The sequence below is a fragment of the Bradyrhizobium sp. NBAIM14 genome (assembly GCF_020193895.1).
Lineage (GTDB): Bacteria > Pseudomonadota > Alphaproteobacteria > Rhizobiales > Xanthobacteraceae > Bradyrhizobium > Bradyrhizobium yuanmingense.
On the sequence record NZ_JADYVQ010000001.1, the window covers coordinates 1,022,821 to 1,138,163 of the forward strand.

A 115,343-nucleotide genomic window follows, 5' to 3' on the forward strand; every position below is an offset into this window, starting at 1 on the left:
AGCACCGGCGTCTTGGCATTGCCGGTCTCGATCACGGCGGGGACCCGCAGCAGCACCGACGTATCGGCGAGGTCGTTCAGCCGCATCGAGACGGTACGGGTGGGAACGGCTGCGGGTTTGATCTCTGCAAGCCGGTCTGCCTTGGCGGTGCGGTTGACGTTGTGACCCACCGCGACGGTGGAACCGTGGCTGGGGAGGTCGGCGACCGCCTGCCAGCGGTCTGCGAGATCATGCCCGGAGGCCAGTTGCACGGCACCGAGGGTGGCGACGACCGCAATTGCGCTCAAAAAAACCTTTTGAATCTGTGACATGGCTGCCGATCCCTCGCCCCATGGCGGGCACGGGAACAACGCCGCCGCAGGATCGGGGGTTCTCGACAGCTACGATCACTTAACCGTGTGCGAAAAATGCAGCAGACGGCAAAATATTTCGCGCGCCTTGGAACGACTTTCGCGCACAGGAGTCGTCTCAGCAGCCGGCTATTCCCCCCTGCCCCATAAGCCGGCGACGTAGGGCGCGACTGTGGTGATGCCAGTCGCGCCTTACTTTTATCTGGGGCCTACTTCGCCTTTCCTGCCAGCCACTCCCGGCCCTCGCCATAGAGCTTCTCGACCTCGGGGCCGATCAGGCCCGGCATGTCGCGCTTCACCTTGTAGCCGATCAGCTCCTGCATGTAGGCGAGGTGGCGGTAGCCCTCGGGGAGTGCAGCCAGCGCATCCTGGTCGAGCCGAAGCGTCGCGGCGGGATCGACCGGGTCGATGCGGTCCTTCTCGTAGATGGGCTGGCGGCGGACGATGCCCCATTTGCCGATACCTGATGGGTCGTCCCGCTTCTCCAGGAAATCGTAGAAGCGTCCGGTGCAGACGACGTCGCAGAGCACGTCGTGCACGAGGCCGCGCTGCGAGATGGTCATCTTGGTCTGCGCGATCGCTCGCGCACCCGCAAGATCGATGCTGGTGCCGCCGAGGAAATGCAGGATGCGCACGCCCCTGGCAAAACCCTCCTGGCTGACCCGCATGAAATCCCGGGCCGGCCCCTGAAACCAGGTCGCGGACATCCAGCCTTCTTCGTGCCAAACCGTGGCAAAGCGCTCCCAGTCGCCGGCATCGCGCCACACCGCCCAGTTCTCGACGAGATCGCGGATGGCGAGACGATCGAGGAGTTGCTGGTCCATGGGCACGTCTCCGATTGGCGTGGTCGCACGCGCAGCTGCTACATGAGCTATGGGCGGCGAAATTCAGCGCCCGTCAAGCGGGCCGGCGGCATGAAAAAAGTCCGGCGTGCCTTGGGCACGCCGGACTTCGCTATTGGGACGGCCGCAGGCGCCTTGTTAAGCCGCAGGCGCTTTGGGCGTGCGATTGCGCGAGTTGCGCTGGAAGAACAGGGCCTGGCTCGCCACCGCCGATACCATCGCGGGCTGGAACGGCTTTGAGATCAGGAACGCCGGCTCGGGACGCTCGCCGGTGAGGAAGCGCTCCGGATAGGCCGTGATGAACACCACCGGCACCTCGAAGGTGCGCAGGAGCTCGTTAACGGCGTCCAGGCCGGACGAGCCGTCGGCAAGCTGGATATCGGCAAGGATCAGGCCGGGCCGCTTGTTCTTGGCCAGCGCCACCGCATCGGCATGGGTGCGCGCGACGCCGACGACGTTGTGGCCGAGATTCTTCACCAGGCTCTCGAGGTCCATGGCGATGAAGGTCTCGTCCTCGATGATCAGCACGTCGGTGGCGATCTCGGCGGCCATCTCGCGTCCGGCTGCGTCCGCAAGACGGCGCGTCTCGGCAACATCGGTGCCGAGAATGAAGGCGACTTCCTCTTCCGAAAAGCCCTCGAGCGAGAGCAGCAGGAAGGCTTGGCGCGGCAGCGGGGTGATGTTCGACAGCCGCCGTTCCGGCGGCATCGGCAAGGTCGTCACCTCGGCATCGTCGTTGATCGAGACTGAATTCCAGATCTGGGTGAAGAGCCGGAACAGGCCGGCCCGGGGCCCATGGTTCTCGTCGAGCACCGACGGATCGCCCAGCATGGCTTCCAACATGGCGGCGACATAGGCGTCACCGGAGGCCTGGCTGCCTGTCAGAGCCCGCGCGTACCTGCGCAACAACGGCAAGTGTTCAGCAACTACCTGTGAACGGGACATCCCCACTCCATTCGTCTTTGGGCCAACCTTGAGGTCCAATCCTGAGGTCAGGCATCACGCGGGGGGCCCAGGTTCCCCTGCTGGGCTGTCTACGCCTCACGACAACAAAAGTTCCGCCGAGCTGGGAACTTTTTGGCGCAGCTGGAATTGTGCCTATCCAGGGAACGGCTCCCGGTTGAGAAAACTTCTCGATTTTACAGTCACTTAACTCGGGGAAACGTGGAACAGGTCATGAAAGATCTCAAGTCTCAAGCCAGCAGAAGCACGACCCCCGGCAAGGGAGGCCTGACTCCGGAGATTCAATCCCGGATCGGGCACCAGTTGCGCGCCATGTACGACGATGTCGTGCGACAGGGGGTTCCGGATCGGTTCGCAGAACTGATCAAGAAGCTTGATGCGCCGGGAGCGTCACCCCACGTAGAAAATGAGGGCGGATCCAACGACAACAACAATGGGAGGGATTAATGCCTCTCACGGACTCCCTGCGTAACGACATCTTGGCGGCCGTGCCTAGTCTGCGCGCCTTCGCCATCTCGCTCAGCGGCAATGCGGACCGCGCCGACGATTTGGTCCAGGAGACGCTGCTGCGTGCGCTCGCCAACATCGACTCGTTCCAGCCCGGCTCCAACCTGCCGGCCTGGCTATTCACGATCCTGCGCAATTTGTTCCGGTCGGACTATCGCAAGCGGCGGCGCGAGGTCGAAGATGCCGAGGGCAATTACGCCAAGACGCTGAAGACCCAGCCCTCGCAGAATGCGCACCTCGAATTCGAGGAGTTTCGCACCGCGCTCGACAAGCTTCCGCAGGATCAGCGTGAAGCCTTGATCCTGGTCGGCGCGTCCGGCTTCTCCTATGAGGACGCGGCCTCGATCTGCGGCTGCGCAGTCGGCACCATCAAGAGCCGCGTGAACCGCGCCCGCTCGAAGCTCGCCGCGCTGCTCTATGTCGACGGCGCCGAGGATTTTGGGCCTGACGAGACCGTGCGGGCCGTGATCGGCGGCAGCGGCGGCTGACCGCCGCCGTCAATCGCACCGGAACGAGACGAAGACGGCCGCTTCCACGGCTGTCTTCGCGCGCGATGCGTCCGGCTTACGTCGCGATCACACATCCACGAATGTTGCGGTCTCGGCCACGCTCGCCCGCGAGGTGCGGTAGCTGTTGACCTTGTGCGCATGGTCCGCATAGCCGAACGAGATGCCGCAGACGACACGGCGGTCATCGGGCAGATCGAAGTGGCGGCGGATCAGGCCGGAATGCCGCGCCAGCGCGGCCTGCGGAATGGTGCCGAGCCCGAGCGCCTGCGCCGCCAGCACGAAGTTGGAGACATAGGCGCCGCAATCGATCGCACCGTAGATGCCGAGCGGCTCGTTGGTGTGGATGATGGCGACATGCGGTGCGCCGAAGAAATTGTAGTTCTCCAGCGCCTGCTTGGCATAGGCCGCCTTGTCGCCGCGGGCGATGCCGAGCGTGTTGTAGAGCTGGAAGCCGCTCTCGCGGCGGCGATCGAGATAGACCCCGACATATTCGCGCGGTGGCGTGAAGTCGTAGTCATCGCCGAGGCCCTTCGAGGCCTCCGCGTAGATCGCCTTGCGAAAGCGCTCCTTGGCCTCGCCGCTGGCGATGATGACCTGCCAGGGCTGGCTGTTGCACCAGGACGCCGTGCGCTGCGCGGTCGCCAGCACATGCTCGATGGTGGCGCGATCGACCTCCTTGGGGAGAAATGCGCGAACGGAGTAGCGCTCGTTGAGGAGCTCTTCGAGCACCCCGATGCGGTCGTTCTGTCTCACTTGTGCGTCCATCACTCAGCTCGCCCTTTTTTCTTTTGGTTGGGCAGAGGCGCCAAGCGCCGTCCCACCACCATACTTACCTCGATGCACCTGCATATGGTAGGCATGCTATGTTTTGCCCACCCTGCACGAGCGGTGACCGTGACGACTACTTGGTCAGCAGGGCATAGGCGCCGGTCCAGCCCTCCGGCGGCGGATCGATCTGGAAATCCTTGATCCGCGCCTCGTAAAGCCTGAACAGCTTCTCCAGCGTGTCGGCGTCCTCGCTCTTGCGGCCGCGCTCGATGGCATCCAGGGCGCCCTGCCAGTCGCGGCTGCGGTAGCAGCCGAGCATCTCGATGGTGATGTTGCGCAGGCGCTGGAACGCGGCCGAATGCATCACGTCCTCGCGGCCGGCGATGGCGTAGATCACTTCCGGCTCGGTCTTGCCCTTGACCATGATGAAGTCGAGCTCGAGGATCGCGAATTTCTCCTTGGCAGCGAGTGCCGTGCGCGAGCCCACGATGATCGGAAATCCGTATGCCTTCGACTGGCCCTCGAGGCGCGAGGCCAGGTTCACGCTGTCGCCGAGCACCGAATAGTTCTTCTTCAGGTCGGACCCCATGTTGCCGACCACGCCGATGCCGGTGTTGAGACCGATGCCGACATTGAGCGGGATATAGACGTGGCCGCCGTCGGCGGCCTCCTGCTCGCGCTCCTTGTTGACCTCGTCGATCTGCTCGAGCATCTGGATCGCGGCTTCGCAGGCGTTGATCTCGTGCTCGGCGTCGTCGAGCGGCGCGTTCCAGAACGCCATGATGGCGTCGCCCATGTACTTGTCGATATAGCCCTTGCGGTCGATGATGACGTCGGTCAGCGGCGTCAGGAAGCGGTTCATCAGCTCGATCAGCCCCTGCGGATCGTGCTTGTAGCTCTCGGAGATCGTGGTGAAGCCGCGCACGTCGGAGAACATGATCGTCATCTCGCGTTCCTCGCCGCCGAGCACGAGCTTTTCCGGCGACTGCGCCAGCTGCTCGACCAGCACAGGCGACATATATTGCGCGAATTGCCCGCGGATCTGCACGCGCTGGCGCTGCTCGCGCACGAAGCTCGCAAAGATCAGCGTCAGGTAGACTGCGGTCGTCGACAGCAGCGGATAGGTGAAGTCGATGAGATAACGGTGCTGCGTGTAGGAGAACCAGGACACGCCGATCAGGATGGCCGCGAAGGCCGCTCCAACCAGCACGAGGCGGACGGGGCCGAGATTCGGCGTGAAGATGATGACGAGCAGGCCGATGATCAGCGCCGCGATCAGCTCGACGCCCAGCGCATAGTTCGGCTGCGAGATCACCGCGCGGCTCAGCACGCCCTCCAGCACCTGGGCATGGATCTCGACACCCGGCATGGCCCGGGATACCGGCGTGGTCTTGATGTCGTTCAAGCCGCCCGCGGAGGTGCCGACCAGCACCAGCTTGCCGGCAAACCTCGTGGGCGGCACCGCATTGTCGAGCACGTCGACCGCGGAGACGTAGATCGAAGGATCCCGGCGGGCATAGTGCACCCAGAGCTGACCGTTCTTGTCGGTCGGAACCTCCAAACCCTTGAGGCGGATCGACTTGATGCCCGTCTTGTCGGTACGGACCAGCAGGGTCGGCGTGCCCGTGACGACGCGCAGGATCTCGAGGCTGAGCGAGGGCATGATGTTGCCCTGGGCGCGCATGATCATCGGCACGCGGCGGATCAATCCGTCACGCTCGGTCCGGATCGAGAACAGGCCGCGGCCGGCCGCTGCCCTCTCGATGACCGGCACGTTGCGGAGCAGGCCGGGGAATTCGAACAGGAAACGCTCGGCCCCGTCCTCCCCCACCGTTGCAACCCCCGTGAACGGCAGCGACTTGTCGAGCTCGGACAAGACCTCCGGAAGCCCGGTCTCGCCCAGCACGACGTGCGAGCGCTTGATCGCCTCGGCGAGGATCTGATCGTTGCTCGGCAGCTCACGCAGCTTGGCGCGGGTCGCGTCGTCGAGATAGCGCATCTGGCTCGCGACCTGCTCCGGGTTGAGCCGGTCGGCTTCGGAGAAGACCATGTCGAAGCCGATCGCCACCGCGCCGTTCTTGGTGAGGTTCTGGACCATGTCGGCGATGCGCGTGCGCGGCCACGGCCACTGTCCGAGTCTGGTGAGGCTCTTGTCGTCGATATCGACGATGACGACCGGCCGCGCCGCCTTCTCGCGCGGATCGATCAATTGAAACATGTCGAAGGTGCGCAGCCGCAATTCCTGGATCGGCGGCGGATCCCACAGGCGCGCGCCTGCGAACAAGACCAGCAGCGCAAGGCAGATCAGCCGCGCAAGGCCAAACTTCCGCGCAAACCACCGCCGCAGGATTTTGAAACGCTTCATGCCAGTCAGACTTCCTGACCCAGATCATGCCGGGCGCACCGATCATGAAGCGTCGGCGTGCGATTGGCTATTCCCCGAGTGCTGAGGATTATGGATTTTTTGCCGCGGTCGAGGTGCAAACCGGAAGCGCCGCCTGCTTCCACTAGCCGACGTGAGTGCCGAAGATGAAATCGCTGGACTGGAGATTCGCGACGGCGACACCCTTGAGCAGGATCGTCTCGTGGCTATCCAGCGTAAGCAACGTGCCGCCATCCTGCGCGGCGGTCGGGGCAAGGTCGTTCAAGGAGCTGATGCCGCTGAACTGCCGCAGGTCGAGCTTGTCGAGGCCGTACTCGAAATCATTCACGGTGTGCTGAACCGAATCCTGCGACGAGGCCGGTGCGAATACGAACTGATCCTTGGCACTGCCGCCGATCAGCGTATCACTCGACTCGGTCGCGAAAATGACGTCCTTGCCGGCGGTACCTTGCAGGGTCATGCCCTGGCTCTCGGCTCCTTCGACGAAGATGAAGTTCACCGTGTCCGAGCGGCCCGCCGAATCGGCAACGGTCAGCGTGATCTGATCGGTGGCTGGCAGTCCCGCCTCGGGATCAGCGCCGGTCGGCTCGTAGACGATGCCCGCGCCTTGCGCGAGGGCGGTGTTGATCTGCTCGAGCGTGCCGGTCGTCGGATAAACACTTGCGAGGCTGACGTCCGGATTCGCGGTCGACAGCGTGACCGTGAAAGTGTCCGTCGCAGCGCCGGGATCGGCGTCCATGACGACGAGGTCGGTAATGATCTCGTTGCTGTTCTCGGTGATGTGCTCGACCTGGAAGCTCTCGGTGTTGATGACCGGGCCCGCACCGTCGTCCGCACCGGTCACGTTCACCTTGAGCGTTGCCGTGTCGGTCGCACCATGGATATCCGTGGTCTGGACCGTGAACGTATCGACATACGATCCGTCCGCCAACGCATTGATCGCAGCATCATTCGGAACGTAGCTGTAGCTGCCGTTGGAATTGACCGTCAGCGAGCCGTAGAGTCCCGCGACCGTCGTGGCCGCCTGGTGATCTGAATTGAGGACGGCATAGGTCAGCGTCGCCGTCTCACCGCTGTCGGCGTCGGTCCCCGCCAGTTGCCCGGTGAGATTGGAGAAGGTGTCGTCGTCAGCGGTGTCCGTGAGCGGGCCGATGTGGAGATCGGACAGCGTCGGTGCGTCGTTCGTGCCGGTGATGTTGATGGTCACGACCGCGCTAGTTCCAAAGCCCTGAGCATCCGACGGAACGATGGTGTATTGCAGCGATAGCGTCTGACCGGCGGCGAGGAAGTCGAAGGCCTGGCCGGCCGAGTTGAATTGCCAGGTAAACTGGGCGTGGGTCGCCGTGCCGTTGAGAATGTCGCCGGACGGCACGGTCAGATAGTTCAGGAGATCGGCATGCGACAGCCCGCCGACGCTGCCCGTTTGCAACACGTTGTCGAGCTTAACCTGCACCGCATCGACCGATACCGTGACGTGATCGGTCGCGTCGACGTCGGAGACCGCCAGCACGCCATGCGAGAGCTGGCCGCCATTGGTCTCCGTCAGATCGGCAAATGCGCCGCCCGGCCCGGAGGTCCCGCTGGCCCAATCCGCATCACCTTCAATGGCGAGGCTCTTGGTTGGGTTGACCGTGTTGGAGGCCGTGCTCCCGCTGCCGTCGCCAAGCGTATAATAGGCGGCCAGATTGGCCTCGTTGCCGGTGAGCGCGGTGAAGTCGTACGACTGGATTTGCGCCTGCGTGAGTGCGGTGGTCCAGACGCTGACATCGGCGATCGAGCCGGTGAAGCCTTGCGTACCGAAGCCCGGAGCGTACCTGCCGCTCGCCGCTCCGATCATCATGTAGGACGGCTCCTGAGCGCCAGCGATCGCGTTGACGCCGCCACTGTGGGAATAGACGGCGTTGCCATCGACATAAAGCGTGAAGATGCCGTCGTCACGCGTCAAGGCGAGGTTATGCCATTGCCCCGCAGTAAGCGCGAAGCCGGTATCCTGGATCTCGACGCCGCCCTCGAGAATCGCGATCTCCAGCTTGCCGCTGATGACAGTGCCCATGAGGCCGAAACCGGTGGTCGAGGTATTGCCATTGTAGAACAAGACCTGGCTGGCGGAGGCAGCGTCTCCGTTCCAGTTCACCCAGCCGTCCAGCGTCACGTCGTCGGTGGCGACCGTCGGTACGTCGCCGACCGCGATGGTCGCACCGTCGAAGTTCATGTAGTCCGACGTCACATAGGAGACGGTCGGCGCATCGTTGGTGCCGGTGATGGTGACAGTGACGTCTTGCGTGACAGTCGCGTTGTGATTGTCCTTGAAGGTGACGGTGTAGACCTGAGTTATGGTCTGCCCTTCCGCCAGCGACTGCAGCACGGGATCGTTGTTGTCGAGCGTGAAGTGCCAGTCGAGCGTCGCGCCGGTGCTGGTGTCGGCGTTGGATTCGGACACCGCGCCGATGGAGAAGGTGCCGATATTCGTGCTGTCGTCCTCGAATCCCGGCAGAGCCGAACTGACGGACGATGACTTGAACTGCACCTGCGCCGTATGGGTGTCGATCAGGTCAACGTCCTGGATCGCCAGCGTACCGCTGGTCGTCAGCGAGGCGCCGTCATCCTCGGTAACCGCACCCGTTGCCGCCTCGGGATCGCTCGTGATCGTCGGCGCGTCGTTGGCGCCGTTGATCGTGACAGTGACGTCCTGGGAGACCTGCGCACCGTGATCGTCAGTAAAGGTGACGGTGTAGACCTGGGTGATGGTCTGGCCATGCGCCAGCGATTGCAGCACCGCATTGTCGTTGTCGAGGCTGAAGTGCCAGCCCAGCGTCGCGCTGTTGTCGGTATCGGTGTTGAACTCCGCGACCTCGCAATCGATCGTGAAGGTGCCGAGCGGCGCATTACCATCGAAGCCCGGCAGATGCGCGTTCGACGTCGCCGACTTGAATGCGGCCTGCGCGGTGTGGGTGTCGATCAGATCGAGATCCTGAATCGCGAGCGTGCCCTCGATCGACAGCGTCGCGCAGGCATCCTCGGTGACGCTGCCCTTTGCAGCGTCTGCATCACTCGTGATGGTCGGCGTGTCATTGGTGCCGGTGATGGTGACCGTGACGTCCCGGGTGACGGTGCCACCGTGATGGTCGTCGACGGTCACGGTGTAGACTTGGGTGATGGTCTGGCCTTCGGCCAGCGACTGCAGCACCGGATCGTTGTCGTTGAGCGTGAAGGTCCAACCCACTGATCCGCGCGTGCTGACACCCGGACTCTCGCTCACCGCGGTCAGCGCGAAGGTCCCGATATGCGAGGTGCCGCTGCCGAAGCCGGGCAGATGCGCGTTCGACGTCGTCGACTTCAGGACGTAACTGGCAGTGTGCGTATCCGTGAGATCGGGGTCGTTGAAGGCGACGGTGCCGTTCGCCGTCAGGGTTGCCGCCGTATCCTCTGTCACTTCTCCGGTGGGCGTCGTCGAGTCCTCGACGATCGTCGGCACGTCGTTGGTGCCCTCGACATTGACGTCCGCACCGTCGATGGACACGGTGATCGGCGTGCTGACGACGCCGCCGTGCCCGTCATCGACCTGCACCACGTAGTTGAGGATCAGCTTCTCGTCCTCGGCCAGGAAGTCGAAGAGATGGTCGGGAACGCTGTAGGTCCAGGTGGCCGTGCCGTTGTTGCTGTTTCCGGCACCCTGAACCACGGTCAGCGGCACTTTGACGGCAGCGATCGCCGCGAGTTGCTCCGGCGTCAGGGACGCAGTGATATCGTTGCCTTCGGCATCGAGATATTTGAACGGCTCGACGGACGAGAGCGCCGCGCTCACGATCGGCCGGTCCGTCAGATCGACGTCGGTGAAGGTGACCGTGCCCGTGATGATGTCCAGCGCCTCGTTGCCGGTCCCGACCTGTTCGACGACGGTGCCGCCTGACGTCGCAACGGTAGGCTTGTCGTTCGTTCCCGTGATCGTGATGGTGATCGGGATGAACCTGGACTCGGGGTTCACCGTGAAATTGGTGTCGACGCGGACCATGTAGGTCAGCGTCAGGGTTTCGCCGGCCGCGAGGAAGTCGAAGACGTGGTCGGGGATCGTGTAGGTCCAGACCGCCGAGCCGTTGTTGTTGTTGGCGGGGTCAGGGACGACGCTGATCTGGATCTGCGTCGCCGCGATGCCCTGCTTCTGGAGCTCCGAGAGGGAGCCGGTGACGTCGTTCTGGCCCGCAGTTTTGTAGACGTAGTTCGGCGCCTCGGCGAGGCTGATGCTCACCGTCGGCCGGTCGCCGAGGTTCTGATCGACGAACCTGATCACGCCGGAAATCGTGTCGGCGCGCGTGTCGCCGGTCGTGTCCGCACGCTCCGTCAACGCGAACGCCGTCTTCACGTTGCCGCTCGCGTCGAAGCTCTGCGCGATCGGCTGGCCGGGAATGCGTACGATGAGCGGCGTGGAGGTGGTGGGCGTCTCCGATCCCTGCGGATTGAGATTGACGAATGTTGCGGTGGCGCTAGGGCCGGACGACGATTTGAGTAACACCTCATAGCCGAACGGCGTGATCGTATCGGTGTAGTTCGTGGTCAGCTTGGTGTTGGTGTTGTTGTCGGTAAACTTCAGCGTGAACACGTCCGTGATCAGCTTCTGCACCTCCGGCGACATCAGTGCATTGGTGATCGAGACGTTGCCGCCGCTGATCTGGATCATCTGGCCGGCCTGGTTGACCGTCGCGATCGGCAGCAGCGTGACCTTGTCGAACAGGATGTAGGAGCCGGTCGTGCCGTTCGGCTCGACCAGCACCTGGAAGCTCGCCTGCGGCTGCGGATCGCCGCCGCCGGCGGGAACGACGAAGTTGATCTGGGTCAGCACCGCCGTGCCGCGGATGCCCATGGTGGCGACCGGCGTGTCGACCTTCATGTCGCCGCGCTTGGCGGTTTCGCCGGCGACGAAGGTGATGGTGCCCGCGACCAGGCTGAGCAGCGAGGAATTGTTCGACCCGTTGGGGTCGTAGACCATCTCGTTCAGCACCATCCGCGCGTTGGAGGACAGGCCGAACACGGTGCCGTCAATGAAGGTGATGCCGAGCGTCGAGTCGGCCCCGGTCGAGACCACGTCGCCCTTCTCGACGTTGTCGCCATTGTTCAGGATGACCGAGACGCCGTTGCGGATCGCGGTCGCGCTTCCCACGAGCTTGGTGACGTGACCGATGACCTGGCCCGCACCGGCACCGGGCGCGGCCTGGGCAACCTGGACATGGCCGGTGAGGGCGTTGACGACGTCGCCGCTGAGGTGGGCGCCGTCGGGCGAAGCGAGCGCGGCGCGCTTGTCGCCCCTGAAATAATCGTGAACGACGAACTCATGACCGTCGTGGGACAGCACAAGGTCGAGCCCGGCACGCTTGAACTCGCCGTTGAAGATCAGATTGGGGTCGGGAACGACGAACGCGCCGTCGGGCGCGTGACCGTTCGCCTTTGCGGTAAAAGAATCGATATTTGCCCCGACGGGCGAGCGGGAACCCTGGCCGTCCAAAGAAATCGCGCCGTCAAATTGGCCAGCGTAATTCAACCGGGCACCGTATAAAGGGTTAAAATTTAAGTAAGTATCGACCGCCTAAGCTTGCATAGCATTAGCAAGTCCTTAGCGATACCATCTATTGCTTGTGTGATTTCGCATCACTTGGCCCCGGGAGGCCCCACGGCGTGGCGCCGCGACAGAGGAGTGAAAGTAATTCCTCAAATATTCGTATGTCGAATTCAGCCTACTTCCACGCATTTCCAGTCATCCAAAGTAACCTGCTGTATAGTTACGAAGCAGATACTTTCATCATCTTTCCTTCGCGAGCTCCCGCAGCATCCTGCGGCAAATACGGAGTTAAATCTGTGACCTATCTAACAGAACCCCATGAAATGGGGGTTGTTAGCCATAGGACCCAGATTCGGCACTGCCACAACCTGTGTCTGCAATTGGCTCCATTTCGCGGCAACGCGACACCTCCTAGCCGGCGAATCGTAAAATTTTACGCAATTTCGGTAGGCCCATTTCAGCCTGTCACCCGGTTTTGGAACCCCTGCCGGGCGCGTTAAGCAGAACAAAACGGCCCGTCTCGCACTATCTCCGCGAAAGCAACAAAGCCCGGCACGTCGAGATCGAGGGGGATCTCGTGAAGCCTGGGAAGGGGATGTCAGATGGAGACCGCTGCTCGCTCGCGCGCCTGGCGCGCAATCCTTGTCATGTGCGGCTTGATCCTGCTCGGATCGGCCGCCGAGCTTCGCGCCGGCACGCTGCTGTCGCCCGGCGCCGGCGTCCTCGTGCGCAAATCCGCCGAACCGTTCGGCGTGTTCGCCTTCGCCATCTCGTCCGGTAGCCTGCAGCAGAGATGGTCCGTGCTGAAGGACAAGCTCGACGACGACATGGTGCAGCTCGCGCTGTGCGACGGCGACCGGGACAATTGCGCTTCACCGGCAGCGCTCGAGCTGCTCGCCATAGTCGACCACGCCCGCGCCCGCGACGGTCGCGCGCGGCTCGGCGAGGTCAACCGCGCCATCAATCTCGCCATCCATGCCGCCAATGATGGCACCGACGACGTCTGGAGCTCGCCGCTTTCGACCTTCGCGCGCGGGACCGGCGATTGCGAGGACTATGCCATCGCCAAGCTGGCCGCGTTGCGGCTGGCGGGAATTGCCTCTGAGGACCTCCGCATCGTTGTGGTGCGAGACGTCAGGGCCGGCGAGGCGCACGCAATTGCCGCGGCAAAGCTCGACGGGCAATGGCTGATGCTGGACAATCGCCGCATGGCGATGGTCAAGGATGACGCGACGCGGAGCTATCAGCCACTGTTCGTGCTCCACCAGTCGGCCGTGCTGAAATATGTCGACGAGCCGGTGCAGGTCTCGATGGCGGCCGCCGAGGCACGTTGATTGTTCGTAGCTGGATAGAGCGCAGCAAAATCCGGGACTCTTACCACTCGCACCGGCCCCGGATTAAGCTTGCGCTCCATCCGGGCTACAGACCTTCCACTGCTCGTCCCCACAAACCCATTTCACCGCGCAAGACCAGACGCTAGCATGGCGCCTTCCGTGCGGGGGCGACTTGGAATGCGATTCATCGTGCTGTCTGTGCTTGCGCTGCTGGCATTGCCGGCGGTGCCCGCGTCCGCGCAATCCGACCGCGCGATCGCCGACAGGCTGCCGCTGTTTGCCAGGAACAACTGCCAGCCGATTCGCGACCCCGGCAACCAATTGTTCTGCGGTGATGCCGCGCTTGCCGCCGCCGCCGAGAAGCTGAGCATCGCGATCGAGGAGCGGCTCGCCCGCCTGCCGGATCGCCTGCCCGCTATCGAGGAGAATGCGATCTGGGTCCGCCAACGCAACCTCAGCTGCGGCATCGTCGGCCAGACCGCGATCCGCCCCGACCAATTCGAGACGGTCAAGGCGTGCCTGCTCAAGGTCACCGAGGAGCGCGCCGCGATCGTTCGCGATCCGGATTTCGACTGCCTTGCGGCCAACACTGCTGCGGGCGCGGTGATCTGCGCAGACCCCTCGCTGACGCTTGCCGAAACCGAGCTCAACGGCCAGGTGCTCGGCCTGATCGGCAAATTGGACCCGACTGCGGCACGCTTTGCCTTCGCCGAATATGGACGGTGGACGCGCGAGCGCGACCGCAAATGCAATCTGGTCGGCAAGGAGAACGTGCCGCTGCAGGAGCTGGAATCCGCGGAGGACTGTCTCGCCGACCATTTGAAGCGCAAGACAGATGAAATCCGCGCCGCGAAGGGCGATCCCAAAAAAGTGTTCGGCCGGCAGGTCGCGGCCCGCATTCCCGACGCCGACGCCGTCGATTTCTGCGCCGCGCGGATTCATGCGGCCAATTCCTGCGGCAACTTCCTGCGCATCAACCGCGTCTATGCGCTCGACAGCCAGGTGACCGACCAGGAGGCACAGGTCACGGGCGAAATCGAAATGGCCGTGCTCGCTCCCTTCACCGTGTGCAGCAGGATCGCCTCCATCTGCACCGGCACCTGCTGGGACGCCACGACGGGTCGGCCGCAGCAGGGAGCCGGCAACAAGACGCGCCCAGCAGACGTCTTCAACGTCACGCGCCGGCTGAGGGTCCAGCGAACCTTCGCCTTCGTCAAAGCCGCCGACGGCTGGCGCTGCCGGGAAGACGAGCTCGCCCCGGTGAATTCGGGCACCGCGGGCGGAGGATCGTAGGGTTCTCTCTTCCTTCTCCCCTTGTGGGAGAAGGTCGCGCGCGCAAGCGCGCGGGATGAGGGGTTCTCTCCGCACGCAAGACCGTGCGTGAAGGATAGAGACCCCTCACCCGGCTCGCCGCTTCGCGGCGATCCACCCTCTCCCAAAAGGGGAGAGGGTGCACTGAGCTCGACGCAAGAGAGCCCGCATCAGAACATCAGATTGTCCTTCACCAGCACCCAGCGGCCGCCCTTGACCTGCTGCACCTGGGTGATGGTGTTGGCGAGGTGGTCGGTCTTGGAGAACTTGGTGGGCGGCGAGTTGAAGATGTCGAGGAATTTCTCGCCCGACTCGAGCGCATCGAGCATCTTCTGCCCGGTGAGATCCTTGCCGGCCTTGTTGGCATAGAACGCAAAAGTCATCATGGCATTGTAGCCGATGATGGCTTGCGTGTTGGCGTCGGCGTTGAACATCTTCTTGTAGTTGACGAGCCAATCCTTCACCTTGCCCTTGGCGGTGTCCTCATAAGGAATCTCGAAGCCGCTGGCAGCATAGAGACCCTCGACGGCGTCCTTACCCAGCGCAGGAACCTCCATCACGTTCGTGGGGGTGGCCCCGAGGAAGGTGACGTCCCAGCCGAGCTTCTTGGCTTCGGTCATCGCCCCAATGGTCTCGCGCAGCACGGTGCCGAGCACGACGAGGTCGCAGCCATCTGACTTCATCTTGGCGATCTGCGCGCTGAAATCGGAGGCGCCGCGCTTGTAGCTCGTGATCGAGGCCGGCTGCGCCTTCATGGCAGTGAGCTGCTGATTGAAGCCATCGAGCACGTTCTTACCGTACTCGTCGTCCTGATGCATGATGCAGGGCTTCTTGAAGCCCTTCCACTCGATCATGTATTTCACCGCAGCCCGCGTGCTCTCGACATAGGGCAGCAAATTGTTGAACTTCAGGCGCTCCTGCGGCTTGGCCGGATCGAACTTGAACGTGAATTCGGCCGCCGTCAGCGGGAACAGCTGCAGGACACCGGCATCGAACAGGATGTCTTGCGCGGCGAGCACCGTCGGTGATCCCATCGGCCCCACCATCGCGAAGATCTTGTCGCGCTCGATCAGCTTTTGCGACGCCAGCACGGCCTTCTTCGGATCGTAGCCGCTGTCCTCGACGACCAGCCGGATCTTGCGGCCGTGAATTCCGCCGGCCGCATTGATCTCCTCGGCCGCCATCTTCATGCCGTTCGCGACCGGAACGCCCCACCCCTTGATCGGGCCTGACAGGTCCTGGTGAGTGCCGATGACGATCTCGGTTGCCGAGATGCCCTCGTTGGTGACCTTGGTTTGCGCTGCGGCCGGCAGACAGGTGAGCACCACGGCACCCACAGCAAGGCCGAATGCGCTGAACGATTTCGACATTGACGTCTCCTCTCCTAAAGGCCCGTATTGCACGAAGGGCGGGGCCACAGCTCCTTCGCTTTCTCGAAATGGACCGACTCGTCACGCCACCGCACGCTCGCGATACATCGCCTCGATCTCGGCGGCGTAGCGCTTGTTCACGAAGCCGCGCTTCAGCTTCATGGTCGGCGTCAGCTCCTCGTCCTCGGGCGTGAGCTGGCGCTCGATCAGGTAGAACCTCTTGATGGTCTCGACGCGGGCAAAATTGCCGTTGACCTGCTCGATCTCGCGCCCGATCAGGTCCTGGATCTCCCTCGCCCGGCACAGGCTGGCATAATTGGTGAAGGGGATGTCGTGATCCTGGGCGAACTTCTCAACATTCTCCTGGTCGATCATCACGAGGCAGGTGAGATAGGGCCGCTTGTCGCCGATCACGACCGCGTCGGAGATGTAGGGCGAGAACTTGAGCTGGTTCTCGATCTCGGACGGCGTGATGTTCTTGCCGCCCGAGGTGATGATGATGTCCTTCATCCGGTCGGTGATGCGCACGAAGCCCTCATTGTCGATGGTGCCGACGTCACCGGTGTGCAGCCAGCCGCGGGAATCGATCGTCTCTGCGGTCTTCTCCGGCTGGTTCAGATAGCCCATGAACAGGAAGTCGCCCTTGATCAGGATCTCGCCGGCGGGCGACAGCGCGACCTCGCCCCAGGGCACCGCGGTGCCGACCGATCCGAGCTTGATCTTGTCCGCGGGCATCATGGTTGCGACCCCGCAATTCTCGGTCTGACCGTAGACCTCGTGCATGTCGATGCCGAGCGCCAGATACCAGCGGATCAGCTCCGGTGCGATCGGGGCTGCGCCGGTGAACGCGATGCGGCAGCGGTCGAGCCCGATCATGCGGCGGATGTTGCGGAACGCGACCAGGTAGGAGATGCGGTTGGCGATGCGCAGCGACAGCGGCGGCGCCTTGCCCTCGAGCCGGCAATCGACCATGCGGTAGCCGATGCCGATGGCACGGCGATAGACCCATTGCTGCAGCGGCGTTGCATCCTTCAGCGCGATGGTGATGGCGGAATAGAATTTTTCCCAGACGCGCGGCACCGCCAGAAAGGCGGTCGGCTGCACCTCGCGCAGATTGTCAGGCACGGTTTCCGGGCTCTCGGCAAAATTCATCACCGAGCCGAGCGCGACCGAGATGTAATAGCCGCCGATACGCTCTGCGACGTGGCAGAGCGGCAGGAAGACCAGCCGGTTCTCGTCCTCTCGCGCAGGTATGAAGTCGTTGGCGTGCCGCATCTGGTGGGTGACGCTGCGATTGGCGTGCATCGCGCCTTTCGGCGGGCCGGTCGTGCCGGACGTATAGACGAGGACCGCGAGATCGCCGGCGCTGCGGCTGTCGATCATCTCCTGCCACAGCGCTTCGCGGCCGACCATGTGGTTGCGGCCGAGCGCGCGAAACTCGTCCAGCGACATCACCATGTCGTCGGAGAAACCGCTGAGGCCCTCCATGTCGAACACGATGATCTTCTGCAAGCTGGGGCATCGCGCGCGGCAGGTGAGAATCTTGTCGAGCTGCTCCTCGTCCTCGGCGAAGATCACCTTCGTGGCGGAGTCGTTGACGAGATACTCGACCTGGGACGAAGAATCGGTCGGATAGATTCCGCTAGAGACGCCGCCGGCGCACAATATGCCCATGTCGGCATAAACCCATTCGGGCACGGCATTGGCGATGATGGAGGCGACCTCGCCGGGCATGAAGCCGACGGCGCGGAGCGCGTAGGCGATCTCTTTGGAGATCTCCAGCCATTCTCGCCAGCTCGTCGGCTGCCAGATGCCGAACTTCTTCTCGCGGATCGCCGGCCTGTCGCCCCGCGTCTCGGCGGCGCGCAAGAAGCTCTTCGCGATCGTATCAGCGACCGTCAGCACCGCCGGTCGGGCCATGCACCTCTCCTCCTTGTCGCCTTCCCTCCGCTGCCTGCCTTGCCGGCCGGTCTTTGCTCAACGTTGGGCAAGCTCATCTTACTGCCAGCTCGTCCTCACCGCCACGTCTTCTTCTTTTTCCAGCGCCGCTCGCCGCGCGCGCCGGCTTCCTTGGCGCCAAGGTAGAATTCCTGGATGTCCTGGGAATGCATCAAGCGGTCGCAGGTATCGTTCATCACGATACGGCCGATCTCCAGCACATAGCCGTAATGGGCGGTTTCCAGCGCCACCTTGGCATTCTGCTCGACCAGCAAGATCGACATGCCCTGCTCCTCGTTGACCCGGCGGATGATGGTGAATATCTCCTTCACCAGCAGCGGCGACAGGCCGAGCGATGGCTCGTCGAGCAAGAGCAGCGTCGGCCGGTTCATCAGCGCGCGCCCGATCGCGAGCATCTGCTGCTCGCCGCCGGAGAGCTGGCCCGCCGGCTGGTTAATGCGCTCCTTCAGGCGCGGGAAATAGCCGTAGACGCGATCCATGTCTTCCGCGACGCCGTCCCGGTCCTTGCGCGGATAGGCACCCATCATCAGGTTCTCGCGCACCGAGAGGAACGGGAACACCTCGCGCCCCTCGGGCACGTGGCTGAGGCCGAGCCGCACGATGCGGTCGGCCTCCATGCGCTGGATCGGCTTGCCCATGAACTCGATCGCGCCCTTCTGCGGATCGAGGATGCCGGAGATGGTCTTCAGCACGGTGGTCTTGCCGGCCCCGTTGGCCCCGAGCAGCGTGACGATGCGCCCGCGCGGCACCTCCAGCGAGATGCCGCGGATCGCCATGATCGGCCCGTAATAGCTCTCAATGTTGGAGAGCTTGAGGATGATATCCTGGGGCGCAGCGGCATCCATCGGTCAGGCTCCCAGATACGCGGCGACGACGTCGGGGTGCTGCTGCACTTCAGCGGGCGAGCCCATCGCCAGCACCCTTCCGTAGTTCAGTGCGATGACGCGATCGGAGACCCGGTTGACCAGCGACATGTCGTGCTCGACCATCAGCACCGTGATGCCGAGCTCGGTTCTCATGTCCCGAATCCAGAACGACATATCGCCGGTCTCCTCCACGTTGAGACCCGAGGACGGCTCGTCCAGCAGGATCAGCTTCGGCTCCGAGCACAGCGCGCGCGCCAGCTCGATCACCTTGCGCACGCCGTAAGGCAGGCCCGAGATCAGCTTGTCGCGATAGGGTTCGAGGTCGAGGAATTCGATGACCTGCTCGACCCGGCGGCGGTGAACCTTTTCGTTGGCCCGCACGCTCGGCAGGAACAAGAGCTCCTGCCACAGCTGCGTGGTCGAATGGCGGTGGCGGCCGACCAGAAGGTTCGACAGCACGGTCGCGTTCTCGAACAGCTCGATGTTCTGGAAGGTACGGGCGATGCCGAGCTTGGCGATGTCGTAGGGCGGCTGCTCGGTGATGTCCTGGTCCTCGAAGAAGATGCGGCCCGAGGTCGGCCGGTAGATCCGCGAGATCAAGTTGAAGATCGAGCTCTTGCCGGCTCCGTTCGGCCCGATGATCGAGAGGATCTCGCCCTTCTCCACCGCGAACGAGACCGCATCGACCGCCTTGAGCCCGCCGAAATGCAGCGACAGGTTCTCGGCGCGGAAATAGCTCATCGATTGCGCTCCGACTTCACGTAGATCTTCTGCCGCTTGAAGGTGGCGCGCTTGTAGAGCGGGAACAGCTGGAAGAAGAGCTTGATCTTGAGCCAGCGGCCGTAGAGCCCGAGCGGCTCGAACAGCACGAACAGCACGATGATGATGCCGTAGATCGCGCCCTTCAGGCCGTTGAGCGAGGCGAAGGCCGCGACCTTCGCCTGGATATTGCCCGCAGTCGCCGTGCCGGCGCCGAATGTCGCGGCAATGCCAGCGATGATGCCGGGCATGTCGTCCTTGAGATAGGTGAGGAACGGGTCGATCATCACGATGAAGATCGCGCCGAGCACGGCGCCGTGCAGGCTGAAGGTGCCGCCGATCAGGATCACGATGATGAACTCGATCGAGAGCTGAAGCGTGAACATCTCCGGCGAGATGAAGGAGAGCTTGTGCGCGAACAGGACGCCGGCAAAGCCGGTGATCGCGGCCGAGATCGCGAACGACTTCACCTTGTAGAGCGCGACATTGACGCCCATGCTGCGCGCCGCCGTCTCGGAATCGCGGATCGCGACGAAGGCGCGGCCCGTCGGCGAACGTAGTAGATTGAGCGTGCCGACGATGGTCAGCACCAGCACGGCAAGGCAGAGGTAATAGAAGGTCGGGCTGTCGCGCGGCACGGCGACGCCGAGCAGCGACAGCGTCTTGACCCGCATGCCCTCGTTACCGTGGGTAACGCTTTCCCATCGCGCCAGGATCTCCTCCACGATCAGGGCAAACGAGATGGTGGCGATGACGAGATAGATGCCGGTGAGGCGCAGCGCCGGAAAGCCGACGATCGCGCCGATGATGCCGGTCAACAGCCCAGCCGCGAGGAAGTAGACGGGGAACGGCACGTTGTACTTCTGCAAGTACGCCGCCGTGTAGGCGCCGATCGCGAGGAACGCCGCGTGCCCAAGCGAGGCCTGGCCGGTGAAGCCGGTCAGAATCAGCAGCGCCACGCCGACGATCGCATAGATGCAGACGAAGACGAGCTGGCTCATCAGATAGCTGGAGAGCACGTGAGGCGCGATCAGCAGCAGCGCGAGCAGGACGCCGTAGGTGACGACGTAGCCCGAATGCGGGAACAGCTTGATGTCGTCCTCGTAGTCGGTCTTGAACAGGAAGCGCATGGCGTTCAGACCTTCTTGCGGACGTGGAGGCCGAACAGGCCCTCGGGCTTCAGCAGCAGCACGGTGAGCAGCACGATGTAAGGCGCGGCGTCCTTCCAGCCCTCGGGCAGGTAAAAGCCGGCCATGCTCTCGATCACGCCGATCAGGACGCCGCCGACCACCGCGCCCGGGATCGAGCCGAAGCCGCCGAGCACGGCGGCGGGAAACGCCTTCAGGCCGAGCACGAGGCCGACATTGGAGTGGATGAAGGTGATCGGCGCCAGCAGCACGCCGGCACAGGTCGCGACCGCAGCGCTGATCGCCCAGACGACCGACACCACGCGCTTGACCGGAATGCCCATGTAATAGGCTGCCAGCATATTTTCGGAGCTGGCGCGCATCGCGGTACCGAGCGTGGTCTTGTTGAAGAACAGCCAGAGCAGCGTGCACAGGATCATCGTCGCTGCGATCACCGAGAGCTTGTCGTAGGCGAGCACCAGCGAGCCCATGCGCAGCACGCCCTGGCTGAAAGGCGTCTCGATCTTCAGGTCGTCGGTGCCCCAGATCATGCCGGCGACCGAACGCAGGAAATAGCCGAGACCGATTGTGACCATGATGATGGAGAATTGCGGATAGCCGAGGATCGGCCGCACCACCACGCGCTCGGCCAGCATGCCGAACAGCGCCATGGCGGCGACCGCACCGGCGAAGCCGATCCAGTAGTTCAGGCCCATCATGCCGATGAAGGTGAAGGCGAAGAAACCGCCCAGCATCATCAGATCGCCCTGGGCGAAATTGACGACTTCGGTGGCCTTGTAGACGAGCACGAAGCCGAGCGCGATCAGGCCGTAGACGCAGCCGAGCGCAATACCGCTGACCAGCTGCTGAACGAAATCCAGCATTGACGCGCGTCCTCCCCGATGCAACCGGCGTTCTTCGAGGCCGCCTTGCCGCATCTTGTGTCCAGTCGCTACGCAGTCGTTTCGCCGCGTTAGCGCCATTTGTCCGGAATCAATTCAGCCTGAACGCCCGCGCGCTGTCAACAAACGGTGACTTGTCGGGATGCCTTGCCTTTAGTCCAATCCGGTTGGCGGAATTTGCGGCAGTGCGATTCACGGTGCCGAAACATCTTCGGGTCATGGTCGCGGGCGATGCAAACCGGATGGTGTGGCCGTCATGAAGCCGGACAACTCGGCCCTGGAAGTCCGAGGGTTAACGAAGCGTTTTGACCGTCTGGCGGTCGACAGCCTCGATCTCACCATTCACGCCGGCGAATTCTACGCGCTGGTCGGCCCCAATGGCGCCGGCAAGACCACCACTTTACGCATGGTTGCGGGCCTGCTCAGGCCCGATGCCGGCGCCGTCTCGATCTTCGGCATCGATGCCCTCCAAGACCCCGTCGCCGCCAAGCAGGTGATGGCCTGGGTCTCCGACGAGCCCATGATCTACGACAAGCTCACCCCGCTCGAATATCTCGAATTCGTCGCCGGCCTCTGGGGCATCGCGCCGTCAATCTCGCAACCGGCCGCCGAGGAACTGCTCGATTCGCTCGGCCTCGAGGCGCACCGCCACGAGCGCTGCGAAGGCTTTTCCAAGGGCATGCGCCAGAAGGTCGCTCTCGCAGGGGCGCTGGTGCACGATCCCCGCCTCATCATTCTCGATGAACCCTTGACGGGGCTCGATGCGGTTTCCGCCCGCCATGTGAAGGGCCTGCTCAGCGCGCGTGTCCGCGCCGGCTGCACCGTCATCATGACCACGCATATCCTCGAAGTCGCCGAGCGCATGGCCGACCGCATCGGCGTGATCGCCTCCGGCCGCCTGGTCGCGGAAGGCACGCTCACCGAGCTGCGCCACCAGAACGGCCATGCCGACACCAGCCTGGAAGATCTCTTCATCGCGCTGGTGACGCTTCAGGAAGCGGCATGAGCTCGGCCACCGCGCTGTCCTGGTTTGCCCGCCACGAGCTGCGGCTCGCCTGGCTCGCCATGATGACGGGCGGGCGGCGCAAACGGGGGCGCGCCGCAATCATCGGCCTCATGTGCTTCGCCGCGCTGCTCCACCTGCCGGCCTGGGCGGTGATCGGCCGTTTCGCCGACCTGCAGTTGCCGCTCGACAAATCCTCTCTGATCGTGATTTCGGCGACGATCTTTCTCGCCTGGACCTTGATGCTGTCGCAGGCGATCGAATCCGTGACGCGGGTATTCTACGCCCGCGCCGATCTCGACCTGATCATGTCCTCGCCGGCGCGGCTGGCCAATCTGTTCTCGGTCCGCATCGCCGCGATCGCGCTGACCGTCACCGTGCTGGCGCTGCTGTTCTCGACGCCCTTCATCGACGTTCTGGTGATCGGCGGCGGCGCGCGCTGGCTGGCGGCCTTCGGCGTCGTCATTGCGATGGGCCTGTCCGCGGCGGCGATCGCGATCGCCGTCACCATTCTCCTGTTCCGGTTGATCGGCCCGGCGCGGACGCGCCTGATCGCACAGATCCTCGCCGCCATCATCGGTGCGGGTTTCGTGATCGCGCTTCAGGTCGCCGCGATCATGTCCTACGGCACGCTGTCGCGCTTCACCATCCTGACCTCGGGCAGCGTTGCCGCCTACGCCCCCGACGTCGACAGCATCTGGTGGTGGCCGGCGCGGGCAGCGATGGGCGACAGCGAGGCGCTGGCGCTGCTTCTCGCGCTCGCTCTGGTCATGCTCGGCGGCGTGATGGCGATCTTCTCGCACCGCTTTGCCGACACCGCGATCGATGCGGCGGCCTACGCCACGTCCGGCCGCGTCCGTGCCAAGGAGCGCCCGTTCCGCGGCGGATCGCGCCAGCAGGCGCTGCGTCGCAAGGAATTCATGCTGCTGTGGCGCGATCCATGGCTGATCTCGCAGACCTTGATGCAGCTGCTCTATCTGGTGCCGCCGGCGCTGCTGCTCTGGCGTAATTTCGCCGACAGCTCCGCGGCGCTGACACTGATCACACCCGTCATCGTGATGGCGGCCGGACAGCTCGCCGGCGGGCTCGCCTGGCTGACGATCTCGGGCGAGGACGCGCCCGACTTGGTCGCGACCGCGCCCTTGATGCCGTCCGGCATCATCCGTGCCAAGATCGAGGTGGTGCTGATCGCGATTGCCGCAATCTTCGCTCCGCTGCTCGCGGCGCTGGCCTTTGCCTCGCCATCCCAAGCCGCAATCAGCGCGGGTGCGATCATCATCAGCGCGGCCTCGGCGACCGCGATCCAGCTCTGGTTCCGGGTGCAGGCAAGGCGCAGCCAATTCCGGCGCCGTCAGACGTCTTCGCGGCTTGCAACCTTCGCCGAGGCCTTCTCATCGATCGGCTGGGCCGCCACCGCCGCACTGCTGCTCGCCCTTCCCCTGGCCGGCCTCATCAGCGGCCTGATTACCGCAGGCCTCGTCGCGGTCACCTGGAAGTTCAGCCCGAAGCGCGAGCAATAGGTGCGACACTGACGCGCTGTTGATCGCACCCCATTGGCGATGCTCCGCATTGCACGCTAGACTTCGCTGTGAAGTCATCGGGGACGGATCCATGCGACGACTGGTTTTGGCGGCTATCGCGCTGTTCGGCGCATTCCTGACCCCTGCCCTGGCCCAGCAACCACTGCGCAGCGAATGCCTGGCGATGGCCAACGCGGCGCCGCGGATCATGCCGGTCGTCTTCAGGCAGGCTGCAGCTGCGCCCGAGGTCGAGATCACCTATGCCGGCCATTCCACCTATTTCATCGACACGCCCGCCGGCTTGCGCATCGCGACCGACTATAGCGGCGCCTACCAGGTCGGGCGACTGCCCGATGTCGTCACCATGAACCGGGCGCACAGCACCCATTACACTCTCTTTCCGGACAAGCGCATTCCCCACGTGCTGCATGGCTGGAGCGAGGACGGCAAGCCGGCGATCGTGTCGCAGCGCATCAGCGACACCTTCATCCGCAACGTCACCACCGACATCCGCCGCTATTACGGCGACGATGCCGGCAGCGACATGATCCGCGACGGCAATTCCATCTTCATCTTCGAGGCAGCCGGCCTCTGCATCGGCCATCTCGGCCACCTCCATCACAAGCTCGACGACAGCCATTTCGCCCAGATCGGACGGCTCGACATCGTGATGGTGCCGATCGACGGCACTTATACCATGACGCTCGACGGCATCTCCGAGATCACCAAGCGGCTGCGCGCCTCGGTGGTATTGCCGATGCACCGCTTCGCCACCCCGCTCGACGACTTCATGCGCCGGATCGGCCAGCAGTTCGAGATCGACCGGCGCGTCGAGCGCTCCTTCCGGATGTCACGGGATACGCTGCCGACGAAGCCGACGGTGATCATCCTCGACGGGGTCTGACTCAGAACCGGAACGCATCACCCGTCAACGACTTGGTTGCTCCAAGACCCACCTCAGTCGGAGCAATCATGAGCAGACGGTTCCTGGTCATCGGCTCGTTTGCGGCCATCTATCTCCTGTGGGGTTCCACCTATTTCGCCATCACGCTGGGCTTGCAATCGATACCGCCGTTTCTGCTGATGGCCGTTCGATCGTTATGCGGCGGCATGATCTTGCTCGCCTTCAGCGGCAGGCATGTCGCGAATACCCCGGGCCGGACATGGTTGCAGGCAGGCCTTTGCGGGCTGCTTTTCTTCGTCGGCTGCCACGGCGTTCTCGCCTTCGCACAACAATCGGTTCCGTCCGGCGTGGCCGCCATCGTGCTCGCCACGATTCCGTTCTGGATCCTTCTGGCGGACACGCTCTTTCCGGGCGATCAGCGCCCGCGGCCGATCGCGCTGCTCGCGCTCATCCCCGGCTTCGTGGGCGTCGGGCTCGTGGCATGGCAAAATGCCGAGCAGGCCGGCATCAGCATGCTTCCGATCGTCTGGCTGCTCGCGGCGGCGCTGTCGTGGTCGATCGGCACCGTGCTGTCGCGCAGCATGTCGCATCAAGCATCCGCGATCGCGCTGTCTGGCATGCAACTGTCGATCGGGGGCGCCGTGTTGTTCGCGATCAGCTGGCTGACGGGCGAGCTGGAGAGTTTTAGACCGAGCGAGGTTTCAATGACGTCCGTTGCAGCAGCTCTTTGGCTGATCGTCTCCGGCAGCGTCATCGGCTTCGCCGCCTACAATTGGCTGCTCGAGAATGTCTCGACCTCCCTGGTCTCGACCTACACATTCGTCAATCCGGTCATCGCGGTGCTGCTCGGCACCCTCGTGCTCGCAGAGCCGTTCTCTCGCATGATGCTCGTGGGCGCGAGTCTCGTCATTGTCGCCGTTGTCGCCATCTGGCGTGCTGAGAGCTCGAGCAATCGGTCGACGCAGGCGGAGGCCGATCGTCCCATGAGACATCTGTCGCTGCGCAAGACCTGACGACCGACGGCAATTTTCTCCAAGTCGCCCGCGGCTCATCCGTGCTGAATCCTCCGCAGCAGGAGAGCAACATGAACGACTTTGCGAGACTTCTTCACGCCAGCGCACCGCATCCCGAGCACGCGGCCGCGCTCCGGCTCTACGGCCGTTTCGTCGGCGACTGGGACGCCGAGATCACCGCCTTTGGACCGGACGGCAGAAGCCACACCGCGCCGGGCGAAATCCATTTCGGCTGGGTGCTGGAAGGCCGTGCGGTGCAGGACGTCTGGATCATTCCCCGGCCGGCGGGCAGCGCAGCCTTTCCGATCGCCGGCAATTGGTACGGCACCACGCTGCGCGTCTACGATCCGGCCATGGATGCGTGGCGGATTTCCTGGTTCGATCCGGGCCGCCGCGTGTTCCGGCAGCAGCTCGGCCGTCCCCGCGGCGAGGACATCGTGCAGGAAGGCACGACCGAATCCGGCGAGCTGACGCGCTGGAGCTTTACTGAGATTACCGGGGACTCCTTCCGTTGGCGTGGGGAGATCAAGCCGGCCACGGCAGTGGACTGGCGGCTGATGGTCGAAGTAAGAGCAAGACGGCGGACGGGCTGACGAGCATACCGCATTGCTCGTGATGATGGGTGCGGTTGCGCAAGGCGCGCTGCTGCATGCGGAAATGAGGTGCTAGGCTCCCGACACAAAACATCAGGGAGCGAAGGCCGATGGCAGCAAGCGGTGTGCCCGCCAACACGAGCGGGCTGTTCGTCGATCCGCGTGAGGACTGGCTCGCGCTGCATCGGGAGGAGACCATCGATCCCTTGCGGCCGATCGTCGATCCCCATCACCATCTGTGGAATCGCGGGCACCGCTATCTGATCGAGGAGATGGCCGCCGACATCGCCTCCGGTCACAACGTCATCGCCACCGTCTATGTCGACTGCCGTTCGATGTACCGCGCGCATGGACCCGAGGCGTTCCGGCCCGTGGGCGAGGTCGAGTTCGCCAACGGCGTCGCCGCCATGAGTGCAAGCGGTGGCTACGGCAAGGCCGCGATCTGCGCTGGCATCGTGAGCCATGCCAATCTGCTGCTCGGCGACGCCGCAAAGGGCGTGCTGGAAGCCGAGATCGCCGCTGGCAACGGCCGCTTTCGCGGCATCAGGCATTCATCGGCCTGGGACGAAGATCCTGTCGTCGCCGGCATGTATGCGAACAGACCGAAGGGATTGTTGCAGGATCCGACCTTCCGCAAAGGCTTTGCCTGCCTCGCGCCCCTCAAACTCAGCTTCGATGCCTGGCTGTTCCACCCGCAAATCGGTGAGCTCACGGCACTGGCGCGCGCCTTCCCCGACACCAGGATTGTGCTCGACCATTGCGGCGGCCCGGTCGGAACCGGCCGCTTCGCGGGCCGGCGCGAGGAGGTGTTTGCGCAATGGCGCGCCTCGATCCGGGAGATCGCGACATGCGAAAATGTGGTGGTGAAGCTCGGTGGTCTCGCGATGTGCCTGCTTGGCTACGACTTCCATTTGCGCGAGAGGCCGCCGACATCCGAGGAGCTTGCCGCGGCCTGGCGGCCCTATGTCGAGACCTGCATCGAGGCGTTCGGCCCGAAGCGCGCGATGTTCGAGAGCAATTTCCCCCCGGACAAGGGCCAGTGCAGTTACCAGGTGATCTTCAACGCCTTCAAGCGTATCGCCTCAAAGCTGAGCGAGGCCGACAAGACGGCGTTGTTCTCGCAGACCGCGATCGACGTCTACCGGCTCGAGCTGCCGTCATGACGAAAAGAGGGGCCGGGACATGGATCCCGACCCCTCTTCGTCGTGGCCGCTGGGAAGCGTCCTTGAAACCTTTGGGTGTCCGCTTAGCCAGTGCCCATCAGCGAGGCGGGACGCGGCGCGGCGGTGGAGGTGAAGATCTTCTTTAGCTTGTTGACGACGCGGATCAGGAAACCGATCATCACCGGATTGGTCTTGCGGCAGAAGGCGATCTTCTTGACGTGGCCTTCGACATGCCATTTGGCATGCGCGCCGTCGCGGAAGAAAATGACGTCGCCGGGGCCGTAGCGCTTGGGCGGCATGCCGTCGCTCTCGAGCACGATCGATCCTTCCATGATCATGATCGTCTCGTCGATGTCGTAGTACCAGTTGAAGCGGCCTTCGGTGCAGTGCCAGATGATTGTCTGCGCGGTGCCATCGGCGCTGGTCGACAGCACCCGGGAGCGGGATACCGGATTGCCCTCGATGATCCAGGACGGCTCGATCGGCCGCAGCTCGAGGTCCACATTGCAACTACCGATTTCAATCAATGTGCGCGACATCTGCTTCCCCAGAAGATTTAAATATGAATGGCCGGGTCTCGGCCCGGATTGCTTCGAAAGAAGTTGGGACGCTAGTAGGCTGCTTTTAATTCTTTCTTACATGGCACTCGACAATCAGCCCCGAGTTGCGGGTGCGATACGGTTAACGTCACGATTTCCTCTGCGAATTCGCACATATGAACCTAGCTTGTCCGGGGTGCGACAAAGTGCGCGAAGTCTTGGGAAGGAGCCGCACCGATGCCCCTCACGCCGGAGATGCTGACAGCCAACAGCGAGGTCGTCGCCAGGCTCCGCAGTCTCGACGTCTCCTTGGAACCGGACGAGGAGCCCTGGTTCACCATCGACGGCGTCGAAAGTCCGCGGCACATCGGCAGTGACGGCTCCGGCAGCGCGTTCGTGCTGCTGCCGTCGCAGAATGTGCTCTATGTCTCGTCAGAGGGCCGCGCGGGCATCATCGCGGAAAGTTTCGATGCATTGATCCAGCTTGTCGTTGCCCGTCCCTACTGGCGCGACATCCTCAAATTCTCCGGGGGCGGCGACCTTGCAGAGATGCGCCGCGCGGCGGATGCGCTGGAGGCAAGGCTCCAAGACGAGGATGACGTCAGCGAGGCCCGCGAACAGATCCGCGGCGCGCTCGCGCTGGCGGACGCGGACGATCCGGTTGGCGCGCTCTACGAGGCGGTGGCGGCGTCCGACGCGATCGTGCGGGCCACCGACGGCAGCCCGTTCACGACGCTGTTCAGCCGCTTCAGCATCGACAACAGCCCGACCCTGCGCAACGCGGCGGCGTGAGGGGGAAGACTGACGCGAGGACGTTCACCTCTCCCCAGCGGGGAGAGGTTGACCACGTCCTGGGCTGCCTATTTGGACCAAAATCTAGATTACGACTTCGCCCATTCGCCCTTGCGGAAGACGGGCACCTTGCTGCCGTCGGCCAAGATGCCGTCGATGTCGGTCTCGGCCGAGCCGATCATCCAATCAATATGGATCAGGCTCTGGTTGCCGCCTTGCGCCGCGATCTGCTGCGGCGTGAGCTGGGCACCGTTGACGAAGCATTTCGAATAGCACTGGCCGAGCGCGATGTGCGAGGCCGCGTTCTCGTCGAACAGCGTGTTGTAGAACAACAGCCCGCTCTGCGAGATCGGCGAGGAATGCGGCACCAAGGCCACCTCGCCGAGGCGCCGCGCGCCCTCGTCGGTATCGAGCACCTTGTTCAGCACCTCGGCGCCGCGCGAGGCCTTGGCGTCGACGATCTTGCCGTCCTCGAACCGCACCGCGATGTTGTCGATCAGCGTGCCCTGATAGGACAGCGGCTTCGAGCTCACGACGTGGCCGTAGACGCGGCGGCAATGCGGCGTGGTGAAGACCTCTTCGGTCGGGATATTTGCGTTGCAGCTGATGCCGTTCTTGGACAGCGAGGCGCCGCCTTCCCATTCGTGGCCGTCGGCAAGGCCGATGGTGAGATCGGTGCCGGGACCCGAGTACTGAAGCGCGCGGAAACGCTGGCCGTTGAGCCAGTTGGTGCGCTCGCGCAGCACCGCATTGTGGCTCGCCCAATTGCTGATCGCGTCCTCGCGATCGACACGGGACGCGGCGAAAATCGCGTCTGCGAGCTTGCCGACCGCAACGTCGTCGGGATCGTTCGGGAACACCAGCTTCGCCCAGGACGCGCTCGGATAGGCGATGATATTCCAGTTGGTGTCGAAATTGACGATCTTCTCCAGCGCAGGCTGATAGGCCATCGAATTGGCCTTGCTGGCGCGCGCCACCTTGGAAGGATCCTCGCCGGACAGCAACATCGGGTTGTCGCCGACGATGGCAAGCCGTGCAGTGTTGTCGGAGAACGCCTTGGCCATGCCCTCGTAGAGCCAGCCGGCGGCACGATCGAAACTGTTGTCGTGGCCGTGGCGGTAGCGCGCCAGCGTCATCTCCTCGTCCGACAGGATCGGCGTCACGAGGCCAGCGCCGGCCTTGTAGGCATGCACGGCGATCCGCCGCACCAGCGGCAGCGCGATCGCGGGCGCCGTCAGAAGCAGATCCTGTCCCGGCCGCAAGCCCAGGCCCACTTTCACCGCCACCTCGGCCAGCCGGTCGAGCTTCGCCGGATCGATGGGAGTGGAAGGATTGCGTTGATCAGTCATGCCGGGCCCTCTGCCGAAAGTCGCTCACCCAATCTAAGTCTAGCACCGCGAGACACAAGTATGCGAGCGTCTTGCGGCCTTGGAAAGATACGCAGTTTCACGCATTTTGGTTTTCAACGCGTTGCCGATTTCAGCACCCGGTCGACCATGGCGGGCGCAAGGCCGAGGTAATTTTTCGGTGAAGTGAGCGCCTCGATTGTGGCATGATCGATGCGGCTCGATATCCGTGAATCTGCGGATAGCGCGTCAGCAAGGCTCATTCCCTTCTCGTTGGCCTGACGGCAGGCGTCGTAGACGACGTCGTGCGCCTCCTGCCGGCCGATCTGCGGGGCGAGGCCCATCATGACCGCTTCGGCCACGATCAGGCCGCGGCTGATGGCGAGATTGTCGTTCATCTTCGCCTCGTCCACGATGAGGCCCGCGAGCGCGAACTTCGCCTGATGCAGCGCGCCGGCGGTCAGCACGAAGCTTTCCGGGATCGCCATCCATTCCGCGTGCCAGGGGCCGGTGGCACGCTCGAAATCCTGCACCATGGCGTCGAGCATCAGGCCGGCGTGCTGGCGCACCGCCTTGGAGGCCGCAAGCATCAGCTCCGAGGAGATCGGGTTGCGCTTCTGCGGCATGGTCGAGGAGGCGCCGCGCCCCTTGACGAAGGGCTCGTAGACCTCGGCGAACTCGGTCGAGGCCATGATCATGATGTCGAGCGCGATCTTGCCGAGAGAGCCGGTGACGAGAGCAAGGAAGTTCACGGCTTCGGCGAAGCCGTCGCGCGCGACGTGCCAGGTCGAGGCGGGAACGCCGAGCTTCAGCTCGTTGCAGAGCGCCTCCTGCACCTCGAACCCCCTGTCGCCGAGCGAAGCCAGCGTACCGGCCGCGCCGGCGAACTGACCGACCAGCACGCGCGGCTTCAGCTGCGCCAGCCGCTCGGCGTGGCGGTCGAACATCGCGAGCCAGATCGCGCTCTTGTAGCCGAAGGTCACCGGCAGCGCCTGTTGCAGATGGGTGCGGCCCGCCATCGCCGTGTCGCGATGGCGCTTCGACAGATCGGCGAGGATCTTGCGCAGCTCGGCGATGTCACGTTCGACGATCTCGAGCGCGGCGCGCAGTTGCAGCACCACGGCGGTGTCCATAATGTCCTGCGTGGTGGCGCCCCAATGCACGTAGCGGCCCGCCTCGCCGCATTGCTTCACCATTTGATGCACCAAAGGCAGGATCGGGTAGCCGACGACATCGGTCTCCTGCCTGAGCAGATCGAAGTCGAGCGCGCCGATGTCGGTCCGCGCCGCGATCGCTGCGGCCGCCTCGTGTGGGATCACACCGCACTTCGCCTCCGCCTTCGCCAGCGCCACCTCGACCTCGGCATAGCGTGCGACCGTCGCGACGTCCGAGAACACCTCGCGCATCTCAGGCGTACCGAAGGCGTCGCGAAACAGCAGGGAGTCGAGCACAGTGGTGGCGGCGGGGAAAGCAGGCATGGACACTTCTTCTGGGTTGGTGTTTTCTGTCGGTGTACCTTACGTACGCAGGGCAGATCGGCAAAGGGCATTCCCCGTTGTGCGCGCCACTAAAACGGCATTCCCGCGCAATGGCGAAGCCGTTGTCGCTGAGAGGGCCTGCGCTACGCTCCCGCGCTCCAGGATGACGGTGCTGGAGGGGCGCCTGATCTCGTCGCCAGATTTACACCGCAACATTCTAGCTGCGGATGTATTCCCCTCGGAAAACCACATGGCTGCCATCACGCGATTGCGATGAACCAAACGCCCCCTTCGGCAGACACACGATCTTTCGACCCAAATTTCATTTTGTTTGTTTGCCCGATTTCGCAATGAGGCCCGAGTTTTCGACGTGCAGTTTCTGTTCCGGGACCACCTTCTCGATACCGACCGGCGCGAGCTGAGCCGCGAGCAGGTTCCCATTGCCGTGGAGCCGCAGGTTTTCGACCTCGTCGTCCACCTCATGCAGAACCGCGACCGGGTCGTCAGCAAGGACGAGCTGATCGACAAGATCTGGCACGGCCGCAGCGTCTCCGAATCCACCCTGACCAGCCGGATCAACGCGGCGCGCAAGGCGATCGGCGACGATGGCGCGAGCCAGTCGCTGATCCGCACCATCACCCGCAAGGGTTTTCGCTTCGTCGGCGACGTCCAGACGCAAATCGGCGCGGTCGCGCCGGAGCCGGTCCGGATCGCCCCGTCCCAGGCCACCTTCGCTCTGCCGGAGCGGCCCGCGATCGCTGTGCTGCCCTTCACCAATATGAGCGGCGAGGTCCAGCAGGATTATTTCTCCGACGGTATCAGCGAGGACATCATCACGGCGCTGTCGAAGCTGCGCTGGTTCTTCGTCATCGCGCGCAACTCCTCCTTCGTCTACAAGGGCCGCGCCGTGCACATCCACGAGGTCGCGCGGGAGCTCGGGGTGCGCTACGTGGTCGAGGGCAGCGTGCGGCGGAGCGGCGAACGGGTGCGCATCTCGGCCCAGCTCAACGACGTCTCGACCGGCAGCCATCTCTGGGCCGAACGCTACGACCGCGAGCTCGCCGACATCTTCGCCGTGCAGGACGAGATCACGGAAGCGATCGTCGCCGCCATCGAGCCGCAGCTCTATGCTGCCGAAAGCTTCCGGGCCCAGCAGAAGCCGCCGGGCAGCCTGGATGCATGGGACCTCGTGATGCGCGCGTTGTCGCATTATTGGCGCATCACCCGCGAGGACAATGCCGCCGCGCAGAAGTTGCTGGAAGAAGCGGTCGCGGTCGATCCCGCCTATGGCAAGGCGCTCGGCCTGCTCGCCACCAGCCATATCTTCGGCGCGCATATGGGCTGGGCCGACATGGCTGCCACCATGCCGGTCGCCGAGCGTGCGGCGCTCGCGGCGGTGGAGGCCGACCGCGAGGATGCCTGGGCCCATCACGGCCTTGCTTACACCTACCTGTTCCGCCGCCGCTTCGACGACGCGCTGGCTGAATTCGAGCTGGCCTTGCGGCTCAATCCGAATTTCGCGATGGCGCATGCCTTCCACGGCGTGACGCTGTGCTATGCCGGACGTTGGCAGGACGGCGATGCCGCCGCCCGCCGCGCGCTGCGGCTGAGCCCGCGCGACCCGCTCGCGGCGATCTATTGCGGGGTTGCGGCCTATGCCCGGTTCGTCGGCCGCGACTACGCGGGCGCCGTGCAGATGGCTCGGGAATCGATGCGCCAGCGCGGGGATTTCGTCGGCGCCCACCGCGTGCTGACGGCCGCCGCCGGCATGCTCGGCGATCCCGCCCTCGCGGCATCCGCCCTGGAAGGCCTGCGCCGCACCCAGCCCGAGGTCTCGCTGGCCTGGATCACGCGCGAGCTGCCGATGCTGCGGGAAGAGGATCGTACGCACTATCTCGAGGGATTGCGGCGCGCCGGAATGACGTGACGGTCGCTGGCGCGACCGCTCCGCTTGATCCCCGTGTCAGGTGCTAATCGTCGTCAGGCCCGAACAGCCTGATCTGCGGGAAGCCGCTGCGCGACCGCCCTGCGTAATCGCGCGCATCGGAATCCTCGCGGATGTTGCGCGCGACGTCATCCCAATCGGTGCGGTCGCGCAGGCCGCGCGGCTCGCGGGACTCGTAATAATAGCGGCGCTCGGCCCAGCGCTCGCGACGCTCGGCTCGGCGCCGTTCGGACGCGGCGCGCTTCACATCGGAATCCCTTGCCTTGGCATAGGCGTTATTCGGTAAGGACGACGGCTCGGTCGAGGCCTGCTGCTCGGCAGGCCTTGCGGCCTGTGGCGCAGCGGCGGGCTTCGGCGGCTCGACTGCAGCGGCTTGCGAGGGTTGCGGCGCCGGTGCGACATTCGCCTGCGTGGTTGGCGTGTCGGGTTTTGCGGGTTCAGACTTTGCTTCGGCCTGTGCGGGCGCGGCGATCATCGCACCGAAGGCTTGTGAGCCGGTGAGATAGTTCACACGCTCGGAGGGAGCGTTGGTGCTGGCCGGCGTGGGAGTTGCCGCGCGCTGCGCCATCTTGCTGGTGTCCGGCCCCTGCTTGGACGCAACCGGATTCATGATGTTGCCGGCAACGATGCCGCCACCGAGACCAATGGCGATGGCCGCGACGATGGTTCCGGCACCGACAAAATAGGCTGTCGAGGCGCGCATTCATCCACTCCCTCTTTCGGAGCGGGCAACGCGTGGGGATTGCCAGATGTTCCTGATAAGCCGCGGCTCCTCGACGAGGAACCGCGTGCGTCAGATCTGCTGCGCGACCTTCTCAAGCCCGATGAGGCGAGCGAGCTTGCGCACTTCTTCCTTCTGGTCGTCGCGAAGCTGGAACAACAGCGGCATCGCGGCCGACTTCAGCTGCTGCACCTCGTCGCAATTCGGATCGATCTGCGCGCTGGGCGGTGCATTCGGATTCGACAGCCTGTTCGCCTGGATCTTGCGCGCGACGTTTCGCAGCGCGGTCTCGACCGAGGGCCAGTAATATTCCTGAGACGAGGAGAGTTTCAGGCGATCCCTGATGCCTGCGATCTGCACGTCGGACAGCAGCGAGTAGGATTTTTGCGGCTGCGGCTTGGCGACGACTTTCGGCTTGGCCGGAACTTCGACGGCCGGAACCTCGGTCGCGGCGGGCGCCTCGTGCGCGCTCGGCTTCGGCATCGGAAAATCGGAGGGGGTGGCGGCGGCGAAGGCCTGACGCAGCGGCTCGGTCAGGACCGGTGCCTGCGCCAGCTTGTCGGCGGCAACCTGGACCGGCTCAATCGCGGCCGAGGCCAGCGCGAGCGTCGGAACCAGACGGTCGGCCTTGGCGGCGCGGTTGGTTGCGAGCGGCTTGGCTTGGGGCGTCTCGGCGATCATCGCGGCGCTGACGCTGGGAACGCTGTCGCGGCCGAGGATAGCGGTGGTGGCGGCGCCGAGGACGAGGAAACAGGTCAGCGCGACGATGGTGATGGCTTTGGACAAACGTCTCTCCGCGTCCGACTTCAAGTCCACGTGATCACTGCCCGGAAACTGGGCGATAATTAAGGCTGAACCGTGCTATTGCGGCGGCAATCGCGCGGACTAAGGCGACATCGCCCGGAAACCCCCAACGAAATCAGGCTGCTGCCGCAAGGGTATAGGCATCCTGGATGTCGGCGACGATCTCCGAGGCTTCCCAGACCGCGCGCGGCTCGACCGATTGCAGCGTCACCGTCCAATTGCCGCCTCGGCGGGTCCGGGGGACGCTGACGATGTCAAACCGGACGTTGCGACACAGCGGGTGGCGGGCCAGCGCATGGGCGACGCGGACGCGGATCTCGTCCAGGGTCGCAGCCGTTTTGCCGTTGAGATAATTGAAGTCCATCGCCTGTCCCTCTCGTCCTGATTGGCGGCCACAAGAGGGATTCTTGGCTGGCGATGGTTAATCCGCCGTTAAGTGGGATGGGCCGGAGGCATGCGGGATTAACCCTGCCCGATCCCCTGTGGGAGAGGCGACGACGCTACCGCCCACCCGCTTCCCGATATTCGGCGATGGTCTGCGCAACGAGATCCTCGACCGCGAGCACATCGGTGACACCCGAGGTCGAATGCCCGCCGCTCCAGATATCGCGCCAGCGCTTGGGGCGGCTGTCGCGGGCGGCGACGTCGATATCCTCAGTGATATTGATCGCGCCGCGCGCCGGCAGATTGTCGGGATCGAGCCCGGCGGCCGCGATCGATGGCCTCAGCATGCTGGTCTGCAAGCCCGTGAACGCGGTGGTGAGCAAGATGTCGTCGGCGCTGCTCTCGACCAGCATCTGCTTGTGACGCTCGTCCGCCATGCTCTCACGCGTCGCGATGAACTTCGTGCCCATATAGGCGAGATCGCAGCCGAGCACTTCGGCGGCACGCAGCGCGCGACCGTCGCTAATTCCGCCCGCGAGCACGATGATGCCGTCGTAGAATGCGCGCACCGCACGGACGAAGGCGAACGGGTTGAGCCAGCCGGTCTGGCCGCCAGCACCGGCAGTGAGCAGGACCAGCCCGTCCGCCCCCGCTTCCGCGGCGCGTTCGGCATGGCGGATCGAGGCCACGTCCGCCAGCACCAGCGCGCCGGCGTCGTGCAGCGGCTTCAAGACTGGCGCCGGCGAGCCGACCGACGTAATGACGATCTCCGGCTTGTGCCGCAGCAGCACGGCGAGATCCTGCTCCAGCCGCGCATTGGAGCGGTGGACGATCAAGTTCGGGCAAAGTGGCGCTGCCTTTCGCCCGGTTTGATCTTCATGCTGCCGCAGCCGCAGCTTGATTTCGGTCAGCCATTCATCGAGCTGTTCCGCGCCACGGCAATTCGCGGTGGGAAAGCTGCCGATCACCCCGTTGCGGCAGGCTGCAACCATGAGCTCGACGCCCGATACCAGAAACATCGGCGCCGCGATCAGCGGCAGAGCAAGACGATCGCGGAAGCGTTGCAGTCGATCTGATGGCATGCATGCCTCCCTCGCGCGGGCTTTGTGGTTTCCTCCCGCAGTCTCTGTGCTAGCGTCGTCAGCAACATTGGCACGCCATAAGCCGGTGACAAAGCAACGAGGAAACATATGCCTGATCCGCTCCACGCATCATCCCCGGCTTGTGCGCAGACGCTACGGGCGCTGTCGCGCTATCCCGACCGCATTGCTTTCGCCTGGCCCGAGGGATCGCTGAGCTATCGGGGTGCCATCGACCTGATCGGACGGATCCAGGGCGTGTTCATGCGGCTCGGCTTGGAGCCCGGCGCCCGCGTAGCCTTCCTCACCGCGAACCGCGCCGACAGCTGGTGCGCCGGCGTCGCCGCCCAATTGGCCCGCCTCTGCATCACCTGGCTCCACCCTCTGGGCTCGCTGGAGGACCAGCTGTTTCAGCTCGAGGATTCCGAAGCCGAGATGCTGGTGGTGGATGCGGCCGCCTTCCGCGACCGCGGCGGCGAGCTCGCCGCGAAGGCCGGCCGGCTCAAGGCGGTCTTCAACATGGGACCGGCCGGCTACGGCGTCGATCTGCTGGCGGCGGTCGAGAGTGCGGGGCACGCCAGCGCACAGTGCCTCGCCGGCTCCGACGATCTCGCCACACTGAACTACACCGGCGGCACCACCGGAAAATCCAAGGGCGCGCTGCGCTATCACCGCGAAAATGCCGGCGCCGCCGGCGCGATCCTGGCCGACTTCGAGATCCCCGAGGCTGCGCGCTACCTCACGGTCGCGCCGATCAGCCATGTCGCGGGCACGAAGGTGCTGCCGACCCTGATGCGCGGCGGCACCGTGCACATGCTGAAAGGCTTCGATCCCGAAGCCGTGCTGTCAACGATCGCACGCGAGCGCATCAACTTCACGCTGTTCGTTCCGACCATGATCTATGTGCTGCTCGATCAGCCCGCGCTCGGCAAGACCGACCTCTCCTCGCTCGAGCTCGTGCTCTATGGCGCCTCCGCGATGTCGCCGAGCCGACTGCTGGAGGGCATCGAACGCATCGGCCCTGTGTTCTCGCAGCTCTACGGGCAGACCGAATGCTATCCCGTCTCGGTGCTGCGCAAGGCCGACCACGATCCCCAGCGGCCGGAGCTGTTCCTGTCCTGCGGCTTCCCGATCGCGGCCTGCGAAGTCAAGATCCTCGACGACAACGACCAGGAGGTGAAGACGGGCGAGGCCGGCGAGATCTGCGTGCGCGCGCCGCATGTGATGGCGGAGTACTGGAAGCGGCCCGATATCACCGCCGAGACGCTGAAGAACGGCTGGGTCCACACCGGCGACATCGCGCGTCAGGACGAGCGCGGCTACATGTTCATCCTCGACCGCAAGAAGGACATGATCGTCACAGGCGGCTTCAACATCTTCCCCCGCGAGGTCGAGGACGTGCTGTCGCAGCACGCGGACGTGGCGATGGTCGCGGTCGTCGGCATTCCCGACGAGAAATGGGGCGAAGCCGTCACCGCCATCGTCGTCCCGCGCGAAGGGACGAACCCCGATCCGGACGAGCTGATCAACTTGGTGAAGACGCGGAAGGGCTCGGCGCATGCGCCCAAGCAGATCCAGTTCGTCAAGCAATTGCCGATGACCGGCGTCGGCAAGGTCGACAAGAAGGCGCTGCGCGCGGGCTTTTGGAGCGGGCGAGACCGGATGGTGGGGTAAATACTCCGGAATTCTACGGTGTCGTTGTTGCTTCGGCACCACAGCCCGCAACGGAGTCTGCGACGGCGATGCCCGCGCAATTGCCGGCGAATCAGGGAATCAACTAGACCGCTGACGGGGCTGGGAAGCGGAGAGTGAAATGAGAGTCGCTTCCCTGGAAAGTGCAGTCGCCGCGATCACGTTGATCACGGCCATCATCGTGGTGCTGTGGGGGATCAAGATCTTCTACGGTGTGTGAACTGGCAGGATGCCCTGGTCGAACACGACCTTGCATCCCTTCCGCGGCGGCGGAAGTCTGCCGTTCAATCCCGCGATACGCGAGAGAGCTCTCACACCATCGGTGTCATCGCCCGGCTGATCGCACATAGCGCCTCTCACCGCTTCTCGATCACGAGGCTCTGCACCGCGCGGCCGAAATAGCCCTGGCGGTCGGCGAGGCGTGACATCGCAAGGCCCGCGCCGTCGGGGCCGATCCAGGAATGGCCGTCGAGCAGGATCCACTCGCCGACCGGCTGGCGCGCAAAGCTCACGGTGAGGTCGGCGTTGATGTAGGTCCAGGCGCGGAAATCCAGCGTCGAGGCGGTGCCGTTGGAGAAGTCGGCGGCGACCACGGCGCGCATCGCCTGCGAGACGGCCTCGCCTTCGATCAGCGGATGGTCGACACGAAACCAGATCGCGCCGGCGCCGGCCTGGCCGAAGCGGCCGCGCGCGGCGCGCATCGAGACCGATCGCACGAACGGGCTGGTGGCGGCGTGACCGTCCTCGACCAATGAATCCTCCGGCGACGGCAACGTGACCGGAAGTTCCTCGACCTCGTCGGGCAGCGTCAGCGCCTGACGCCTGATCTTGAGCACGGTGGCGCCGACCACCTGCACGCCGTCGGCGACCAGCTTGATCCCGCAGAGCTGGATCTTGCGGCCCTCGCGCAAGATTTCGGTGGCGATCGTGAGCGGCGCCACCGGTACCGGGCGCATCAGATCGATGGTCACGCGCGCGACATCCATCGGCACCGCCGCAGGGATGCGCTCAGCCGCCCATGTCACCAGCGATGCCGGTGCCGAGCCGTGCTGCATGCGCCGGTCCCAGGGGCCGGCTGCATCGGGGCTGGTGACGACGTCGTTGCCGTCGACGCGGTAAATGGGGGGCATGCAGCACTCGATCTGGGTGCGATCACAACGGCGGATCGATCGCTTCGTCGTATTCCTTCTTGAAGCGCGCGATCAGCTCGGCCGCCGGCACGACCTTGTCGATGCTGCCGATGCCCTGGCCGCTTCCCCAGATCTCCTTCCAGGCCTTCGGCTTGGCGCGCTCGCCGGAGGCGTCGGTGCCGAAGTTCATCTTGGAGGGATCGGACGTCGGCAGATTTTCGGGGTCCATGCCCGCCGCCAGGATCGAGGGCTTCAGATAATTGCCGTGCACGCCGGTGAAGAGATTGGAATAGACGATGTCGTCGGCGCTCGAGCCCGCGATCATCTCCTTGTACTTCTCGACCGCATTGGCCTCCTTGGTCGCAATGAAGGCCGAGCCGATATAGGCGAAGTCGGCCCCCAGGATGCGCGCGGCGCGGATCGCCTTGCCGTTGCCGATCGCACCCGACAGCGCGATCGGACCGCCGAACCATTTTCGTGTCTCGGCCACGAAGGCCAGCGGCGAGATGGTGCCGGCATGGCCGCCGGCGCCGGCCGCGACCAGGATCAGGCCGTCGGCGCCCTTCTCGATCGCCTTGTGCGCGAATTTCTGGTTGATCACGTCGTGGAAGACGATGCCGCCCCAGCCGTGCACGGCCTGGTTCAGCTCCTCGCGGGCGCCGAGCGACGAGATGATCATCGGCACCTTGTACTTGGCGCAGAGCTGCATGTCGTGGTCGAGCCGGTTGTTCGACTTGTGCACGATCTGGTTGACCGCGAACGGCGCCGACGGCCTGTCGGGATGGGCGCGGTCATAGGCCGCGAGCTCTTCGGTGATCCGCGCCAGCCATTCGTCCAGCAGCTCCGGCGGCCGCGCATTCAGCGCCGGAAACGAGCCGACCACACCCGCCTTGCACTGCGCGATCACGAGATCGGGCACCGAGATGATGAAGAGCGGCGAGCCGATCACGGGGATCGACAGGCGGCCCTTGAACAAGGCAGGCATGGACATTGCGGTACGATCCTCTCAGCCGGTCAAATTGAAGTTGGGAGCCATACCAACAAGGCAATCTTTCCACTGTCAAGTATTGCGTTTTGGCGCCGCAGCGGAGGCCATTGCCGCAATTCCAAGCAGCGGAATTCCTTCACCCGTCATTCCGGGGCGAGGCGGAGCGTCGAGCTATGATGCGCGATTGCGCATCAGAGAATCCATCGGGCGTCAGCACGCGTGGCGAAATGGATTCCGGGCTCGCGCTTCGCGCGCCCGGAATGACAGCGACCGCCTACCCGATCAAATCCGGGTTGATCAGCCGCTCGAACGAGAACATCTCGTCCCACTTCTCCTGCGTCAGCAGCTTGCGTTCGGTCACGACGATCTGGTGCAGCGACTTGCCGGTCTTGTAGCCTTCGCGCGCGATCTCGGCGCATTGCTTGTAGCCGAGCAGCGGCTTCAGCACCGTGACGATGCCGAGCGAGTTCAGCACCATGTTGCGGGTGTGCTCCTCGTTGGCGGTGATGCCGACGACGCAATTCTCGCGCAGGCTGTTGACCGCGCGCTCCATGGTGCGGATCGAGAAGAACAGCGCGAAAGAGATCACCGGCTCCATCACGTTGAGCTGGAGCTGGCCGGCGCTTGCCGCCAGCGTCACCGTGGTATCGAGGCCGATGACGAGGAAGCTGGTCTGGTTGACGACTTCGGGAATGACCGGATTGACCTTGCCGGGCATGATCGAGGAGCCCGGCTGAAGCTGTGGCAGGTTGATCTCGTTCAAGCCCGCGCGCGGACCGGAAGCGAGCAGACGGATGTCGTTGCAGATTTTCGTCAGCTTGCTGGCCGTGCGCTTGAGAACGCCGGAGAGCTGCACATAGGCGCCGGTGTCCGAGGTCGCCTCGACGAGATCGCCGGCGAGGATGAAATCGACGCCTGTGAGCGCGCTGAGGTGCCGGACGGCGAGCTTGGGATAACCGACCGCCGCCGTGACGGAGGTGCCGATCGCGGTGGCGCCGAGATTGATCTCGCGCAGCAGCGCGCGCGCTTCCGAGATGCGGTCGACCTCCTCGCCGATCGTGGTGCCCCAGCCCCGGAATTCCGCGCCGAGTGACATCGGCACCGCGTCCTGCAGATGCGTGCGGCCCATCTTCAGCACCCGCTCGAACTCGCGTCCCTTGGCGAAGAAGGCTTCCTGGAGCTGACGCAACGCCGTCATGTAGCTCTCGAGCCGCAGGATCAGGGCCAGCCGAAAGGCGGTCGGATAGGTGTCGTTGGTGGACTGGCCGTAATTGACGTGATCGTTCGGACTGACGTGCTGGTAGTCACCCTTGGCAAAGCCGAGCGATTCCAGCGCGAGGTTCGCGATCACCTCGTTGGCGTTCATGTTGGTCGACGTGCCGGCACCGCCCTGGATGAAATCGGTGACGAACTGATCCATCATGTCGCCCGCGATGACGCGGTCGCAGCCGAGGATGATGGCGTCCGCGACCTTGGCGTCGATCGCGCCGAGGTCGCGATTGGCCATCGCGGCGGCCTTCTTGACGTAACCGAGCGCCTTCACGAAGTAAGGCTCCTGGTTCATCGGAATGCCGGTGATGTGGAAGTTCTCCTTACCCCGGATGGTCTGGACGCCGTAATAGATGTCGTCGGCGATCTCACGCTGTCCGAGGAAGTCCTGCTCCGTGCGGCTCATGGGCGCTCCTTGGTTCTCGCGCGCCGGCCTTCAGTTCTGGCACAGCGCGCTGGTCACGAAAGTGTCGGTGCGGCAGTCGTCCGGTTTACGTTGCCGGCCCGGGATCAGGACCTTGGCCGAGCATTTTTCCGCGGAGTCGGCGTTCAGGCTCTTGCCTTCCTTGTAGCCCTTGCCCTGGCAGAGCTGGTCGGCCGCCTGCTTGCAGTCGGGCGCGCCGTTCGCAGAGACCGGGCAGATCACGCGCCCTGACACCATGGTCGAAGGCTTGGCCAGCCGCGACAGGTCGTCCATGGTTTCACTGGGGCTTTTGATCGGCGGCAGGATCGAAGGCAGCTTGTCGAACAGCTTGCCCATTTCGTTGATCAGCCCGGGATTCTCCTCGCGCGCCGGCGGCGCCGAGGGAGCGGGCGTCGATGGCGACGGGCCGGCCTGCGCTCCCTGCTGCTGAAGGCCGAGCGCCGGCGGGGCGGATTGCGGCCGGGCCGTCCCTCCGGCAGCGAGCAGCAGCAGCAGCGCTGTCGACATCAGCGTCCCATGCCGTGCCGCCGGATTGCCGGATCGAACCATCATGACGACAACCGTAGCCGAAGCCGGCGCGGCGGCAAAGCGCCGCGGCTCTAGATCAGCTTGATGGCGATAACGAAGCCGAGCACCAGCACGATCGCGCCGAGCGCGACCCACAATCCGAGATGCCGCTCGATCCTGACCCGGATCCAGTCACCGTAGCGGTTGAGCAGGATCGCGACGACGAAGAAGCGTCCGCCGCGCGCGACGATCGAGCACAGGACGAACAGGAGGATGTTGTAGCCGGCAAAGCCCGAGGTGATGGTGACGAGCTTGTAGGGGATCGGCGTCAGTCCTTTGAGCAGGATGATGACCGCACCCCATTCCGCATAGGAGGCGCGGAAGGCGTCAACCTTGTCGGCGAGGCCGTAGACCTGGATCAGCCACTGGCCGACCGAGTCGAACAGCAGCGCGCCAATGGCGTAGCCGACGACGCCGCCGAGCACCGAAGTCACGGTGCAGATCGCGGCATAGAACCAGGCGCGCTGCGGCCGCGCCAGGGACATCGGAATCAGCATCACATCCGGCGGGACCGGAAAGAAGGAGCTTTCGGCGAAGGACACGATGCCCATGATCCAGAGCGCATAGGGCTTGTGGGCGGCGTCGATGCACCAGTCGTACATTCGTTTCAGCATGGCGCCGCGATGAAGCACCATGGGACGGATTTGTCCATCGCCAGTTTTTGAGCGATTTGTGACGTTTCTAGTGGCGCTTGCGCGCGGCACGGCCGTCGAGCGCGACAATAGGCCGCCGCGAGGCCATGCGCGGTGACGCGACTTTGGGCAATTTCGGCGGCGACTTCGGCAGTTTCTCGGCAATTCCGAGCATGTCCTCCCGCCGCGTCATTTCCCGCCAGACGTCCTCGGGGCGCACTCCGGCCGAAGCCCACAGCACGGTGAGATTGTAGAGCAGGTCGGCGCTTTCCCGGATCACGGCCTCGCTATCGCCATTGACCGCATCGATGACGACTTCGATGGCCTCTTCGGCGAGCTTCTTTGCCATTTTTGAGGGCCCACGCTGAAACAGCCGGGCCGTGCGCGATGTTGCCGGATCAAGGTCTCTGGCCGCGAGCACAGCCAGATATAGCCGCTCAAGCGAATCACTCATGGTACGCAAAACTACTCGAAACAAATGGCCGGCGTGTTAACACGCGGCAATGTAAGCAAAAAACAGGCCGCCGCGGCAAGCGCGACGGCCTGTTCGTCGATCAGAATGGCCGATCCGTCAATAGCAGCTGTAGCCGGAATAGCCGTGGGCGCAGGGGTTCTTGTAGCCGCCATAGGTGTAGCGGCGGCCCGAGTCGTAGTAATAGGGACCATAGCCGGGGCCGCTGTAATAGACCGGGCCGCCCTCGTAATAGTAACCCGGACCCGGATCATAGGCGTAGGCATTGCGGCTGGCTGCGATCGCGAGGCCGGTCGCGGCGAGGCCGAACATCGCGGCAGCAGCGGCGCCGCCGCCACCGCCATGCCAATGACGACCGCCAGCGTAAGAGGCGGTGGGTGCAGCGGCAGTCAGGGCCACCACGGCGGCCGTGGCCAGAACGGCCTTGCGGCCGACGAACTTCGAAAGGCTGTCAAACATGATCTGGACCCTCCTTGGGACCTCGATTTGTGCCTGACGACAGGCTGATGTCTGTCAAACACTCACCACCTAAGTAGGTTCCCCAATCCCAACACAAGCTGAACGGGGTTGCGTAACGATGCCGCAAGCCCGCTCATCCGCCGTTCATGTTCGCGCGCGCACGTTCGTCGCGGGCCGGCGCTTGCCAAGCGTCACGAAACCATAACAATGCGGGGCCGGCGCGACCGATGTCCGGATTCAAGACGATCGCCCTTCAGTGCCTGCTGGCCCTTGCAATCTCGTTCGCCGCATCGACCGTGCGCGAAGCAATTGCGGCCGAGAGCGGCACTCCCTCGACCGCCATCCGTTTCACCTTCGACCGTCCTATCGATGCGAGCATGGCGCCATTCTTCCTTGCGGCGAAGGACGGCAGGTTCGGCGCCGAGCATCTCAACGTGTCCTTCAACAGCGCGAGCGGATCGCCAGAGGCGCTCGCACGGCTCGCCAAAGGCGACAGCGAGCTCGCGCTCGTCGACATCAACGAGCTGATACGCTTTCGTGACAAGGACGACGCGGCGCCGGTCAAGGCCGTGTTCGTGCTGTTCGACCGCGCGCCTTACGCGATCGTCGCGCGCAAAAGCCGCGGCATCCGTCTCCTGCCCGACCTCGACGGCAAGACCGTCGGCGTTGCCGACGGCGATCTGTCGATGCGGCTGTGGCCGGCGCTGGCGCAGCAGAACGGCATCAAGGCATCGCACGTCAAATTCCACAAGATCAGTGCCGCGGTGCGCGAGCCGATCCTGTCCGCAGGACAGGTCGATGCCGTCGCCGGGTTCAGCTATCTCTCGGCGGTGAACCTGCGCGATCGCGGCGTACCCGAAGCCGATCTCGTCGTGCTGCGCTATGCGGACTACGGCTGTGAGGCCTACGGCTTTGCCGTAGTCGCCAACACCGCCTTCGCCGCAGCGAAGCCGGATGCCGTGAAAGGCTTCGTCCGCGCCTTGATTGCGGGCATCACCGCGACGGCCAGGGAGCCGGCGCGTGCGGCGGAGGAGGCCGCGAGCCGCATCGAGGACGGCGACCGCAATTTGGAGCTGAAGCGCCTGCACGCGGTCCTTGCCGACAATATCCTGACCGACGAGGTCAAGCGCTACGGCCTCGGCGGCGTCGAGCCGGCGCGCCTGGAACGTTCGATCGATCAGATCGCGCGGGACTTCAAATTCCGCAAACGGCCGACGGCTCGCGACGTCTTCGACGGCCAGTTCCTGCCGCCGCTGGCAGAGCGGCTGATCAACTGAGCAAAACTGAAAGCTTGCGCTGTATCTCGCGGCGGTCCCTGCTTAGAATGTGAGCTCCGTCGTCACCGAGTCCCCGCCCGCATGTCCATCCTCCGACTCTACACCCGCGTTCTCGAGTTGCTCGGCAAGGAGGCGCGGCTGGGCTGGCTGCTCGCGGTCGCCAACCTCCTGCTGGCGGGATCCCAGTTCGCCGAGCCCGTGCTGTTCGGCCGGATCGTCGACGTGCTCTCGGGCAAGACCGTGGCCGGCTCGAGCTCGGCCTGGCCGTTCCTGGTCGCCTGGGTCGCGTTCGGACTGTTCACCATCGTCTGCAGCGCGCTGGTGGCCTTGCAGGCCGACCGGCTCTCGCATCGTCAGCGCCAGGCGGTGCTGACCGACTATTTCGAGCACATCCTGCAGCTGCCCTTGACCTTCCACTCCGGCACCCATTCCGGCCGGCTGATGAAGGTCATGCTCAACGGCACGGACGCGCTGTGGCGGCTGTGGCTCGGCTTTTTCCGCGAGCATTTTGCCGCGATCCTTTCGGTCCTGGTGCTGCTGCCGTTGTCGCTCTACCTGAACTGGCGGCTGGCGATCCTCCTGTTCGTGCTCTGCATCGTTTTCACGGCGCTGACCACCTTCGTGGTGCGCAGGACCTTCGGCATGCAGATGGCGGTCGAGGAGCACTACAGCGAGCTCTCCGCGCGCGCGTCTGATGCGCTCGGCAACGTCGCGCTGGTGCAGAGCTTCGTGCGCGTCGAATCCGAGGTCAAGGGGCTGCGCTCGGTCGCCGACGAGCTGCTGGCCGCGCAGATGCCGGTGTTGTCGTGGTGGGCGCTGGTCACGGTGATCACGCGCGCCTCCACCACCATCACGGTGCTCGCGATCTTCACCCTCGGCATCGCGTTGCACGACCAGGGCCTGACCTCGGTCGGCGAGATCGTGATGTTCGTGAGCTTCGCGACGCTGCTGATCCAGAAGCTCGAGCAGGTGGTCAGCTTCATCAACAACGTGTTCATGGAAGCTCCGCGGCTGCGCGAGTTCTTCAATGTGCTCGACGCCGTGCCCGCGGTGCACGACCGGCCCGACGCAATCGATGCCGGCAGGCTGTCGGGCCTCGTCGAGTTCCACGACGTCACGTTCTCCTATGACGGCAAGCGGCCGGCGATCGAGGACCTCACCTTCACCGCGCTGCCGGGCCAGACCATTGCGCTGGTCGGCCCGACCGGAGCCGGCAAGTCCACCGCGATTGCGCTCCTGCACCGGGCCTTCGATCCGCAATCCGGCGTCATCAAGATCGACGGCATGGACGTGCGCGGCGTCACGTTGACCTCGCTGCGGCGGAACATCGGTGTCGTGTTCCAGGAAGCGCTGCTGTTCAACCGCTCGATCGCGGAGAACTTGCGCGTCGGCAAGCCGGATGCGACCGAGGCCGAGATGCGTAAGGCGGCGGAGCGCGCGCAGGCGCTGGAATTCATCGAACGCAGCGGCGGCTTCGAGACCAATGCCGGCGAGCGCGGCCGCATGCTCTCCGGCGGCGAACGGCAGCGGCTCTCGATCGCCCGCGCCCTGCTGAAGGACCCGCCGATCCTGATCCTGGACGAGGCGACCTCCGCGCTCGACGCGGTCACCGAGGTCAAGGTGAACGCCGCTCTCGACGAAGTGATGAGGGGCCGCACCACCTTCGTGATCGCCCATCGCCTCTCCACCATCCGCAACGCCACGCGCATCCTGGTGTTCGAGAATGGGCGGGTGATCGAAACCGGAACTTTCGATGAACTCGTGGCCAAAGGCGGCCATTTTGCCGAGATGGCCAAGGCCCAGTTCATGGTGCAGGAGAACGCACGGGCCAGCGTGACGGCCGCCGAGGCTGCCGCGACAGCTGTCAAATCCCCCTAGCAAGTCCCGAGAGGACCGTCGAAATTCGGCCTACTTCGTTGCGGAATACCGCGCCGATCCCCCTATTCTCGACGCACCAGCCGGTATAGGTTTGCGACGCCGCAAGCGGCGGCGCTGGATTTCAGAACCGACAATCAGATCACGAGAACCGGCCGTATCAGGCGGATCTCCAAGGACCGGAATCGGATAGTGCACGCCCTTCGCCCGCTGCTTCGCAAATCCCTGTTCAACCTGTTCGCTGCGACGCTCGCCTGTGCCGCGATGCTCGCGCCGCGCACGGCGAGCGCCGAAGCGCTCCTGCTGATCGAGGCCGATAGCGGCAAGGTGCTGCAGGCCGAAAACGCGACCCTTCCCTGGTACCCGGCCTCCGTCACCAAGATCATGACCGCCTATGTGACGCTGAAGGCGGTCAAGGACGGCAGGCTGACGCTTGACACGCTGCTCACGGTGTCGCCGACCGCGGCCTCGCAATCGCCATCGAAGATGGGGTTCCGCCCGGGAACCCAAGTCACCGTCGACAACGCGCTGAAGATGATGATGGTCAAGTCGGCGAACGACATGGCCGTGGTGCTCGCCGAAGGCGTCAGCGGCTCGGTCGACGGCTTCTCCGCGGTGATGAACGACACCGCGAGGAAGCTCGGCATGGCGCAGACGAGCTATGTCAATCCAAACGGCCTGCCCGCCGAAGGCCAGATCACCTCTGCGCGCGACCTCGGCATCTTGGCGCGGTCTTTCCTGCGCGACCTGCCGGAATACGAGTACTACATGCATATCCCGGCGATCCGCTTCGGCAAGCGCGTCACCGGCAATTTCAACAAGCTGATCGGCCGCTATCCCGGCGCCGACGGGTTCAAGACCGGCTTCATCTGCGCCTCCGGCTACAACCTCGTCGCCTCGGCCACGCGCAACGGCCGCCGGCTGATCGCGGTGGTGCTCGGTGCAAACTCCGGCACGGCACGCGCGGTGAAGGCGGCGCAGCTGCTGGAGCGTGGCTTCGCTCCGGACAACCTCACCTGGCTGCGCCCCTCGCTCGGCACGGTCGACAATCTCGTGCCGGTCGATGCCACGCCGCCGAACCTGCGCGACGAGATGTGCGGACCCAACCGCAAGCGGCCGGCCAGCGACGACGACGATGCGCTGATTGCGGCCAGTGGCGGCGCGACCGGATCGGGCTCCGCCACCGGCGGCGCGGCCCAGTTCACCTTCTTCACGGCAGGCCTGCAGCCGCCGCTGATGAAAGCTTCCGAGCTGATGGCCTCGGCTGCGGCTCCGACCGAGCCCGTGCTGGTCTATACCGGCCCGACCCGCACCGGCACCGCCCTGATTGCCGCTGTGGCAGCCGATGCCGACCAGCAGGCCGCGTCCAAGCCGCGCGCCAAGAAGCCGCGCGTCGCCAAGAAGCCAGACGCCGCCGACAAGCCGGCCGATAAGCCCAAGGACACCAAGACCGCGGCGGCCAAGCCGGATGCCAAGCCGACTGACGGCAAGGCGGCCAAGCCGGCCACGCCCCAACCGGCCGCAACCAAGCCGGCTGGCGCCAAGCATGCCGCGACCAAGCCGGATGCGGTGGCGAAGCCCGCCGAGAAGCCTTCGGCCGGCGGCGATCAGGCGGCGAAGCCCGCCAAGCCCAAGGCAGCGACGACCCCCGCCGCGACGAAGCCTCCCGCCGCGGCCAAACCGGCCAACAACAGTTAACGCCGCTCTGCACTAAACCGCAGCCCCGCTTCGCACCTGCGGCAGCACCGTTTTGCGACGATTCCAGTAGCGACGGCCCGACCTTTGCCCTAAGCCACGACGGCTTGCCACCCGTTCCGGCAAGCTGGATACTGGCGACAACGAGGCAAGCCCGAGAACAACGGGCCCTGGTCAATGAGGGGAGTCTTCCATGGAGCGCATCTGGCTCAAGCAATATCCGCCCGGCGTGCCTGCCGATATCGAGCCGACGCAATACGCATCGCTGGTCGACCTGCTGGAGGAGAGCTTCACCAAGTTCGCCGACCGCAAGGCATTCATCTGCATGGACAAGTCGATCAGCTATCGCGACCTCGACCAGATGTCGGTCGCGCTTGCCGCCTACTTGCAGGGCCGCGGGCTGCAGCGTGGCGCGCGTATCGCCATCATGATGCCGAACGTGCTGCAATACCCGGTCGCGACGGCCGCCGTGCTGCGCGCCGGTTTCGCGGTGGTCAACGTCAACCCGCTCTATACGCCGCGCGAGCTCGAGCACCAGCTGAAGGATTCGGGCGCCGAAGCGATCATCGTGCTGGAGAACTTCGCCCACACCGTCGAGCAGGTGATCGCGAAGACGCAGGTGAAGCACGTCATCGTCGCCAGCATGGGCGACCTGCTCGGCTTCAAGGGCGTGATCGTCAACCTCGTCGTCCGCCGGGTCAAAAAGATGGTACCGGCCTGGTCGTTGCCGGGCTCGGTCTCCTTCAACGACGCGCTGTCCGCCGGCCGTGGCATGACGTTCAACAAGCCGAAGCTGTCGCCCGGTGACGTCGCCTTCCTGCAATATACCGGCGGCACCACCGGCGTCTCCAAGGGCGCCACGTTGCTTCATCGCAACATCGTGGCCAACGTCTTGCAGAACGATGCCTGGCTGCAGCCGGCGCTCGCTTCGCCGCCGCATGTCGAGCAGCTCATGATCGTCTGCGCGCTGCCGCTCTATCACATCTTCGCGCTGACGGCCTGTTATCTGCTGGCTGTGCGCGCCGGCGGCTGCAACCTGCTGATCCCGAACCCGCGCGACATACCCGGCTTTATCAAGGAGCTGGCGAAATACCAGGTCAACACCTTCCCGGCCGTGAACACGCTCTACAACGCCTTGATGAACCATCCCGACTTCAAGAAGCTCGACTTCTCCAAGCTGAAGATCTCGAACGGCGGCGGCATGGCGGTGCAGCGCCCCGTTGCCGAGCAATGGAAGAACATCACGGGCTGCAGCATCGCCGAGGGCTACGGCCTGTCGGAGACGTCGCCTGTCCTGACCTGCAATCCGCCGACTGCGACCGAGTTCGCCGGCTCGATCGGCATCCCCGTGCCGTCGACTTACATCTCGATCCGGGACGACGAGGGCAACGAGGTCCCGCTCGGCCAGGCGGGCGAGATCTGCGCCAAGGGCCCGCAGGTGATGTCGGGCTACTGGAACAGGCCGGAAGAGACCGCCAAGGTGATGACCGCGGACGGCTATTTCCGCACCGGCGACATCGGCGTGATGGACGAGAAGGGCTATATCAAGATCGTCGACCGCAAGAAGGACATGATCCTGGTCTCCGGCTTCAACGTCTATCCGAACGAGGTCGAGGAAGTCATCGCGAGCCATCCAGGCGTGCTCGAATGCGCCGTGATCGGCATCCCCGATTCCAAGTCGGGCGAAGCGGTGAAGGCCTTCGTGGTGAAGAAGGATCCGAACCTCACGGCGGATGCCGTGATCAAGTTCTGTCACGACCAGCTCACCGGCTACAAGGTGCCCAAGCACGTCGAATTCCGCAATGACCTGCCGAAGACCAATGTCGGCAAGATCCTGCGTCGGCAGCTGCGCGACGAGAAGAAGGCGGAGGCGGCGTAAGGCGCGCCTCCATTCATGGCTGACGCCCGCGACATCACGCCATCAGGCGTTCTCGCCTTCTGGCGAGAGGCCGGGCGCCAACGCTGGTACGAGCGCAGCGATGATTTCGATGCGGAGATACGACGCCGCTTTCTCTCGCTGTGGCAGAAGGCAGCCGCCGGCGAGCTTGCCTCATGGGAGACAAGCGACGACGGCGTGCTGGCACTCGTCATCGTGCTCGACCAGTTTCCCCGCAACATGTTTCGCGGCACGCCGCAGGCCTTTGCCAGCGACGCACAGGCGCGCGACGTCGCCCGCCGCGCCATCGCGCGCGGCGTCGATCGCAGGCTCGATCCCCTCCTGCTGGAATTCCTCTATTTGCCCTTCATGCATTCCGAGCACCTGGCCGACCAGTTGCATTGCGTCGCGCTGTTTCGAAACACCGACAATACCGAAAGCCTGAAATACGCGCGCGACCACGCCGATATCATCGCGCGGTTCGGCCGCTTTCCCCACCGCAACCGTCTCCTCGGCCGCGACACCACCGAGGAGGAGCAGGCCTTCCTCGACGGCGGCGGTTTTGCCGGCTGATGACATCACGGTGAACGGCCGCCATCCTCGCCGCTTCCGCCACTGGCAATATTGTGCAGGCCCGCCGCCCGGTCTAAAAAGCGGGACCGATTTTCAGGGAGAGTGACGATGGCGATCCAGATTGGCGACAAGCTGCCCGAGGCGAAATTCCGCGTGATGACGGCGGAAGGCCCGCAGGTGAAGACCACCGACGACATCTTCAAGGGCAAGAAGGTGGCGCTGTTCGCGGTCCCCGGCGCCTATACCGGCACCTGCCACAAGATGCATCTGCCGAGCATCTTCCTCAACGCCTATGCCATGAAGGACAAGGGTGTCGACACCATCGCCATCGTCTCCGTCAACGACGCCTTCGTCATGAACGCCTGGAAGCGCGACACCGACCAGCGCGACGAGGCCGTCTTCCTCGCCGACGGCAATGCCGACTTCACCAAGGCGATCGGCATGGAGCTGGACGCCTCCGCCAACGGCCTCGGCATCCGCTCCAAGCGCTATTCGATGCTGATCGAGGACGGCGTGGTCAAGAAGCTGAACCTCGAGGCGATGCCCGGCAAGGTCGAGGTCTCCGGCGGCGATACGCTGCTCGGGCAGCTGTGAGGCGCCACCGGTCTTAGCCACACATGACGCTGTCATGCCCCGCGAAGGCGGGGCATCCAGTACGCCGAGGCTTCTCGGTTGAATCAGAAACGTATCGGAGTACTGGATCGCCCGGTCAAGCCGGGCGATGACAGTGGTGAATGAGGCGACGATGGCGCCCCCTACTCCCTCACCCGCTGCTGCAACCGCGCCATGACGATGCCGTCGCGCGCCAGCTGGTCGGCGCGCTCGTTCTCGGGGTGGCCGGCGTGGCCCTTGACCCAGTGCCAGCGGACCTCGTGCTGCTTCAGCGCTGCGTCGAGGCGCTGCCATAGCTCGACATTCTTCACCGGCTTCTTGTCGGCGGTGCGCCAGCCGTTGCGCTTCCAGCCGAAGATCCAGCCGGTGATGCCCTGCCGGACATACTGGCTGTCGGTGTAGAGGTCGACCGTGCACGGCCGCTTCAGCGCTTCGAGCGCCGAAATCGCCGCCATCAATTCCATCTGGTTGTTGGTGGTGTGCGGCTGGCCGCCGTTCAGCTCTTTCTCCTTGTCGCCGAACTTCAGGATCGCGCCCCAGCCGCCCGGCCCGGGATTTCCGGAGCAGGCGCCGTCGGTATAGATCGTGACATTGGGTAGCTCGCTCACGCCACCAGCCCCGACGGCATCAGCCCATAATCGCGCACGCTCGTCACGCTCTGATGGAAGCGCAGCTTGCGGACATACTCGAGCGGATCCTTCGGCTTGACCAGCGCGCCTGCGGGCACGTTGAGCCAGTCGACCAGCCGCGTCAGCAGGAAGCGGATCGCCGCGCCCCGCGCCAGCAGCGGCAGCGCGGCCTCTTCGGCTTCGCTCAGCTTGCGCACCCGGCCATAGGCGTTGAGGAAGGCACGCGCCTTGGTGACGTTGAAGGAATGATCCGGCTCGAAGCACCAGGCGTTGAGGCAGATCGCGACGTCATAGGCCAGCATGTCGTTGCAGGCGAAGGTGAAGTCGATGATCCCCGAGAGCTTGTCGCCGAGGAAAAAGACGTTGTCGTTGAAAAGGTCGGCGTGGATCACGCCTTCGGGCAGGTTGCTCGGCCAGACGCCGCTCGAGAGATAATCAAGTTCGGCGGCAAGAAAATCGCGCAGACCGGGCTGCACCTCGTCGGCGCGGCTTGAAGCTGCGTCGAACAGCGGCCGCCAGCCGGAAACCGAGAGCGCATTGGTGCGCTTGATCGCAAAATTCGCGCCTGCCAGATGCATCTTCGCCAGCCCCTCGCCGACCCCGGCGCAATGGGTCGCGTTCGGCTTGCGCGGCCAGACGCCTTCGAGGAAGGTGATGATCGCTGCGGGCCGGCCTGCCAGCTCGCGCAGCGCCTCGCCGTCTCTTGCCTTCACAGGCAGCGGACAATTGACGCCGTGCTCGGCCAGATGCGTCATCAGCGCGAGAAAGAACGGCAGATCGTTCCTTGCCACGCGCTTTTCGTACAGCGTGAGGATGAACGAGCCTTTGCTTGTGTGCAGCAGGAAGTTGGAATTTTCGACGCCCTCGGCGATGCCCTTGTAGGAGAGCAATTCGCCGAGATCGTATTGCTTCAGGAAATCCGCAAGCTCGTCGGCGGCGACGTCGGTGTAGACCGCCATCAAGGTCTACTCGGCGGCAGCTTCGGGGCGCACCTGACGCGGCAACGGGAAGAACTCGTTCTCTTCCGCGGCCGAGACCGTCTCCACGTGCAGCGTGTAGCGCTCGGCGAAGGCGTCCATGATCTCCTCGACGATCACCTCAGGCGCGGACGCGCCAGCGGTGATGCCAAGGCTCTTGATGTTGCCGAACCTGGTCCAGTCGAGATCCGCGGCGCGCTGCGCCAGCACCGCGATCTTGCAGCCCTCGCGCTCGGCAACCTCGCGCAGGCGCTGCGAGTTCGACGAGTTGGGAGCACCGACCACGATGAGCGCGTCCACCACCGGCGCCACCTTCTTCACCGCGAGCTGGCGGTTGGTGGTGGCGTAGCAGATGTCTTCCTTGTGCGGCCCGTTGATGTTGGGGAAGCGTTCCTTGAGCAGCGCGACGATCTCCGCGGTGTCGTCGATCGACAGCGTGGTCTGCGTCACGAAGGCGAGGTTGTTGGGGTCCTTCGGCGTGATGGTCTTGGCATCCTCGGCGGTCTCGATCAGGGTCACTGCGCCGGGCGGCAGCTGGCCGAGCGTACCGACTACCTCGGGATGGTGGGAATGGCCGATCAGGAAGATCTCGCGGCCGCGCTTGAAATGGATCGCGGCCTCGCGATGCACCTTGGTCACCAGCGGGCAAGTCGCATCCAGCGAGAACAGGTTGCGGGACTGGGCGTCGGCCGGAACCGATTTCGGTACGCCATGGGCCGAGAACACCACCGGGGCGGTGGTATTCTCGGGGATTTCGGCGAGCTCCTCGACGAAGATGGCGCCCTTCTTCTTCAACCCATCGACGACGTACTTGTTGTGCACAATCTCGTGGCGAACATAGACGGGGGCGCCGTACTTATCGAGCGCCCGTTCCACGGTGTCGATCGCCCGGACCACCCCGGCACAGAAGCCGCGGGGAGAACAAAGCACGATCTTGAGGTCTGGTTTGGCTGACATTGAGCGATCTCGGGACCGAATCACCCGATCGCGTTCTGCCGGGGCGGTCGATGGATGGGAATTTGGCTTAAAACTGTCGGCTTGAACCTTACAGCGGTTCAAAGGGAATTGGGCCCCCTTTCGGGCGGTGTCAAGGCACTATCTATAGCAGAACCATTGCATGGCTACCCCCTCCGGGCTTATATAGCGCGAATTCCCTGTCATCGCTGATGACCACCGGTTTCGCCTCCAGAGGGGTGGGCGAAGCACAAAGGAGATTTGCCATGAGCAACGCACCTCTGATGCCCAAGGCGACCGCCGTTTGGCTGCTCGACAACACCGCGCTGACCTTCGACCAGGTCGCCGATTTCACCAAGATGCATCCCCTCGAGGTGCGTGCCATCGCCGACGGCGACGCCGCCCAGGGCATCAAGGGCATGGATCCCCTCTCCAATGGCCAGCTGACCCGCGAGGAAATCGAGAAGGGCGAGAAGAACCCGGACTACCGGCTCCGCCTCCAGGAGAGCAAGGTGGTGCTGCCGCCCCAGCCCAAGCGCAAGGGCCCGCGTTATACCCCGGTCTCGCGCCGCCATGAGCGCCCGAGCGCCATCCTCTGGCTGCTGCGCAACCATGCGGAGCTCAAGGACGCCCAGATCATGCGCCTGGTCGGCACCACCAAGAGCACGATCGCGAGCGTGCGCGACCGTACCCACTGGAACACCTCGGCGCTGACCCCGATCGACCCGGTCACGCTCGGCCTGTGCTCGCAGATCGAGCTCGATTTCGAGGTGCAGCGCGCGGCGAAGGAGAAGCCGATCGACGCAGCCTATGGCGGCGCCACCCTGCTGCCGGCCTCCGAGACCACCCGCAAGGACGAGTACGAGCCCGCGGAGAAGTCCAGCGACGACCTCAACGTCGACGCCGTGTTTGCCAAGCTGAAGACGCTCGGCGGCAAGAAGCACGAGGACGAGGAGGAGTAATTCCTCCCGTTCATCCACCATCAACGCGAACGCGGCAGGAAAACCTGCCGCGTTTTGTTTGTACGCCCGAGCTGGGCTTCAGGTCAGAACTTGTAGGTCACACCCGCGCCGACCAGCCACGGATCGATATGCGCGGTGCCGGTGACCGGCAGGCCGGAGACGATGGCGCTGTAGTTCGGGCGCAGCCAGAGCTTCTTGACGTCGACATTGAGACCCCAGTGCCGGTCGATCATGTAGTCGAAGCCGAACTGGACGGCGCCGCCCCAGGCGTTGCTGACGTGCAGGTTGGTGGTGGTGGCGACGATCGCGGGCGGACCGGCGATCGCGGAAGGCGCATTGGCCGCGGAATTGTTGAAGAACACGGTGTAGTTCACGCCCGCGCCGACATACGGCTTGAACGCGCCGAACTGGTCGAAGTGATATTGCAGCGTCAGCGTCGGCGGCAGCAGCGTGGTCTTGCCGATCGGCAGATTCGCGAGCGAGCCGGTGCCGCTGATCGAATGCCTGGTCACGCCCAGGATCAATTCGGCAGCGATGTTCTTGGTGAAGAAATAGCTGATGTCGAGCTCGGGGACGACCTGGTCGCTGATCGACAGGCCTGAATTCGGCGACGACAGCGAAGGCACGCCCGCGACATTGACGGTGCTCCCGCCCGCATCCGGCAATACGCCGAGCACCCGCAGGCGGATCATCCACGGATTGAACGCCTCCACCGGCACCGGCGCCTTCTTGTAGACCGGCAGATCTGCCGCCTGCACTGATGCAAAAGTGCCCACGAGCATCGCGCCGAGCGTCGCGACCCGCGCCAAGTTTCTTATCGTTCCATCCATTTTCAATCCCCTTCAACCATGTCGACGCGTCGTTGCGCGACATCAGCGTCAGAGCAGAAAGAGGATGGTGAAGGATTTGATGCCGATCAAACCAGGACTATCGCGACGCGATTTGGCCCCCGGCGTTGCAGATGTGTCACGGAAACCGCGAATGCGAAGCGGGTGGCGCGGCAGCATAGTGCCGCAGCTCACATCACGGGCGCACGGGGTTGTTCAGCATGTACTCGCCGAGATCGCGCTGGCGGCGGTCGGCGCGCGCGGTGGCCGCGTTGCGCTGGACGTCGCGGTCCTTGCGGCAGGCTACGTATTCCGGCGAGCCCTGCGCATAGCCGCGGCTCTGGCAGACGGCGTCGTCATCATCGCCGCCCGCCGCCACCGGATTCTGGTAGCGCGCCGAGCAGGCGGAGAGAGCGACGGCGAGAGCTAAGGCGGTCAGCAGGCGTGGCGCGGCGGCAAGTGGCATACGAGGTCCCCTATCGGCCGGCCCTGTTTAGCGCGGAATGCGGAGATTGTAAGTCCCTGGACGCCGTTCCACGCTCGCTGTCGTTCCCCGCACAGGCGGGCGATGACAGTGGAGAGCGGTGAAGCAACGCCCTTCCCGCCCCGGGATGACGCTTCGCCTCACATCCGTCCCTTCAGCGCCTCGCCGATCTCCTCGAGTGCCTTGGGATCCTCGATCGTCGCCGGCATGGTCCAGGATTCTCCGTCGGCGATCTTCTTGATGGTGCCGCGCAGAATCTTTCCGGAGCGCGTCTTGGGCAGGCGGCCGACGGTGATGGCGAGCTTGAACGCGGCGACCGGGCCGAGCTTGTCGCGCACCAGCGCGACGATCTCCTTCTCGATCTCGGCCGGCGGGCGCTTCACGCCCGCTTTCAGCACCAGGAAGCCGCAGGGCACCTCGCCCTTGATCGCGTCCTTGACGCCGAGCACGGCGCATTCGGCGACATCGGGATGCGAGGCCAGGATCTCCTCCATGCCGCCGGTGGAGAGGCGATGCCCGGCGACGTTGATGATGTCGTCGGTGCGGCCCATCACGAAGATATAGCCGTCCTCGTCCTTGTAGCCGGCGTCGGAGGTTTTGTAATAGCCGGGGAATTCGCTCAGGTAAGCCTCCTTGAAGCGCGCGTCCTGATTCCACAGCGTCGGCAGGCAGCCCGGCGGCATCGGCAGCCTGATGACGATCGAGCCCATGGTGTTGGGGCCGACCGGCTTTGCCGCTTCGTCGACGACATCGACCTGATAGCCCGGCATCGGCACCGTCGGCGAGCCGTGCTTCACCGGCAGCATGCCGAGGCCGACCGGATTGCCGGCGATGCACCAGCCGGTCTCGGTCTGCCACCAATGGTCGATCACCGGTACCTTCAGCTGCTGCTCCGCCCATTCCACGGTCGGCGGATCGGCGCGCTCGCCGGCGAGGAACAGGGTACGGAATTTCGAGAGGTCGTACTGCCGGATGAATTTCCCTTCCGGGTCTTCCTTGCGGATGGCGCGGAAGGCCGTCGGCGCGGTGAAGAAGGCCACCGCCTTGTGCTCGGAGATCACGCGCCAGAACGCGCCGGCGTCGGGCGTGCCGACCGGCTTGCCCTCGTACATGATCGTGGTCGCGCCATGCAGCAGCGGGCCGTAGACGATGTAGCTGTGGCCGACCACCCAGCCGATGTCGGAGCCGCACCACCAGACCTCGCCCGGCTTGACGCCATAGAGGTTGAACATCGACCATTTCACCGCGACGAGATGCCCGCCATTGTCGCGCACGACGCCCTTCGGCACGCCTGTTGTGCCCGAGGTATAGAGGATGTAGAGCGGGTCTGTCGCGGCGACAGGCACGCAAGCCGCGCGCTTGCCGTCGTTCAGCGCCTTGCGGCGCAGGCTGGCCCAGTCGTAATCGCGGCTCGGCGTCATCTCGCAGGTGAGCTGCGGACGCTGCAGCACGATGCAGGCCTTCGGCTTGCTGCTGGCAAGCTTGATCGCCTCGTCGAGCAGCGGCTTGTACTGCACGATGCGGCCGGGCTCGATGCCGCAGCTAGCGGACAGGATCAGCTTGGGCTGCGCATCGTCGATGCGGGTGGCAAGCTCCTTCGCGGCAAAGCCGCCGAACACCACCGAGTGCACCGCACCGAGCCGCGCGCAGGCGAGCATCGCGACCACCGCCTCCGGCACCATCGGCATATAGAGGATGACACGATCGCCTTTGGCGACGCCGAAATCCTGCATGATTGCGGCGAGCGCCCGGACCTCGTTCAGCAGTTCGGCATAGGTGAGCTTGGTGACCGAGCCCGTCAGCGGCGAATCATGGATCAGCGCGACCTGGTCGGCGCGGCCGCGCTCGACGTGGCGGTCGAGGGCGTTGTAGCAGGTGTTGACGACGCCGCCGGCAAACCAGCGGCCGTAGGTTCCTTGCGAGGGATCGAAGACCTTCGTCGCAGGCTCGATCCAGTCGATCTCCTTCGCCGCCTCGGCCCAGAAGCCCTCGGGATCGGCCAGCGAGCGCGCATGGACTTCATGATAGCTGCTTTTGCCCTGGATATTCATTCCCGCGCTCCCGTTCCCTTGATTCACCTGGCTTGAACCTCGTGGCAGGACAGGCGCCCCGCCATGACCAGGATCAATTGCCGGCCTTGTTGGAGCCCATTTTCCCGGGAACGGGCCGCGGTTCAAGGTGAAAAGGATGGGTTTTTGGCGGAGAGGTGTGAAGCTTGCGCGGCATCGGCAGTCGGCTCCCTCGTTGGGGTGGGGGTGTCTCCGCGTTGGGATCGTGCAAGATCCATGAGGTCCCCAAGAGGAGAGAGCCCTCACCCGCCGCGCTCTCCGAGCGCGTCGACCTCTCCCGCAGGCGGGAGAGGTTACGGAACCAGCCGCAAGGCTTCAGCTCCTTCGCCTCTCAGCTCTCCATCGCGTTCAGCCGCTGCAAGCGGTCCTGCATGATCTTCTTCAGATCGTATCCGGGGCGGCGGAAGCTCGCATTGCGCGTCGTGAGGAACTCGCGCTGGGTCTTGCGCAGGTCGCTAGCGGAACGTCCTTTGGAAGCCCTCAGCACGCGTTCATAGGTCTCGGCGATCTGACGGTCGAGCACGCCGAGCTGCGGATCGGCGCAGATCACTTTCTCGACCTCGCGCTTGGCGGTCGCGCACTTGAAGGACGGACCGCTATCGTCGGCCGAGCGCGCATGCATTGGGCCCGGCGACGCCGCGCCGAACCTGGCGATCTCGGCAATCATGCTGCGGCGGCCGTTCGCTGCATTCTCGTTGCCGGGATCCAGCTTCAGCGCCGTCTCATAATCGGCAAGCGCCTTCTTGCGCTCGCCCATCTTCTTGTAGAGCACCGCGCGGTTGTTGTAGGTCTTGGCGAAATTCGGATCGAGCTTCAGCGCAGCCTCGTAGTCGCTCAGCGCCGCCCCGAGCTCGCCTTTGAACTGGTAGGAGTCGCCGCGGTTTGTCAGGAAGTTGGCGCGCTGCTCCCGCCGGATCGCCTGGTCGTAATCGGCAATCGCCTTGTCGTACTCGCCCATCGCAGCATAGGTCAGGCCGCGGTTGTCGTAATATTCCGGCACCTTCGGGTCGAGCCTGATCGCCTCGCCGTCGTCGGCGACCGCCTTGTCGAGCTGGCCGAGCTTCTTGTAGGCCGCGCCGCGATTGGTGTAGGTGCGCGCGCGGTCGGGATCGAGCCGCAGCGCCTCGTCGAAATTTCTGATCGCCTTCTCGTTGTCGCCGCCGAGATAATAGGCCACACCGCGGTCGGACCAGGCTTGCGCATCGTCCGGCTTCAGCTTGATCGCCTGGTCGTAATCGGCGAGCGCGCGGTCGAGGCGGCGCTGATTGGTGTAGACGACGCCGCGCAGCTCGTAAGCTTCGGCATCCTGAGGGTCGAGCTCGATCGCCTTGGTCAGATCCGCCGCGGCCCGATTGAGGTCGCCGCCGGCCTCGCGCAGGAGATCGCCGCGCACGCGCCAGGCCTTCGCGTTCTTGCCGTCGAGCGCGATGGCGCGGTCGAGATCCCGCAGCGCCTGTGACTGGCCTCCAAGGGTCTGCGCATTGGCTTCGGCGCGGACGACGAGGGCCGCGCTGCGTTCGGCGGCCGAATTGGCGGTCTGGTCGATGATGGCGCTGCACGCGGAGATCAACTCAACCGGGGCGGCCTTGCTTCCCAGCACGCACTCGGTGCTCGCCGCGGCGGGAGCCGCGAGAACGAAACTCATGGCCGCGCCGAGAAAGAGGGCGCGAAGCGAGATTTTGGCAGGCGAAAGCGCTTGCGCGGAGGCGTGAGTGCCGCACATGACATAGGGCTCCGTGACGTCGGGTTCTCACCGTTGTCGCAGCTGGCAAGCGATGGGTTCAAACCGGGCCTGGGAGGGACGGAGCGCTGCCGGCTCTCCCTCGCCCTGCTTGGGCAGGACTATCGCATATGAGATGTGGCTATGGGCACCGGCTGTCTCCACAGCGTCATGGCCGGGCTCGTCCCGGCCATCCACGCCTTTTCACAGGGCACAAAGAACGTGGATGCCCGGGACAAGCCCGGGCATGACGACCCCTGCAATATTCAAATGCGATTGCCCTGCCGCTTGCGGGGAGAGGCGAAAATCTCAATATCCATCCACACCGTTCAGCCGCTGCAAGCGCTGCTGCATCGCCTTCTTCAGGTCGTATCCCGGCCGGCCGAAATCGGCATTGCGGCGCGCGATGAACTCGACCTGCTCGCGCTGGAGCGCTTTGGCCTCGGCCGCATTGCGCGCCTCCCGGATCGCACGGGCATTGGAGGCAAAGACCTCGCGATCGAGATCGGCGAGCTCGCGATTGCCGCAGATCGCCCGTTCCACCGCCCGACGCGCTCGCCCGCAATTGAAGCTGGGCTTGCCGGCGACCGCCATCTGCGCGCCGATCCGCTCGATCTCGCGCGCCATCGCCTTGTGATTGGCTTTGGCCTTCTCGTGGTTCGGATCGATCCTGAGCGCTGCGCCGAAATCCTGCACCGCCTTCGGCTTGTCACCCTTCTTCAGCCAGAGTTCGCCGCGCGCATTGAAGACGTCGGCAAGGCCGGGATCGAGCAGAAGAGCACGGCTGTCGTCGGCGATGGCATGGTCCACCTGATTGTGCCGCGCATAGAGCGCACCGCGCGCGATCAGAGCCTTGATCAGATCGGCCTTCGTCGTCTTCTCGTTGTCGATCACTTCGGCGCAGGCAGTGGCGGCCTTGTCCATGTCATCGGCTGCGGCCGCGGCGAGGCAGGGCGCGACATCGACCTGCGTCACAGCCACCGGCTCGCCGCCGGTCGCGGCATCGGCCGGGGCGAACGATAGCGCATAGAGCAGTCCGGCGCCGATCAGCTGAATGAGAAAACGCATGCGTTGCAGTCGAAGCCTTGTCGTCGATGTTAAGCTCTTGCCTTGAAGCCGCACTATCCATCATACGGCCGGATTGGTGCTAGCTTGTGGCGCCGCTGAAATCGGCTTCGGGGATCATCGTGTCGACATTCGAATGGATCATTGTGTTGCTGCTCGGCGCGGTTGGCTTATCGGCGCTGGCGCGGCGGATCAAGGTGCCCTACCCGACCTTTCTCGCCATCGGCGGCGCGCTGATCGCCTTCGTGCCGTCGAGCCCGTCCTGGACGCTGGAGCCGGACCTCGCCCTTGCCCTTTTTGTCGCGCCGGTCCTGCTCGATGCCGCCTTCGACACGTCGCTGCGCGACCTTCGCAAGAACTGGGTTCCGGTCTCGACCCTGGTGGTGGCTGCGGTCGGCCTCACCACGGCCGCCGTGGCCTATGTCGCGCACCGGCTGATGCCCGACATGCCCTGGGCCGCCGCGGTCGCGCTCGGCGCCATCGTGGCGCCGCCGGATGCGGCCGCTGCGGTTGCGATCCTGAGCCAGGTCAAGCTGCCCCACCGCATGGTCAAGGTGCTGGAGGGCGAAAGCCTGCTCAACGATGCCAGCGCGCTGCTGATCTATCGCATCGCCGTCGGCGCGGTCGCCACCGAGCATCTGACCTGGAGCCAGGTCGCCCCGACCATGGCGCTGGCGCTGGTCGGCAGCGTCATCGCTGGTCTGGCCGCAGGCCGCATCATTCCGCTGTTCATGGAGCGGGTGACGGAGGCGCCGAGCGCCATCATCGTGCAGTTCGCCACCACCTTCATGGTCTGGATCGCCGCCGAGCATCTCGGTCTCTCCGGCATCCTCACCATCGTGGTCTACGCCATCACGGTCGCGCGCACCGCACCGGCGCGCATCCCGGCGCGGCTGCGGGTGCCGTCCTATGCGGTGTGGGAGACGACCGTGTTCGTGCTCAACGTGCTCGCCTTCATGCTGATCGGCATGCAGATGCGGCCGATCTGGACGCGGCTGGATGCGGACGTGCGCTGGGAATATTGCGTGGCCGCCGCCTGGATCCTGCTTACGGTGATCCTGGTACGCCTGTTCTGGGTGACGTTCTATCGCACGAGCCTGCGGGTGCTGATCGCGCAGGGGCTCTATCATCCCAAGGATCCGCAGCAGGTGGCCTCGCCCAAGGGCGGGCTCATCATCTCCTGGTGCGGCATGCGCGGCCTCGTCACGCTCGCCACCGCCTTTGCCCTGCCGGAAAACTTTCCCTATCGTGACTTCATCGTCTTCATCGCGTTTGCGGTGGTGCTGGGATCGCTGGTGATCCAGGGCCTGACGCTGCGGCCGCTGATCCTCGCTTTCAACCTCAAGGACGACGATCCCGTCGGCATCGAGGTCGCCCGCGGCCGCGCCGTGGCCTATCGCGCCGCGCTCGATGCGATCGAGAGCGATCCGTCGGAGGAGGGGGAAATCCTGCGGCTCGAATATCGCGCCATCCTGATGCAGGCCGAGACCGATCCCAACGGCGGCATCAGCAACGGCGAACTGCCCGCCGATCCCCTGCGCCGCCGCGCTATCGAGGCCGCGCGCAAGGCGATCTTCGACCTGCGCGCCACCGAGGTGATCGGCGACGATGCGTTTCATCGGCTCGAGGAGGAGCTCGATCGCGCAGAATTGAGCGCCGGCGGATGATGTCTCTCCGCTGTCGTCCCGACAAGAGTTTGGGCGCTCTGCAATGTGCGCCGAGTCACACGCAGCATCCCGCAGCTTGAACCAAACCCCGCCTCTCCAGACTCACCCCTGATGACGACCCTGATTGACGACCGTCGTGTACGCGCGCGTGATGCGTCGCCTGCACGATATTTTTATCTCCACATGGCGCTCGCCTGCGCCGCCACTGCCTTTCTCGGCTTCGCACCGACCTATTGGGTGCCGCTCGCTCACCGGACATTGTCCGCAAGCCCGGTGATCCATTTTCACGGACTCTTGTTCTTCACCTGGTCGCTTTATTTCGTGCTCCAGACCTGGCTCGCGGCCTCCGGCCGCGTGGTCAATCACCGCTCGTTCGGCATCGTCGGCGTCTCGCTTGCGACCGCGATGGTCATTTCTGGCTTCTTCGCGTCCGTGACCTCGATGAAGAACGCCGCGGCGCTCGGACAGGCCGATGCAGGCATCGCCTTCTCGATCGTGCCGCTGAGCGGCATCACATTCTTTGCCGTGGTGTTCGCGCTCGCCATCATGAACACGCGCAGGCTCGAGGTTCACAAGCGCCTGATGCTGATCGCGGCGGTCTCGATCCTCGACGCCGCGATCGCGCGCTGGTTCCTGACCTTCCTCGCACCATCAGGACCGTCCGGCCCGCCGCCGGTGCCCGTGACGATCGCGCCTGCTGTGGTCGCCTCCATTCTGCTTGTCGTCGCCATGGTGCGCGACTGGCGCGCCGAGGGCCGCGTGCATCCGGTATACATCACGGGCACGCTCGCGCTTCTGGCGGTGAAGGTGCTCAACTGGCCGGTCAGCGAAACGGCGGCGTGGCACGCATTTGCCGGCGGCATCCTGGCTCTGGCGCAGTAGGCGACCTAGAACCGCGGCAAATCCGGGAACGCCAGCTTGCCCGCGTGGACGTGCATGCGGCCGAGCTCGGCGCAGCGGTGCAGGGTCGGAAATACTTTTCCGGGATTGAGCAGGCCCTGCGCGTCGAAGGCGCATTTCAGGCGCTGCTGCTGGTTGAGGTCGATCTCGCTGAACATGTCGGGCATGAGGTCGCGCTTCTCGATGCCGACGCCGTGCTCGCCGGTGAGCACGCCGCCGAACTCGACGCAGGCGCGCAGGATATCGGCGCCGAAGGCTTCGGCGCGCTCGATCTCGCCGGGCTTGTTGGCATCGTAGAGGATCAGGGGGTGCAGATTGCCGTCGCCGGCGTGGAACACGTTGGCGCAGCCGAGCTGGTACTTTTCCGAGAGCTCGCGGATGCGCGCCAGCGCCTTCGGCAGCGCGCCGCGCGGGATGGTGCCGTCCATGCAGAGATAATCGGGTGAGATGCGGCCCACGGCGGGGAACGCGGCCTTGCGGCCGGCCCAGAACAGGTTGCGCTCGGCCTCCGAAGTCGAGATCTGGCAGGTGGTCGAGCCGCAGGCGTTCGCAATGGCCTCGACGCGCGTGATCAGCTCGTCGACCTCGATCTTGGGCCCGTCGAGCTCGATGATGAGCAGTGCCTCGACATCGAGCGGGTAGCCGGCATGGACGAAGGCCTCCGCGGCGTGGATCGCGGGCTTGTCCATCATCTCCATGCCGCCGGGGATGATGCCGGCGCCGATGATGCGCGCCACGCATTCGCCGGCCGCCTCGACCTGCGCGAAGCCAACCATCAGCGCGCGCGCCGTCTCGGGCTTCTGCAGGATGCGCACCGTGATCTCCGTGATGACGCCGAGCAGGCCCTCGGAACCGGTGATGACGCCCATCAGGTCATAGCCGGGATTCTCGCAGCCCTTGCCGCCGATGCGCAGGATCTCGCCGCTCATCAGCACGATCTCGCAGCCGAGCACGTTGTTGGTGGTCATGCCGTATTTCAAGCAGTGCACGCCGCCGGAATTTTCCGCCACGTTGCCGCCGATCGAGCAGGCAATCTGCGAGGACGGATCGGGCGCGTAATAGAAGCCGGCATGGGCGACCGCCTGGCTGATTGCGAGGTTGGTGACGCCGGGCTCGGTGACGACGACGCGGTTGTCGAAATCGATCTCGCGGATGCGCTTGAACTTGCCGAGGCCGAGCAGCACGCCGTCCTCGAGGGGCAGCGCGCCACCGGACAGCGAGGTGCCGGAGCCGCGCGGAACCACCTTGATGCCTTGCGCGGCACAATATTTCAGGACGAGCGAGACCTGCTCGGTCGTATCGGGCAGCACCACAACCATCGGCGGCTGCCGATAGGCGGTCAGCCCGTCGGATTCATAGGCCCGCATCTCGGCGAGGCTGTCGATCACGCCCTCGCCCGGCACGATTGCGCGCAAGGCGGCGACGATTTCGCTGCGACGCGCCAGCACGGCCTGGTCGCTTGCGGGCATCATGATGGCCATTTTAAGAAGCCTTCGTCCGACGGATGGAATTATCTCGGCAAATCAATCATGTCTTGCGGACTTTGGGTAGGTCCTCCGAAGGTCGCATTGCTTTGTTGCAGCGCAAGTTCTCTCTGGGGCAAGTCTGCTAGCAGGAAACCTGTCAGAGTTTCGCGGCTTGTCCACTTGCACCGGACCTGCCAAAACCACGACCCTCCATCTGACCCGGGAAGAGACGAAGAGCACACTTATGACAAAACTGACTTTCGGCGCGGTGACAATCCTCACCGTCATTGCCACCGCACCCGCCGCGATGGCGCAGGATGTCGCGGCCGGCAAGACATCGTTCAACAAGTGCCTGGCCTGCCACGCGATCGGCGAAGGCGCCAAGAACAAGGTTGGCCCGGAGCTCAACGGCCTCAACGGCCGCAAGTCGGGCGCGGTTGAGGGCTATAGCTACACGGACGCCAACAAGAATTCCGGCATCACCTGGGACGAGGCCACGTTCAAGGAATACATCAAGGATCCCAAGGCCAAGATCCCCGGCACCAAGATGGCGTTCGCCGGCATCAAGAACGAGACCGAGATCAACAATCTCTGGGCCTTCCTTGCCCAATACGACAAGGACGGGAAGATCAAGCAGTAAGCGCACGAGGCGGACGCTAGAGCTTCGGTTCTGATCGGACCAGAATCGAAGCTCTGGCTTTCTTGTTCTGACACGTTTTTTCGCGCGAACCGGTTTCCACTTCGCTCGAAAACGCTTTAGTCGGCGACCGCCTGCGCCGGGGCGATGTTTCCGATCATCGTCTCGATCTCCGCCTTCACGAGATCCGGCACGGCGTTCTGCACCATGTGGCCGAGATCGGGCAGCACGATCAGCTTTGCATTCGACACCGCCGCGGCGAACGGACGCGCGTGGATATTGGTTCTCACCGTCTTGTCGGGCTCGCCGGCGATGATCGTAACAGGCGCCGTGATCGCGCCATAGCGCGCGACTTGCGCGGCGACCGACTCCTTCAGCGTCACCAGATCATAGGCATTGGCGATGAACTCGCGCGGGCGCAGTAAGAGCGGTGTCGCGGAGTCCTGCACGAAACCATCCGGCATGATCTGCGGCAGGAACACGTTGCGGGCCCCGGCTTCGGTGATGAAATAGCCGAGCGGCAGCGTGATGGTGTAGGCGAGCAGCGGGCCGATCACGGGCGTTGCGATGATCTCGTTGTAGCGCCCGACACCGCCGCGCCAGGGATGCGTGACGGGCGCGAGCATCACGAGACCTGCCACGCGGCGCGGGTGATCGAGCGCGATCCGCGCGCCGAGGGCGCCGCTCCAGGAATGCACCACGAAGACCGCGCGATCGATCCCGAGCTTGCCGAGCGCCTCGTCGATCATGCGCGCCTGAATCTGCGGCGTCGAATCCTGCCGGCTTGCGCGCGTGCTCCAGCCATGGCCGGGGCGGTCGATCAGAATCACGCGATGATCCCGGGCGAGGAGATCGCCCAGCGGCCGCCGCATCGCTTCGAGGTTGGAGCTCGCGCCGTGCAGCATCACGATCGGCGGGGCGGCCTCGCGCGGGCCGATCTCGACGACGTGAAGCGCGGCGCCCTCGACCTCGACCATGCGCCCCTGCGGCGGAAAGGCCCGCTGCACGGCGACGATTCCGGCCTGCGTGAGCAGCGCCAGCAGGACCAGCGCCGTCACGACTGACATCACGATCATGGAGAGAATCCGGGTGATCCTGGGCACGGGGCAGTTACGGGTCTGCTCGGCCGGCAGTTTCGCCGCCGGCGGTGCGCGCTTCCACCAAAAATGCTGGGGCTGTGGATATGTGCATAATTGCTGATCGAGAAAACTCAATGAAATCAGAGCCATTCTAAGCCGCACGCAAGCTTCGGACCAGCTTCATGCGGGCGTCATCGCAGCTTCCATATAATCGCCATGGTCGGTTCCGCCATCTAGGCGCGGGTGGGCGCCGATCCTCCCCGCAACATCAGGGGGATGCGGGAAAGACCGGCAGGATTGTCCTGGTTTGAACCGGAGAATTTCGATGAGCTTCAGATCGAACGATACTGCAATCGACGAAATCGTCGCGAGCTGCAACGGCGACCTGCGCGGTGCGGTGCGGGCGCTGCTCCTGATCAACGAGCATCTCGAGACCGAGCTGGCAAAGGCCTACGCCGCAGCCGCCGACCGCGGCCTGGTCGAGCGCGGCAGCAGCGTGCTGCATTAAGCGCAGCCTAGTTCGCCCCCTCCTCCTGCTTTTCTTCCTCGGGCGTGACCGGGGGACAGACGCGAATCGTCGAGCGCGCAAGCTTGGCATCGGCCCTGGACTTGTAGGGACCGTCGCCGAACCAGATGTCGCCAATGATGACTGGATTGCTGGTCACGATGGCGCATTTGCCGGTGGCACGGTTGCCGACCACCCAGAACAGTCCGTCGGCGAAGCTCACCGTCCCCGACGCGAGCAGCAACGTCGCTGCGACCATCAAATGCTTCATGGCTTTCGCTCCTGCCATGCAGGTAGGCCTGCAACAGGCCTTGCAATAGTCCTTGCAACGTCCCGGCTCGGATCGTGGTTAATCCGCGGCGGCCGCGATCGCTCAAGATGTGATCGAGTTATAGCTAGATGTCGCGGCCTTCGACCTTTTCGGTCAGCGCCTTGACCTGGTCGGGGATCTTTTCCAGGTGCGGATTGACGGCGAGCGCCTTGCGGTAGGCCTCGAGCGCGCGCCTCTCGTCCCCGACCTCCTGCATGATCATGCCGAGGCCGGCGAGCGCGCCGAAATGGCGGGGCTCCCGGATCAGCACTTGCTGAATGTCCGCGAGCGAGCGGCCATAATCGTTCTGCATGTAATAGAGCGTCGCACGCCGGTTCCAGGCTTCGATGTAATCGGGCCTGAGCTTGATGATCGAATCCAGGAGCTTGATCGCGACGTCGATCTTCTTCGCATCGACGGCGGTCTTGGCGCGCGACATCAGGAGCGCGGCGGTGTCGCTCGGGGTCTGCAGCCAGATCGCCCAGATCCGCGCCTCGACATGCTTGGCGCTGGCCTCGTCGGGCGCCGCTTTCAGCGCGCCGAACAGGAAATCGAGATTCTTGCTGCGGTCGACCTTCGGCAGCTTTGACGGCGCCTCCGGCAGCTTCTTCTGCTTGCCGGGCGGCTCGACCTGCTGGGCCAGGGCCGCCGGCGCAAGGCCGGCGGTTCCCAGCACGAGGGCCAGACACAGGGTGCGCGCGAAACGGAATCTCACTGCCATGGTGGAAGTCTAAACGCGCAAAGCCGCCCTTGCAAAGCAAAGGCGGCGTCAAACTCGTGTGAGACCGTGATCTTGCGGGGCGCGCGAAGGCTCCCGGCGGGGCGTGATCAGCCGCTCAGATCAGCCTTGGCGCGCCTTGAAGCGGCGCTGCACCTTGTTGATCACATAGACCCGGCCCTTGCGGCGGACCAGGCGGTTGGCGCGATGGCGACCGCGCAGCGATTTCAGCGAGTTACGGACCTTCATGGCAGAATCCTGAACGTTCGAAAGGCCGTGTTCGGCACTACCGTTTCGGCACGCGCGAATGTGGCAAAATGAGATTTTTCCCGCTGGCGGACCGACCGCCCGGGACGGAGCGGTTCTTAAGGCATGGCGGGAGGTCATGTCAATGTTAACTGCCAGGCTCCCAACGAGCAAAATCGCGAAAACAACCCCATGCACAGTAGAAGCGGCCGGATCGGCCCGATCCGGCCCATTGGAGGTCAGGCCCGGCAAAGACTGTCGCTACCTGCGCTTTCGCCGCCACCAGCGCCTTGCCAAATTCGTTATATCCTATAATCAATTCGGCAACCCGTCGGGAGGACACCCATGCCGAAGCTGAAGCTGCCTGATATCGACAAAGTCGTCGCCATCGACATCCACACCCATGCCGAGGAGCCCTGCGGCACCCATCCCGACGACGGCTACGACGATTTCCAGGCGCAGATGGCGGAGTATTTCAAGTCGCCGCACAAGCATCCGCCGACCGTGCCGGAGACCGCGGCCTATTACCGCTCCAAGAACATCGCCGCGGTGATCTTCCCTGTTGATGCCGAGCGCGAGACCGGCTTCCGCCGCTACAAGAACGAGGAGATGCTGGAGATCGCCTCCGAGCATCTCGACGTGCTCATCCCCTTCGTCTCGATCGACCCGCACAAGGGCAAGCTCGGGGCCCGCGAGGCGCGCAAGCTGATCGAGGAATACGGCGTACGCGGCTTCAAATTCCATCCGACCATGCAAGGCTTCTACGCCAACGACCGCATGGCCTATCCGCTCTACGAAGAGATCAACAATGGCGGCGCGATCGCGCTGTTCCACACCGGCCAGACCGGCGTCGGCTCCGGCATGCCCGGCGGCATGGGCATGCGGCTGAAATATTCCAACCCGATGTACATGGACGATGTCGCGGCCGATTTCCCCGACCTCAAGATCATTCTCGCCCACCCATCCTTCCCCTGGCAGGAAGAGGCGCTCTCGGTCGCGACCCACAAGCCGAACGTCTACATCGACCTGTCGGGCTGGTCGCCAAAGTATTTCCCGCCGATCCTGGTGCGCTACATCAACTCGATTCTCCAGGACAAGATGCTGTTCGGCTCGGACTGGCCGGTGATCACGCCGGACCGCTGGCTGTCCGATTTCGCCAAGATCGAGATCCGCGACGAAATCCGGCCGAAGGTGTTGAAGGCGAACGCGCGCAAGCTGCTGGGGATCTAGACGATCCGCTTCCATGAAACCGGCATGCAACTAGGTTTGGCCACGGGGTACATCTCGGCTGGCGTAGCCTAGCGTATCCCTTCCATCTCTGGTCCGGATTCGGACGGCGCGTAGAGTACCTCGAACACGACGCGCGCCGCCTGCTCCGGATCCTCTGGGTACGTCAGAGCGACCGACATCGTACCCACAGTTCTTTCAGGCTGGCGGCCGGGCCGCGGTCCACATCGACCTCACGACGTTGTGTGATTCCACCCGATTCAAGCTTGGGCTGCTCACCAGCGGCGTCGAAGTAGGTGGATGGGGCGCGTGATACTCCGGCGATCCAGGACGCAAAAGCAGGTTGGAGGGAAACTTTCGGGTACCCGGGTCGTTCGCTAAGACACGTTGAGCAGCGAATGCCATGTCTCGCCCCACCGTCCTGATCACCGGCAGCAGCGGCTTTCTCGGCCAGGCGATCGCGCGCGGCTTGATGGATCGTTACCAGGTCATCGGCCTCGATGTCAGCCGCCCTAAGAAGCCGTTGTCCGGCATCGAGACAATTGAGATCGACCTCACCTCGGATGCAATCGTGGCGAAGGCGCTGGACCAGGTTCGTGCGCGAACAGGCCGTCGGATCGCCTCGGTCATTCACCTTGCCGCCTATTACGACACGACCGGCGAGGACAACCCGAGATACGATGCCGTCACCGTTCAGGGAACGCGCCGACTGCTGGCGGCCCTTCAGGCATTCGACACGGAGCAGTTCGTCTTCTCGAGCACGCTGCTCGTGCATGCTCCTAGCTCCGCAAAGGGAAGAAAGATCGATGAAGATTCGCCGATCGAACCAGCTTGGGCCTATCCGCAGTCAAAGGCGAAGACCGAGACCCTGATCCTGAACGAGCATGGCAACATCAAGGTCGCGATCCTGAGGCTTGCAGGTGTCTATGACGAGGATTGCCGTGCGGCATTCATCGCGCAGCAGATCGCCCGCATCTTCGAGCGCTTGCCGACCGCTTATCTCTTCACCGGCGACATCACCACTGGCCAGCCCTATCTCCACAAGAACGACCTCGTCGAGGCCGTGGTACGCGTGGTCGATCGACGCAATGATCTTGCTGATGAAACGACACTGCTCATTGGCGAAGAGGAAACGCCGAGTTACGACGAGATGCAGAGGCGGATTGGCCAGCTTGTGCATGGGGAGAGATGGCGGACGATGTCCCTCCCGAAAGAGATGACGAAGCTCGGCACTTGGATGCAGGAGAAGGTTCTCGATCAGGATACCGACATCAAGTCGTGGATGATCGAGAATGCCGACGACCATTATGAGATCGATACTTCGCGAGCGAGGAGCCTCTTGGGGTGGAAACCCCGACACAGTCTGACCGCCACGCTGCCCGAAATGATCCGGCGGCTTAAGGTCGACCCGACGGACTGGTACGAGACGAACAAACTTCATCCTGCGACGGTCGCCGCTTCCGAACCCGAGCTCGACCAGGCCGCGGAGAGACTGCGGCAATCGCTGGAGCCTTCGAAAGATGAGGTTGAGGCCGAGACGGAACGGCATCGGGCGCGCACGCTCTGGGCGCCGCTGACCAATGCAGCGATTGGACTGTGGCTCGTCGCCTCGCCTGTCACGCTTGGTCTCTTCGATCCATCCGCGGCGCCAATTCCACCGGCGCTGGGACATGAGATCGCTTCGCCCGAGACACGTGACGGCAGGCTCGGCATCAGCGAGATCGTGTCCGGCATTCTTGTCGTCGCGTTCGCACTCATCGGCATGCGTCGGCGCTGGCGCTGGTTGCAGTGGCTCACCGCTGCCGTCGGCATATGGGTCATGTTCGCACCTCTCGTGTTCTGGACCACGAGCGCTGGAGCCTACGCCACCGATACGCTTGCTGGCATGCTGATCGTGACGCTCGCGGTGATGGTTCCTCCAACACCGGGCATCAGCCGCCAAGCCCTCGCCGCCGACGATGATCGCCCCCTCGGCTGGACCTACTCGCCATCCACATTCAGCCAGCGCCTCCACATCATTGCTCTGGCCTTTGTCGGCCTGTTCGTCTCGCGCTATCTCGCCGCCTATCAACTCGGTCATATCGACGGGTTGTGGGATCCTTTCTTCGGCCCAGGTGATGCAGCGGTCGCCAATGGCAGCGAGGCGGTGGTGACCTCCTGGGTCTCGAAGGGCTTTCCGGTCGCCGATGCCGGGTTTGGCGCCTTCGCCTACGCGCTAGATGCCCTGGCAGGCGCGATCGGCGACCGTCGCCGCTGGCGCACAATGCCATGGATGGTGATTCTGTTCGGCCTACTGGTTATCCCGCTCGGGCTCGTGAGCGTCAGCTTCATCATTATCCAGCCCCCTTTGATCGGTGCACTGTGTACGCTCTGCATCATCCAGGCCGCGATCACGATAGTGCTCATCCCCTATTCGATAGATGAGGTCCTGGCGAGCTGTCAGTATCTTTGGGGCGCGAAGCAGGCGGGCCAGCCGTTCTGGCGCACTTTCTGGCGCGGTGGCCCGGCGCTCTCCGAGAAGCAGGCGCCGACGCCCGATCTCGACCGCCCGTTATCGGCGGTGCTGCGCGACATAGTCACCGGCGGCGTCAATTTTCCCTGGACGCTGGTCGCGAGCTCTTTCCTTGGAATGCTGCTGATGATCACGCCGCTTGCCTTCGGCACGAGCCCGATCCTCTACTTCAGCGACCATATCACCGGCTGCCTTGTCATCCTCGTCGCCGTTACGGCGATGGCGGAGGTGGCGCGCGCCGCGCGGTTCGCCAACGTCGCGCTCGGAGCATGGGTGGCAATCTCCCCCTTTGTCCTCGACGGCGCCACGACAACGGCGACGATAGCCAACGTTGCAACCGGTGTCCTCCTCATCGGGCTGAGCCTGCCACGCGGCACCCGTAGCGCCGCCCATTACGGCGGATGGGACCACGCAATAGTATGATGCAATGGCGGGCTCTGCGTGGGCGCCACCGAAGATGATGCGGGGAGCTTTCTCATGACGCATCTGATCGGACAGCGGCATCACGTATCGCTCGCCGAGTGCTTGATCGCTGCAACAACAGAGGTGCCCTCTCTCTCCCGCAGGCTTGCGGGAGAGAGTCGGGAGAGGGTGCTTCCGCAATGGGACAATCCCCAAGAGGACAAAGCCCTCACCCGGCGCCATAGCCGATGCGAAGCATCGGCGTCTTAGAGAACGGCGGCCAGAGGCCGCCTATGCCTCTCCGCAAGCGGGAGAGGTGAACGAGCCCCACCGATCAATTCAACCTAAAGCCATTTCGCTCTAATCGTATCCTCATCGCAGCGCATGAGGGCTTCGATCCCATTGACCAAAGCCCTCGCACTCAGACGAAGGCTTCAGACTTGAGCCAAGCCTCCATCGACAAAGACCTCGCCGCCGGTCATGTAGCTGCTGTCCGAGGACGCCAGGAATGCGGCCACCGCGCCGGTCTCGCTGGGGTCGCCGACGCGCCCGATGGGCGTGGCGCTGCCGAGTGCATCGAAGGCTTCCTCGCCCACGACCTCCAGCGCCAGCTCCGTCTTGGTCGGCCCCGGCGACAGCACGTTGACGCGGATGCCCGTGCCGCGCAGGTCCAGCGCCCAGCTGCGCGCCAGATTGCGGATTGCGGCCTTGGTCGCGCTGTAGATGCTGAACTGCGGCGTCCCCATCACGCCCGTGCTCGAGCCGGTCAGGATGATCGACGATCCCCTGCGCATCAACGGCAGGGCTTTCTGCACGGTGAACACCAGCCCCTTCACGTTGACATCGAAGATCTGATCGTAGTGCTCGGGCGTGATCTGGCCGAGCGGCGCAAACGCGCCGGTCCCGGCATTGGCGAACAGAACGTCGACATTGCCGCGTTCGGCTTTCACCGTCGCATACAGTCGGTCGAGGTCGGACAGATCGGTGACCGAACCCCTGACGGCACGCGCCGAGGACCCCAGCTGCGCGAGCGCAGCATCGAGCGGCTCCTGCCGTCGCCCGAAGAGATAGACGAATGCGCCTTCATCGACGAACCGTTTGGCGGCTCCGAGCCCGATGCCCGTTCCGCCGCCCGTCACCACCGCCGTCTTGCCTTGTAGTCTGCTCATGATGTGCTCCTTCATTGAGGTTGCACTGAGCTGGCGGCGTACCCACCTATCGACAAGTATGCACCTTTTGGTAAGTGCCCAAAAAATGTCGTCAGATCGTTCAGACCTCATCTCCCCGCCGGCGCAAGCCCAAGCAGACGTCCAACGTTGCACGCCGAACCTGCCCGGCTTCACCTGCGGCCTCGACGCGACCCTGCGGGTCGTCTCGGGCAAGTGGAAGCCGCTGATCCTGTACTTCGTCGCCCAGGACGGACCAACCCGTTACGGCGAGCTCCGGCGCGCCATCCGCGACGTCAGCGACAAGGTGCTGATCCAGCAGCTCAAGGAGCTGGAGGCCGATGGCCTGGTGAAGCGGACCGACTACAAGGAGGTGCCGCCGCGGGTAGACTATAGCCTCACGCCTCTGGGCCAGAGCCTCGCCGAAGCGCTGGTGCCGCTCTGCACGTGGGGCACCGAGCACATGGCGGAGGTCAGCCGGGTGTTCGCAGAGCGGGCGACCTGGACGCGGCCAGGACGTCAGCCGACCGGCTAGCTCGCGCTACTCGTCGTCCGAAGTCTGCTCCGCCCCTGATAGCAGCGCGTTGCCGCAACTCGACTTGCGTCCGACTTGGGCCAACAAATGACATGCGAAGGCCACGCTATCCAGCTTCGCAATGGCGAATAGCCTCTACTCGCTTGACGATTGTTTAACCGAAATCCGCGTTAACGTTGCAGTGCTCCATGGGGCCTTGCTGCCGATTGAGTTACCATCGGCAAGAGCGTCTTTCAGCCCGGAGCAGCAAATGAAAGTGGGTTTAGAGCTAAGGCGGGTCCTGCGCGGGATTGCTTTCCTGTCCGTGCTCTGGCCCTTCTGTTCTGCGGCAATTGCGTCTGACGCCGAGACTTACCAGACGGCTGCTGCCGTTGCCGTAAGCAAGCTGGACTTTGACCGAGCCATTCAAATCTACTCCAAAGGGCTCGAGCAGCCATTCAGTCTCAAGGACCGGGCGGAGCTGCTGCTGATGAGGGGTGTAACCGCTCAGCTGGCAAAAAGATGGGATCAAGCCGAAGCCGATTTTACCGCGGCCGTCGAAATGGTCGGCTCTACCGACCAGCGCGCTTATCGGGACCGCGGCTTTTTCTATCACCACCGAGGTCACTTCGAGCTTGCGCTGGCCGACTACACCGCTGCGGCGAGGCTGTTCCCGGATAACGGAGCTTTCCCCAACGGTCAGGGGCTGGCGCTTATGGAGCAGGGCAAATTTGACGAAGCGATCACACGGTTTGACGAAGCGATAAAGCTTGAGCCGACATCAGGTCTATTCATGCTTGGAAGGGCCGAGGCCTACAATCGTTCGGGCCGACCGCAAACCGCGCTGGAGGATTACGACAAGGCGTTGGCACTCGGACATCTCACGCGAAGCGATACCTATCGACTTCGCGTGGGCGTCGGAGTCGCTCAGATCACATTGAAGAATGAGAAGGCCGCGACCGAAAGCTTGGATAAGGCTGTCGAACTCGACCCCAATTCGACTACAGCCCTCAGGTACCGAGGGCTAGCCTATGAACGGGCAGGTGAGCTTGATCGTGCGTATCGCGACTACGAGACCGTCTTAAGACTAAATCCAGGCGACGAATTTGCCGTGAAGCGGCTGCAGAGGCTCCGCGCGAACTAGGGATCAAAGGTCGCCTGATCTACAACTATTGCCTCGGATATGGCTGCTCGAGTGGCCTCGGAAACTGAAAGCATCAGGTCCGCTTCGGGTCACGCCCGGAAGAACTCAGGTCGAGCATATCGGGTCCGCTACACCCCGAGCAGCTGACATCCGACGGAGGTATCGCGTCGGCCCCTTCGGGCCAGGAGCAGTCGTATGACTTCCGAACCTGCAAGGCGCGTTAGGCGAAATTGATCAAATCTAGCAGGTAATGCGCGAGTGCCACCGGCCATAGCACACCCGACCGCCGCAGCATTAACATGAGGAAAAGGCCAACAGTAGCCGTAGAAAGGACATTACCAAGGCCGGCCCACCAATGAATTGCGCCGAACAAAACTGACGTCGTGAGAACGGCAAAGATGCCGTCACCCAGATAAGGCCGGAATGCTAGCCGGATGTATCGGCGAAATATGACTTCTTCGCTGATAGCTACCAAGGCTAAGCCAAAAAAAAGATCGAACGCTTTTAGCCATCCGGTCGGGTGCGGATATGCGCCGAGAACGGTTGTAGGGAATGCCGCATTGAGGAAAGATTGCGGCAACTGGACAAAGCGATCTAGCAAGCAAATTCCGACGATCCAAATGACAATCTCAAAAAGTGAAATTTGACGTCCACCTGTTCGAAATGCAGCGATCCGAGCAGAAGGCACTGCCGCCAAAATGGTGAGAGCAGTGATCCGACCCACATAGTCCCAGAGAAGCCAACTTGCCGCTTGATGTTGATGCAGCCGCATAACTTGCGACGCAACTAGCGCTATAAGGGCGAGGACGAACCACCAAATCAACGGGCGCGTATCGGAGCGATTGCTCTCACGCTCTTTAGGCACGACGAAAGAGTGCTCTTCCATGCTCGATGAGATATTCGGTTTACGTTGTCACGGTGACGAATCCTTCACTCCACGCGTCCTTGTCGATTTCCATCTCGCTGACTTGGAAATTATCGGGATAGTCGCGAAAGCCCTCAAAGCGCAGCTTGCGCAGTCTTGCTGCATCTGCTTCGGCCGCGCTGCTATAGACCCCGACGAGTTTATCTTCGGTATCATTCTCATCCAGAGCATCTTCGCGCGGATAGCTATGCCAGAGCAGGAAAACTGTGCGCATTTGTGTAAGGGCCATAACCGCGTGATTGCTTACGTCAGTTCGTCCAACCACCGCTGAGCCAATTTCGGCTCACCCGGAGTGTTTGAAAGGCGAGAGCCCATCTGCAGGAACCGCTCGTGGAGCTGGAAGGGTTCAATGCCGCACTTGTGGCGCAGGCGCTCGATTTTGGAGCCTAATTCAAGGAGCTCCTCCCGTGCGGGGTCGCGCAAACCAACTCGTTCGTACGAGCCGAAGAGTCCCCACTGTCCCTTAGCGCACCCCTGTAGTGCCGACAGAAGCAACTCCCTGTACGAAGCTTCAAGGGCCGCGAGCTGTCGTTCATACGAGGGTCTCATCGGCTCGAATAGGTTCTTGGGTCAAAGAATGCAGCGAGAGCGGAGACGACAGCGACAACCGCCAAGAACAGGACCGTGGTAGGATCGATGAACAGATACAAGACTGCCAGTATTCCGGCGACGGTCAGAGCTGGTCCAATGAGCGCAGGGTGCGTCTTAAGCCAGTTGATCACACTGTGGCGGACCTGAGGGACGTAGGCCGTAGCCGCGAGGAGAGCGACAAGTACAACAAGCCATTTCGGCATGGGACGAAGCGCCTTATTGCCCTACAACTACAATAGCTAAGCACGCCCGCATGAAGAATAGAGTTCAAATTATAGCGACTACCCGGCAATGTCTGTCTTGGGTCACAAGCTGCCGATCACACCTGCAGTGGCAGACGTCCGCTTTGCTCTGGTAAGCTGACGAATTATGCGCACGCCCCAATGGGAGTTCCTGTGACCACAACCCCGGAAGGACAGCCAATGCCCATCAAAGCCGTCGTCTTCGACGCCTATGGCACACTCTACGACATCCAGTCGGTCGCTGACGTCACTGAGGATGCGTTTCCCGGCTACGGCGAGATCATCACGCAGGTCTGGCGCATCAAGCAGCTTGAATACACCTGGCTGCGCTCGCTGATGCAAGCTTACCAGGATTTTGACGCGGTCACGCGCGACTCGCTCGCCTATACGCTGCGTGTGCTCGGACTCGCCTATGAGAGCGAGGCATTCGAGCGCGTCATCGAGAAATATCTGCATCTCGATCTCTATCCGGATGCGGCCGAAACGCTTGCGGCCTTAAGACCGCGCAAGCTCGCCATCCTCTCCAACGGCAGCCCGGACATGCTCAATGCGCTGGTACGCAATTCCGGGCTCGACCGCCTGCTCGATGCCACCATCAGCGTCGACGCGAAAAAGATCTTCAAGCCGAGCCCACAGGCCTATGAGCGGATCGGCGAGGTGCTCGGCACCGCGCCTGATGAGGTTCTGTTCGTCTCCTCCAATCCCTGGGACGCCGCCGGGGCAAAATCGTTCGGACTGAAGGTTGCCTGGATCGAGCGGGTGACGCCCGAAGCGATGGCGCTGGCTTGCGTCGAGAACGAACTCGTGGCACCGCTCACCATGTTCAAGGCGATCCGCACCCAGATGGACGAGCTCGGCTTTGAGCCGGATCATCGCGTCCGCGCCCTCTCCGAGTTGCCGGGAATCACTTAAGGGTCGTCGCCCGCCTGTAAGATTGGAATGAGCTGCCCGGAATGAGCCTGGAATCCGTTCGCGCCTTCTTCGCCGAGAAAGCCCCCGACATTTCCGTCATCGAATCCCCGATCAGCTCCGCGACCGTGGCGCTGGCGGCCGAAGCCTATGGTGTCGAGCCCGGAATGATCGCCAAGACGCTGAGCTTGCGGATCGGCGAGCGCGTGATCCTGATCGTCGCGGCCGGCACCTCGCGCATGGACAACAAGAAGGTCAAGGCGCAGTTCGGCGGCAAGCCGAAGATGCTGGGTCTGGAGGAAGTCGCCGACATCACGGGACACGAGGTCGGCGGCGTCTGCCCGTTCGGCCTGAAGTCGCCGCTGCCGATCTATTGCGACATCTCGCTGAAGGCCTTCGATGTCGTGGTGCCGGCTGCCGGCTCGACCCATAGCGCGGTGCGCATCACACCGGAGCGGATGGCCGAGCTGACCGCGGCCGAATGGGTCGACGTCTGCGAGCACAGGCCCTGAGCGGGGCTATTCGTCCTCGTCGTAAGGCCGCTGTGGAGGCGGCGGAGCAATGTAGCGTGGTGGTGGCGCGGCGCGACCGCGCGGAACCTGTTGCTGCGGCGGCATCTGGTTGCTGGACTGGAACACCGCACGGCAGCCGCTCGAGAGCTGTGGCGTATTCTGCTGCAAGCAGGCCACGATGCGGTTCACGTCGGGAATCTGATCGCTGCACAGGCGCCACACATCAGGTGTGCAGGCCATCTGCTGTTCCATCGTGCCGCGGTATTCCTGCGCGGATGCAGCGCTGTGCGCCATGATGCCGCCGACCGCAAGCGCCACACCTAGCGCGATCCGCTCTGTTCGCATGTCCAGATCCTTCCCAAGTCTCTCGAATTCTCTTCAATCAATGAGACGCGAGCTTGTTCTGGACCAACAACAAAATGTGAAAAGCGCGACTGGAACCATGGCAGCTCCCGCTGACGCCTTGGTCCGTGGCGCCCCAGCAACAGGGCAGAAGCAAACCGGCCTCTTGCGCCTTTCGCCATAAGGCATTTCGCCTGACGCCAAGAATCATCACGGCGCTCCCGCTAGCAATGGGCTGCAATGAGGGGAATGTCGATGCCGACTGCAAGACCGGTCTGTGCGCAAAACGTCGCCACGGCCGCAATCTTTCGCCGCAAGCTGCTGGTCACCACCGCGCTGGCGCCCCTCGTGCTGGCCTTCCTGGTCCTGACGTCCAGCCCGGCGCGCGCCGCCTGCACCGTGGCCGGCACCGGCACGATCGGCGCACTCAATTCGGGCGATGTCGCAACCTGCACCGGCCTCGGCAACACCGATCACATCAACGCCACCGGCGGCACCAACGTCACCGTCAATGTCGGCGACGGCACCACGACATCGCTGCTGCCCGGCGCCGGCATACCTGCGATCGTTTTCGACGCCACCATCGCCTCGCATGTCACCGTCAACAATCAGGCGACAGTCTCGACCTCCAGCGGAGCGGTTCTGCTCTCCAACGGATCGACCCACAACAATGTGACGGTCGCCGCCGGTGCGATCGCGGAGGGTACGGGCAACGCCGAAGCAGCCATCGTCATCGACAATTCGAACGACAACCTCCTCAACATTCGCGGGACGGCCGTCGGCACCGGAGGAAACACGACGGGACTGCGGATCAGCGGGACGTCGAGCGGCAATGTCGTCCTCGTCTATGACAGCGGATCGATCGGCGGCGGCCATACCGGCGTGCAATTCATCGCCGGCGGCAATTCGCTCGTCAATGGCGGCACGATCTCCGGCGGCTTCTTCCTCGCCATCCAGGGCTCTTCCGGCAGCGACACCATCTTCAACGCCGGCACCATCTCGGGCGGCGGCAGCGGAGCGATCGAGCTGAATGGCGGCGATGATCAGCTCGGCCTCGCGCCGGGCGCGACGATCACCGGGAATGTTCGCGGCGGGAGCGGTACCGATACGCTGAACTTCGGCAGCATTGGCAGCGCCATGTTCGACCTCGGCAATCTCGGCCCCGGCCTGCAATATGACGAGTTCGAGCAACTGAAGAAGAACGGCAACTCCGTCTGGACGCTGACCGGCACCACCGCCTTCAACGGCGCGACGACAGTGGACGCGGGCGGCCTGGTCGTGAACGGCACATTGCCCTCGGTCGTCACGATCAATGGCGGCTATCTCGGCGGCACCGGCACCGTCGGCGGACTCGTCGTCAACAATGGCGGCATGGTCGCGCCCGGCAATTCGATCGGGACGCTCAACGTCAACGGCAACGTCGCCTTCAATGCCGGCTCGACCTTCCAGGTCGAGATCAACCCCGGCGGCCAGTCCCACAGGATCGCAGCGACCGGGACCGCCACGCTCAACGGCGGTACGGTGCAGATCGTGCCGCTCGGCGCAGGCTTTATCGCCAACACGCAATACACCATCCTCACGGCGGCGGGCGGCGTCAGCGGCACGTTCGCCGCGCTCACGAGCTCTAGCAGCCCGCTAGTCACAGGGCAGCTCAGCTATGACGCCAACAACGTCTACTTCCTGCTGCAGCAGATCGGCGGCTTCGGAACGTTGTCGGGGCTGACGCCGAACCAGGCCGCGGTGGCCGGCGCACTCGACCAGGTACAGCTCGGCGGCGCATCGGGACCGCTGGCCACTGCGATCAACACACTCGCCGCGCTCAATACGCCAGGCATCAAGGCCGGCCTCGACGACCTGGCCGGTCAAATCCACGCCAATGGACGCCGCTTCGTTGCGGATCAGGCCGACATGTTCCAGAGCTTCATGTGGAATGCCGGGACGCAGTCGCGCGGCGAGACCGTTCGGATGACCGCGTCCGCCTACGCGCCGGAGCCCAGGGACCCGATCGGCAAGGCGTTGAACCGCCGCCGCGCGGCGCCGATGCAGAGCGTCTGGTTTGGCGGCTATGGTAATTGGGACAAGGTGGCCGCGAGCGACATTGCCTTCGGAACCAACACGACCATCGCCGGCGCCGCGCTCGGTGCCGACCTCTGGCACATGCCGGGCTTTACGGCAGGCCTCGCGGTCGGCGCATCGACCGGCCAACTGCGAATGACCGGCCGCGCCGACCGTATCGAGGCCAATGCCGGGCATGCCGGCGTCTACGCGCGCGGCGAAGCCGGCGGCTTCAATCTCGCATCGGCGATCAGCTATTCCTTTGCGGCGCTCGACTCCTCGCGCACGATCGCGTTCCTCGGCGAGACGGCAACTGCCGCCTCGCGTGCAAACACCTTTGCCGCTTCGCTGGGCATCTCGCGGCCGTTCCAGACCGGATGGGGTCTTGTCGCCGAGCCCTTTGCCAAGGCTGATTGGTACGCGACACGCCAGGGCAGTTTTTCAGAGGCAGGTGCGCCGGGGGTCAATCAGCTGGTGCGAGGCGGCAGTTTCGACCTCGGCTATGGCACGGCCGGCCTGCGCGGCAGCCAGCGCATGATGATGCCGAATGGCCACGCGGCACAGTTCGGCGCGACCATTGCCGTTCGTCATGAGTTTACCGGCAGCGCGGCAACCACGACGGCGGCGCTGGAGGGCGCACCCGGCATTCCGTTCGCGATCACCGGCGTCGAGCGCGCGCGCACGGTGGCGCTTGCCGGCGCCGAAATCCGGTGGGACCTGACGACCGCGACATCGTTCAAGGCCTCGTACGAGGGCGCGTTCGCGCCGGGATACGACCGTCACACGCTGCGCGGCCTGGTCCGCAGCGAATTCTGAACGGCCCTACTCCACCTTGCCGATCTTCTTCACCGCCGCGATCAGCCGCTTGCTGTCGGTCGCGACGAACTCAGAGAAGGCCGGCGCGTCCTGATAGGCGACGAGGCTGCCCGAGGTCTCGAATGCCTTGAGCACATCAGGGCTCGTCATCACTTGCGTCATCGCCTCGCGCAGGCGGATCGCGATCGGCGCAGGGAGAGCGCTCTGCGCGAACAGCCCGGCCCAGATGTAAAACTCGACATCCTTGTAGCCGAGCTCCTGGAAGGTCGGCACATCAGGGAAGCTCGCGATGCGCTGCGCGCCGCAATTGCCGAGCACGCGCAGCTTGCCATCGTCGACCTGCGGTTTCAGCGTGCCGGGTGCGGCGGCGATCGCCTGCACGGTGCCGCCGAGGATCGCAGTCAGCGCAGGACCTGCGCCGCGGAACGGCACGTGCAGCAGCTTGATGCCGGCGCTGCTCGCGAACATCTCCATGGCCACATGCAGCGTGCCGTACGGCCCGGACGAGCCATAGGCGATCTGGCCCGGCCGCTTCTTCGCATCCTCGACGAAATCCTGCGCGGTTCTCCAGGGCGCCGAGGCCGGCACCGCGAGCAGCGTGGGATCGGCGAGCACGCGCGCGATCGGCATGAACTGCGAGACCTCGTAGGCGACGGGTCGGTCGAACAGCCGGTCGGCCTCGGGGAGCACCGCGAGCGAGGACAGCGTCATCAGCAGCGTGTAACCGTCGGGCTCGGCACGCGCGGCCGCGGCATTGCCGACCGATCCGCCGCCGCCTCCCGCCCGGTTGTCGACGATCACAGGCTTGCCGAGGATCCGCTCCAATGCCGTCGCGACCGGTCGCGCAGCGAGATCGGCCTGTCCGCCGGCCGGGAACGGAACGATCATGGTGATGTTGCGCGAGGGGTAAAGAGCTTGGGCAAAGCTTGATCGAGAGCAAGCGGCCTGTGCGAGGGACAGCACGGCAGCGGCCTTCAGAAGTTCGCGGCGGTTCATTGGTGGGTACCTCCCCGATTGTTTTCGTGATTGGGAGGCAGCCTAACCGGAATGGATTGTGTTGCGATAGCCGTGCGCTTGCACCCTCCCCGGCGGGGCCTGGAGGGGGCGGCCGGTTGGCCGCATCTCCCCAACTACTGCGACTGCAACAGGGTGGGCAGGCTCTTGTCGAGGACGTTGCCGAGCAGTTGCCGCGTCGACGCGCGCATCACTGGATTGTTGGCGGCTTCCGGCGGTTCTGGCCACTGCGCCCAATCGATACGCAGGGCCGGCGGCCCGGTCATAAAGTTGCTTCCGCTGATCGAGCCTTCGCCGCTCTTCAGAATATCGAAGCTTTGCCCGTCATGAACGTAGATCCGTATGACCGCGTAGATGTCGGCGATGTCGTACAGCGGGCTGACCTTCATGACACCGATGCCGAAGAATCCACCCTGGCGTATTCCCTTGATCACGACGACATAGCGTTTGCATCCGGCCTGACCGGCAACTTGGCGGACGATGGCGCCGGCCTTGTCGCTGCGAACGAACATGCCAAGCCCGGGATCGTAGGAACTGAATGCGGATCTATCGGCAGCGATCCTGCGGACGACAAAACCAGAGCCGACCGCGGCCCTCACACGTTCGACAACGAGGTCATCGAGCCCGAAACCGTCGACCGGAACCTCCTTGTTCTCGTTGCCGAACACGGTCACGCCGATCTTCTTCACGATGAAGCGATCGCCCAGCAGCGATATCACGCCGACGCACGGTCCTGCAGCTTGCGGCGTGGACTGCGAAGCAGGTGCCGGCTTGGGAGGCGCGTTCTTTGCCGGCTTGGCAACCGTCGCCGGCTGGTTGGTTTGCGCCTGCGCGGGGCCGGCCAGGCACAGTGCGAAGAGTAAGAGGCAAATAAGACGAAGCATCATGTAGCGGTCGTCGGGTTGTTGAGAAACGGGAAGCAGGAAACAGAACGCGGCGCGGGTATAGACAACAAAGTTCATGACCGCAACGCGAGGGCCCTAGCGTTTCTTCAACTTGGCAAACTGCCTGGGCAAAAACTCCGTCAGCGGCAATGCCGCAGCCGCACGCAAGAGACCGCGTCGATCCATGATTTGCCCTCGCCTGATTTTCTTGTTTCGCTGCCAGGCTAACGCGCCAGGCGGCAAGAACAAGACGTTTACGAAGCGTTAGCCATATCGGGCTCCTTCAGGAACGCATGTCCGGGCCCGCTGTTGCCTTCCCAGGGAGAGTGGATGATGCGGAATCTGGCGACTATCGACGTTGCGCTGGACGAGATGCTGGTGAATCTCGCAGCGATCGTGTTGCGGCTTTCGACGCCCGAATTGACGCGAACGCCGGAAGCGCGGCGCGCGCTGGCGCGATCCGTCCATCAATATGGTGTGTGTGCGGCGCGGTCGAGCGACCCACGCGTTCACGAATTGAAGGCGCAATTGGAGGGGACGCTGAAGCCAAGCCTGCGCGTCGTCGCGATCCATGGCGTGAAGGTGTCGTAGTTCGTCATTGCGAGGAGCTCTTGCGACGAAGCAATCCAGAATCTCTCCGAGGAGACATGCTGGATTGCTTCGCTGCGCTCGCAATGACGGAGAGCGTTGAAGCCGCGCGCGCTCCTACGACGCTTTGCTTTTCCCGCGCGGCCGGCGCTTGCACGTGCCCGGCAGCTTCGCTGCGAGGAAATCGGCGAGCGCTTCGACGCGCGCGGGGCGGGGGCCGCCGGGCGGGGTCACGAGGTGCACGGCGCCTTCGGCCTGCTTCCAGTCCTTCAGGATGACTTCGACCTCGCCCGACGAGATCGCCTCACCGACGATGAATTCCGGCAGCTCGGCGATGCCGAGCCCCGCGATCAACGCCGGCATCACAGCTTCGCCGTTGTTGACGCGAAGCTGGCCGCCCGGGCGCACGCTGGCCTGCTCGCCGGCCGAATTGGTGTAGTGCCAGGCGTTGGGCGTGGAGAGATAGGCGTAGCTGAAGCATTTGTGCGCGGCGAGATGCATCGGGTGCGTCGGCCGGCCGTGTTTCTTGAGATAGGACGGCGCGGCGACCGTGTACCGCGGCATGGTGAAGAGCCGCCGCGCGATCAGCGAAGAGTCCGGCAGCCGCGCGATCCGAACCGCCATGTCGAAACCTTCGCCGATCAGGTCGACGGTCGCATCGCTCAAATGCAGATCGACGGAGACTTCCGGATAGGCCTGGAAGAACTCGGGCAGCAGCGGCGCCACCGCCTTGATGCCGAACGTCATGGGGACGGCGAGCCGCACCAGGCCGCGCGGCGCCACCGACTGCGCCAGCGCCTCGTTCTCGGCGGCCTCGCCGTCGGCCAAGAGGCGCGTCGCGCGTTCGGCCAGCTTGTGGCCGGCATCGGTCAGCGCGAGCCGGCGCGAGGTGCGGTTGAACAGCCGCGCGCCGAGCCGCTCCTCCAATCGCGTGACCGCCTTGGACACCGTGGCCTTTGACATCCCGAGCTCGCTCGCAGCCCCCGCAAATGATCGCAGCTCCACGACTTTGGCGAAGATCGCGAGCGCTTCGAAATCTGGAAGTTTTGCCATGGCAGCCGGTCCCGATGGGGCATTTAAGGAAACAATGCGTTTCGACAGTTTCTATTTCTATACCACAGGCGAAGGCTTATCCAACAGGTCAATCCGACATCAAGGAATTGCACAGATGATCGAACTCAGACCTTTCGCGAAGCTCGGCGGCGCCGATCACGGCTGGCTCAAGGCCAAGCATCATTTCTCGTTCGCTGGCCATTACGACCCGAACAACATGGGCCACGGCGCCTTGCGGGTGTGGAATGACGACGAGATCGCGCCGAACACCGGCTTTCCCGCCCATCCCCACGCCAACATGGAGATCATCACCTATGTGCGCGAGGGCGCGATCACCCATCAGGACAGCCTCGGCAACGAGGGCCGCACCGAAGCGGGCGACGTGCAGGTGATGAGCGCCGGCAGCGGCATCCGCCACTCCGAGTACAATCTCGAGCCGACCAGGACGCGGATCTTCCAGATCTGGATCGAGCCGGCGATGCGCGGCGGACAGCCGACCTGGGGCTCGAAGCCGTTTCCGAAGGCAGACCGCTCCGGCAGGCTCGTCACCATCGCGAGCGGCTTTGCCGGCGACACGGACGCACTGCCGATCCGCGCCGATGCCCGGGTGCTCGCCACCACGCTGAAGGCGGGCGAGAGCGCGGAGTATGAGCCGCAGACGTCGCGACATCTCTACCTGGTGCCGGCGGCAGGCGTTGTCGAGGTCAACGGCGTCCGCGTCAATGCCCGCGACGGCGCCGCGATCCGCGACGAGGCCAGGCTGAAGATCACGGCGCTCGAAGATTCCGAGCTCGTGCTCGTCGACGCGGCGTGACGATCAAGCAGCCAATCACCTCACCCAATCCCAACGGAGACCACCATGACCAAAGTTCTCGTCCTCTATTATTCCGCCTATGGCCATATCGAGGCGATGGCCAATGCCGTCGCCGAAGGCGCGCGCGAGGCCGGCGCGACCGTTGACATCAAGCGCGTGCCCGAGCTGGTGCCGGCCGAGGTCGCGAAAGCCTCCTATTACAAGCTCGACCAGGCCGCGCCGGTCGCCAAGATCGAGGACCTCGCCAATTACGACGCGATCATCGTCGGCACCGGCACCCGCTTCGGCCGCATGGCCTCGCAGATGGCGAACTTCCTCGACCAGGCCGGCGGCCTCTGGGCCAAGGGCGCGCTGCACGGCAAGGTCGGCGGTGCCTTCACGGCCACCGCGACCCAGCACGGCGGCCAGGAGACCACGCTGTTCTCGATCATCACCAACCTGCTGCATTTCGGCATGGTCGTGGTCGGCATGAACTACGGCTTTGCCGGCCAGATGAAGCTCGACGAGGTCACGGGCGGTGCGCCCTATGGCGCCACCACGATCACCGGCGGCGACGGCAGCCGCCAGCCCAGCGCCAACGAGCTCGCCGGCGCGCGCTACCAGGGCCGCCAGATCGCGGAGACCGCCAAAAAGCTGCATGGCTGATGCGACCCGGGCGGCATTCTCAGTCGGGAATGCCGCCCCAATCCGGGATTGGGACAGGATCACCGTTATATCTGCGTGATGTCGGCGTGAGGCCGAACCGGCTCCGTCGGTAGAGGTGCGGGCGCCGTCGAAAGCCACCAGCCCTCACCGGCAAACCAGCATGTCTCGTCGGGGGCGCCCTCTCTCCGCAACGACTGCACCCCTTCCCAACCTTTCGCGAACGCCTCACCCAATCGCCGGCCGGCCTCGGCATCCTGCAATCCCGCGCAGCCGATGAATTGGGCGCGGCTGAGGAATTTCGCCGGCCAGATCGCACCGTCATCCGGCCGGGTGATCATCAACATGCCGCCGAGCATGCCTTCGGGCGCGAGCGGAAACACCAGCCGCCCGCCGGGCCGCAGCACATTGAGCCATTCCGCCGCCGGCTGTGCCGCGCCCGCGCAGACATAGATCACGTCGGCCGCCGGCAGATCCGCCGCGATGCCCGAGCGTCCGCGCACGTCCACATGGGCGACGTCCTTCAGATTGTCGCGCGCAAGTCCCGCCAGACGTTCATCGATCTCATAGGCGTGAACGCGACCGCCGGGACCGACGAGATGCGCGAGAATCGCGGTGTAATAGCCGCTGCCGGCGCCGATCTGGACCACGGTCTCGCCTTCCTTCACGGCGCAGCCGCTGAGCCAATAGGCGTGCGCTCCGGGCATGCCGATGTTCAGACCGCGCGCCGGGTCCAGCGCCAACAGCGCGTTCTGATAGAGGAAGGCGGGATCATCGTCAGGCGTGACCACATAGGGATGACCGCCGAGACAGATCGACCACGGCCCGGGCCCGGCGAACGGCTCGCGCCTGACGGTCCGAAAGGCCTGCTCGAGGCGAGGGTCTGCAGCCTTCGCAGCACCGCAAATCAGCTGCGCATAGAATGCACGATATTTTGCCGAACGGTCTTCCATGTCGTCTCCGCTATTGCGGCGACGATAGCACATCGAACGCGATGTTCGAGTGACCTTGCAACCCTGCGTGGCGTCAGCGCGCTCCCTTGCCCATCGCCCTCGCCGCGAGGGAGGCGAGCTTCGGATAGCGCCGAAGGCCCTGCGCGACGTGATCGCGCCAGGCGAAGGGCAGGCCGCGCCAGGACAGCGCGACGCTGACATCGGTCAGCGGCACCCTCTCGGCGCCGAAACGGCGCTTGTAGGCTTGATTGCCGACGCTGAGGTCGAAACGGCGCACGCCCAGTGCATGCAGCGCAGCCATGGTGCGCTCGATGACGAGCAGACCCGGCGAGCAGTTCGACCATGGATCGCCAGCATGGCTGATGCGCAGCAAGACATAGGTCGCACCGTGCTTGACGCCAAATGCGGTGGCAACGACGCCTTCGTCGCAGACCAGCGCCGACACCATGGCATAACCTTCCGCGAGCCCGTCGTGAACGACTGCGCGATAGAATCGCGCATGGGTCTCGTCGTTGAGAACGAACCGCGAGCCGAGCTTTTGCATGCGTGCCTGCTGCTGGAGATCCATCACGTCCAACAGCTCGTGCGCACGCCCGACATCGGCGGCGATCTCGAACCGCGCACCGGCAAGACGGCTGAAGACCCGCCAGCAGCGCGGCATCTGCAGGCGCTTGATCGCGGCCTGATAGCCGCCATAGTCGTCGCCCATCAACACGAGATTGCCGTTGAGCGAGGAGGATCCGATCCGGCCGAGCGATACCAGCGGGTTCGGCTTGCCGCCGACCTCCGCCGGCATCTTCTTCAGGCGGAGCAGATCGAAACGGTCGGGCAGAGCGCGTAGCGCGCCGATCAGCGCCGTGTTGATCGCGTCCGTCGCGCCCGCATCCAACGCGGCATCGAGCGCCAGGATCGGTGCGTTGTTGTCGGAGACGCCGAGGTCCGCGAACTCGACGATGCGGATGCCGCGCCTGACATGGCTGATCATCGGCACGATTGCGATGTCCTTGCCGGTGGTAGCATCGGAGATCACGGCGATCAGTGGCGCGACGTCGTGAAACGACTCGTACCAGGCGCCGAGCCAGTCGGCATGCTGGAAGGCGGTGCGGTGCCCGGCGCTCAGGCGCGAGGCCGCGTGCCGCCAGTCACGCAGGAAATCGACCGCGATGGCCGACGCGCTGGACGCAAGATCGTCGGGCTGATCAACGCTGAGGAAGGTCATGCGCGGGGCTCGGTCTGCTCGATGCATTGGAACCTCGCCAGGAAGTGCAGGCCGGCCACCGCCAGCGCGAACATGAACCAGATCGGATTCTGTCGTTCGAGCAGGAAGGTCTCGGTGGCACCGTAGTACAGGCCGAACAGCCACACGGTCAGGAACAGCTTGGCCAGTGCGCCACTGCGGCTGTGAGCCTGCGCCGTCTGGAAATTGCGGAGCGGGGCGAGCACGAAGATGAGGATCACCAGCAGCAGCCCCGGCAGACCGATCGTGACCGCGAGATCGAGGTAGCTATTGTGGCTGTGCGCCGCCGATGTCGCCCATTCGGCTCCTTCCGCGGTGGCCCGCGCACTCACGTCGTCCCAGAACGCAGAATAGCCGTGGCCGATGATCGGCTTCTCCGCGACCGCCGCGAGCGCGAAGTCCCAGATCGCGGAGCGTCCGGTGAAGGTGGGATCGAGCGGAAGCAGCCGTGTCATCGCCGCCAGCACCGGACTGACGACACTGCCGACGGTCAACAGGTTCATCGCAACCAGCGGCACGAAGCAGATGAGCCGCTTCAGCCACAGGCTTGGCGTGACATAGACCAGCGAAGCGAGCACGTAGATCGCAAGGCACAGCACCGAGGACGTCTTGCCGCCGGTGAAGATCAGGAAGGTGCCGGCCAGCACGGCGATCACAGGCCCCATCACGAACGAGCCTACGGCGGACAGGTAGATGCCGACATAGACCAGGATGGTCATCACGGCGGAGGCGATGTTCTTGTGGCCAAAGCTGCCGCGCCAGTCGCCGGCAAGCTGCGGCTCGGTGACGTCGAGCGCCGTGTGGACCGCATATTGCGGCGCGAGGAAGACGCCGAGATAGCACAGCGCGAGCAGCACGAGCGCGGCGCCGCCCAGGCAAAGGTTGAAGCTGCGCCGCGTCGGCGGCAGCAATGGCAACACGATGGCGAGCGACGTCACGCTGACCGTGAGCACGAATCGCTGCATCGAAACGCCGCGGCTTTCCGAGAACACGATGTTGATCACAAGCCAGACCAGCAGGCAGAGATGCAGCGGCGTCACCAGGCTCTTCAGCGCGAGCGCATCGGTGGCAGCGACACACAGTATAGCGACCGCAGCCAGCAGACCCCAGGCGATATAGGTCAGCGCCATTCGTCCGCCGACGATCATGGTGACGTCGGGATTGCGCAGGTCCGGGAACGGATCGAGTGTCACCAGCACCAGCAGCAGCGCCCCGACCGCGACGAGGCAGCGCGCCACCTGCACGGCATCGAGCCCTGCGAGGCGATCACGCAGGATATGGCCGAACGATCGGGCCCCGACGTCGGTCATGTTGGCGGCACTGCGGTCCATGGCTCAAGACATTCGGTAACGCCAGTGAAGCTTGGGGTCGCGGCTCAACCCTTCCGAGGCTTCGTCAACGGGTCTTGCGGAGGTCTGCGACATCGCGGGCTGCCGCATGATGCTCCGCGCGATCTCGTAATATTGCAGCGCCCGTTGCTCCAGCGTGAGATTGTCCAGGATGTAGCCGCGCGGATCGAACGCGCCCGCGGTGCACCCGGCCCAGAAATTGTCCCAGCCCGTCTCGAAGCCGGCGATGTCGGTGAACTTGACCCCGCAGCGTTCGTCCCAGTACGGCACCGACGACACTGGCGCGAACTGCACGCGATGCGGATAATAGTCGGGGTCGCGCCATGGCCCGCCCGGATCCCAGGCAAACACCGGCACGCCGCAGGACAAGGCCTGCTGATAGGCGATGCCCTGGCTCTCGCTTTGGCACAGGAAGATCATCGCGCGCGAACGCGCGAGCGCCGCCTGAAAATCGGCTTCCTTGTAGCTGCCGTAGCGCAGCTCCGTGAACGAGCGGCCTTCCTTGACGAGCCGGGCGCGCACGGGCTCGATCATCTCCGACGCGTAGCGCTCGCGGTCCCAGTGGACCTTGTCGTAGATCAAGACATCGACGGTCTTTTGCGCTCGAGCCGACGGCGCCCAGAGATTCGTGTCGATGCCGACAGGCCAGGCCTCGGTCTCGGGCCAATATGGCCGGTACATATCGACGTACCAGGGACCGGGCACCACGACCTTCTTCACCGGCAGACGCTTGAATAGATCAAGGTCGTCGAGCGGATGATTGTGGACGGCAGCGCCGAGCAGGATCGGGTTCTTCCATAGGAACTTGTCGAGCAGGAACGTGCGCCCGACGATACAGGCAAGCTCGTGGGGATGTTCCGCGATGTAACCGTAATCGTTGACGCGGTAGCGGATGCCGAGCCGGTCGAGCCCCGCACAGAGATTGAGGAACACGCGCAGCTGGCCACTCATGCGCGGCTCGCCGAGCAACAACCGGCGGGCGATGCGACGCAGATGCCTGTCGCCCGGAAACCAGCGGTCATCCTTGTCCTCGTAAAAGAGGTTCAGGATCATCGTATCGGGGGCGTGTTCGAACGTGTTTGCGGGCACGGGATTCCATCCGCGGCAGTCCGATGCGCATTCTCGCACGAGGCAGTCCGCCGCACTCTTCCAAATTTGCCACAGGCTTAATGCCAGCGGCTTAACGTTATTCTACGAAACCGGCGGCACACGGCCCTTCTCGGCAACGGTTCGAGCGGAATGCGAGTATCATGCGCGCACGCCGGACTTGCAGATCGCCAGCATTACCAGCGCGGCACATGGGGTCCTGGTTAACGGATCATTAAAGGCGAGCCGTAGCTTGATCACCGCTGAAGAGGTTCTCGAACTGCCAGCCGCCTCCCGCGCGGCAGCGCCGGCGCGCTTGCCGCTTCAGGTCGGCTCGACCACACCGGTATCGGTCGTCATTCCGGCCAAGAACGTTGCGGCCTATGTCGGCGAAACGCTTGCCAGCGCTCTGGCGCAGCGCGAGGTGACCGAGGTGATCGTCGTGGACGACGGCTCGGACGACGAAACCGTTGCGATCGTCCGCGGCATGCGTGACCCGCGGCTGCACTTGTTCCACAACGATTCCGCGGGCGTATCGGCCGCACGGAATCTCGGCGCAAGACAGGCAAGCGGCGAGTGGTTGCTCTTCCTCGATGCCGACGACCGCCTGCGCTCAGGCGCGGTGGCGGCGCTGCTCGCTGCTGCGCGTGGCGCGCCGCGCGCCGTCCTCGTCTATGGCGATTACAACACGATCGACAGCGAAGGCCGCCAGATCGGCCGGCGCGGCCTCTTGAAGGGGCGCCGGAAGCCGTCCGGAGACGTGCTGACGCGGCTCGCCGCCGGCAATTTCATCGTCAATGGCGGCATCGCGCTCGCACGCGCGGAAGCTTTCCGCGCCATCGGCGGCTTCGATACGTCCCTCAAGTATTGCGAGGACTGGCATTGCTGGTGCCGCCTCGCTGCGATCGGGGAGTTCGCGTTCGCGCCAGAGCTGTTGCTCGATTATCGTCTTCACACCACCAACACCATGAACGCCGCGATCCGGACGCCGAAGGACTTCTTCCCGGCCATCGCGCGGGTGTTCGATGACGGATTGATCCTGGCGAGATTGCCCGAGCACATGACAGCCGGGCTGCGCCTTGCCGCTGAGATTCATCTCGTTACCTACTCGGCGATGCAAGCGGTCCGCTTCGGCAGGTATCGCCAGGCGTTCGCTTATCTCGCGATGATCGGCCGGCAGTCGCTCAAATCGCTGCCACGCTCGGCAATCCGGGTCGCCCTCGCCCGTTTCGGTATCTAATCCTCGCCGCGTCAGGACGCGATCTTCGAGGCCTCGTAAGGCTTCGGCTCGAGGCCGAGGGCCGCCAGGGCGGCGCCAGACGCAACCATCACGGGATGCATCGCGACGACGGCTTTCGACGACGGCAACAAGGCGGCGGCGCGAAGCAGCGACAGCGGCAAGCGGCCCAGCATCTGCGCAAACACCCGCGCCCGCGCTGCTGCGCTCGGGGCGGCTTTGTACTGCACACGATAATTGATCGCGCCGATGCGCAAGCCGCGCTTTGCGATCCAGCCGAGGCTGGTGCGGCTACGCGGCACGGTCTCGGTGATGACGGCCTCCGCCGTCCAGTGGAACAGCATACCGGCGTCACGGCACCGCACGAAGAAATCACAATCGCCGCCGCCAAGAAAATTGAAGCGCAGGTCGAACGCGGGACGGTCGAACCGCTCGAAGGCGGCCCGCGTGATCAGGCAATTGCCGCAGCCGTAGATCAGCGGCACCGCACCGCTGTAGTCGTAGGCGGGACAGAAGGCGGGATGACGCGAAAGCCAGGGCTTGCTGTCGTCGTCGAAGCCCGGCAGCACCGGCCCGCCAACCACTTCGGCGCCGGTCGCCTCCGCGGTGCGGACCATCAGTTCGAGCCAGTCGCTTGATGCGATCTCGTCGTCGTCGATCATCAGGAAACGGGTGGCGGCGGGAAACAGCTGCTGCGCCGTCTCGAAGGCAGCATTGATCGCCTGGCAATTTCCCTGTCGCTTCTCGATCAGGCAGACGCCCTGAAGCCTCCCATCGGCCAAGAACTCCGCAGCAACCGGCGCGCTTTCGCGCCGCACCGCATCGTTCTCGACCATGACGACGGCAAAGGAACGCGGGGTGCGCTGGTTCGCGAGCGACTCCAGCGTCAGGCGCAGGTGTTGCGGACGACGGAAGCATGGAACGCAGACGACGATGCCGACCGACAGGTCGATGACGCGAGAGCTCGCCACGATCTCCCGGTTGGGATCGCGCACGGCATCCGCGATCCGGGCCGCAGACAGGTCTGTCGGGATCAATGTCATGAGATCTAGATGTCCGAGATGTATTGAAGAATCCCTGCTTCGATCGCGCGTCCCACGACGGCACATCGCCGCGGGACAGATGCGTTTCAAAATGAACGGCTGCCGCGCGGCACATAGCCACCAAGTTCGCCGCGCGTCGTGCTGCAATTGGCGGTCCATGCGCCGACAGCGCTCCAACATGAACAATACCGTAGTTAATGCGCATGCGCATTAACCGGGCCGTAAGCACTGCGACCGGTGAGACGGTGCGGCATCGGATTTGCTCTTCGGGCAGGCGCATTTTTTCCTGTAAATTTGAATAGAACAAGCGCGGTCAGAATCCATGAACAAGCCAGCCCCGATCGATTTCGCGACAGCCACGGCGATCCAATTCCCCGCGGCTGCACCATATGCCGAGGCGCTCCATGATCTCGTTCCGGGCGAAGCCCGCGACAGCCTGCTCGCCGTCCACGACGTGCTGTGCCGCGAGCTGCCGCAGGGCCGCCTCGCGATCTATGAGGCGGGCGGCGGCTCGTGCAGCGTTCTGCCACCGGAATTGCTGAGCCGCAGCAAGGTCACCGTGGTCGACATCGACGAGGACCAGGTCCGCAACAACACCTACGCCGACGAGGCGATCCTCGGCGACGTCCAGACCTACAGCTTCGCCCGCGAGACCTTCGATCTCGTGATCTGCTACAACGTGATCGAGCACTTGCCCCATGTCGACACCGCGCTCTTGAACTTCCGCGATGCGCTGAGGCGCGGCGGGATGATCCTGATCGGCGCACCGAATCCGCGCTCGCTCTCCGGGGTCGTCACTAAATATTCGCCGCACTGGTTTCACGTCTGGTTCTACCGGCACATCCGCGGCATCAAGGACGCCGGCCTGCCGGGCGAGCCGCCGTTCCCGACGTTCTTCCATCCGCTGGTGACGCTGCCCCGGCTGGAAGCATTCGCGGCCGCCAACGGCCTCGAGATGATCTATCGTCGTGAGGTCGAGAGTCCGCGCTATCCCGAGATGCGCCGGCGCAAGCCGCTGGTTGCGGCCCTGGTCGACGCCGGCGCCGCGGTGCTCAACGCCGTGCTGCCGCGCGGCACCGACGTCCGCCGCGGCGACTATCACGTCATCCTTCGGAGGATCTGACGGCGATGGCATGTGCGCGGCCCATCAACGGAAAAACGACGGCTCGCAGCCATGCTGCGCGCGGTAACGAACCGTTAATTCCTGGAAGCGGCGGGTATCGCGGGCGTCATAGGGACGCGCCAAGGGATGGCATGCGCTTAAACGCTTTGTTTGCCATTTCGGTGAATAGTCCCTCAATGAGTATGGTTAATTTTCCCTGTTGCGTTGATTGGGCACCTATATCCCGGGTGCGTGGCGTAAAGCGAAGAGTAACCCCTCAGCCCGCGGCACTTGGAATGAAAGCTGGGGATCATGCTTGATTATAGCCAGCCGATCGATCGAGCCAGACCGGAGGCCGCGCAACGGAAGCCTCAGGCCGGCTTCAACGTGCTGGAGCTCGCCAATCTGCTCTGGCGGCGGAAGGTCGCGATCGCCGCGGCCGCCCTGCTCGGTGCGGCGCTTGCCGTCACGATCGGCAAGAGCGTGACGCCCCGCTACACCGCCACCGCTCAGCTCTATGTCGACCCGCGCGAGCTTCAGCTCGTCGACCGCGAGCTCACGCCCCGGGCCCAGGACGTCACCGGCATGGCCATGGTGGTGGAGAGTCAGGCGCGCCTGATCACCTCCAACAGCGTGCTGCTCCAGGTGATCCAGCAGGCCGGCCTCGACAAGGATCCGGAATTCGGAGGCGGCGAGGCTGGGAGCCTGATGTCGTCGCTGCTCGGCCTGATCGGCCTGCAACCGCGCGCGCCCTCCGCTGCGGAGAAGAGGGAAGTGGAGCTCGCGGCGCTCGATGCGTTGAACAAGCACATCGCGATCCGCAAAACCGAGAAGAGCTTCATCGTCGACATCGAGGTCTGGTCGACGGATCCCGCCAAGGCGGCGATGCTCGCCAACACGCTGACCAATGCCTATCTCTCCGAATCCCGCAAGTCGCAGGCTTCGGCGGCACGGCGCGCCACCAACGATCTCTCCAGCCGTCTGAAGGAGCTGCGCGACCGGCTGCGTAACGCCGAGACCGCGCTGGCGACCTACAAGGCCCAGAACAATTTCGTCGGCACCCAGGATGCGCTGATCAGCGATCAGCAGCTCTCCGCCAGCAACCAGCGGCTTTCCGCGGCCCGCGCGGCGACGATGGACGCGCAGGCGCGGCTCGACCAGATCGAGGCGAGCCGCCGCACCGCTGCCGATGCCGGCGCGATTCCGGAGGCGCTGCAATCGCCGACCATTGCGAATTTGCGCGCGCAATATGCCGACGCCCGGAAGAAATATGCGGAGCAGGCCGGTGAGCTCGGCCCGCGCCATCCGGCGCTGCGCCAGACCGAGAAGCAGGTCGAGGACCTCAAGCGCACCATCAACGAGGAGATCGACCGCTTCGCCCAGTCCGCCAAGAACGATCTGACGCGCGCCCGCGACTTCGAGGCCTCGCTCAACCGCGCGCTGGAAGCGCAGAAGCGGCAGAGCGTTCAGCTCAGCCAGGCCGCCGTGCGCCTGCGCGAGCTCGAGCGCGAGGCCGACGCAAGCCGTGACGTCTATCAGTCCTTTCTCAAGCGCTCCCGCGAGACCGAGGAGCAGGAGAGCCTGAACACCTCGGCCGCCCGCGTCATCGGCGAGGCGACTGTGCCGCAGCGGCGCTCGTTCCCGCCGGCCATGAGCCTGTTCGCCATGATCGGCTTCATCTTCGGGGCGATCGCAGCATCGAGCTGGTTCGTCGTTGCAGATTTGCTTTTCGCCGGTGCAGCCGCGCCCGCGACGCCGACACCCGCCCGGCGTGAGCGCTCGTCGGCGCCGCAGGCGTCCCGAGCACCGGAGCTCCCGCGCGCTGCGGAGGTTGCTCAGCCGCGCCAGGCCCCGCGCGCTCCTAAAGCTGCGCCGTCGATGCCGGAGCTCGCCGCGCCCCCGCTGCAGCCTTCGATGGTCGAGCAGCCAATGATCGAGAAGCCGCTGATCGCACGCTTCCAGGAGGCCGACGTCATCCATACGCTCGGCGCCATACTTCCCACCGGCGGCGGCGTCGATCTCACACGGCTGGGTTGGCCGACGCTGCGCCCCGGCTTTCCCATGACGAGCTTGCTCAACGCCTGGCGCGACATGCGCGCCGCGTTGACGCGGCGCGCCGGCGGCAAGGCGATGCCGGTCGTCGCGCTCGTCGGCACCGGTAAGACCAGCGGCCGCAGCGTGGCCGCGCTGAACTTCGCGCTGGCGGCCGCACGCGACGGCGCCCGCGTGCTGATGATCGATGCCGACCATCAGGCGCGCTCGCTCTCGAACAGGGTCATCCGTCCCGGCAAGAGCGAGCCGAGCAGGCTCGGCTGGCTCTCGATCGGCAGCAAGGACGCGCGCGAGATCAAGACGGTAAACGGCATCTCGGTGCTGCCGGCCGCGGAAGGCGACGCCGGCAAGGCCGCCGATGCCATCCACAAGGCGATTGCGCAGGCCCGTTCCGCGGGAGGCTATGATCTCGTGATCCTCGACGGCCCGGCCATTCCGCTCGCGGCCGGCGGCCGCAAGCTGCTCGAGGACATCGACTCGCTGGTGGCCGTGCTGCCGACCAGCCTCGACGTCAACGATAGCCTGGAAGAGATCCTGGCCGCGCTCGGCCCGGCCGAGCGCAAGCTCGTCGGCGTCGTGCTCGACGAGCTCACCCCTGCAATGCAAACGCGCCAGCGAGGCAGACAATATGCTTGAGCGCCGCGTCAACCTCGACGGACGGGCAGCAACTGCCGAGGTGCCGAGAATCACCGTCGGCGGACTTCGCATGGCCGCGATCGACCTGGAAGAGACCGCCGATTTCATGATCGAGGCGACGAATCCCGACCATCGCATCGGCCGTCCGCTGTTCCTGACCTCGGCCAATGGCGAGGTGCTGGCGCGCTGCTCGACCGAGCCGCAGACCGAGCAGCTGTTCCGTGCCGCCGATTTGATCAACGCCGACGGACAGCCGCTGGTCGCCGCTTCAAAGCTGCAATCCTGGTTCCCGCTGCCGGAGCGCGTCGCAACCACGGACCTGTTCCACGTCGTCGCGCGCAAGGCCGAAGCCGCCGGCCGCACCTTCTACATGTTCGGCGCAAGCGAGGCCGAGAACGCCGCGGCGGTCGCGAACGTCCAGAAAATGTATCCACATCTCAAGATCGTCGGGCACAGCCACGGCTATCTGCGCGGCGAGGCGCTGCGTGCCAAGGTCGAGGAGATCAACGCCCTGGCACCGGACTATCTGTGGGTCGCGCTCGGTGTGCCCAACGAACAGGCATTCGTGAAGGAATTCACGCCGCATCTGACCAATGTTGGCGTCATCAAGACATCCGGCGGATTGTTCAACTTCTTGTCAGGCAGTCGTTCCCGCGCGCCGCAATGGATGCAGAAGATCGGGCTCGAATGGGCCTGGCGCACCTTGCTCGAGCCGCGCCGTCTGCTCTGGCGTTATTTGACCACCAACCCCCGCGCGCTCTATCTTCTCTTCAGCCGCAACCGGCCCCTCCGTTAAGAGAAGAGCAGAACGACATGACCGACCGACCGACCGTCCTCGTCACCGGGGGCGCTGGCTATATTGGCTCGCATGCCTGCCGTGCATTGTCCGCCGCCGGCTATCAGCCCGTCGTTTATGACAATCTCTCGACAGGTCATCGCAGCTTCGTATCCGGCCCGCTGGTGACGGGCGATCTGCTCGACGGCGCGGCGCTGGCGCGCGCCTTCGCCGACCACAAGATCGCGGCGGTGATGCATTTCGCGGCGGCGAGCCTCGTCGGGGAATCCATGACCGACCCGCAGAAATATTACATCAACAACGTTCAGGGCACGCTGTCGCTGCTGCAGGCGATGCGCAACGCGGGCTGCCATCGCATCGTGTTCTCCTCGACCGGCGCCGTCTACGGTAACGCCGATTCCAAGGCGCTGCCGGAAGACTTTCCTTGCGCGCCGATCAATCCTTACGGCGCGTCGAAATTGATGATCGAGCGCATGCTCGCCGATTACCGCACGGCCTATGGCTTCGGCGCGTTCTGCCTGCGCTATTTCAACGCCAGCGGCGCCGATCCGGCCGGTGGCATCGGCGAGCTGCGCGACAACGAAACCCACCTCATCCCCCGCGCGATGATGGCGCTTCAGGGCCATGTCGAGTTCGCGGTGTTCGGCGACGATTACGACACGCCCGACGGCACCGCGATCCGCGACTACATCCATGTCACGGACCTTGCGGCGGCGCATGTGGCGGCCTTGAGGCTCTTGGAGCAAGGCCATGCCGGCGGCAGCTTCAATCTCGGCACCGGCTCCGGCTTTTCCGTGCGCGAGATCCTCGACGCCATCAGGCAGGAGACCGGGCGCGAGGTGCCGCACACGATCAAGCCGCGCCGCGCCGGCGATCCCACCTTTCTGGTCGCCGATCCCTCTGCTGCAAGAAAGGTGCTGAACTTCGTTCCGCGTCACTCCGACCTACCGACGATCGTCCGCACGGCCTGGGCCTGGCATCAGAAGGCGCATCCGTTCAGGCCGCGTTAGGCAATCGCGGCTCCGATCGCTTGCTTGCCGTGCCCTGCAGCGGCTAGAATGACTTGTCGCGGCTGCGTCGGCTCATTGCCGGCAGCCGCACGTTCCGCATTGCCGACGACGACGTCGGCCTGCATGGTTCGGCTCGCTTGCACGAGCCGATTTTTCCGAACGACGTGACGATCAAATCAGCGTGTCGACCCGTCGTCGGACGCGATTCCGGGAGCATCGACCACATGCATCAGGCTGCCCGCCTGGAATTCGAGCGCGTGATGGAGGAGTTCGTCCGCTGGCATGTGGTGCCGGAGAACGAGCGTTCGCCCGCGCCCGCCTGGTGGTGGGGGCCCGCGATGGCCGTGGTCGACGACCAGGAGCCGATGAGCGCAACAAGCTGCTGCGCGTTGAACGTGAGCGAAGGGACGAGCTTCGCCGAGGGCGCGCGCGCCATTCTCGCGCTGTTCACCGAGCAGACGTCACTGACCGGTCCCCAGGACTTTCCGAGCAAGGCCGAGGGGGAAGAGCACGAGGTGCGCGAGCTGCACCCGCAGCCGTCAGACGACAGCGCGTTTCAGCCCTGAGCCTGCGTCTTCGTCGGCCACTTCCGGCTGGAGCGGCGGCGCGACGGGCAGCGCCATGGGCCGCAGCAGCTCGCCCATCTGCCGCCCCGGCAGCGGCTTGGAGATCAGGAAGCCCTGCATCTCGTCGCAGCCATGGGCGCGCAGGAAGGCCTCCTGCTCGGCGTTCTCGACGCCTTCGGCGACGACGGTCATGCCGAGGGCCTTGCCCATGCTGATGATCGCCTGCGCGATGGCCTGATCCTCCGAATCCTGCGGCAGGTCGCGCACGAAGGAGCGGTCGATCTTGATCGTGTCGATCGGGAAGTGCTTCATCAGCGACATCGACGAATAGCCGGTGCCGAAATCGTCGATGGCGAGACGGATGCCGCGGCTCTGGATGGAGTCGAGCACCTTGAGCGCGCGGCCGACATTGCGCATCATCATGCTCTCGGTGACCTCGAGCTGGAGCAGCACCGGCGACATGCCGGAGGCCGCCAGCGCCTCGTCGACGTCCTGCAACAGATGCTCGTCGGCAAACTGCCGCGGCGACAGGTTGACCGCCATCGACAGCGGCAGCAGGCCGCGGCGCTGCCAGGCCATGGCCTGCGCGCAGGCCTCTTTCAGCACCCAGCGGCCGATTGGCACGATCAGCCCGGTTTCCTCCGCGAGCGGAATGAACTGTGCCGGCGAGACGTTGCCGAGATCGGGGTGCGCCCAGCGCAGTAGCGCCTCGACGCCCGTGATCTGACCCGTCGCCATGTCCACCTTGGGCTGGTAGTTGAGCGAGAACTGCTCGCGCTCCAGCGCGCGGCGCAGCGCGCTCTCCAGCGACAGCCGCTCGATCGACTGCGTCTTCACCTCGTTGGAGAAGAAGCGATAGCCGTTCTTGCCGTCCTCCTTGGCGAGGTACATCGCCATGTCGGCGTTCTTGGTCAGCGTCTGCGCGTCGGAGCCGTTGGCTGGATACATCGCGATGCCGATCGAGGCGGTGGAATGGCACTCGTGGCCGGCCAGCTGCATGGGCTCGGCGAGCGCGGCGAGCAGCCCGGTGGCGATGCGCTGGACGTCCTCGATCTCGCCACACTGGTCGAGGATCACCACGAACTCGTCGCCGCCGAGCCGCGCGACCACGTCGCTCGCCCGCAGGGCGCCGCGCAGACGGTTCGCCACCTCGAGCAGGAGCAGGTCGCCCGCCTCGTGACCCAGCGAATCGTTGATGACCTTGAAGCGGTCAAGGTCGATGAACAGCACCGCAAAGCGGTGATCGTGGCGTTGCGCCGCATCGATCGCCTCGCGCAGCAGGGCGTTGAAGGTCTCGCGGTTCGGCAGATCGGTCAGGCTGTCGTGCGAGGCGAGGTATTCGATGCGCTCGTCAGCCTTGTTCTTCTCGTCGGCGCGATCGAAGTTCTCCATCGCGAAGGAGACGTTGTCGGCGAGGCGCTGCAACAGCTCGACGAATTCGGGCGTGAAGGTCGCCGGTTCGGTCGACATGTAGATCATGACGCCGACCGCCTGGTCGTGCACGATGAGCGGAAACGCGGCGCCCGACCGCGCGCCGTCCGCGCGCACGATGGGGTGGAAGACACGGACGCGGTCGTCGTTGAGATAATCGTTGCTGATGCAGGGCTGGCGCGTGCGGAACGCCGTGCCGCTCATGCCGCGCCCTTCCGGCCGTTCGGGATCGACGGAAAGACGGACATTGCGCGTGGTGCCGGCGGAGGGACCTGCGGCGGCGACGATCTCGAGCTGGTCCGTGCCGGGTCTGGCCAGGGCAATCGTGGTCGAAGTGAACTTGGCGCCGTTCGACGCCGCAAGGCAGACGAGGTCGAACAGCTCGGCCCGCGACTTCGCGCGCATGATCGCCTCGTTGGTCGCGCTCAGCGCCGCGAACATGCGCGTCAGGCGCTCCTTCTGCGCTTCGGTGCGGGCCTTCTCCTCGGCGCGCTCGAAATTGTCGAGTGCGAAGGAGACGTTCTCCGCGAGCCGCCCGAGCAGCTCGACCAGATCGGGCGTGAACGTATTCTCTTCCGGTGCGAGGAAGAGCAGAATGCCGACCGGTTCCCGTCCCGCTCTCAGAAGCGGGAAGCTCGCCGCAGCCCGCGTTCCATCCTCGATGGCCTGCGCGCGCCAATATGCGGAGCGCGGCTCGTTCAGATAATCGTTCATCACACTGGGCCGGCACGTCCGCAGCGAGGTGCCGATGATGCCCTGGCCCTCGGGATGGTCGGCGGAAATGATGCAGGTACGCCCGCTCATGCGCTCCTGCAAGCGTCCCTTGACGGCAACGACGCGGACGAGTTCGCGTGCTTCGTCGATGATGCCGATCGTCGCCGAGGCGAACAGATCGCCGAGCACGGCCGCCTGGCAGGCCGCGTCGAACAACTCCTCGCGCGTCTTGGCGCGCATGATGGCTTCGTTGGTCGCGCTCAGCGCCTCGAACATTCCGCTCAGACGATTGCGCTGCTTGTCCGCCCGCGCCTTCTCATCGGCACGGTCGAAGCTTTCGAGCGCGAAGGCGACGTTGGCCTGAAGCTTGCGCAGCAGCTCGACGAGCTCCGGCGTGAAGGTGCCGCGCTCCGGGGAGTTGAACAGAAAGACGCCCTCGACCCGGTCGCCGTTGAACAGCGGCAAGGCCGCGGAGGATGCGATGCCGGTGCGGCGGGCGCTGGCCTGCCAGGGCGCAATGCGGTCGTCGGCGAGCACGTCGTTGCTGACGGCGGGCTGGCGCGTGCGAAACGCGGTGCCGGTCAAGCCGCGCCCTTCGGGCACCTGGTCGGAGGTGGAGAACGTGAAGTTGCGAACCTGATCCGCATTCGGGCCGTAGCAGGCGACGACGCGCAGCAGCCCGGTCCGATCGTCGACCAGCGCGACGGTGGCTGAGGTGAACTTTGCTCCCGTTGCGGTCGCCTCGCAGACGAGGTCGAACAGCTCAGCCCGCGACCGTGCCCGCAGGATCGCCTCGTTGGTGGCGCTGAGCGCTGCATACATGCGCGCCAGGCACTCTTCTTCGGCGGAGATCCGGGCTTTCTCGGCCTCGCGGCCGAAATTCTCGATCGCGAAGGAGACGTTCTCGGCCATGCGCAGCAGCAGCGCGACGATCTCCTCGTCTTTGGCCCAGGACCGGCTGATGAAGAACAGCAGCACGCCGACGCTCTCGCCGTGCCTGATCAACGGCGCGACCACGCAGGCGGCGACGCCGGTGTTGACGTTGGCCTGCTCCCACGGCGTGCCCCTGGTGCGGCTGGCGAGATCGTCCTCGACGATGGCTTTCTGCGTCCGGAACACCTCGCCCGATATGCCCTTGCCGTAAGGGCTCTCCGGATCGACCGAATAGCGTGCCTGGGTGACGAGATCGAGGTTCTGCCCGGTGGCGGCGACAGGCTTCATCCAGTGCGAGTCCGGCTCGCGAAGCAGCACGATGGTCGCCAGCGACTTGCCGCTGTGGACCGAAGCGTCGCACACGAGCTGGTATAGCTCCCGCTCGGTCTTGGCGCGCAGGATGGCTTCGTTGGTGGCGCTGATGGCGCCGAACATGCGGTTGAGCCGCCGCGTCGCCCGCTCGCTGGTCTGCCGCGCGGTCTCACGGGCGAAATTGTCCAGCGCGTAGGAAATGTTCGCCGACATGCGCTCGAACAGTGACACCATCTGCTCGTTCAGCGAGTTGGCCTCGCTCCGCGTCACATACAATACGCCGACGCTCTTGCCATTGCAGAGCAGCGGCAGCGCCGCGGCCGCACCGATATGCGCCTTGGCGGCGCCTTCGCGCCACGCCAGCGAGCGCGGATCGTTCAGATAGTCGTTGCTGACGCACAGCTTCTGATCGCGAAACGCCTCGCCGCCGACGCCGGATCCTTCAGGCGTCCCGGCTTCCGTCGTGATCACGATCGAGCGGAGCCGCGCAACGTCATCGCCACAACCGGCCGCGTAGCGCAGCCTTCGGCCGTCCGGCTCGACCAGGAAAACGGCAACGGCCAGAAAATCCCCGCTCGAAAACCCGGCGTCGCAGACCTTCTGGTACAGCTCCTCCGGCGATCTCGCGTACAGGATCGCTTCATTGATGGCGCTCAACGCCGCAAAGGTGCGCGCGAGTGTCGTCGGCACGATCTCAGCTCCCAGGCATTTCTGCCTATTTATCCCGGGACCTTTATGCGCGGCGATCGCCTAAGTCGTCGTTATTGCGCGGCGCAAACCGTCGATCAAAGTGAACGAGCTGCGAACGAGCGCGACAAAACTGACCGGAATACCGCTGCGACGCCGAACCGCCTACGAATGGCATGTTCAGTTACCACTTTGCAGCCTGTGTTGGTTTACGGGAGGTTGATATCGCGGTGCCGTAGCACCTCCTTCAAAACGGCAGCGCCACGCTGGTCTTGATCTCCTTCAGCACCACGTTGCTGCGGACGTAGCGGATGCCGGGGATGCGGAACATGAACTCGTCGAGGAAGCGGTTGTAGGCCGCCATGTCCTGCACGATGACGCGCAAATGATAATCGGCGTCCCCGGTGGTCGCAAAACACTCCAGCACCTCGCGGCGCTTGGTGACCCTCGCCACGAATTCATCGACGAACTTCGCATCGTGCCGCTCCAGCGAGACGTGGAGGATGGCGGACATCGCAAAGCCCGCCTGCTCGCGCGCGACCAGCGCCGCATAGCCCTGGATGACGCCGCTCTCCTCCAGCGCGCGCACCCGCCGCCAGCAGGCCGAGGTGGACATGCCGACCCCGTCGGCGAGTTGCTGATTGGTGGCGCGGCCATCTCGCTGGAGATGGGCGAGAATGCGGGTGTCCTGCTCTTCGATCATGGGAGGCTCCGATTCGAGCAGATCTACCAGATTGGGCGCCTGCATGCAAAATTCTACCGGATTTCCATAACAGAAGGGATAAATAGGTAAGACCTACCAGCGGCCCGGGCATAACCTTCCAGCACTGGGCAGGATGCCGCGCGAGGTCCGCCATGGACGCCATTCCGTCAATCGACACGTACGAGCTCGCCGATCGCTATGAGCGCGAGGAGGGCCGCGTCTTCCTCACGGGCACGCAGGCCATCGTCCGCATCGCACTCGACCAGGCGCGACGAGACCGTGCGGCCGGGCTCAACACCGCCGGCTTCATCTCCGGCTATCGCGGCTCGCCGCTCGGTGGCATCGATCTCGAGCTCTGGCGCATCCAGCAGCGGCTCAAGCAGGACCGCATCGAATTCCTTCCCGCCGTGAACGAGGACCTCGCGGCGACAGCTGTACTCGGCTCGCAACAGGTCGAGACGCAAGGCGACCGCGAGGTCGATGGCGTGTTCGGGCTCTGGTACGGCAAGGGCCCGGGCGTCGATCGGTCCGGCGATGCGCTCAAGCACGGCAACGCTTATGGCTCCTCGCCGCATGGCGGCGTGCTGGTGGTCGCCGGCGACGACCATGGCTGCGTCTCCTCCTCGATGCCGCACCAGTCCGACGTCGCCTTCATGAGCTGGTTCATGCCGACGCTGCACCCCTCGGACGTCGGCGAATATCTGGCGTTCGGCGAATATGGCTACGCGCTGAGCCGCTTCTCCGGCATGTGGGTCGGCTTCAAGGCGATCTCCGAGATCGTGGAATCGGGCGCATCCATCGCGCTACGCCCGCCGCGCGTCTTCCGCACGCCAGACTTCACGCCGCCGCCGGGCGGCCTGCACTATCGCTGGCGCGATTTGCCCGGCCCGCAGATCGAGGAACGGCTGGAAGCGAAGAAGCACGCGGTCTACGCCTTTGCCAAGGCCAACCCGATCGACCGGCACATCTACGATATCCCCAGCGCCACCTACGGCATCGTCACCACCGGCAAGGCGCATCTCGACCTGATGGAAGCCCTGCGGCTGATGGGCCTCGATGAAGCCGCCTGCCGCCGCCTCGGCATCGACGTCTACAAGGTCGGGATGGTTTGGCCGCTGGCGCTGCACGACGCGATGGAGTTCGTGAGAGGCAAGCGCGAGATCCTGGTGGTCGAGGAGAAGCGCGGCATCGTCGAGAGCCAGTTCAAGGAGTATTTTTACGATTATCCCGGCAGCAAGCCCGAGCGCATGGTCGGCAAGCACGACGAAACCGGCGCACGGCTGATCTCCTGGATCGGCGAATTGTCGCCTCGCGCGCTCGCGAACGTGCTCGCGCGCCGGCTCGATCCGATGTTTCCGGGTCTCAATCTCGCCGCGCGCGCGGCCGCCCTGATGCCGGAAGCCGCGCGCACGATCAATGTCAGCGGCGCGACGCGCACGCCCTATTTCTGCTCGGGATGTCCGCACAACACCTCGACCAAAGTGCCGGAAGGATCGAAGGCGCTCGCCGGCATCGGCTGTCACTTCATGGCGAGCTGGATGGACCGCGAGACCTCCTCGCTGATCCAGATGGGCGGCGAGGGCGTGAACTGGGCTGCTTCATCGCGATTTACCGGCCGCAAGCACGTGTTCCAGAATCTCGGCGAAGGCACCTATTATCACTCCGGCTCGATGGCGATCCGGCAGGCGATCGCGGCCAAGGCCAACATCACCTATAAGGTCCTGTTCAACGACGCGGTCGCCATGACCGGCGGCCAGCCGGTCGACGGGCCCGTCAGCGTCCATGCCATCGCCCACAGCGTCCGCGCCGAAGGTGTCGAGCGCATCGCCCTGGTGTCGGACGATCCCGCGCAATTCAGGCCGGCCGACCTGCCATCCGGCGTGACCATCCATCCGCGTGAGGAGATGGATGCCGTGCAGCGCGAGCTGCGCGAGGTTCCCGGCGTCTCGGTGCTGATCTACCAGCAGACCTGCGCCACCGAGAAGCGGCGCCGGCGCAAGCGCGGGCAGATGGCCGATCCCAAGCGCTTCGCCTACATCAACGACCTCGTCTGCGAAGGCTGCGGCGACTGCTCGGTCGAATCCAACTGCCTCAGCGTCGAGCCGAAGGAGACGCCGTTCGGGCGCAAGCGACAGATCAATCTGTCGGCCTGCAACAAGGATTTTTCCTGCCTCAACGGCTTCTGTCCGAGCTTTGTCACAGTCGAAGGCGCGACGCGGCGGAAGAAGAGCGCGAGCCGGATCGATGTGGCCGGCCGCGCCGCCACACTACCCCTGCCCGCGCCCGCAACGCTCGAGCGGCCCTACGATCTCTTGGTGACCGGCGTCGGCGGCACCGGCGTGATCACCGTCGGCGCGCTGATCGGCATGGCCGCGCATCTGGAACACCGCGGCGTTTCGGTGCTCGACTTCACCGGCTTTGCGCAGAAATTCGGGCCTGTGCTGAGCTACATTCGCCTGGCCGCGAGCCCCGAGGCGCTGCACCAGGTTCGCATCGACCAGGGCGCGGCCGATGCGCTGATCGGCTGCGACCTCGTCGTCAGCTCCTCGCCCAAAGCCTCAGGCACATATCGCCGCGGCACCCGTGCCGCCGTCAACACCGCGGAAATGCCGACCGGCGACGTGGTCCGCTTCCGCGACGCCGATCTCGCTGCGCCAAGCCGCCTGCGCGCAATCGGTCAGGTCATCGGCGAGCACAATCTCGACACGTTCAATGCCAATGCGCTGGCCGAACGCCTGCTCGGCGATGCCGTCTACGCCAACATCATCATGCTCGGCTTTGCCTGGCAGCGCGGTCTCGTCCCTGTTTCGCTGCAGGCGCTGCTCCGCGCGATCGAGCTCAACGGCGTCGCGATCGAACGCAACAAGCAGGCCTTTGCCTGGGGCCGGATCGCCGCTGCCGATCCGGATTTTCTGCCGAACTCGGACAAGGCACCTGAAGCCGAGACGCTCGACCAGATCATTGCCCGGCGCGCCGAGTTCCTCGCGGCCTATCAGAACAACGCCTACGCGGCGCGCTACCGGGCGATGGTCGGAAAGGTCCGCAATGCCGAGGCCAAGCTGAACAGTGAGGCGCTGACCGAGGCGGTCGCTCGCGGCCTGTTCAAGCTGATGGCCTACAAGGACGAGTATGAGGTGGCGCGGCTGCACATGCGAAGCGGCTTTCTCGACGAGCTGAAGCGTGAATTCGAGGACGGCTTCAGCATCCAGTACCACCTCGCCCCGCCGTTCCTGAAGTCGCGGCGCGATGCACGGGGACGTCCGCGCAAACGCGCCTTCGGCCAGTGGATTCAGGTGCCTCTGGCTATGCTCGCGCGCTTGAAAGCACTGCGCGGAACGCCGTTCGATCCGTTCGGCTACACCGCGGAACGGCGCGCGGAGCGTGAATTGATCGCCTGGTATGAAGGCCTGATCGAACGGATGCTGGGCGAGCTCGATGCGGCGCATCTGCCAAATCTCGTGGCGATCGCCAAAGGCCCGATGGATATCCGCGGCTATGGCCCGGTGAAGGACATCGCGATTTTGAAGGTGAAGGCCGACGTCGAGCGGCTGCTCGCCGAACTGGACACGCCATCGCCGGCAAGGATGCACGCCACCGGTTGACGCGGCGCCGCGGACGCTTCAGCCTCTGCTCCTTAAGGGACGCTCTGATGGCCTCCTGCGATCGGGTGATGCATCATGGATTTCGACCAGTTGACACTGACCGAGGCCGCGGCCGGCCTCGCCGCCGGGACATTCACGAGCACCGCACTCACCCGGGAAGCCCTGGCCCGCGCCAAGGCCAACGCCGAACTCAATGTCTTTGTCACCCTGGACGAAGCCGGCGCCTTGAAGGCCGCGGCCGCGTTCGACGCGGCAGGCGATAAGACAAAGCCGCTCGGCGGCGTACCTATCGTGATCAAGGACAATATCGAGGTCGCGGGACTGCCCTGCAGCGCCGGCACACCGGCGCTGAAGGATTACATTCCGAAGGCCGACGCGCCTGTCGTGACAAAGCTGCGCGATGCCGGGGCGGTCATCATCGGCAAGACCAGCATGCACGAGCTCGCCTTCGGCATCTCCGGCTACAACACCGCGTTCAAGACCGGCGCCGAGTATGGCGTGCGCAACGCCTATGATCGCACTTTGATCGCCGGCGGCTCCTCGTCAGGCACGGGCGCGGCGATTGGCGCGCGGATCGTCGCCGGCGGGCTCGGCACGGACACCGGCGGATCGGTGCGGGTGCCTGCCGCCCTGAACGGATGCGCCTCGCTGCGCCCGACGGTCGGGCGCTACCCGCAAGACGGCATCGCGCCGATCTCGCACACCCGCGATACCGCAGGCCCGATGGCTGCGACCATGGCGGATGTCGCGCTGCTCGACCGCGTCATCGCCGGTGGCGATGCGCTTGCGCCGGCGGATCTGACGCAGGTCCGCGTCGGCCTCGCGAGATCGATGCTGGCCAATCTCGATGCCGACACCGAGGCCGCGTTCCAGGAAGCCGTCGCGAAAATGAAGGTGCAAGGCGTCACGGTCGTCGAGATCGAGATGCCGCAACTGGCAGAGCTCGACGCCCAGGTCAGCTTTCCCGTCGCGCTGTACGAGGCCTATGACGATCTGGTCGCCTATCTCAGGCACACCGGCACCGGCCTCTCCATCGCGGCACTGGCGGAGCAGATCGCCAGCGCCGATGTGAAGGGCACCTATGACGGCTTGGTGATCCCGCGCAAGCTGCCTGGTCCCGACGGCACCCTGGTCGACGCCAAGCCGATCTACGACGCCGCGATCGAGATTGCGCGCCCCGCGCTGCAGGCGCTGTACGCCAGGAGCTTTGCCGACAACCGGCTCGATGCGATCGCCTTCCCAACCACGCCGCGCGTCGCCATTCCCTCCAATCCGGAGTCCAGCAGCCTCGAGAATTTCGGCCTGTTCATTCAGAACACGGACCCAGGCAGCAATGCCGGGATTCCCGGCATCCAGATCCCGATCGCGCTCGGCGCCAGCAGCAGATTGCCGATCGGGCTTGAGCTCGATGGCCCCGCCGGCAGCGATCCCCGCCTGCTCGCGATCGGCATGGCGCTCGAGGCTGCGTTCGGGCGCTTGCCGCCACCGGCTCGCTGACGGACTCCCTCCGGAAATGCTGGAAGGTGGCGCCTCGTTCGTTCGGCCGGCTGGACAAGGCGAGGGGAGGTCCGATCCCGTTCATCGTGGTATTTCGATGGGGGTGGGCGTACCTTCCTTATCGCTGTCGAATACGATCAGGACCCGCAGTCCGGCGGAAGTCGCGCCCAACGGCAGTAGTCCCTCCGGCTTTCGCTTTGGATCGAACGGGAGTTCCTTCAATAGCCGCACGGTCTCGGACTCTCCGTCCCAAGAATATATTGCGTAGGCTCCCGGCCCGTCCGCAACAGGACCGGCCAGGATGAGGGTGCGATCGCCGAACGCGGCGAGATCGCGTACACCCCTGTTGTCACCGAGCGGAAGTCGGAACAGCTGGTGAGTCGTGCTTTTTCGATCACCGAACAGCGCGTCTATCTCTACCGAGAGGACGACGGCGCGATTGTCGTTCAAGACGGGGCCCCGGAATCCCGCGAGCAACGTCCGATCGTCCTTGATCGCCACGCCCTCGATGGTCAAGCCGTTCTTCTCCAGCCTGATATCCATGAACTCGAGAAGCGCAGGTTCGGCCGCGATGACCTCTCGCAATTGCCCCGTACGCTCGAGGCCCGACGCATTGCCATCTGCCCCCGTCGTGCGGAACCGAACGATCTGGCTGCTTGCGCCAATCCTCGCCCGAATCTTATCGGCATCTTTCTTGGGGTCGAGCTTGTGGTCCTTGTCCCGCGGATGGCCATGCGAGCCGATGACGTAATACTGCCGTTTGGAGAAGGCGACGCCCTCGCCATCAAGTTCGAGCGCCTTGCCATTGAACGTGTTGTTGATCAACTTCACGGGGCTGCCGGCGACGAGCTTGCCGTCGGTCAATTCGATGAATTGAGCGCCCTGGAGATTGTCGTGGATAACGAGGCACGAACGGGGAAACCCATCAGCGGTCGTGCAGGCGATGCCGCTGACATCCTTCGACTTGCCTCCGTCCTTGCCGATCAGCTTGTTCTTGACCGGCCACACATCGTCGGCCGCAGCAGGAGAAGGCTGCACGCCACCCGCCATCACGAGGCCGAGCAGCAAAGTCGCAATCCATCCTGTTCTGGCAATGGTCATCGAAGCCTCCCTAGAGCCGCAGTCGGGCCAGACCAAGCCATCCAGCTCCATCACAGGATGATGCCGCCAATCCCTTGCGAAGCTCTCACGCAAGCGAACGTTGACCGGCTTGCCCCCGGTCGATCCGTCAAACATGGAAGAGCAACAGATGGAAGAGGAGAAGCTAGAAAGCTGGCCTGGACGAAACGTCGTATCAAAAAAGAATCGAACCGAATGCCTCGGTCCCAAATACATCATTCATATCTCAGGTTGTATTGTTGCAGGCAACTCGGCGTTGTCAACACGCTTTCTGCCGCACGTGGAGCCGGCGGTGAAAGTCTCATGAATACGGGTTGATCAGCTTCTGCTGCTCGGCGCTGTGGTGCACGAGCAGGTCGATGAAGGTCCTCACTTTCGCCGACAGATGATGACGATGCGGATAGACCGCGTTCATGGAGAGCTCGACCGTCCGATATTCCGGCAACAGGCGCACGAGGCGGCCGGCTTCGAGATCATCCTGAATGAGGAACCCCGCCATCAGGCAGATTGCGGCGCCCTCCAGCGCGACCTCGCGCAGCGCTTCTCCGCTATTGGTGACGAAGCTGCCGGAGACGCGCACCGAGGCCGGCGTGCCCTTACGATCGAGGAAGCGCCATTCGTCGCCGAACGGATAGTTCAAGTGCCGACCACAATTGTGCCCGGTGAGCTCGTCGAGCTTCTGCACCCGGCCGTGCTTCTCGATGTAATCGTGGGAGCAGCACAGCACGTGGCGCCAGGTGGCAAGGCTGCGCACGATCAGGCTTGAATCCGGTGGCTGTGTCATGCGCAGGGCAACGTCATAGCCTTCTTCGATGAGGTCGACCTCGGCCTCGCCCATGCGCAGATCGATCTTGAGCTCCGGATAGGTCGACAGCAGTTTGGCCGCAATCGGCGCGACGAACGGCACCATGTGCGTGGCGACGTGAATGCGCAGCGTGCCGCGCGGCACCGACTGCAATTCGCTCGCGATGTCGTCGGCCTGTTCGATATCGGCGAGAATCTGGACGCAGCGGTCGTAATACGCCTTCCCGATCTCGGTCAGATTGACCTTGCGCGTGGTGCGGTGAAGCAGCCGCACCCCGAGCCGGTCTTCCAATGCCTGCACGTGATTGCTCACCATGGTGGTCGACATGTTGAGCTTGCGGGCTGCTGCGGAGAAGCCGCCGGTCTCGACCACCCGGCTGAACACTTCGAGGCTGGTCAATCGATCCATGGCTTTCCTTGACTGGGATGTGCGCCTCAGCAGCAATCGCGCGGCAATCGCGCTGGCGTAGCCGCTCGCCTGACCCGGTAGACATCACGAACCAGGGTGACCGCTCAGATTATCCACCTTGAATGGATAATCCTTCCAGAATCTAGCCAATTATCATCCGGGCCAGCAAGACCGATAGTCTCAGCGAGCCGACAGGAGACTGCAATGTCCGAAATGCCCCGCACCGAGACCTTCCAGCAAGCCACTGAAATCACGCGCGATTACGCCAAGGCGCCGCCCGCTATGCCGGCCCGGAACAGGGTCCGGCGCGCGGCCTTGGCGCTCGCGCTGCTCGCAGGCACTGCGACCATGGCCTACTACGGACACGATTACTGGACCAACGGCCGCTACCTCGAATCCACCGACGACGCCTATGTGAAGGCGGACTCCACGATCGTCGCGCCGAAAGTCTCCGGCTACATCGCCAAGGTGCTGGTCGGCGACAATGAGAAGGTTCGGGCGGGCCAGCTGCTGGCCAAGATCGACGACCGCGATTTCAAGGCGGCGCTCGACCAGGCGAAAGCCGACGTCGCTGCCGGCGAAGCCTCGGTCCGCAACATCGACGCCCAGCTCGAACTGCAGCAGCCGATCATTGAACAGAGCACCGCCGACGTCGCCGCTGCAGAAGCCAATCTGAAATTCGCGCAGGAGGAGCGCGCCCGCTACGACGACCTCATGAAGTCGGGCTCCGGCACGATCCAGCGCGCGCAGCAGACCGACGCGGCGCTGCGCGCCAGCAGCGCGCAATTGCAGCATGCCAAGTCCGGCCTCGTCGCCGCGCAGCGCAAGGTCGACGTGCTCACCACCCAGCGCGCCCAGGCCACCGCCCAGCTCGAACGCGCCCGCGCGGTCGCGCAGCAGGCGGCGCTGAACCTGTCCTATACCGAGATCACCGCGCCGGTGGACGGCACGGTCGGCGCCCGCAGCTTGCGTGTCGGCCAATACGTGCAGGCCGGCACGCAATTGATGGCGGTGGTGCCGCTCGACGCCGTCTACGTCGTCGCCAATTTCAAGGAGACCCAGCTCACGCATGTGCGGCCGGGCCAGCCGGTCGAGCTGCACGTCGACAGCTTCCGCAACATCAGCCTGCGCGGCCATGTCGACAGCCTGTCGCCGGCGAGCGGGCTCGAATTCGCGCTGCTGCCGCCCGACAACGCCACCGGCAATTTCACCAAGATCGTGCAGCGCGTTCCGGTGAAGATCGTCCTCGACGACCACAGCCTCACCGGCTTGCTGCGGCCCGGCATGTCCGCGGTGCCGACCGTCGACACCAAACAGGCGGTGCTGGCCGAGCGCGAGACGGCCAAGCGCCTTGCCGACAATACGCCCCGCGCGAATGGGGGTTGAAGCCATGGGCACGCTCCAACCGGCCCTCAACGCCACCTCCGCCAATCTTCCCGCCCCCGTAGCATCCGCCGCGCCGGCGGTGTCGACAAAGACCTGGATCGCGGTGATCGGCGCCACGCTCGGCGCCTTTATGGCGGTTCTGAACATCCAGATCGTCAACGCCTCGCTCGCGGACATTCAGGGCGCGATCGGCGCCGGCATCGACGACGGCGGCTGGATCTCGACCTCCTATTTGATCGCCGAGATCGTGGTCATCCCGCTGTCGGGCTGGCTCGCGCAGGTGTTCTCGATCCGCATCTATCTCCTCACCAACGCGATCCTGTTCCTGGTTCTGTCCGCGGCCTGCGCACTGGCGCAGGATCTGTCGCAGATGATCGTGCTGCGTGCCATCCAGGGCTTCACCGGCGGCGTGCTGATCCCGATGGCCTTCACGCTGATCATCATGCTGCTGCCGCGCGCCAAGCAGCCGGTCGGCCTTGCGCTGTTCGCGCTGTCGGCGACTTTCGCGCCGGCGATCGGCCCGACCATCGGCGGCTATCTCACCGAGAATTTCGGCTGGCAATACATCTTCTACGTCAACCTGGTTCCCGGCGCGATGATGGTCGGCATGCTCTGGTACGCGCTCGAGCCCAAGCCGATGAAGCTGGCGCTGCTTCGCGAGGGCGACTGGGCCGGCATCATCACCATGGCGATCGGCCTGTCCGCGCTCCAGACCGTGCTGGAGGAAGGCAACAAGGACGACTGGTTCGGCTCGCCGTTCATCGTCAAGCTCTCGATCATCGCCGC

General features: G+C 64.4%; 100 protein-coding genes (2 of these 100 only partly in view). 44 read left to right on the top strand and 56 right to left on the bottom strand.

What is annotated here, in order from left to right; all coding sequences use genetic code 11:
- The 3 genes from I6F28_RS04780 to I6F28_RS04790 all read right to left on the bottom strand — a co-directional run.
- On the bottom strand, positions 1-311 hold the 5' portion of the coding sequence (locus tag I6F28_RS04780) for a hypothetical protein (RefSeq protein ID WP_036021311.1). It extends 112 nt beyond the left edge of the window; 311 of the gene's 423 nt are visible here — the first part of the coding sequence; it begins with the start codon at positions 309-311; the stop codon falls past the left edge of the window.
- 248 nt (positions 312-559) lie between these two features.
- Complete coding sequence (locus I6F28_RS04785) at positions 560-1,174, bottom strand: nuclear transport factor 2 family protein (RefSeq protein ID WP_057028231.1); 615 nt, start codon at positions 1,172-1,174, stop codon at positions 560-562.
- 156 nt (positions 1,175-1,330) lie between these two features.
- A complete protein-coding gene (locus tag I6F28_RS04790) occupies positions 1,331-2,137 on the bottom strand; it encodes a response regulator (protein WP_035997648.1) in 807 nt (268 codons plus the stop codon).
- A gap of 231 nt (positions 2,138-2,368) precedes the next feature.
- Here I6F28_RS04790 and I6F28_RS04795 point away from each other — a divergent pair, with 231 nt between their 5' ends.
- Entirely contained in the window at positions 2,369-2,602 is a 234-nt protein-coding gene (locus I6F28_RS04795; RefSeq protein WP_025032292.1) for a NepR family anti-sigma factor, read from the top strand.
- Positions 2,602-3,150 (top strand): sigma-70 family RNA polymerase sigma factor, encoded by a 549-nt coding sequence (locus tag I6F28_RS04800; protein WP_018316216.1) that lies wholly within the window; start codon positions 2,602-2,604, stop codon positions 3,148-3,150. The genes I6F28_RS04795 and I6F28_RS04800 overlap by 1 nt, the downstream gene beginning before the upstream one ends.
- Positions 3,151-3,237: 87 nt before the next feature.
- On the opposite strand, the gene I6F28_RS04805 is transcribed toward I6F28_RS04800, so the two are convergent.
- The 3 genes from I6F28_RS04805 to I6F28_RS04815 all read right to left on the bottom strand — a co-directional run bounded on the left by I6F28_RS04805 (position 3,238) and on the right by I6F28_RS04815 (position 11,855).
- Entirely contained in the window at positions 3,238-3,936 is a 699-nt protein-coding gene (locus I6F28_RS04805; RefSeq protein WP_035997645.1) for a nitroreductase, read from the bottom strand.
- Positions 3,937-4,072: 136 nt separating this feature from the next.
- Entirely contained in the window at positions 4,073-6,304 is a 2,232-nt protein-coding gene (locus tag I6F28_RS04810) for a CHASE2 domain-containing protein (protein WP_225126509.1), read from the bottom strand.
- Positions 6,305-6,446: 142 nt separating this feature from the next.
- Positions 6,447-11,855, bottom strand: a complete 5,409-nt coding sequence (locus tag I6F28_RS04815; RefSeq protein ID WP_524536094.1) for a VCBS domain-containing protein — start codon at positions 11,853-11,855, stop codon at positions 6,447-6,449.
- Positions 11,856-12,475: 620 nt separating this feature from the next.
- Here I6F28_RS04815 and I6F28_RS04820 point away from each other — a divergent pair.
- Both I6F28_RS04820 and I6F28_RS04825 read left to right on the top strand, forming a co-directional pair.
- Positions 12,476-13,207 (top strand): transglutaminase-like cysteine peptidase, encoded by a 732-nt coding sequence (locus tag I6F28_RS04820; protein WP_036021290.1) that lies wholly within the window; start codon positions 12,476-12,478, stop codon positions 13,205-13,207.
- Positions 13,208-13,384: 177 nt separating this feature from the next.
- Entirely contained in the window at positions 13,385-14,500 is a 1,116-nt protein-coding gene (locus I6F28_RS04825) for a lysozyme inhibitor LprI family protein (protein WP_035997615.1), read from the top strand.
- A gap of 188 nt (positions 14,501-14,688) precedes the next feature.
- On the opposite strand, the gene I6F28_RS04830 is transcribed toward I6F28_RS04825, so the two are convergent.
- The 6 genes from I6F28_RS04830 to I6F28_RS04855 form a co-directional block, all read right to left on the bottom strand.
- Entirely contained in the window at positions 14,689-15,888 is a 1,200-nt protein-coding gene (locus I6F28_RS04830; protein ID WP_035997612.1) for an ABC transporter substrate-binding protein, read from the bottom strand.
- 81 nt (positions 15,889-15,969) lie between these two features.
- The gene (locus I6F28_RS04835) at positions 15,970-17,808 is read right to left on the bottom strand and encodes an AMP-dependent synthetase/ligase (protein WP_225139363.1); all 1,839 of its coding nucleotides are present in this window, start codon (positions 17,806-17,808) and stop codon (positions 15,970-15,972) included.
- 95 nt (positions 17,809-17,903) lie between these two features.
- Positions 17,904-18,692, bottom strand: a complete 789-nt coding sequence (locus I6F28_RS04840) for an ABC transporter ATP-binding protein (RefSeq protein WP_057028237.1) — start codon at positions 18,690-18,692, stop codon at positions 17,904-17,906.
- Positions 18,693-18,695: 3 nt separating this feature from the next.
- The gene (locus I6F28_RS04845) at positions 18,696-19,454 is read right to left on the bottom strand and encodes an ABC transporter ATP-binding protein (protein ID WP_035997604.1); all 759 of its coding nucleotides are present in this window, start codon (positions 19,452-19,454) and stop codon (positions 18,696-18,698) included.
- Complete coding sequence (locus I6F28_RS04850; RefSeq protein WP_109142365.1) at positions 19,451-20,602, bottom strand: branched-chain amino acid ABC transporter permease; 1,152 nt, start codon at positions 20,600-20,602, stop codon at positions 19,451-19,453. Before I6F28_RS04850 ends, I6F28_RS04845 begins: the two co-directional genes overlap by 4 nt.
- 5 nt (positions 20,603-20,607) lie before the next feature.
- Positions 20,608-21,483: a branched-chain amino acid ABC transporter permease gene (locus I6F28_RS04855; RefSeq protein ID WP_225139364.1), complete on the bottom strand. Its 876-nt coding sequence runs from the start codon at positions 21,481-21,483 to the stop codon at positions 20,608-20,610.
- A gap of 274 nt (positions 21,484-21,757) precedes the next feature.
- Here I6F28_RS04855 and I6F28_RS04860 point away from each other — a divergent pair, with 274 nt between their 5' ends.
- From I6F28_RS04860 to I6F28_RS04885, 6 genes are all read left to right on the top strand, one after another.
- A complete protein-coding gene (locus tag I6F28_RS04860; RefSeq protein ID WP_057028575.1) occupies positions 21,758-22,507 on the top strand; it encodes an ABC transporter ATP-binding protein in 750 nt (249 codons plus the stop codon).
- Positions 22,504-24,024, top strand: a complete 1,521-nt coding sequence (locus I6F28_RS04865) for a permease (RefSeq protein WP_225139365.1) — start codon at positions 22,504-22,506, stop codon at positions 24,022-24,024. The genes I6F28_RS04860 and I6F28_RS04865 overlap by 4 nt, the downstream gene beginning before the upstream one ends.
- A 91-nt stretch (positions 24,025-24,115) precedes the next feature.
- The gene (locus I6F28_RS04870) at positions 24,116-24,928 is read left to right on the top strand and encodes an MBL fold metallo-hydrolase (RefSeq protein ID WP_035997591.1); all 813 of its coding nucleotides are present in this window, start codon (positions 24,116-24,118) and stop codon (positions 24,926-24,928) included.
- A gap of 68 nt (positions 24,929-24,996) precedes the next feature.
- Positions 24,997-25,941: an EamA family transporter gene (locus I6F28_RS04875; protein ID WP_225139366.1), complete on the top strand. Its 945-nt coding sequence runs from the start codon at positions 24,997-24,999 to the stop codon at positions 25,939-25,941.
- 71 nt (positions 25,942-26,012) lie between these two features.
- Positions 26,013-26,534, top strand: a complete 522-nt coding sequence (locus I6F28_RS04880) for a hypothetical protein (RefSeq protein ID WP_225139367.1) — start codon at positions 26,013-26,015, stop codon at positions 26,532-26,534.
- A 110-nt stretch (positions 26,535-26,644) separates the two neighbouring features.
- Entirely contained in the window at positions 26,645-27,697 is a 1,053-nt protein-coding gene (locus tag I6F28_RS04885) for an amidohydrolase family protein (protein WP_225139368.1), read from the top strand.
- An 83-nt stretch (positions 27,698-27,780) separates the two neighbouring features.
- Here I6F28_RS04885 and I6F28_RS04890 read toward each other — a convergent pair whose 3' ends face one another.
- Entirely contained in the window at positions 27,781-28,236 is a 456-nt protein-coding gene (locus I6F28_RS04890) for a cupin domain-containing protein (RefSeq protein ID WP_036021269.1), read from the bottom strand.
- Between the two features lie 237 nt (positions 28,237-28,473).
- Between I6F28_RS04890 and I6F28_RS04895 the strand changes: the two genes are divergently transcribed.
- Positions 28,474-29,028 carry a hypothetical protein gene (locus tag I6F28_RS04895; RefSeq protein ID WP_225139369.1) on the top strand — a complete coding sequence of 185 codons (555 nt, stop codon included), beginning with the start codon at positions 28,474-28,476 and terminating at the stop codon, positions 29,026-29,028.
- A gap of 89 nt (positions 29,029-29,117) precedes the next feature.
- On the opposite strand, the gene I6F28_RS04900 is transcribed toward I6F28_RS04895, so the two are convergent.
- Together I6F28_RS04900 and pcaB are read right to left on the bottom strand one after the other, a co-directional pair.
- On the bottom strand, positions 29,118-30,377 hold the full coding sequence (locus I6F28_RS04900) for an aminopeptidase (protein ID WP_225139370.1): 1,260 nt from the start codon (positions 30,375-30,377) through the stop codon (positions 29,118-29,120).
- 113 nt (positions 30,378-30,490) lie between these two features.
- Positions 30,491-31,852, bottom strand: coding sequence for a 3-carboxy-cis,cis-muconate cycloisomerase (gene pcaB / locus I6F28_RS04905; RefSeq protein WP_225126517.1), 1,362 nt, complete (start codon positions 31,850-31,852; stop codon positions 30,491-30,493).
- A gap of 370 nt (positions 31,853-32,222) precedes the next feature.
- Here pcaB and I6F28_RS04910 point away from each other — a divergent pair, with 370 nt between their 5' ends.
- Positions 32,223-33,779 carry a winged helix-turn-helix domain-containing tetratricopeptide repeat protein gene (locus I6F28_RS04910; RefSeq protein WP_109142357.1) on the top strand — a complete coding sequence of 519 codons (1,557 nt, stop codon included), beginning with the start codon at positions 32,223-32,225 and terminating at the stop codon, positions 33,777-33,779.
- A 43-nt stretch (positions 33,780-33,822) separates the two neighbouring features.
- Here I6F28_RS04910 and I6F28_RS04915 read toward each other — a convergent pair whose 3' ends face one another.
- From I6F28_RS04915 to I6F28_RS04930, 4 genes are all read right to left on the bottom strand, one after another.
- Positions 33,823-34,500 carry a hypothetical protein gene (locus I6F28_RS04915; RefSeq protein WP_225139371.1) on the bottom strand — a complete coding sequence of 226 codons (678 nt, stop codon included), beginning with the start codon at positions 34,498-34,500 and terminating at the stop codon, positions 33,823-33,825.
- A 90-nt stretch (positions 34,501-34,590) separates the two neighbouring features.
- On the bottom strand, positions 34,591-35,304 hold the full coding sequence (locus I6F28_RS04920) for a hypothetical protein (protein WP_225139372.1): 714 nt from the start codon (positions 35,302-35,304) through the stop codon (positions 34,591-34,593).
- A gap of 133 nt (positions 35,305-35,437) precedes the next feature.
- Positions 35,438-35,686, bottom strand: a complete 249-nt coding sequence (locus tag I6F28_RS04925; RefSeq protein WP_225139373.1) for a hypothetical protein — start codon at positions 35,684-35,686, stop codon at positions 35,438-35,440.
- 136 nt (positions 35,687-35,822) lie between these two features.
- Complete coding sequence (locus tag I6F28_RS04930) at positions 35,823-36,788, bottom strand: NAD(P)H-dependent flavin oxidoreductase (RefSeq protein ID WP_192893066.1); 966 nt, start codon at positions 36,786-36,788, stop codon at positions 35,823-35,825.
- 108 nt (positions 36,789-36,896) lie between these two features.
- On the opposite strand from I6F28_RS04930, the gene I6F28_RS04935 reads away from it, so the two are divergent.
- On the top strand, positions 36,897-38,459 hold the full coding sequence (locus I6F28_RS04935; protein ID WP_225139374.1) for an AMP-binding protein: 1,563 nt from the start codon (positions 36,897-36,899) through the stop codon (positions 38,457-38,459).
- A 374-nt stretch (positions 38,460-38,833) separates the two neighbouring features.
- On the opposite strand, the gene I6F28_RS04940 is transcribed toward I6F28_RS04935, so the two are convergent.
- The 7 genes from I6F28_RS04940 to I6F28_RS04970 form a co-directional block, all read right to left on the bottom strand.
- Entirely contained in the window at positions 38,834-39,607 is a 774-nt protein-coding gene (locus I6F28_RS04940) for a thioesterase family protein (RefSeq protein ID WP_225139375.1), read from the bottom strand.
- A gap of 22 nt (positions 39,608-39,629) precedes the next feature.
- Positions 39,630-40,598 carry an NAD(P)H-dependent flavin oxidoreductase gene (locus I6F28_RS04945; protein ID WP_225111599.1) on the bottom strand — a complete coding sequence of 323 codons (969 nt, stop codon included), beginning with the start codon at positions 40,596-40,598 and terminating at the stop codon, positions 39,630-39,632.
- Positions 40,599-40,869: 271 nt separating this feature from the next.
- Complete coding sequence (locus I6F28_RS04950; protein ID WP_035997546.1) at positions 40,870-42,270, bottom strand: aspartate ammonia-lyase; 1,401 nt, start codon at positions 42,268-42,270, stop codon at positions 40,870-40,872.
- Between the two features lie 30 nt (positions 42,271-42,300).
- A complete protein-coding gene (locus I6F28_RS04955) occupies positions 42,301-42,840 on the bottom strand; it encodes a hypothetical protein (RefSeq protein WP_035997543.1) in 540 nt (179 codons plus the stop codon).
- 47 nt (positions 42,841-42,887) lie between these two features.
- Entirely contained in the window at positions 42,888-43,490 is a 603-nt protein-coding gene (locus I6F28_RS04960) for a YqaA family protein (protein WP_081492862.1), read from the bottom strand.
- Positions 43,491-43,536: 46 nt separating this feature from the next.
- On the bottom strand, positions 43,537-43,941 hold the full coding sequence (hisE, locus tag I6F28_RS04965; protein ID WP_036036484.1) for a phosphoribosyl-ATP diphosphatase: 405 nt from the start codon (positions 43,939-43,941) through the stop codon (positions 43,537-43,539).
- Positions 43,942-44,058: 117 nt separating this feature from the next.
- The gene (locus I6F28_RS04970) at positions 44,059-44,418 is read right to left on the bottom strand and encodes a hypothetical protein (protein WP_225126523.1); all 360 of its coding nucleotides are present in this window, start codon (positions 44,416-44,418) and stop codon (positions 44,059-44,061) included.
- A 227-nt stretch (positions 44,419-44,645) separates the two neighbouring features.
- Between I6F28_RS04970 and I6F28_RS04975 the strand changes: the two genes are divergently transcribed.
- The 6 genes from I6F28_RS04975 to I6F28_RS05000 all read left to right on the top strand — a co-directional run bounded on the left by I6F28_RS04975 (position 44,646) and on the right by I6F28_RS05000 (position 52,308).
- Positions 44,646-45,695, top strand: coding sequence for an ABC transporter substrate-binding protein (locus I6F28_RS04975; RefSeq protein WP_225126525.1), 1,050 nt, complete (start codon positions 44,646-44,648; stop codon positions 45,693-45,695).
- Positions 45,696-45,776: 81 nt separating this feature from the next.
- The gene (locus I6F28_RS04980) at positions 45,777-47,573 is read left to right on the top strand and encodes a glucan ABC transporter ATP-binding protein/ permease (protein ID WP_036021230.1); all 1,797 of its coding nucleotides are present in this window, start codon (positions 45,777-45,779) and stop codon (positions 47,571-47,573) included.
- A gap of 189 nt (positions 47,574-47,762) precedes the next feature.
- Entirely contained in the window at positions 47,763-49,268 is a 1,506-nt protein-coding gene (locus tag I6F28_RS04985) for a D-alanyl-D-alanine carboxypeptidase family protein (RefSeq protein ID WP_074447682.1), read from the top strand.
- A 190-nt stretch (positions 49,269-49,458) separates the two neighbouring features.
- Entirely contained in the window at positions 49,459-51,144 is a 1,686-nt protein-coding gene (locus I6F28_RS04990) for a long-chain fatty acid--CoA ligase (protein ID WP_036021219.1), read from the top strand.
- A gap of 15 nt (positions 51,145-51,159) precedes the next feature.
- Positions 51,160-51,714 carry a DUF924 family protein gene (locus I6F28_RS04995; protein WP_225139376.1) on the top strand — a complete coding sequence of 185 codons (555 nt, stop codon included), beginning with the start codon at positions 51,160-51,162 and terminating at the stop codon, positions 51,712-51,714.
- A 108-nt stretch (positions 51,715-51,822) separates the two neighbouring features.
- On the top strand, positions 51,823-52,308 hold the full coding sequence (locus I6F28_RS05000) for a peroxiredoxin (protein ID WP_028180275.1): 486 nt from the start codon (positions 51,823-51,825) through the stop codon (positions 52,306-52,308).
- Positions 52,309-52,469: 161 nt separating this feature from the next.
- Here I6F28_RS05000 and rnhA read toward each other — a convergent pair whose 3' ends face one another.
- The 3 genes from rnhA to ispH are packed head-to-tail and all read right to left on the bottom strand — an operon-like array spanning position 52,470 to position 54,889.
- On the bottom strand, positions 52,470-52,934 hold the full coding sequence (gene rnhA, locus I6F28_RS05005) for a ribonuclease HI (RefSeq protein WP_035997507.1): 465 nt from the start codon (positions 52,932-52,934) through the stop codon (positions 52,470-52,472).
- The gene (locus I6F28_RS05010; RefSeq protein ID WP_035997505.1) at positions 52,931-53,914 is read right to left on the bottom strand and encodes a homoserine kinase; all 984 of its coding nucleotides are present in this window, start codon (positions 53,912-53,914) and stop codon (positions 52,931-52,933) included. The genes rnhA and I6F28_RS05010 overlap by 4 nt, the downstream gene beginning before the upstream one ends.
- 6 nt (positions 53,915-53,920) lie before the next feature.
- Complete coding sequence (gene ispH / locus I6F28_RS05015) at positions 53,921-54,889, bottom strand: 4-hydroxy-3-methylbut-2-enyl diphosphate reductase (protein ID WP_036021214.1); 969 nt, start codon at positions 54,887-54,889, stop codon at positions 53,921-53,923.
- A gap of 263 nt (positions 54,890-55,152) precedes the next feature.
- On the opposite strand from ispH, the gene I6F28_RS05020 reads away from it, so the two are divergent.
- Positions 55,153-55,848 carry a DUF1013 domain-containing protein gene (locus tag I6F28_RS05020; protein WP_035997500.1) on the top strand — a complete coding sequence of 232 codons (696 nt, stop codon included), beginning with the start codon at positions 55,153-55,155 and terminating at the stop codon, positions 55,846-55,848.
- Between the two features lie 83 nt (positions 55,849-55,931).
- Here I6F28_RS05020 and I6F28_RS05025 read toward each other — a convergent pair whose 3' ends face one another.
- From I6F28_RS05025 to I6F28_RS05045, 5 genes are all read right to left on the bottom strand, one after another.
- A complete protein-coding gene (locus I6F28_RS05025) occupies positions 55,932-56,678 on the bottom strand; it encodes an OmpW/AlkL family protein (RefSeq protein WP_225126527.1) in 747 nt (248 codons plus the stop codon).
- A 193-nt stretch (positions 56,679-56,871) separates the two neighbouring features.
- Positions 56,872-57,141 (bottom strand): hypothetical protein, encoded by a 270-nt coding sequence (locus I6F28_RS05030; RefSeq protein ID WP_225126530.1) that lies wholly within the window; start codon positions 57,139-57,141, stop codon positions 56,872-56,874.
- A 158-nt stretch (positions 57,142-57,299) separates the two neighbouring features.
- Positions 57,300-59,210, bottom strand: coding sequence for a propionyl-CoA synthetase (locus I6F28_RS05035; protein WP_225126532.1), 1,911 nt, complete (start codon positions 59,208-59,210; stop codon positions 57,300-57,302).
- Positions 59,211-59,559: 349 nt separating this feature from the next.
- Positions 59,560-60,951 (bottom strand): tetratricopeptide repeat protein, encoded by a 1,392-nt coding sequence (locus I6F28_RS05040; protein WP_225126534.1) that lies wholly within the window; start codon positions 60,949-60,951, stop codon positions 59,560-59,562.
- Positions 60,952-61,257: 306 nt separating this feature from the next.
- Positions 61,258-62,016, bottom strand: a complete 759-nt coding sequence (locus I6F28_RS05045; RefSeq protein ID WP_109142345.1) for a tetratricopeptide repeat protein — start codon at positions 62,014-62,016, stop codon at positions 61,258-61,260.
- Between the two features lie 86 nt (positions 62,017-62,102).
- Between I6F28_RS05045 and I6F28_RS05050 the strand changes: the two genes are divergently transcribed.
- Both I6F28_RS05050 and I6F28_RS05055 read left to right on the top strand, forming a co-directional pair.
- Positions 62,103-63,680 carry a cation:proton antiporter gene (locus tag I6F28_RS05050; RefSeq protein WP_225126535.1) on the top strand — a complete coding sequence of 526 codons (1,578 nt, stop codon included), beginning with the start codon at positions 62,103-62,105 and terminating at the stop codon, positions 63,678-63,680.
- A gap of 111 nt (positions 63,681-63,791) precedes the next feature.
- Entirely contained in the window at positions 63,792-64,562 is a 771-nt protein-coding gene (locus tag I6F28_RS05055; protein ID WP_225139377.1) for a hypothetical protein, read from the top strand.
- A gap of 5 nt (positions 64,563-64,567) precedes the next feature.
- On the opposite strand, the gene I6F28_RS05060 is transcribed toward I6F28_RS05055, so the two are convergent.
- Positions 64,568-66,061, bottom strand: coding sequence for an FAD-linked oxidase C-terminal domain-containing protein (locus tag I6F28_RS05060; RefSeq protein WP_074447681.1), 1,494 nt, complete (start codon positions 66,059-66,061; stop codon positions 64,568-64,570).
- A 229-nt stretch (positions 66,062-66,290) separates the two neighbouring features.
- Between I6F28_RS05060 and cycA the strand changes: the two genes are divergently transcribed.
- The gene (gene cycA, locus I6F28_RS05065; RefSeq protein WP_035997470.1) at positions 66,291-66,686 is read left to right on the top strand and encodes a cytochrome c-550 CycA; all 396 of its coding nucleotides are present in this window, start codon (positions 66,291-66,293) and stop codon (positions 66,684-66,686) included.
- Positions 66,687-66,802: 116 nt separating this feature from the next.
- On the opposite strand, the gene I6F28_RS05070 is transcribed toward cycA, so the two are convergent.
- Positions 66,803-67,759, bottom strand: a complete 957-nt coding sequence (locus tag I6F28_RS05070; protein WP_036021165.1) for an alpha/beta fold hydrolase — start codon at positions 67,757-67,759, stop codon at positions 66,803-66,805.
- A 328-nt stretch (positions 67,760-68,087) separates the two neighbouring features.
- Here I6F28_RS05070 and I6F28_RS05075 point away from each other — a divergent pair, with 328 nt between their 5' ends.
- Positions 68,088-68,270, top strand: a complete 183-nt coding sequence (locus tag I6F28_RS05075) for a hypothetical protein (protein WP_028180446.1) — start codon at positions 68,088-68,090, stop codon at positions 68,268-68,270.
- Positions 68,271-68,277: 7 nt separating this feature from the next.
- Here I6F28_RS05075 and I6F28_RS05080 read toward each other — a convergent pair whose 3' ends face one another.
- The 3 genes from I6F28_RS05080 to ykgO form a co-directional block, all read right to left on the bottom strand.
- Positions 68,278-68,538, bottom strand: coding sequence for a hypothetical protein (locus tag I6F28_RS05080; protein ID WP_035997474.1), 261 nt, complete (start codon positions 68,536-68,538; stop codon positions 68,278-68,280).
- Between the two features lie 124 nt (positions 68,539-68,662).
- Positions 68,663-69,298, bottom strand: a complete 636-nt coding sequence (locus tag I6F28_RS05085; protein ID WP_057028269.1) for a tetratricopeptide repeat protein — start codon at positions 69,296-69,298, stop codon at positions 68,663-68,665.
- 120 nt (positions 69,299-69,418) lie between these two features.
- Complete coding sequence (gene ykgO / locus I6F28_RS05090; RefSeq protein WP_006611362.1) at positions 69,419-69,544, bottom strand: type B 50S ribosomal protein L36; 126 nt, start codon at positions 69,542-69,544, stop codon at positions 69,419-69,421.
- A gap of 342 nt (positions 69,545-69,886) precedes the next feature.
- Here ykgO and I6F28_RS05095 point away from each other — a divergent pair, with 342 nt between their 5' ends.
- Positions 69,887-70,771: an amidohydrolase family protein gene (locus tag I6F28_RS05095; RefSeq protein WP_036021159.1), complete on the top strand. Its 885-nt coding sequence runs from the start codon at positions 69,887-69,889 to the stop codon at positions 70,769-70,771.
- 400 nt (positions 70,772-71,171) lie between these two features.
- Positions 71,172-73,703 carry an NAD-dependent epimerase/dehydratase family protein gene (locus I6F28_RS05100; protein ID WP_225139378.1) on the top strand — a complete coding sequence of 844 codons (2,532 nt, stop codon included), beginning with the start codon at positions 71,172-71,174 and terminating at the stop codon, positions 73,701-73,703.
- Positions 73,704-74,116: 413 nt separating this feature from the next.
- Here the strand turns inward: I6F28_RS05100 and I6F28_RS05105 are convergent, their stop codons facing one another.
- Complete coding sequence (locus I6F28_RS05105) at positions 74,117-74,851, bottom strand: SDR family NAD(P)-dependent oxidoreductase (protein ID WP_225126554.1); 735 nt, start codon at positions 74,849-74,851, stop codon at positions 74,117-74,119.
- A 160-nt stretch (positions 74,852-75,011) separates the two neighbouring features.
- Here I6F28_RS05105 and I6F28_RS05110 point away from each other — a divergent pair, with 160 nt between their 5' ends.
- Positions 75,012-75,383: a winged helix-turn-helix transcriptional regulator gene (locus I6F28_RS05110; protein WP_036021178.1), complete on the top strand. Its 372-nt coding sequence runs from the start codon at positions 75,012-75,014 to the stop codon at positions 75,381-75,383.
- A gap of 250 nt (positions 75,384-75,633) precedes the next feature.
- On the top strand, positions 75,634-76,506 hold the full coding sequence (locus I6F28_RS05115) for a tetratricopeptide repeat protein (RefSeq protein ID WP_225139379.1): 873 nt from the start codon (positions 75,634-75,636) through the stop codon (positions 76,504-76,506).
- Between the two features lie 220 nt (positions 76,507-76,726).
- On the opposite strand, the gene I6F28_RS05120 is transcribed toward I6F28_RS05115, so the two are convergent.
- Together I6F28_RS05120 and I6F28_RS05125 are read right to left on the bottom strand one after the other, a co-directional pair.
- Entirely contained in the window at positions 76,727-77,392 is a 666-nt protein-coding gene (locus I6F28_RS05120; protein ID WP_225139380.1) for a CPBP family intramembrane glutamic endopeptidase, read from the bottom strand.
- A gap of 19 nt (positions 77,393-77,411) precedes the next feature.
- Positions 77,412-77,645, bottom strand: coding sequence for a DUF7336 domain-containing protein (locus I6F28_RS05125; RefSeq protein ID WP_225139381.1), 234 nt, complete (start codon positions 77,643-77,645; stop codon positions 77,412-77,414).
- A gap of 799 nt (positions 77,646-78,444) precedes the next feature.
- Between I6F28_RS05125 and I6F28_RS05130 the strand changes: the two genes are divergently transcribed.
- Together I6F28_RS05130 and I6F28_RS05135 are read left to right on the top strand one after the other, a co-directional pair.
- Positions 78,445-79,176 carry a haloacid dehalogenase type II gene (locus tag I6F28_RS05130; protein ID WP_225139382.1) on the top strand — a complete coding sequence of 244 codons (732 nt, stop codon included), beginning with the start codon at positions 78,445-78,447 and terminating at the stop codon, positions 79,174-79,176.
- Positions 79,177-79,217: 41 nt separating this feature from the next.
- Positions 79,218-79,685 carry a YbaK/EbsC family protein gene (locus tag I6F28_RS05135; RefSeq protein ID WP_035997420.1) on the top strand — a complete coding sequence of 156 codons (468 nt, stop codon included), beginning with the start codon at positions 79,218-79,220 and terminating at the stop codon, positions 79,683-79,685.
- A gap of 6 nt (positions 79,686-79,691) precedes the next feature.
- Here I6F28_RS05135 and I6F28_RS05140 read toward each other — a convergent pair whose 3' ends face one another.
- A complete protein-coding gene (locus I6F28_RS05140) occupies positions 79,692-80,030 on the bottom strand; it encodes a hypothetical protein (RefSeq protein ID WP_035997417.1) in 339 nt (112 codons plus the stop codon).
- Positions 80,031-80,282: 252 nt separating this feature from the next.
- Here I6F28_RS05140 and I6F28_RS05145 point away from each other — a divergent pair, with 252 nt between their 5' ends.
- Positions 80,283-82,898 (top strand): autotransporter outer membrane beta-barrel domain-containing protein, encoded by a 2,616-nt coding sequence (locus tag I6F28_RS05145; protein WP_225139383.1) that lies wholly within the window; start codon positions 80,283-80,285, stop codon positions 82,896-82,898.
- A 6-nt stretch (positions 82,899-82,904) separates the two neighbouring features.
- Here the strand turns inward: I6F28_RS05145 and I6F28_RS05150 are convergent, their stop codons facing one another.
- Together I6F28_RS05150 and I6F28_RS05155 are read right to left on the bottom strand one after the other, a co-directional pair.
- On the bottom strand, positions 82,905-83,894 hold the full coding sequence (locus I6F28_RS05150; protein ID WP_225139384.1) for a Bug family tripartite tricarboxylate transporter substrate binding protein: 990 nt from the start codon (positions 83,892-83,894) through the stop codon (positions 82,905-82,907).
- A 134-nt stretch (positions 83,895-84,028) separates the two neighbouring features.
- On the bottom strand, positions 84,029-84,874 hold the full coding sequence (locus I6F28_RS05155) for a hypothetical protein (protein ID WP_225139385.1): 846 nt from the start codon (positions 84,872-84,874) through the stop codon (positions 84,029-84,031).
- A 255-nt stretch (positions 84,875-85,129) separates the two neighbouring features.
- Here I6F28_RS05155 and I6F28_RS05160 point away from each other — a divergent pair, with 255 nt between their 5' ends.
- A complete protein-coding gene (locus I6F28_RS05160; RefSeq protein WP_225111707.1) occupies positions 85,130-85,387 on the top strand; it encodes a hypothetical protein in 258 nt (85 codons plus the stop codon).
- 114 nt (positions 85,388-85,501) lie between these two features.
- On the opposite strand, the gene I6F28_RS05165 is transcribed toward I6F28_RS05160, so the two are convergent.
- Positions 85,502-86,437 carry a LysR family transcriptional regulator gene (locus I6F28_RS05165; RefSeq protein WP_035997402.1) on the bottom strand — a complete coding sequence of 312 codons (936 nt, stop codon included), beginning with the start codon at positions 86,435-86,437 and terminating at the stop codon, positions 85,502-85,504.
- 115 nt (positions 86,438-86,552) lie between these two features.
- On the opposite strand from I6F28_RS05165, the gene I6F28_RS05170 reads away from it, so the two are divergent.
- Positions 86,553-87,251, top strand: a complete 699-nt coding sequence (locus I6F28_RS05170) for a pirin family protein (protein ID WP_225139386.1) — start codon at positions 86,553-86,555, stop codon at positions 87,249-87,251.
- Positions 87,252-87,296: 45 nt separating this feature from the next.
- Positions 87,297-87,896, top strand: coding sequence for an NAD(P)H:quinone oxidoreductase (gene wrbA / locus I6F28_RS05175; RefSeq protein WP_057028278.1), 600 nt, complete (start codon positions 87,297-87,299; stop codon positions 87,894-87,896).
- Positions 87,897-87,961: 65 nt separating this feature from the next.
- On the opposite strand, the gene I6F28_RS05180 is transcribed toward wrbA, so the two are convergent.
- The 4 genes from I6F28_RS05180 to I6F28_RS05195 all read right to left on the bottom strand — a co-directional run bounded on the left by I6F28_RS05180 (position 87,962) and on the right by I6F28_RS05195 (position 92,521).
- Positions 87,962-88,846 carry a protein-L-isoaspartate O-methyltransferase family protein gene (locus I6F28_RS05180; RefSeq protein WP_225139387.1) on the bottom strand — a complete coding sequence of 295 codons (885 nt, stop codon included), beginning with the start codon at positions 88,844-88,846 and terminating at the stop codon, positions 87,962-87,964.
- Positions 88,847-88,919: 73 nt separating this feature from the next.
- Positions 88,920-90,065: a GNAT family N-acetyltransferase gene (locus I6F28_RS05185; protein ID WP_225139388.1), complete on the bottom strand. Its 1,146-nt coding sequence runs from the start codon at positions 90,063-90,065 to the stop codon at positions 88,920-88,922.
- Positions 90,062-91,414 carry an O-antigen ligase family protein gene (locus I6F28_RS05190; RefSeq protein ID WP_225111573.1) on the bottom strand — a complete coding sequence of 451 codons (1,353 nt, stop codon included), beginning with the start codon at positions 91,412-91,414 and terminating at the stop codon, positions 90,062-90,064. The genes I6F28_RS05185 and I6F28_RS05190 overlap by 4 nt, the downstream gene beginning before the upstream one ends.
- 3 nt (positions 91,415-91,417) lie before the next feature.
- On the bottom strand, positions 91,418-92,521 hold the full coding sequence (locus I6F28_RS05195; RefSeq protein ID WP_225139389.1) for a glycosyltransferase: 1,104 nt from the start codon (positions 92,519-92,521) through the stop codon (positions 91,418-91,420).
- A 250-nt stretch (positions 92,522-92,771) separates the two neighbouring features.
- Here I6F28_RS05195 and I6F28_RS05200 point away from each other — a divergent pair, with 250 nt between their 5' ends.
- A complete protein-coding gene (locus I6F28_RS05200) occupies positions 92,772-93,758 on the top strand; it encodes a glycosyltransferase (protein ID WP_225139390.1) in 987 nt (328 codons plus the stop codon).
- A gap of 11 nt (positions 93,759-93,769) precedes the next feature.
- On the opposite strand, the gene I6F28_RS05205 is transcribed toward I6F28_RS05200, so the two are convergent.
- Positions 93,770-94,798 (bottom strand): glycosyltransferase family 2 protein, encoded by a 1,029-nt coding sequence (locus I6F28_RS05205; protein ID WP_225139391.1) that lies wholly within the window; start codon positions 94,796-94,798, stop codon positions 93,770-93,772.
- A gap of 322 nt (positions 94,799-95,120) precedes the next feature.
- On the opposite strand from I6F28_RS05205, the gene I6F28_RS05210 reads away from it, so the two are divergent.
- From I6F28_RS05210 to galE, 4 genes are all read left to right on the top strand, one after another.
- Complete coding sequence (locus I6F28_RS05210; protein ID WP_225139392.1) at positions 95,121-95,921, top strand: class I SAM-dependent methyltransferase; 801 nt, start codon at positions 95,121-95,123, stop codon at positions 95,919-95,921.
- 291 nt (positions 95,922-96,212) lie between these two features.
- Complete coding sequence (locus tag I6F28_RS05215) at positions 96,213-98,588, top strand: exopolysaccharide transport family protein (RefSeq protein WP_225139393.1); 2,376 nt, start codon at positions 96,213-96,215, stop codon at positions 98,586-98,588.
- Complete coding sequence (locus I6F28_RS05220; protein ID WP_035997366.1) at positions 98,581-99,384, top strand: WecB/TagA/CpsF family glycosyltransferase; 804 nt, start codon at positions 98,581-98,583, stop codon at positions 99,382-99,384. The genes I6F28_RS05215 and I6F28_RS05220 overlap by 8 nt, the downstream gene beginning before the upstream one ends.
- Positions 99,385-99,401: 17 nt before the next feature.
- On the top strand, positions 99,402-100,394 hold the full coding sequence (gene galE, locus I6F28_RS05225) for a UDP-glucose 4-epimerase GalE (protein ID WP_035997363.1): 993 nt from the start codon (positions 99,402-99,404) through the stop codon (positions 100,392-100,394).
- Here galE and I6F28_RS37440 read toward each other — a convergent pair.
- On the bottom strand, positions 100,391-100,519 hold the full coding sequence (locus I6F28_RS37440; protein WP_276573414.1) for a hypothetical protein: 129 nt from the start codon (positions 100,517-100,519) through the stop codon (positions 100,391-100,393). The genes galE and I6F28_RS37440 overlap by 4 nt on opposite strands.
- 99 nt (positions 100,520-100,618) lie before the next feature.
- Between I6F28_RS37440 and I6F28_RS05230 the strand changes: the two genes are divergently transcribed.
- Positions 100,619-100,960: a hypothetical protein gene (locus I6F28_RS05230; protein WP_035997356.1), complete on the top strand. Its 342-nt coding sequence runs from the start codon at positions 100,619-100,621 to the stop codon at positions 100,958-100,960.
- Here I6F28_RS05230 and I6F28_RS05235 read toward each other — a convergent pair.
- Positions 100,934-105,040, bottom strand: a complete 4,107-nt coding sequence (locus tag I6F28_RS05235) for a bifunctional diguanylate cyclase/phosphodiesterase (RefSeq protein ID WP_225139394.1) — start codon at positions 105,038-105,040, stop codon at positions 100,934-100,936. The genes I6F28_RS05230 and I6F28_RS05235 overlap by 27 nt on opposite strands.
- A 244-nt stretch (positions 105,041-105,284) precedes the next feature.
- The gene (locus tag I6F28_RS05240) at positions 105,285-105,740 is read right to left on the bottom strand and encodes an Lrp/AsnC family transcriptional regulator (protein ID WP_035997339.1); all 456 of its coding nucleotides are present in this window, start codon (positions 105,738-105,740) and stop codon (positions 105,285-105,287) included.
- A gap of 152 nt (positions 105,741-105,892) precedes the next feature.
- Here I6F28_RS05240 and I6F28_RS05245 point away from each other — a divergent pair, with 152 nt between their 5' ends.
- Entirely contained in the window at positions 105,893-109,342 is a 3,450-nt protein-coding gene (locus I6F28_RS05245) for an indolepyruvate ferredoxin oxidoreductase family protein (RefSeq protein WP_225139395.1), read from the top strand.
- Positions 109,343-109,417: 75 nt separating this feature from the next.
- The gene (iaaH, locus tag I6F28_RS05250; RefSeq protein WP_225139396.1) at positions 109,418-110,839 is read left to right on the top strand and encodes an indoleacetamide hydrolase; all 1,422 of its coding nucleotides are present in this window, start codon (positions 109,418-109,420) and stop codon (positions 110,837-110,839) included.
- Between the two features lie 81 nt (positions 110,840-110,920).
- Here iaaH and I6F28_RS05255 read toward each other — a convergent pair whose 3' ends face one another.
- Both I6F28_RS05255 and I6F28_RS05260 read right to left on the bottom strand, forming a co-directional pair.
- Positions 110,921-111,940: a DUF3616 domain-containing protein gene (locus I6F28_RS05255; protein WP_225139397.1), complete on the bottom strand. Its 1,020-nt coding sequence runs from the start codon at positions 111,938-111,940 to the stop codon at positions 110,921-110,923.
- Between the two features lie 319 nt (positions 111,941-112,259).
- Positions 112,260-113,171: a LysR family transcriptional regulator gene (locus tag I6F28_RS05260; RefSeq protein WP_035997299.1), complete on the bottom strand. Its 912-nt coding sequence runs from the start codon at positions 113,169-113,171 to the stop codon at positions 112,260-112,262.
- A gap of 204 nt (positions 113,172-113,375) precedes the next feature.
- Between I6F28_RS05260 and I6F28_RS05265 the strand changes: the two genes are divergently transcribed.
- Positions 113,376-114,557, top strand: a complete 1,182-nt coding sequence (locus I6F28_RS05265) for an HlyD family secretion protein (RefSeq protein ID WP_225139398.1) — start codon at positions 113,376-113,378, stop codon at positions 114,555-114,557.
- A 4-nt stretch (positions 114,558-114,561) separates the two neighbouring features.
- A protein-coding gene (locus I6F28_RS05270; RefSeq protein ID WP_225139399.1) for an MDR family MFS transporter crosses the window boundary here: on the top strand, positions 114,562-115,343 show its 5' portion. 832 nt of this gene lie beyond the right edge of the window; 782 of the gene's 1,614 nt are visible here — the first part of the coding sequence; the start codon lies at positions 114,562-114,564; its stop codon lies beyond the right edge, outside the window.

Coding starts and splice junctions, on each gene's coding strand:
- I6F28_RS05025 (WP_225126527.1), bottom strand. CDS start 56,678: ATGGATGGAACGATAAGAAACTTGGCGCGGGTCGCGACGCTCGGCGCG.
- ispH (WP_036021214.1), bottom strand. CDS start 54,889: ATGTCAGCCAAACCAGACCTCAAGATCGTGCTTTGTTCTCCCCGCGGC.
- I6F28_RS04795 (WP_025032292.1), top strand. CDS start 2,369: ATGAAAGATCTCAAGTCTCAAGCCAGCAGAAGCACGACCCCCGGCAAG.
- I6F28_RS04885 (WP_225139368.1), top strand. CDS start 26,645: ATGGCAGCAAGCGGTGTGCCCGCCAACACGAGCGGGCTGTTCGTCGAT.
- I6F28_RS04790 (WP_035997648.1), bottom strand. CDS start 2,137: ATGTCCCGTTCACAGGTAGTTGCTGAACACTTGCCGTTGTTGCGCAGG.
- I6F28_RS05240 (WP_035997339.1), bottom strand. CDS start 105,740: ATGATCGAAGAGCAGGACACCCGCATTCTCGCCCATCTCCAGCGAGAT.
- I6F28_RS05155 (WP_225139385.1), bottom strand. CDS start 84,874: ATGAACTTTGTTGTCTATACCCGCGCCGCGTTCTGTTTCCTGCTTCCC.
- I6F28_RS05120 (WP_225139380.1), bottom strand. CDS start 77,392: ATGGAAGAGCACTCTTTCGTCGTGCCTAAAGAGCGTGAGAGCAATCGC.
- I6F28_RS05070 (WP_036021165.1), bottom strand. CDS start 67,759: ATGATCGTGATGTCAGTCGTGACGGCGCTGGTCCTGCTGGCGCTGCTC.
- I6F28_RS04915 (WP_225139371.1), bottom strand. CDS start 34,500: ATGCGCGCCTCGACAGCCTATTTTGTCGGTGCCGGAACCATCGTCGCG.
- iaaH (WP_225139396.1), top strand. CDS start 109,418: ATGGATTTCGACCAGTTGACACTGACCGAGGCCGCGGCCGGCCTCGCC.
- I6F28_RS04785 (WP_057028231.1), bottom strand. CDS start 1,174: ATGGACCAGCAACTCCTCGATCGTCTCGCCATCCGCGATCTCGTCGAG.
- I6F28_RS04895 (WP_225139369.1), top strand. CDS start 28,474: ATGCCCCTCACGCCGGAGATGCTGACAGCCAACAGCGAGGTCGTCGCC.
- cycA (WP_035997470.1), top strand. CDS start 66,291: ATGACAAAACTGACTTTCGGCGCGGTGACAATCCTCACCGTCATTGCC.
- I6F28_RS04805 (WP_035997645.1), bottom strand. CDS start 3,936: ATGGACGCACAAGTGAGACAGAACGACCGCATCGGGGTGCTCGAAGAG.
- I6F28_RS04980 (WP_036021230.1), top strand. CDS start 45,777: ATGTCCATCCTCCGACTCTACACCCGCGTTCTCGAGTTGCTCGGCAAG.
- ykgO (WP_006611362.1), bottom strand. CDS start 69,544: ATGAAGGTCCGTAACTCGCTGAAATCGCTGCGCGGTCGCCATCGCGCC.
- I6F28_RS05190 (WP_225111573.1), bottom strand. CDS start 91,414: ATGGACCGCAGTGCCGCCAACATGACCGACGTCGGGGCCCGATCGTTC.
- I6F28_RS05215 (WP_225139393.1), top strand. CDS start 96,213: ATGCTTGATTATAGCCAGCCGATCGATCGAGCCAGACCGGAGGCCGCG.
- I6F28_RS05130 (WP_225139382.1), top strand. CDS start 78,445: ATGCCCATCAAAGCCGTCGTCTTCGACGCCTATGGCACACTCTACGAC.
- I6F28_RS05220 (WP_035997366.1), top strand. CDS start 98,581: ATGCTTGAGCGCCGCGTCAACCTCGACGGACGGGCAGCAACTGCCGAG.
- I6F28_RS05245 (WP_225139395.1), top strand. CDS start 105,893: ATGGACGCCATTCCGTCAATCGACACGTACGAGCTCGCCGATCGCTAT.
- I6F28_RS05210 (WP_225139392.1), top strand. CDS start 95,121: ATGAACAAGCCAGCCCCGATCGATTTCGCGACAGCCACGGCGATCCAA.
- I6F28_RS05255 (WP_225139397.1), bottom strand. CDS start 111,940: ATGACCATTGCCAGAACAGGATGGATTGCGACTTTGCTGCTCGGCCTC.
- I6F28_RS04840 (WP_057028237.1), bottom strand. CDS start 18,692: ATGGATGCCGCTGCGCCCCAGGATATCATCCTCAAGCTCTCCAACATT.
- galE (WP_035997363.1), top strand. CDS start 99,402: ATGACCGACCGACCGACCGTCCTCGTCACCGGGGGCGCTGGCTATATT.
- I6F28_RS04865 (WP_225139365.1), top strand. CDS start 22,504: ATGAGCTCGGCCACCGCGCTGTCCTGGTTTGCCCGCCACGAGCTGCGG.
- I6F28_RS05010 (WP_035997505.1), bottom strand. CDS start 53,914: ATGGCGGTCTACACCGACGTCGCCGCCGACGAGCTTGCGGATTTCCTG.
- I6F28_RS04830 (WP_035997612.1), bottom strand. CDS start 15,888: ATGTCGAAATCGTTCAGCGCATTCGGCCTTGCTGTGGGTGCCGTGGTG.
- I6F28_RS05115 (WP_225139379.1), top strand. CDS start 75,634: ATGAAAGTGGGTTTAGAGCTAAGGCGGGTCCTGCGCGGGATTGCTTTC.
- I6F28_RS05045 (WP_109142345.1), bottom strand. CDS start 62,016: ATGCGTTTTCTCATTCAGCTGATCGGCGCCGGACTGCTCTATGCGCTA.
- I6F28_RS04860 (WP_057028575.1), top strand. CDS start 21,758: ATGAAGCCGGACAACTCGGCCCTGGAAGTCCGAGGGTTAACGAAGCGT.
- I6F28_RS04935 (WP_225139374.1), top strand. CDS start 36,897: ATGCCTGATCCGCTCCACGCATCATCCCCGGCTTGTGCGCAGACGCTA.
- I6F28_RS04940 (WP_225139375.1), bottom strand. CDS start 39,607: ATGCCCCCCATTTACCGCGTCGACGGCAACGACGTCGTCACCAGCCCC.
- I6F28_RS04875 (WP_225139366.1), top strand. CDS start 24,997: ATGAGCAGACGGTTCCTGGTCATCGGCTCGTTTGCGGCCATCTATCTC.
- I6F28_RS04835 (WP_225139363.1), bottom strand. CDS start 17,808: ATGGCCCGACCGGCGGTGCTGACGGTCGCTGATACGATCGCGAAGAGC.
- I6F28_RS04950 (WP_035997546.1), bottom strand. CDS start 42,270: ATGAGCCGCACGGAGCAGGACTTCCTCGGACAGCGTGAGATCGCCGAC.
- I6F28_RS05170 (WP_225139386.1), top strand. CDS start 86,553: ATGATCGAACTCAGACCTTTCGCGAAGCTCGGCGGCGCCGATCACGGC.
- I6F28_RS05040 (WP_225126534.1), bottom strand. CDS start 60,951: ATGTGCGGCACTCACGCCTCCGCGCAAGCGCTTTCGCCTGCCAAAATC.
- I6F28_RS05185 (WP_225139388.1), bottom strand. CDS start 90,065: ATGACCTTCCTCAGCGTTGATCAGCCCGACGATCTTGCGTCCAGCGCG.
- I6F28_RS04890 (WP_036021269.1), bottom strand. CDS start 28,236: ATGTCGCGCACATTGATTGAAATCGGTAGTTGCAATGTGGACCTCGAG.
- I6F28_RS05150 (WP_225139384.1), bottom strand. CDS start 83,894: ATGAACCGCCGCGAACTTCTGAAGGCCGCTGCCGTGCTGTCCCTCGCA.
- I6F28_RS05140 (WP_035997417.1), bottom strand. CDS start 80,030: ATGCGAACAGAGCGGATCGCGCTAGGTGTGGCGCTTGCGGTCGGCGGC.
- I6F28_RS05135 (WP_035997420.1), top strand. CDS start 79,218: ATGAGCCTGGAATCCGTTCGCGCCTTCTTCGCCGAGAAAGCCCCCGAC.
- I6F28_RS04845 (WP_035997604.1), bottom strand. CDS start 19,454: ATGAGCTATTTCCGCGCCGAGAACCTGTCGCTGCATTTCGGCGGGCTC.
- I6F28_RS04995 (WP_225139376.1), top strand. CDS start 51,160: ATGGCTGACGCCCGCGACATCACGCCATCAGGCGTTCTCGCCTTCTGG.
- I6F28_RS04855 (WP_225139364.1), bottom strand. CDS start 21,483: ATGCTGGATTTCGTTCAGCAGCTGGTCAGCGGTATTGCGCTCGGCTGC.
- I6F28_RS04850 (WP_109142365.1), bottom strand. CDS start 20,602: ATGCGCTTCCTGTTCAAGACCGACTACGAGGACGACATCAAGCTGTTC.
- I6F28_RS04955 (WP_035997543.1), bottom strand. CDS start 42,840: ATGATGGTTCGATCCGGCAATCCGGCGGCACGGCATGGGACGCTGATG.
- I6F28_RS04975 (WP_225126525.1), top strand. CDS start 44,646: ATGTCCGGATTCAAGACGATCGCCCTTCAGTGCCTGCTGGCCCTTGCA.
- I6F28_RS05060 (WP_074447681.1), bottom strand. CDS start 66,061: ATGGCCATCATGATGCCCGCAAGCGACCAGGCCGTGCTGGCGCGTCGC.
- I6F28_RS05125 (WP_225139381.1), bottom strand. CDS start 77,645: ATGCGCACAGTTTTCCTGCTCTGGCATAGCTATCCGCGCGAAGATGCT.
- I6F28_RS05145 (WP_225139383.1), top strand. CDS start 80,283: ATGCCGACTGCAAGACCGGTCTGTGCGCAAAACGTCGCCACGGCCGCA.
- I6F28_RS04960 (WP_081492862.1), bottom strand. CDS start 43,490: ATGGTGCTTCATCGCGGCGCCATGCTGAAACGAATGTACGACTGGTGC.
- I6F28_RS04945 (WP_225111599.1), bottom strand. CDS start 40,598: ATGTCCATGCCTGCCTTGTTCAAGGGCCGCCTGTCGATCCCCGTGATC.
- I6F28_RS04900 (WP_225139370.1), bottom strand. CDS start 30,377: ATGACTGATCAACGCAATCCTTCCACTCCCATCGATCCGGCGAAGCTC.
- I6F28_RS04825 (WP_035997615.1), top strand. CDS start 13,385: ATGCGATTCATCGTGCTGTCTGTGCTTGCGCTGCTGGCATTGCCGGCG.
- I6F28_RS05265 (WP_225139398.1), top strand. CDS start 113,376: ATGTCCGAAATGCCCCGCACCGAGACCTTCCAGCAAGCCACTGAAATC.
- I6F28_RS05035 (WP_225126532.1), bottom strand. CDS start 59,210: ATGAATATCCAGGGCAAAAGCAGCTATCATGAAGTCCATGCGCGCTCG.
- I6F28_RS04925 (WP_225139373.1), bottom strand. CDS start 35,686: ATGGACTTCAATTATCTCAACGGCAAAACGGCTGCGACCCTGGACGAG.
- I6F28_RS05165 (WP_035997402.1), bottom strand. CDS start 86,437: ATGGCAAAACTTCCAGATTTCGAAGCGCTCGCGATCTTCGCCAAAGTC.
- wrbA (WP_057028278.1), top strand. CDS start 87,297: ATGACCAAAGTTCTCGTCCTCTATTATTCCGCCTATGGCCATATCGAG.
- I6F28_RS05085 (WP_057028269.1), bottom strand. CDS start 69,298: ATGGCAGTGAGATTCCGTTTCGCGCGCACCCTGTGTCTGGCCCTCGTG.
- I6F28_RS05020 (WP_035997500.1), top strand. CDS start 55,153: ATGAGCAACGCACCTCTGATGCCCAAGGCGACCGCCGTTTGGCTGCTC.
- hisE (WP_036036484.1), bottom strand. CDS start 43,941: ATGAGTGATTCGCTTGAGCGGCTATATCTGGCTGTGCTCGCGGCCAGA.
- I6F28_RS05095 (WP_036021159.1), top strand. CDS start 69,887: ATGCCGAAGCTGAAGCTGCCTGATATCGACAAAGTCGTCGCCATCGAC.
- I6F28_RS05160 (WP_225111707.1), top strand. CDS start 85,130: ATGCGGAATCTGGCGACTATCGACGTTGCGCTGGACGAGATGCTGGTG.
- I6F28_RS04800 (WP_018316216.1), top strand. CDS start 2,602: ATGCCTCTCACGGACTCCCTGCGTAACGACATCTTGGCGGCCGTGCCT.
- I6F28_RS05105 (WP_225126554.1), bottom strand. CDS start 74,851: ATGAGCAGACTACAAGGCAAGACGGCGGTGGTGACGGGCGGCGGAACG.
- I6F28_RS05230 (WP_035997356.1), top strand. CDS start 100,619: ATGCATCAGGCTGCCCGCCTGGAATTCGAGCGCGTGATGGAGGAGTTC.
- I6F28_RS04880 (WP_225139367.1), top strand. CDS start 26,013: ATGAACGACTTTGCGAGACTTCTTCACGCCAGCGCACCGCATCCCGAG.
- I6F28_RS04970 (WP_225126523.1), bottom strand. CDS start 44,418: ATGTTTGACAGCCTTTCGAAGTTCGTCGGCCGCAAGGCCGTTCTGGCC.
- I6F28_RS04870 (WP_035997591.1), top strand. CDS start 24,116: ATGCGACGACTGGTTTTGGCGGCTATCGCGCTGTTCGGCGCATTCCTG.
- I6F28_RS05075 (WP_028180446.1), top strand. CDS start 68,088: ATGAGCTTCAGATCGAACGATACTGCAATCGACGAAATCGTCGCGAGC.
- I6F28_RS05100 (WP_225139378.1), top strand. CDS start 71,172: ATGTCTCGCCCCACCGTCCTGATCACCGGCAGCAGCGGCTTTCTCGGC.
- I6F28_RS05205 (WP_225139391.1), bottom strand. CDS start 94,798: ATGACATTGATCCCGACAGACCTGTCTGCGGCCCGGATCGCGGATGCC.
- I6F28_RS05080 (WP_035997474.1), bottom strand. CDS start 68,538: ATGAAGCATTTGATGGTCGCAGCGACGTTGCTGCTCGCGTCGGGGACG.
- I6F28_RS05055 (WP_225139377.1), top strand. CDS start 63,792: ATGACGACCCTGATTGACGACCGTCGTGTACGCGCGCGTGATGCGTCG.
- I6F28_RS04930 (WP_192893066.1), bottom strand. CDS start 36,788: ATGCCATCAGATCGACTGCAACGCTTCCGCGATCGTCTTGCTCTGCCG.
- I6F28_RS37440 (WP_276573414.1), bottom strand. CDS start 100,519: ATGCAGGCCGACGTCGTCGTCGGCAATGCGGAACGTGCGGCTGCCGGC.
- I6F28_RS05030 (WP_225126530.1), bottom strand. CDS start 57,141: ATGCCACTTGCCGCCGCGCCACGCCTGCTGACCGCCTTAGCTCTCGCC.
- I6F28_RS04820 (WP_036021290.1), top strand. CDS start 12,476: ATGGAGACCGCTGCTCGCTCGCGCGCCTGGCGCGCAATCCTTGTCATG.
- I6F28_RS04990 (WP_036021219.1), top strand. CDS start 49,459: ATGGAGCGCATCTGGCTCAAGCAATATCCGCCCGGCGTGCCTGCCGAT.
- I6F28_RS05260 (WP_035997299.1), bottom strand. CDS start 113,171: ATGGATCGATTGACCAGCCTCGAAGTGTTCAGCCGGGTGGTCGAGACC.
- pcaB (WP_225126517.1), bottom strand. CDS start 31,852: ATGCCTGCTTTCCCCGCCGCCACCACTGTGCTCGACTCCCTGCTGTTT.
- I6F28_RS04810 (WP_225126509.1), bottom strand. CDS start 6,304: ATGAAGCGTTTCAAAATCCTGCGGCGGTGGTTTGCGCGGAAGTTTGGC.
- I6F28_RS05000 (WP_028180275.1), top strand. CDS start 51,823: ATGGCGATCCAGATTGGCGACAAGCTGCCCGAGGCGAAATTCCGCGTG.
- I6F28_RS05180 (WP_225139387.1), bottom strand. CDS start 88,846: ATGGAAGACCGTTCGGCAAAATATCGTGCATTCTATGCGCAGCTGATT.